The organism is Streptococcus sp. zg-86, assembly GCF_017639855.1.
Lineage (GTDB): Bacteria > Bacillota > Bacilli > Lactobacillales > Streptococcaceae > Streptococcus > Streptococcus zhangguiae.
Genome location: NZ_CP072115.1, coordinates 115,344 through 230,686, shown reverse-complemented (window position 1 = coordinate 230,686; position 115,343 = coordinate 115,344). Strand labels below are relative to the sequence as shown.

At 40.7% G+C, this 115,343-nt stretch carries 108 protein-coding genes and 1 riboswitch (1 of these 109 only partly in view); of the genes, 28 read left to right on the top strand and 80 right to left on the bottom strand.

The window, feature by feature from the left end:
• Window positions 1–27: 27 nt before the first annotated feature.
• From dnaJ to J5M87_RS01220, 14 genes are all read right to left on the bottom strand, one after another.
• Complete coding sequence (gene dnaJ / locus J5M87_RS01285) at window positions 28–1,158, bottom strand: molecular chaperone DnaJ (protein ID WP_154607751.1); 1,131 nt, start codon at window positions 1,156–1,158, stop codon at window positions 28–30.
• A 1,179-nt stretch (window positions 1,159–2,337) separates the two neighbouring features.
• Window positions 2,338–4,161, bottom strand: a complete 1,824-nt coding sequence (dnaK, locus tag J5M87_RS01280; protein WP_068989079.1) for a molecular chaperone DnaK — start codon at window positions 4,159–4,161, stop codon at window positions 2,338–2,340.
• Between the two features lie 491 nt (window positions 4,162–4,652).
• The gene (grpE, locus tag J5M87_RS01275) at window positions 4,653–5,165 is read right to left on the bottom strand and encodes a nucleotide exchange factor GrpE (RefSeq protein ID WP_154607879.1); all 513 of its coding nucleotides are present in this window, start codon (window positions 5,163–5,165) and stop codon (window positions 4,653–4,655) included.
• A gap of 318 nt (window positions 5,166–5,483) precedes the next feature.
• Complete coding sequence (hrcA, locus tag J5M87_RS01270; protein ID WP_154607752.1) at window positions 5,484–6,518, bottom strand: heat-inducible transcriptional repressor HrcA; 1,035 nt, start codon at window positions 6,516–6,518, stop codon at window positions 5,484–5,486.
• Window positions 6,519–6,703: 185 nt separating this feature from the next.
• Window positions 6,704–6,904 (bottom strand): hypothetical protein, encoded by a 201-nt coding sequence (locus tag J5M87_RS01265; protein ID WP_154607753.1) that lies wholly within the window; start codon window positions 6,902–6,904, stop codon window positions 6,704–6,706.
• Entirely contained in the window at window positions 6,901–7,434 is a 534-nt protein-coding gene (locus J5M87_RS01260; RefSeq protein WP_154607754.1) for a DUF2812 domain-containing protein, read from the bottom strand. The genes J5M87_RS01265 and J5M87_RS01260 overlap by 4 nt, the downstream gene beginning before the upstream one ends.
• A 1-nt stretch (window position 7,435) precedes the next feature.
• Window positions 7,436–7,879 carry a hypothetical protein gene (locus J5M87_RS01255; protein ID WP_154607755.1) on the bottom strand — a complete coding sequence of 148 codons (444 nt, stop codon included), beginning with the start codon at window positions 7,877–7,879 and terminating at the stop codon, window positions 7,436–7,438.
• Window positions 7,860–8,192, bottom strand: a complete 333-nt coding sequence (locus tag J5M87_RS01250; protein WP_154607756.1) for a PadR family transcriptional regulator — start codon at window positions 8,190–8,192, stop codon at window positions 7,860–7,862. The genes J5M87_RS01255 and J5M87_RS01250 overlap by 20 nt, the downstream gene beginning before the upstream one ends.
• Before the next feature lie 422 nt (window positions 8,193–8,614).
• Window positions 8,615–9,370, bottom strand: a complete 756-nt coding sequence (locus J5M87_RS01245; protein ID WP_160463126.1) for a M15 family metallopeptidase — start codon at window positions 9,368–9,370, stop codon at window positions 8,615–8,617.
• Window positions 9,360–10,058 carry a histidine phosphatase family protein gene (locus tag J5M87_RS01240; RefSeq protein WP_154607757.1) on the bottom strand — a complete coding sequence of 233 codons (699 nt, stop codon included), beginning with the start codon at window positions 10,056–10,058 and terminating at the stop codon, window positions 9,360–9,362. The genes J5M87_RS01245 and J5M87_RS01240 overlap by 11 nt, the downstream gene beginning before the upstream one ends.
• A 72-nt stretch (window positions 10,059–10,130) precedes the next feature.
• Window positions 10,131–11,468: a PFL family protein gene (locus J5M87_RS01235; protein ID WP_154607758.1), complete on the bottom strand. Its 1,338-nt coding sequence runs from the start codon at window positions 11,466–11,468 to the stop codon at window positions 10,131–10,133.
• A gap of 11 nt (window positions 11,469–11,479) precedes the next feature.
• On the bottom strand, window positions 11,480–11,746 hold the full coding sequence (locus tag J5M87_RS01230) for an ACT domain-containing protein (RefSeq protein WP_154607759.1): 267 nt from the start codon (window positions 11,744–11,746) through the stop codon (window positions 11,480–11,482).
• A gap of 23 nt (window positions 11,747–11,769) precedes the next feature.
• On the bottom strand, window positions 11,770–12,036 hold the full coding sequence (locus J5M87_RS01225) for a hypothetical protein (RefSeq protein ID WP_154607760.1): 267 nt from the start codon (window positions 12,034–12,036) through the stop codon (window positions 11,770–11,772).
• Between the two features lie 189 nt (window positions 12,037–12,225).
• Complete coding sequence (locus J5M87_RS01220; RefSeq protein ID WP_154607761.1) at window positions 12,226–13,260, bottom strand: NAD(P)H-dependent amine dehydrogenase family protein; 1,035 nt, start codon at window positions 13,258–13,260, stop codon at window positions 12,226–12,228.
• A gap of 90 nt (window positions 13,261–13,350) precedes the next feature.
• On the opposite strand from J5M87_RS01220, the gene J5M87_RS01215 reads away from it, so the two are divergent.
• A complete protein-coding gene (locus tag J5M87_RS01215) occupies window positions 13,351–14,214 on the top strand; it encodes a MerR family transcriptional regulator (RefSeq protein ID WP_154607762.1) in 864 nt (287 codons plus the stop codon).
• A gap of 450 nt (window positions 14,215–14,664) precedes the next feature.
• On the opposite strand, the gene J5M87_RS01210 is transcribed toward J5M87_RS01215, so the two are convergent.
• The 16 genes from J5M87_RS01210 to hisS all read right to left on the bottom strand — a co-directional run bounded on the left by J5M87_RS01210 (window position 14,665) and on the right by hisS (window position 33,267).
• Window positions 14,665–15,942 carry an MATE family efflux transporter gene (locus J5M87_RS01210; protein ID WP_154607763.1) on the bottom strand — a complete coding sequence of 426 codons (1,278 nt, stop codon included), beginning with the start codon at window positions 15,940–15,942 and terminating at the stop codon, window positions 14,665–14,667.
• A gap of 66 nt (window positions 15,943–16,008) precedes the next feature.
• The gene (gene thrC, locus J5M87_RS01205; protein ID WP_154607764.1) at window positions 16,009–17,493 is read right to left on the bottom strand and encodes a threonine synthase; all 1,485 of its coding nucleotides are present in this window, start codon (window positions 17,491–17,493) and stop codon (window positions 16,009–16,011) included.
• A gap of 111 nt (window positions 17,494–17,604) precedes the next feature.
• Complete coding sequence (locus J5M87_RS01200; RefSeq protein ID WP_154607765.1) at window positions 17,605–18,405, bottom strand: hypothetical protein; 801 nt, start codon at window positions 18,403–18,405, stop codon at window positions 17,605–17,607.
• A 96-nt stretch (window positions 18,406–18,501) separates the two neighbouring features.
• Window positions 18,502–19,164, bottom strand: coding sequence for an HAD family hydrolase (locus J5M87_RS01195; protein WP_154607766.1), 663 nt, complete (start codon window positions 19,162–19,164; stop codon window positions 18,502–18,504).
• A 65-nt stretch (window positions 19,165–19,229) separates the two neighbouring features.
• The gene (locus tag J5M87_RS01190; protein ID WP_154607767.1) at window positions 19,230–20,078 is read right to left on the bottom strand and encodes a MurR/RpiR family transcriptional regulator; all 849 of its coding nucleotides are present in this window, start codon (window positions 20,076–20,078) and stop codon (window positions 19,230–19,232) included.
• Window positions 20,079–20,102: 24 nt separating this feature from the next.
• The gene (locus J5M87_RS01185) at window positions 20,103–20,996 is read right to left on the bottom strand and encodes an ROK family protein (RefSeq protein ID WP_154607768.1); all 894 of its coding nucleotides are present in this window, start codon (window positions 20,994–20,996) and stop codon (window positions 20,103–20,105) included.
• A gap of 47 nt (window positions 20,997–21,043) precedes the next feature.
• Window positions 21,044–21,961 carry a dihydrodipicolinate synthase family protein gene (locus J5M87_RS01180; RefSeq protein WP_154607769.1) on the bottom strand — a complete coding sequence of 306 codons (918 nt, stop codon included), beginning with the start codon at window positions 21,959–21,961 and terminating at the stop codon, window positions 21,044–21,046.
• A 152-nt stretch (window positions 21,962–22,113) separates the two neighbouring features.
• A complete protein-coding gene (locus J5M87_RS01175; RefSeq protein WP_154607770.1) occupies window positions 22,114–22,770 on the bottom strand; it encodes a YesL family protein in 657 nt (218 codons plus the stop codon).
• A gap of 16 nt (window positions 22,771–22,786) precedes the next feature.
• Complete coding sequence (locus J5M87_RS01170) at window positions 22,787–23,239, bottom strand: YhcH/YjgK/YiaL family protein (RefSeq protein ID WP_154607771.1); 453 nt, start codon at window positions 23,237–23,239, stop codon at window positions 22,787–22,789.
• Window positions 23,240–23,615: 376 nt separating this feature from the next.
• Window positions 23,616–24,446 (bottom strand): carbohydrate ABC transporter permease, encoded by an 831-nt coding sequence (locus tag J5M87_RS01165; protein WP_119875943.1) that lies wholly within the window; start codon window positions 24,444–24,446, stop codon window positions 23,616–23,618.
• Between the two features lie 10 nt (window positions 24,447–24,456).
• Window positions 24,457–25,344 carry a carbohydrate ABC transporter permease gene (locus tag J5M87_RS01160; RefSeq protein WP_067088019.1) on the bottom strand — a complete coding sequence of 296 codons (888 nt, stop codon included), beginning with the start codon at window positions 25,342–25,344 and terminating at the stop codon, window positions 24,457–24,459.
• Between the two features lie 225 nt (window positions 25,345–25,569).
• Window positions 25,570–26,895: an ABC transporter substrate-binding protein gene (locus tag J5M87_RS01155; protein ID WP_154607772.1), complete on the bottom strand. Its 1,326-nt coding sequence runs from the start codon at window positions 26,893–26,895 to the stop codon at window positions 25,570–25,572.
• A gap of 156 nt (window positions 26,896–27,051) precedes the next feature.
• The gene (locus tag J5M87_RS01150) at window positions 27,052–27,759 is read right to left on the bottom strand and encodes an N-acetylmannosamine-6-phosphate 2-epimerase (protein WP_154607773.1); all 708 of its coding nucleotides are present in this window, start codon (window positions 27,757–27,759) and stop codon (window positions 27,052–27,054) included.
• A gap of 92 nt (window positions 27,760–27,851) precedes the next feature.
• A complete protein-coding gene (locus tag J5M87_RS01145) occupies window positions 27,852–28,844 on the bottom strand; it encodes an acetylxylan esterase (RefSeq protein ID WP_154607774.1) in 993 nt (330 codons plus the stop codon).
• 235 nt (window positions 28,845–29,079) lie between these two features.
• Window positions 29,080–31,728 carry a bifunctional acetaldehyde-CoA/alcohol dehydrogenase gene (gene adhE, locus J5M87_RS01140; protein WP_154607775.1) on the bottom strand — a complete coding sequence of 883 codons (2,649 nt, stop codon included), beginning with the start codon at window positions 31,726–31,728 and terminating at the stop codon, window positions 29,080–29,082.
• Between the two features lie 258 nt (window positions 31,729–31,986).
• On the bottom strand, window positions 31,987–33,267 hold the full coding sequence (gene hisS, locus J5M87_RS01135) for a histidine--tRNA ligase (protein ID WP_154607776.1): 1,281 nt from the start codon (window positions 33,265–33,267) through the stop codon (window positions 31,987–31,989).
• A 341-nt stretch (window positions 33,268–33,608) separates the two neighbouring features.
• Here hisS and rpmF point away from each other — a divergent pair, with 341 nt between their 5' ends.
• Window positions 33,609–33,791, top strand: a complete 183-nt coding sequence (gene rpmF, locus J5M87_RS01130; RefSeq protein WP_067088000.1) for a 50S ribosomal protein L32 — start codon at window positions 33,609–33,611, stop codon at window positions 33,789–33,791.
• Between the two features lie 15 nt (window positions 33,792–33,806).
• Window positions 33,807–33,956, top strand: a complete 150-nt coding sequence (gene rpmG / locus J5M87_RS01125) for a 50S ribosomal protein L33 (protein WP_002262412.1) — start codon at window positions 33,807–33,809, stop codon at window positions 33,954–33,956.
• A 332-nt stretch (window positions 33,957–34,288) separates the two neighbouring features.
• Here the strand turns inward: rpmG and J5M87_RS01120 are convergent, their stop codons facing one another.
• Window positions 34,289–34,396 carry a putative holin-like toxin gene (locus J5M87_RS01120; RefSeq protein WP_240622974.1) on the bottom strand — a complete coding sequence of 36 codons (108 nt, stop codon included), beginning with the start codon at window positions 34,394–34,396 and terminating at the stop codon, window positions 34,289–34,291.
• Window positions 34,397–35,455: 1,059 nt separating this feature from the next.
• Here J5M87_RS01120 and J5M87_RS01115 point away from each other — a divergent pair.
• Together J5M87_RS01115 and J5M87_RS01110 are read left to right on the top strand one after the other, a co-directional pair.
• A complete protein-coding gene (locus J5M87_RS01115) occupies window positions 35,456–35,776 on the top strand; it encodes a MazG nucleotide pyrophosphohydrolase domain-containing protein (protein WP_154607777.1) in 321 nt (106 codons plus the stop codon).
• The gene (locus J5M87_RS01110; RefSeq protein ID WP_154607778.1) at window positions 35,773–36,369 is read left to right on the top strand and encodes an LOG family protein; all 597 of its coding nucleotides are present in this window, start codon (window positions 35,773–35,775) and stop codon (window positions 36,367–36,369) included. Before J5M87_RS01115 ends, J5M87_RS01110 begins: the two co-directional genes overlap by 4 nt.
• Before the next feature lie 205 nt (window positions 36,370–36,574).
• Here J5M87_RS01110 and J5M87_RS01105 read toward each other — a convergent pair whose 3' ends face one another.
• On the bottom strand, window positions 36,575–37,120 hold the full coding sequence (locus tag J5M87_RS01105) for a TetR/AcrR family transcriptional regulator (RefSeq protein ID WP_154607779.1): 546 nt from the start codon (window positions 37,118–37,120) through the stop codon (window positions 36,575–36,577).
• A gap of 146 nt (window positions 37,121–37,266) precedes the next feature.
• Here J5M87_RS01105 and J5M87_RS01100 point away from each other — a divergent pair, with 146 nt between their 5' ends.
• Window positions 37,267–37,941 carry an HXXEE domain-containing protein gene (locus J5M87_RS01100; protein ID WP_208769376.1) on the top strand — a complete coding sequence of 225 codons (675 nt, stop codon included), beginning with the start codon at window positions 37,267–37,269 and terminating at the stop codon, window positions 37,939–37,941.
• A gap of 155 nt (window positions 37,942–38,096) precedes the next feature.
• On the opposite strand, the gene J5M87_RS01095 is transcribed toward J5M87_RS01100, so the two are convergent.
• Window positions 38,097–39,350, bottom strand: a complete 1,254-nt coding sequence (locus tag J5M87_RS01095) for a S41 family peptidase (protein ID WP_154607781.1) — start codon at window positions 39,348–39,350, stop codon at window positions 38,097–38,099.
• 181 nt (window positions 39,351–39,531) lie between these two features.
• Between J5M87_RS01095 and J5M87_RS01090 the strand changes: the two genes are divergently transcribed.
• Entirely contained in the window at window positions 39,532–40,314 is a 783-nt protein-coding gene (locus tag J5M87_RS01090; protein WP_154607882.1) for a formate/nitrite transporter family protein, read from the top strand.
• Between the two features lie 680 nt (window positions 40,315–40,994).
• Here the strand turns inward: J5M87_RS01090 and J5M87_RS01085 are convergent.
• From J5M87_RS01085 to J5M87_RS01060, 6 genes are all read right to left on the bottom strand, one after another.
• Window positions 40,995–41,381, bottom strand: a complete 387-nt coding sequence (locus tag J5M87_RS01085; protein WP_154607782.1) for a GFA family protein — start codon at window positions 41,379–41,381, stop codon at window positions 40,995–40,997.
• A 90-nt stretch (window positions 41,382–41,471) separates the two neighbouring features.
• Complete coding sequence (dltD, locus tag J5M87_RS01080) at window positions 41,472–42,746, bottom strand: D-alanyl-lipoteichoic acid biosynthesis protein DltD (RefSeq protein WP_154607783.1); 1,275 nt, start codon at window positions 42,744–42,746, stop codon at window positions 41,472–41,474.
• On the bottom strand, window positions 42,739–42,978 hold the full coding sequence (dltC, locus tag J5M87_RS01075) for a D-alanine--poly(phosphoribitol) ligase subunit DltC (RefSeq protein WP_154607784.1): 240 nt from the start codon (window positions 42,976–42,978) through the stop codon (window positions 42,739–42,741). The genes dltD and dltC overlap by 8 nt, the downstream gene beginning before the upstream one ends.
• Window positions 42,979–42,990: 12 nt before the next feature.
• Window positions 42,991–44,235, bottom strand: coding sequence for a D-alanyl-lipoteichoic acid biosynthesis protein DltB (gene dltB, locus J5M87_RS01070; protein WP_154607785.1), 1,245 nt, complete (start codon window positions 44,233–44,235; stop codon window positions 42,991–42,993).
• Window positions 44,232–45,767: a D-alanine--poly(phosphoribitol) ligase subunit DltA gene (gene dltA / locus J5M87_RS01065; protein WP_154607786.1), complete on the bottom strand. Its 1,536-nt coding sequence runs from the start codon at window positions 45,765–45,767 to the stop codon at window positions 44,232–44,234. Before dltA ends, dltB begins: the two co-directional genes overlap by 4 nt.
• Before the next feature lie 21 nt (window positions 45,768–45,788).
• On the bottom strand, window positions 45,789–45,920 hold the full coding sequence (locus J5M87_RS01060) for a teichoic acid D-Ala incorporation-associated protein DltX (RefSeq protein ID WP_154607787.1): 132 nt from the start codon (window positions 45,918–45,920) through the stop codon (window positions 45,789–45,791).
• A 168-nt stretch (window positions 45,921–46,088) separates the two neighbouring features.
• On the opposite strand from J5M87_RS01060, the gene J5M87_RS01055 reads away from it, so the two are divergent.
• Entirely contained in the window at window positions 46,089–47,054 is a 966-nt protein-coding gene (locus J5M87_RS01055; RefSeq protein WP_154607788.1) for a S66 family peptidase, read from the top strand.
• 228 nt (window positions 47,055–47,282) lie between these two features.
• On the opposite strand, the gene J5M87_RS01050 is transcribed toward J5M87_RS01055, so the two are convergent.
• Entirely contained in the window at window positions 47,283–49,751 is a 2,469-nt protein-coding gene (locus tag J5M87_RS01050) for a YhgE/Pip domain-containing protein (protein ID WP_154607789.1), read from the bottom strand.
• Window positions 49,752–49,879: 128 nt separating this feature from the next.
• On the opposite strand from J5M87_RS01050, the gene J5M87_RS01045 reads away from it, so the two are divergent.
• The 5 genes from J5M87_RS01045 (at window position 49,880) to J5M87_RS01025 (ending at window position 58,148) form a co-directional block, all read left to right on the top strand.
• Window positions 49,880–50,410 carry a TetR/AcrR family transcriptional regulator gene (locus tag J5M87_RS01045; protein ID WP_154607790.1) on the top strand — a complete coding sequence of 177 codons (531 nt, stop codon included), beginning with the start codon at window positions 49,880–49,882 and terminating at the stop codon, window positions 50,408–50,410.
• Between the two features lie 267 nt (window positions 50,411–50,677).
• Window positions 50,678–51,661, top strand: coding sequence for an ABC transporter ATP-binding protein (locus J5M87_RS01040; protein ID WP_154607791.1), 984 nt, complete (start codon window positions 50,678–50,680; stop codon window positions 51,659–51,661).
• On the top strand, window positions 51,654–52,433 hold the full coding sequence (locus J5M87_RS01035) for an ABC transporter permease (protein ID WP_154607792.1): 780 nt from the start codon (window positions 51,654–51,656) through the stop codon (window positions 52,431–52,433). Before J5M87_RS01040 ends, J5M87_RS01035 begins: the two co-directional genes overlap by 8 nt.
• Before the next feature lies 1 nt (window position 52,434).
• On the top strand, window positions 52,435–53,217 hold the full coding sequence (locus J5M87_RS01030) for an ABC transporter permease (protein ID WP_154607793.1): 783 nt from the start codon (window positions 52,435–52,437) through the stop codon (window positions 53,215–53,217).
• A gap of 1,565 nt (window positions 53,218–54,782) precedes the next feature.
• On the top strand, window positions 54,783–58,148 hold the full coding sequence (locus J5M87_RS01025; RefSeq protein WP_154607794.1) for a S8 family serine peptidase: 3,366 nt from the start codon (window positions 54,783–54,785) through the stop codon (window positions 58,146–58,148).
• 484 nt (window positions 58,149–58,632) lie between these two features.
• Here the strand turns inward: J5M87_RS01025 and J5M87_RS01020 are convergent, their stop codons facing one another.
• From J5M87_RS01020 to J5M87_RS01005, 4 genes are all read right to left on the bottom strand, one after another.
• A complete protein-coding gene (locus tag J5M87_RS01020) occupies window positions 58,633–59,454 on the bottom strand; it encodes an alpha/beta hydrolase (protein WP_230082348.1) in 822 nt (273 codons plus the stop codon).
• Window positions 59,455–59,561: 107 nt separating this feature from the next.
• Window positions 59,562–60,398 (bottom strand): Cof-type HAD-IIB family hydrolase, encoded by an 837-nt coding sequence (locus tag J5M87_RS01015; protein WP_154607795.1) that lies wholly within the window; start codon window positions 60,396–60,398, stop codon window positions 59,562–59,564.
• 69 nt (window positions 60,399–60,467) lie between these two features.
• Window positions 60,468–61,742 carry a CapA family protein gene (locus J5M87_RS01010; RefSeq protein WP_154607796.1) on the bottom strand — a complete coding sequence of 425 codons (1,275 nt, stop codon included), beginning with the start codon at window positions 61,740–61,742 and terminating at the stop codon, window positions 60,468–60,470.
• A gap of 102 nt (window positions 61,743–61,844) precedes the next feature.
• Entirely contained in the window at window positions 61,845–62,780 is a 936-nt protein-coding gene (locus J5M87_RS01005) for a dihydroorotate oxidase (protein ID WP_154607797.1), read from the bottom strand.
• Between the two features lie 176 nt (window positions 62,781–62,956).
• Here J5M87_RS01005 and J5M87_RS01000 point away from each other — a divergent pair, with 176 nt between their 5' ends.
• The 6 genes from J5M87_RS01000 (at window position 62,957) to J5M87_RS00975 (ending at window position 69,748) form a co-directional block, all read left to right on the top strand.
• Window positions 62,957–63,160: a hypothetical protein gene (locus J5M87_RS01000; RefSeq protein ID WP_154607798.1), complete on the top strand. Its 204-nt coding sequence runs from the start codon at window positions 62,957–62,959 to the stop codon at window positions 63,158–63,160.
• 87 nt (window positions 63,161–63,247) lie between these two features.
• Entirely contained in the window at window positions 63,248–64,120 is an 873-nt protein-coding gene (locus tag J5M87_RS00995; protein ID WP_154607799.1) for a DUF6895 family protein, read from the top strand.
• Window positions 64,099–64,680, top strand: coding sequence for a hypothetical protein (locus J5M87_RS00990; RefSeq protein WP_154607800.1), 582 nt, complete (start codon window positions 64,099–64,101; stop codon window positions 64,678–64,680). The genes J5M87_RS00995 and J5M87_RS00990 overlap by 22 nt, the downstream gene beginning before the upstream one ends.
• Before the next feature lie 684 nt (window positions 64,681–65,364).
• Window positions 65,365–67,062 (top strand): ABC transporter ATP-binding protein, encoded by a 1,698-nt coding sequence (locus J5M87_RS00985; protein ID WP_160463137.1) that lies wholly within the window; start codon window positions 65,365–65,367, stop codon window positions 67,060–67,062.
• A gap of 227 nt (window positions 67,063–67,289) precedes the next feature.
• Window positions 67,290–68,636 carry an NADP-specific glutamate dehydrogenase gene (gene gdhA, locus J5M87_RS00980; protein ID WP_154607802.1) on the top strand — a complete coding sequence of 449 codons (1,347 nt, stop codon included), beginning with the start codon at window positions 67,290–67,292 and terminating at the stop codon, window positions 68,634–68,636.
• Between the two features lie 212 nt (window positions 68,637–68,848).
• Window positions 68,849–69,748 (top strand): cation transporter, encoded by a 900-nt coding sequence (locus tag J5M87_RS00975; protein ID WP_154607803.1) that lies wholly within the window; start codon window positions 68,849–68,851, stop codon window positions 69,746–69,748.
• A 63-nt stretch (window positions 69,749–69,811) separates the two neighbouring features.
• Here the strand turns inward: J5M87_RS00975 and J5M87_RS00970 are convergent, their stop codons facing one another.
• The 3 genes from J5M87_RS00970 to J5M87_RS00960 form a co-directional block, all read right to left on the bottom strand.
• A complete protein-coding gene (locus tag J5M87_RS00970) occupies window positions 69,812–70,393 on the bottom strand; it encodes a hypothetical protein (protein ID WP_154607804.1) in 582 nt (193 codons plus the stop codon).
• A 13-nt stretch (window positions 70,394–70,406) separates the two neighbouring features.
• Window positions 70,407–71,231: a mechanosensitive ion channel family protein gene (locus J5M87_RS00965; RefSeq protein ID WP_154607805.1), complete on the bottom strand. Its 825-nt coding sequence runs from the start codon at window positions 71,229–71,231 to the stop codon at window positions 70,407–70,409.
• Between the two features lie 399 nt (window positions 71,232–71,630).
• Window positions 71,631–72,962 (bottom strand): alanine/glycine:cation symporter family protein, encoded by a 1,332-nt coding sequence (locus J5M87_RS00960; RefSeq protein ID WP_154607806.1) that lies wholly within the window; start codon window positions 72,960–72,962, stop codon window positions 71,631–71,633.
• A 152-nt stretch (window positions 72,963–73,114) separates the two neighbouring features.
• A riboswitch (glycine riboswitch) is annotated at window positions 73,115–73,211 on the bottom strand.
• 354 nt (window positions 73,212–73,565) lie between these two features.
• Between J5M87_RS00960 and J5M87_RS00955 the strand changes: the two genes are divergently transcribed.
• Window positions 73,566–74,351: an L-threonylcarbamoyladenylate synthase gene (locus J5M87_RS00955; protein ID WP_154607807.1), complete on the top strand. Its 786-nt coding sequence runs from the start codon at window positions 73,566–73,568 to the stop codon at window positions 74,349–74,351.
• Window positions 74,352–74,642: 291 nt separating this feature from the next.
• Here J5M87_RS00955 and J5M87_RS00950 read toward each other — a convergent pair whose 3' ends face one another.
• On the bottom strand, window positions 74,643–76,001 hold the full coding sequence (locus J5M87_RS00950; RefSeq protein WP_154607808.1) for a sensor histidine kinase: 1,359 nt from the start codon (window positions 75,999–76,001) through the stop codon (window positions 74,643–74,645).
• Window positions 75,976–76,677 carry a response regulator transcription factor gene (locus tag J5M87_RS00945; RefSeq protein WP_154607809.1) on the bottom strand — a complete coding sequence of 234 codons (702 nt, stop codon included), beginning with the start codon at window positions 76,675–76,677 and terminating at the stop codon, window positions 75,976–75,978. Before J5M87_RS00945 ends, J5M87_RS00950 begins: the two co-directional genes overlap by 26 nt.
• A gap of 129 nt (window positions 76,678–76,806) precedes the next feature.
• Between J5M87_RS00945 and J5M87_RS00940 the strand changes: the two genes are divergently transcribed.
• Entirely contained in the window at window positions 76,807–77,367 is a 561-nt protein-coding gene (locus J5M87_RS00940; protein ID WP_154607884.1) for a GNAT family N-acetyltransferase, read from the top strand.
• A 618-nt stretch (window positions 77,368–77,985) separates the two neighbouring features.
• On the opposite strand, the gene J5M87_RS00935 is transcribed toward J5M87_RS00940, so the two are convergent.
• From J5M87_RS00935 to J5M87_RS00910, 6 genes are all read right to left on the bottom strand, one after another.
• Complete coding sequence (locus J5M87_RS00935) at window positions 77,986–78,909, bottom strand: transketolase family protein (protein WP_154607810.1); 924 nt, start codon at window positions 78,907–78,909, stop codon at window positions 77,986–77,988.
• Complete coding sequence (locus J5M87_RS00930) at window positions 78,906–79,754, bottom strand: transketolase (RefSeq protein ID WP_154607811.1); 849 nt, start codon at window positions 79,752–79,754, stop codon at window positions 78,906–78,908. Before J5M87_RS00930 ends, J5M87_RS00935 begins: the two co-directional genes overlap by 4 nt.
• Window positions 79,755–79,757: 3 nt before the next feature.
• Window positions 79,758–81,104 (bottom strand): PTS ascorbate transporter subunit IIC, encoded by a 1,347-nt coding sequence (locus J5M87_RS00925; protein ID WP_119875910.1) that lies wholly within the window; start codon window positions 81,102–81,104, stop codon window positions 79,758–79,760.
• Window positions 81,105–81,152: 48 nt separating this feature from the next.
• Window positions 81,153–81,437, bottom strand: coding sequence for a PTS sugar transporter subunit IIB (locus J5M87_RS00920; RefSeq protein ID WP_067087875.1), 285 nt, complete (start codon window positions 81,435–81,437; stop codon window positions 81,153–81,155).
• Window position 81,438: 1 nt separating this feature from the next.
• The gene (locus J5M87_RS00915; protein WP_154607812.1) at window positions 81,439–83,481 is read right to left on the bottom strand and encodes a BglG family transcription antiterminator; all 2,043 of its coding nucleotides are present in this window, start codon (window positions 83,479–83,481) and stop codon (window positions 81,439–81,441) included.
• A 147-nt stretch (window positions 83,482–83,628) separates the two neighbouring features.
• Window positions 83,629–84,120, bottom strand: a complete 492-nt coding sequence (locus J5M87_RS00910; RefSeq protein ID WP_154607813.1) for a DUF536 domain-containing protein — start codon at window positions 84,118–84,120, stop codon at window positions 83,629–83,631.
• Window positions 84,121–84,283: 163 nt separating this feature from the next.
• On the opposite strand from J5M87_RS00910, the gene J5M87_RS00905 reads away from it, so the two are divergent.
• The 3 genes from J5M87_RS00905 to J5M87_RS00895 all read left to right on the top strand — a co-directional run bounded on the left by J5M87_RS00905 (window position 84,284) and on the right by J5M87_RS00895 (window position 87,879).
• Complete coding sequence (locus tag J5M87_RS00905) at window positions 84,284–85,465, top strand: BaiN/RdsA family NAD(P)/FAD-dependent oxidoreductase (protein WP_154607814.1); 1,182 nt, start codon at window positions 84,284–84,286, stop codon at window positions 85,463–85,465.
• Window positions 85,466–85,547: 82 nt separating this feature from the next.
• Window positions 85,548–86,246, top strand: a complete 699-nt coding sequence (locus tag J5M87_RS00900; protein ID WP_154607885.1) for an ABC transporter ATP-binding protein — start codon at window positions 85,548–85,550, stop codon at window positions 86,244–86,246.
• A 10-nt stretch (window positions 86,247–86,256) separates the two neighbouring features.
• Complete coding sequence (locus J5M87_RS00895; protein WP_154607815.1) at window positions 86,257–87,879, top strand: hypothetical protein; 1,623 nt, start codon at window positions 86,257–86,259, stop codon at window positions 87,877–87,879.
• Between the two features lie 45 nt (window positions 87,880–87,924).
• On the opposite strand, the gene J5M87_RS00890 is transcribed toward J5M87_RS00895, so the two are convergent.
• The 5 genes from J5M87_RS00890 to tsaB form a co-directional block, all read right to left on the bottom strand.
• Window positions 87,925–88,254 (bottom strand): AzlD domain-containing protein, encoded by a 330-nt coding sequence (locus J5M87_RS00890; RefSeq protein WP_154607816.1) that lies wholly within the window; start codon window positions 88,252–88,254, stop codon window positions 87,925–87,927.
• Window positions 88,244–88,942 carry an AzlC family ABC transporter permease gene (locus tag J5M87_RS00885; protein WP_154607817.1) on the bottom strand — a complete coding sequence of 233 codons (699 nt, stop codon included), beginning with the start codon at window positions 88,940–88,942 and terminating at the stop codon, window positions 88,244–88,246. Before J5M87_RS00885 ends, J5M87_RS00890 begins: the two co-directional genes overlap by 11 nt.
• Window positions 88,943–89,390: 448 nt before the next feature.
• On the bottom strand, window positions 89,391–90,398 hold the full coding sequence (tsaD, locus tag J5M87_RS00880; protein WP_154607818.1) for a tRNA (adenosine(37)-N6)-threonylcarbamoyltransferase complex transferase subunit TsaD: 1,008 nt from the start codon (window positions 90,396–90,398) through the stop codon (window positions 89,391–89,393).
• On the bottom strand, window positions 90,388–90,828 hold the full coding sequence (rimI, locus tag J5M87_RS00875; RefSeq protein ID WP_154607819.1) for a ribosomal protein S18-alanine N-acetyltransferase: 441 nt from the start codon (window positions 90,826–90,828) through the stop codon (window positions 90,388–90,390). Before rimI ends, tsaD begins: the two co-directional genes overlap by 11 nt.
• Window positions 90,825–91,511, bottom strand: a complete 687-nt coding sequence (gene tsaB / locus J5M87_RS00870; protein ID WP_154607820.1) for a tRNA (adenosine(37)-N6)-threonylcarbamoyltransferase complex dimerization subunit type 1 TsaB — start codon at window positions 91,509–91,511, stop codon at window positions 90,825–90,827. The genes rimI and tsaB overlap by 4 nt, the downstream gene beginning before the upstream one ends.
• A 510-nt stretch (window positions 91,512–92,021) precedes the next feature.
• On the opposite strand from tsaB, the gene J5M87_RS00865 reads away from it, so the two are divergent.
• Both J5M87_RS00865 and rnjA read left to right on the top strand, forming a co-directional pair.
• A complete protein-coding gene (locus J5M87_RS00865; protein ID WP_067087713.1) occupies window positions 92,022–92,252 on the top strand; it encodes a DNA-directed RNA polymerase subunit epsilon in 231 nt (76 codons plus the stop codon).
• 3 nt (window positions 92,253–92,255) lie between these two features.
• Window positions 92,256–93,932 (top strand): ribonuclease J1, encoded by a 1,677-nt coding sequence (gene rnjA / locus J5M87_RS00860; protein WP_154607821.1) that lies wholly within the window; start codon window positions 92,256–92,258, stop codon window positions 93,930–93,932.
• A 49-nt stretch (window positions 93,933–93,981) separates the two neighbouring features.
• Here the strand turns inward: rnjA and J5M87_RS00855 are convergent, their stop codons facing one another.
• From J5M87_RS00855 to J5M87_RS00825, 7 genes are all read right to left on the bottom strand, one after another.
• Window positions 93,982–94,713 (bottom strand): ABC transporter permease, encoded by a 732-nt coding sequence (locus J5M87_RS00855; RefSeq protein WP_181351448.1) that lies wholly within the window; start codon window positions 94,711–94,713, stop codon window positions 93,982–93,984.
• The gene (locus J5M87_RS00850; RefSeq protein WP_154607823.1) at window positions 94,713–95,459 is read right to left on the bottom strand and encodes an ABC transporter permease; all 747 of its coding nucleotides are present in this window, start codon (window positions 95,457–95,459) and stop codon (window positions 94,713–94,715) included. The genes J5M87_RS00855 and J5M87_RS00850 overlap by 1 nt, the downstream gene beginning before the upstream one ends.
• Window position 95,460: 1 nt before the next feature.
• Complete coding sequence (locus J5M87_RS00845; protein WP_067087704.1) at window positions 95,461–96,369, bottom strand: ABC transporter ATP-binding protein; 909 nt, start codon at window positions 96,367–96,369, stop codon at window positions 95,461–95,463.
• Window positions 96,370–96,760: 391 nt separating this feature from the next.
• Complete coding sequence (glnA, locus tag J5M87_RS00840) at window positions 96,761–98,107, bottom strand: type I glutamate--ammonia ligase (protein WP_154607824.1); 1,347 nt, start codon at window positions 98,105–98,107, stop codon at window positions 96,761–96,763.
• 55 nt (window positions 98,108–98,162) lie between these two features.
• Window positions 98,163–98,522: a MerR family transcriptional regulator gene (locus tag J5M87_RS00835; protein ID WP_154607825.1), complete on the bottom strand. Its 360-nt coding sequence runs from the start codon at window positions 98,520–98,522 to the stop codon at window positions 98,163–98,165.
• Window positions 98,523–98,582: 60 nt separating this feature from the next.
• Window positions 98,583–99,113: an FUSC family protein gene (locus tag J5M87_RS00830; RefSeq protein WP_154607826.1), complete on the bottom strand. Its 531-nt coding sequence runs from the start codon at window positions 99,111–99,113 to the stop codon at window positions 98,583–98,585.
• A gap of 588 nt (window positions 99,114–99,701) precedes the next feature.
• A complete protein-coding gene (locus tag J5M87_RS00825) occupies window positions 99,702–100,901 on the bottom strand; it encodes a phosphoglycerate kinase (RefSeq protein WP_154607827.1) in 1,200 nt (399 codons plus the stop codon).
• A 280-nt stretch (window positions 100,902–101,181) separates the two neighbouring features.
• Here J5M87_RS00825 and J5M87_RS09780 point away from each other — a divergent pair, with 280 nt between their 5' ends.
• Window positions 101,182–101,295: a putative holin-like toxin gene (locus J5M87_RS09780; protein ID WP_219916694.1), complete on the top strand. Its 114-nt coding sequence runs from the start codon at window positions 101,182–101,184 to the stop codon at window positions 101,293–101,295.
• Between the two features lie 271 nt (window positions 101,296–101,566).
• Here J5M87_RS09780 and J5M87_RS00820 read toward each other — a convergent pair whose 3' ends face one another.
• The 12 genes from J5M87_RS00820 to J5M87_RS00765 all read right to left on the bottom strand — a co-directional run bounded on the left by J5M87_RS00820 (window position 101,567) and on the right by J5M87_RS00765 (window position 112,930).
• Window positions 101,567–102,787: a hypothetical protein gene (locus J5M87_RS00820; protein ID WP_154607828.1), complete on the bottom strand. Its 1,221-nt coding sequence runs from the start codon at window positions 102,785–102,787 to the stop codon at window positions 101,567–101,569.
• Between the two features lie 258 nt (window positions 102,788–103,045).
• The gene (gene gap, locus J5M87_RS00815; RefSeq protein WP_154607829.1) at window positions 103,046–104,056 is read right to left on the bottom strand and encodes a type I glyceraldehyde-3-phosphate dehydrogenase; all 1,011 of its coding nucleotides are present in this window, start codon (window positions 104,054–104,056) and stop codon (window positions 103,046–103,048) included.
• 183 nt (window positions 104,057–104,239) lie between these two features.
• Entirely contained in the window at window positions 104,240–106,321 is a 2,082-nt protein-coding gene (gene fusA, locus J5M87_RS00810; protein WP_154607830.1) for an elongation factor G, read from the bottom strand.
• 250 nt (window positions 106,322–106,571) lie between these two features.
• Entirely contained in the window at window positions 106,572–107,042 is a 471-nt protein-coding gene (rpsG, locus tag J5M87_RS00805) for a 30S ribosomal protein S7 (protein ID WP_067087676.1), read from the bottom strand.
• A gap of 18 nt (window positions 107,043–107,060) precedes the next feature.
• Complete coding sequence (gene rpsL / locus J5M87_RS00800; RefSeq protein WP_018379166.1) at window positions 107,061–107,474, bottom strand: 30S ribosomal protein S12; 414 nt, start codon at window positions 107,472–107,474, stop codon at window positions 107,061–107,063.
• A gap of 200 nt (window positions 107,475–107,674) precedes the next feature.
• Window positions 107,675–108,724 (bottom strand): LLM class flavin-dependent oxidoreductase, encoded by a 1,050-nt coding sequence (locus J5M87_RS00795; protein WP_154607831.1) that lies wholly within the window; start codon window positions 108,722–108,724, stop codon window positions 107,675–107,677.
• Window positions 108,725–109,143: 419 nt separating this feature from the next.
• On the bottom strand, window positions 109,144–110,766 hold the full coding sequence (gene groL, locus J5M87_RS00790; protein WP_154607832.1) for a chaperonin GroEL: 1,623 nt from the start codon (window positions 110,764–110,766) through the stop codon (window positions 109,144–109,146).
• 16 nt (window positions 110,767–110,782) lie between these two features.
• Window positions 110,783–111,067: a co-chaperone GroES gene (groES, locus tag J5M87_RS00785; protein ID WP_154607833.1), complete on the bottom strand. Its 285-nt coding sequence runs from the start codon at window positions 111,065–111,067 to the stop codon at window positions 110,783–110,785.
• 165 nt (window positions 111,068–111,232) lie between these two features.
• On the bottom strand, window positions 111,233–111,628 hold the full coding sequence (locus J5M87_RS00780) for a single-stranded DNA-binding protein (RefSeq protein ID WP_154607834.1): 396 nt from the start codon (window positions 111,626–111,628) through the stop codon (window positions 111,233–111,235).
• Between the two features lie 64 nt (window positions 111,629–111,692).
• Entirely contained in the window at window positions 111,693–112,325 is a 633-nt protein-coding gene (gene ytpR / locus J5M87_RS00775; RefSeq protein ID WP_154607835.1) for a YtpR family tRNA-binding protein, read from the bottom strand.
• A 3-nt stretch (window positions 112,326–112,328) separates the two neighbouring features.
• The gene (locus J5M87_RS00770; RefSeq protein ID WP_154607836.1) at window positions 112,329–112,649 is read right to left on the bottom strand and encodes a thioredoxin family protein; all 321 of its coding nucleotides are present in this window, start codon (window positions 112,647–112,649) and stop codon (window positions 112,329–112,331) included.
• The gene (locus J5M87_RS00765) at window positions 112,646–112,930 is read right to left on the bottom strand and encodes a DUF4651 domain-containing protein (protein ID WP_154607837.1); all 285 of its coding nucleotides are present in this window, start codon (window positions 112,928–112,930) and stop codon (window positions 112,646–112,648) included. The genes J5M87_RS00770 and J5M87_RS00765 overlap by 4 nt, the downstream gene beginning before the upstream one ends.
• 51 nt (window positions 112,931–112,981) lie before the next feature.
• On the opposite strand from J5M87_RS00765, the gene pepA reads away from it, so the two are divergent.
• Window positions 112,982–114,055: a glutamyl aminopeptidase gene (gene pepA / locus J5M87_RS00760; RefSeq protein ID WP_154607838.1), complete on the top strand. Its 1,074-nt coding sequence runs from the start codon at window positions 112,982–112,984 to the stop codon at window positions 114,053–114,055.
• 534 nt (window positions 114,056–114,589) lie between these two features.
• Here the strand turns inward: pepA and J5M87_RS00755 are convergent.
• Window positions 114,590–115,343, bottom strand: the 3' portion of a protein-coding gene (locus J5M87_RS00755; RefSeq protein ID WP_154607839.1) for a bifunctional folylpolyglutamate synthase/dihydrofolate synthase. Its footprint extends 503 nt past the window's final position; 754 of the gene's 1,257 nt are visible here — the last part of the coding sequence; its start codon lies off the right edge, out of view — the gene reads right to left on this strand; its stop codon occupies window positions 114,590–114,592.

The window sequence follows — 115,343 nt, the reverse complement described above, 5'->3', positions numbered from 1 at the left end:
CCTTGCATCGTATCTCAAATTCGTTTTTTATAAATCATCAAAGGCGTCTTTGACCTTATCAAAAAATCCTTTTTTCTGTGGATGAACAGAGATATTTCCTGCTGCCGCAAACTCTTTCAAAGCTGCTTTTTGCTTTTCATTGAGATTAGTTGGCGTGACGATATTGACAGTCACGTATTGATCACCAACAACACCTCCACGCAGACTCGGTGCCCCTTTTCCTTTTAAGCGGAATTTCTTGCCCGTTTGCGTGCCCTCAGGAATCACCAAATCGACATCACCATGGACTGTCGGTACATGTACCGTATCCCCCAATGCAGCCTGAACAAAGTTTAAATTTAATTTATAGTGAATGGTCGTACCATCACGTTCAAACTTGTCTGAAGCCTGAACTTGAATGACAACAAAGAGATCGCCGTAAGGGCCACCATTAAAGCCTGCTTCTCCTTGACCTGCAAGACGAATTTTCTGTCCTGTTTCTACACCAGCCGGAACTTTTACAGTAACTGTATGAGCCTGCTTTTCATGACCAGTACCATGACAAGTATGACATGGATCTTTGATTTCTTTTCCACGACCATGACAGACATCACAGGTTACCTGGCGGCGCATCATACCAAGCGGTGTTTGGGTGTCCACATTAATGACTCCAGCACCATGACAGCGACCACAAGTGACCGGACTGGTGCCTGGTTTCGCACCAGAACCTGTACAAGTTCGACAGGTCGCCTCACGATTGTAGCTAACTTCTTTTTCTGCCCCAAAAATCGCCTCTTCAAATTTCAAGTTAATTCGGTATTGAAGATCATCTCCTTGACGCGGTGCATTTGGATTGCGACTTCCTCCACCACCTCCAAAGAAGCTAGAGAAAATATCTTCAAATCCTCCAAAACCTGAACCGTCAAAGCCACTAAAGCCTCCGCCACCGAAACCACCTTGGGCACCAGCAGCTCCAAATTGATCATAGCTAGCGCGTTTTTGGGCATCACTAAGCGTTTCATAAGCCTCTTGAATGTCCTTATATTTTTGCTCCGCACCAGCCTCCTTATTGATATCAGGGTGGTACTTCTTGGACATTTTCCGATAAGCCTTTTTGATTTCATCCTGAGACGCATCTTTTGACACCCCCAGACGATCGTAAAATTCTGTATTGTTCATTTAAGATACCAAGCCCGTAAACGGCAAAGTCAAAATAGCAAATGTGACGAAGACGCTTGCGTATAGGAAACATTTGTCTTTTTGACACAGACGTTAGGGCGGGTTCATTTCCTTTCTGTTAAGATACAAAGGGCGTTAAGCGGACAAAGCCAAAATAGAAGATCTAACAACGGACGTTTATGTCCTAGGAAAATCTATACCTAAAGGTAGCCATATCTGTAAGCCAGCTATGCTGGAACAGCTATGTCTCTTTTTGGCACAGTCCGTAGCCCGGGTTCAGTTAAGAACGTTTGTATTCCTTTCTATTAAAAATGTAGATTGAGCAAAGTCAAAATAGTAACTGTGACGAAGACGCTTGCGTCTAGGAAACGTTTGTCTTTTTGACATAGATGTTAGGCGGGTTCAATTACTGAAACCATCTATCCTTTCTTGTAAAATATTGGAACAGGAACAAGCTTTCCGCTCGCGTTCAATTTAGTTCCTTTCTGTTAAGATACAAAGGGCGTTAAACGGATAAAATCAAAATAGAAGATTTGACAACGGATGTTTACGTTCTAGAAAAATCTATACCTAAAGGTAGCCATATCTGTAAGCCAGCTATGCTGGAACAGCTATGTCTCTTTTTGGCACAGTCCGTAGCCCGGGTTCAATTCAGAACACTTTCCTTTCTATGTCATATTAAGTCGTTAAACAAATCGAAGAATAATAGAAAATCGTTCAGTACTTCCTCAAAAATCAATGACTCTTTCCATTTCTTACTAGCAAAGCAGGAGCCAAGAAATCCTCCCTAGCTCCTTGCTATGTGTATCCCGCGATACTTGTTTTCATTTGTTATACATAGACCTGCTCTTTTCAAATTACATTAGCAGAATTGAGTTCCGATTAGTTGAGCTCAGACAACCTATATAAGCTGAACTGAGTTCGAGCTAAGAACTTCGGAAAAAAGAGACAAAGATGTGTTGATTTCAATCAACTACAGATTCGGCTCCCTTTAGGGATAAGCCACCTTGTGTGCATCGCACACGGCGATGGCTTCCTATTTTTCTTTCGGTTTCTTAACGTCGTCACATCATAGTTAAACTCGGACTAAAAGCTCGGAAAAAAGATAGATACCCCTAGAAGCATTGCTCCTGCGTCATATCTCCTATTTTCCTGTTGCTTTTTACACGTCCTCGTATCCTACTTTTCCGTAAACTCTCCGTCTACTACGTCATCGCCTGCTTGACCTGGGTTAGCCGCACCTTCTGCGCCCCCTGCTGCTTGTTGGGCTGCTGCCGCTTGTTCGTACATCTTAACAGCTAGGCCTTGGGCTTTTTCGTTCAAGTTTTCCAATTTCGCCTTCATGTCGTCCAAGTTATTTGCTTCTTGAGCAGCTTTCAATTCGTCAAGAGCTGCTTGTGCCGCATCACGTTCTGCGTCAAAGCCTTTGCCTTCTGTTTCTTTGATTGTTTTTTCAGTCGCAAAGATTGCTTGGTCAACTTCATTACGAAGGTCAACTTCTTCTTTACGTTTTTTATCTGCTTCTGCGTTTGCTTCTGCATCTTTCATCATGCGGTCAATTTCTTCATCTGTCAAACCTGAATTTGATTGAATAACGATGGTTTGCTCTTTTTGCGTTCCAAGGTCTTTAGCCTTAACAGATACGATACCGTTTTTGTCAATATCAAAAGTTACTTCGATTTGAGGAATACCACGAGGTGCAGCTGGAATATCTGTCAATTGGAAACGACCAAGTGTCTTGTTGTCCGCTGCCATTGGACGCTCACCTTGAAGAACGTGAATATCTACCGCTGGTTGATTGTCTGCTGCCGTTGAGAAGACTTGTGATTTAGAAGTTGGAATGGTTGTGTTGCGGTCAATGAGTTTTGTAAAGACACCACCCATTGTTTCGATACCAAGTGACAATGGTGTTACGTCAAGAAGAACAACGTCTTTGACATCACCAGAGATAACCCCACCTTGGATTGCAGCACCCATAGCTACAACTTCGTCTGGGTTTACAGATTTGTTTGGTTCTTTACCAGTTTCAGCTTTCACCGCTTCAACAACCGCTGGAATACGTGTTGAACCACCTACAAGGATAACCTCATCAATTTCTGAGATAGAAAGTCCTGCGTCAGACAAAGCACGGCGAACTGGCTCTTTTGTGCGTTCTACAAGGTCACGTGTCAAATCATCGAATTTCGCACGAGTAAGGGTCATTTCCAAGTGTAGAGGTCCTGCTTCTCCTGCAGTGATAAATGGCAAGCTGATTTGAGTTGAAGTGACACCTGAAAGGTCTTTCTTAGCTTTTTCAGCCGCATCTTTCAAACGTTGCACAGCCATTTTATCTGCTGACAAGTCAATGCCGTTTTCTTTCTTGAACTCTGTAACCATGTGGTCGATGATTTTTTGGTCAAAGTCATCTCCACCAAGTTTGTTATCCCCAGCAGTCGCAAGAACATCAAAGACACCGTCACCTAACTCAAGGATTGAAACGTCAAATGTTCCTCCACCAAGGTCAAATACCAAGATTTTTTCTTCTTTGTCTGTCTTATCAAGACCGTAAGCAAGAGCTGCTGCTGTTGGCTCGTTGACGATACGCTCTACTTCAAGACCTGCAATTTTACCAGCGTCTTTTGTTGCTTGACGTTGTGCATCGTTGAAGTAAGCTGGGACTGTAATAACTGCTTTGGTTACTTTTTCACCAAGATATTCTTCTGCATAGCCTTTCAAGTATTGAAGAATCATCGCAGAGATTTCTTGTGGTGTGTATTCTTTCCCATTTGCAGCAACTTTTTCAGCAGTTCCCATTTTTGATTTGATGGAGATAATCGTATCTGGATTTGTTACAGCTTGGCGTTTTGCTGCATCACCAACGATGATTTCACCATTTTTGAATGATACAACAGATGGAGTTGTACGATTTCCTTCTGGGTTTGCAATGATTTTACTTTCTGTTCCTTCAAGAACAGCGACTGCAGAGTTTGTAGTTCCTAAGTCAATACCAATAATTTTAGACATATATTTTTCCTCTTTTTATAATTTTTTCTTTGTTTGATACTCTTCTTAGGCGGCACGGACGTTAGCAGCTTCCTTCGGAATCTCATAACTAAATTTTGAGCCCAAAGTCTCAAAATTTCCGAGTCACAAAACGCTAGCGTTTTGTGACTTTTGCCACGACAAAGAGTATCGGTAAGGCTCACTTCGTTCGCTTCATTGTTGACGCACCCGAAAAAGCAAGTTTATTTCTTATTTTCATAGTTTATCGTCATTTCGGACAAATAGTCATAATAAACAATTTCTTTTATTTATATTTGGATTTTTTAGCTATTAACAGTAGGACTGCTGTTGTAAATAAAGAGGGAAGTAAATAACTACTTTCGCTCATTACAACATTAAATCCGATGATAAATAATATTTTAAAGACCAAAATATTAACAATAAATAAGGCTAAGAATAGCAATAAAATTTTTAAAACTCTTTTATTCTTGTTGCTCATTTATTCCCCTATACTAGCTATACACCACCACCATAGCAGGGCGAAGTACCCTTTCATGCAGTTTATAGCCTTTTTGGAAGACTTGTGCAATCGTGTCAGCTGGATGTTCGTCATCTGCTGGCATGGTTTGGATAGCCATGTGGAAGTTAGGATCAAATGCCCCGTCTGCTGCTACTTCTTCAATCCCCTCGTCTTTCAGTGCTTGAACCAGACTTTCTTGAACCATTTCAAGGCCTTTTTTCACGTCATCTGTCAGACCTTCTACGGCTAGCGCACGCTCTAGGTTATCAAGCGACGGCAAGATTGCCTTAGCTAAATCCTGACTGCGATAGCGTTGCAAGGTTTGACGTTCTTCGCTGCTACGGCGTTGAATATTTTGCATTTCAGCTACGGCACGCAGATACTTGTTTTCAAAGTCCTCAGCACGTTCATTCGCAAGTTCTAATTCCGACTTTTCTTGAGTTGCTTCTTCTTGGACAACTTCTTCTGTCCCTTCCACTTCCTCAAGCTGTTCTTCTTTTTTCATTTCTTCGGTCACACGAAACCTCCTTTTTATTCATTTCAACTATTCTCTAAGATCTTTGTGCATTGTCCTTACTTTTTAACGCTCTCATGTTTTGGAGAACTGAGTTCGAGCTAAGCCCTTTGTGAAAAAGATAAATCTCTCTAGAGTCCAAAGACTCTGCGACAGATTTCCTATTTTCACTTTGGGCTTTTTACGCTCTCACATCTTAATAAACTGAACTCGGGCTAAAATCTCGGAAAAAAGACAAACACTCCTAGAAGCCTCAGCTTCTTCGTCGTATTTCCTATTTTTCATTCGATTTTTTCACGCCCTCGTATCTTAATGCACCTCGTAATGGTTGCTACTTAGATATCGATAGAAGTCGGTTAACTTCATCATGAGAACTCGGTTCACGAGATTGATAAGGCTCATCATGCGGTTGTAATCCACATTGATTGGTCCGATGACGGCTAAGATTCCGAATCCACGATAAGGGATGAGAAACTTGGTTGTCACTACGGTCAGATGAGCAAGCGATGGTTCTCGACTGTCTGCCACCTTGACACTCTGCATTTCAGCTTCAGCTAGATTGCTTCGCATTTCAAGAGCTACTTTTTGCGGAAATTCAAAAAACTGGTAAGCCCCAATATCCGCAAAATCAAGCAAGCGAATCTTTCCAGCCGTCACCACATTCTCGGTAAAAAGATCTGAGAAAATGTGTTCAAATAGATGCAAGACATTATCTGTCGTGACAAAATGCCGTTGGATAATCTGCGGAATTTCGGTCCTGAGTTTGTAATGAATATCTAGTACCGTTTTCCCCAGCAATCGTTCTAAGACCAGATTTCTGACTTCCCTTAAATCTTCACGGAGAAAATTCTTAGGAATGGCAAATTGTCTGGTCAGCGTTTTTGACTCATCTAAGGTCATCACAGCCAAAGCTGCATGCTGACTGAGAATGACGATGTCAAACGCTGTGAGTTTCTGCTGACTAGGTTCAACATCAAGCACCGCCACCGTACAGGACGTTAAATCCGACAAGATGGTCGCTGCTGTCTGCAAAATGTCATCCAGTCGGAAAAATTCCTGATCAAAACTCCTGACAACCTGATACATATCTTCTTCAGCTAAACTATCAAAGGTTAGGGAATGCTCCACAAAGTATTTGAAGCCTTCTACACTAGGCATTCGACCACTCGAGGTATGAGCTTTTTCAAGCAACCCTTTTTTCTCCAACGCCGCCATATCATTTCGAATGGTCGCACTACTTGAGGCAATGCTATCTTGAAGGGCCTTCGATCCGACTGGCTCGTGCGTTTTCGTAAAGATTTCAACGATCAAATTTAGAATTTCATGTTGGCGTTCTGTTACCAAAACCTCACCTCCATTCGGAATTCCAGCATTAGCACTCTTATCCTCTGAGTGCTAACTCATGATTCTATTATACACCGATTATTCTTAAAGTCAAGGTAGAAAAACAAAAAATTAGCACTCTTTTGATAAGAGTGCTAAAAATCAGTCTAAAGACCTAGACGCGCCATAGTTAACCAACTACCTGTCTAGTCCTGTTCTGTGTTCTTCCATTTCCAGAAGCGATACAGGATAATCCCTATCAAAACAGGGTGAATCAGGACAATCGTATCCGTCACGATTTTAGGAAACGTCACCTGCTCAAACTGTAAACGAGGCAGATTGAGAAAAAAATTAATACATAAAATAGGTATGGCTGCAATTGCCACTTTCGGACACTGTTTTTTCATTTTAATCCCCTTTCAGCGTAACGCTTTTGCAATTTGTAAAATCCAATCCCGCAATAGAAAAAGACAAAAAGGTAGGCAAGAGACAAAACTCTCCACATCCATAAGGACCAAGTATTCTCATCTCGAGGATAAAAAACCCGCCAAAAGACAGTTAGCCCGATTAGCACGACAGCCAAAAACCGCCACTTGAAGATTTGTCCAATCATGTCAAGTTTGCTCTGACGATCGCTATAAATAGTTGCTTCTTCAACTGCTGTCATAGGTTTGCGAAAATAGACAAAATTATTGCAAGTTCCGAGATTCTCCCAGCCATAGTCCTCATACATTTGGTAATAGGCATCCTGATCCTCTCCCAATCTCGGCTTGAAATCAAGGCAATAGGCCACTTCTTCCGGTTGGCATTTTTCAAAAATGAATAGACAGGGAAAGCGTACTTCTTTTAACTTCCAACCCTTACGGTGCATGTCGGTTAAGTACTCTTCTTCCTTTTCAAAATCTGTAATGAAGAACAACTTCCATTCTTTTTTCATCTTACAGCTCCTTTTTCAAGCGATACAATGTGCACAGTTGATAGGCTACAAAACTGAGCCAGATAAGCAACATCATGCCATTCCAGGCAAACTGCTGCCATTTCCACTCCGCAATGCGCCAAATCGAGCTATTAGCCAACGAAATCCAAGGCAAAATTGCAGTGGATAAAATCCGATTCGTCACAATTCTCTTTTGATAAGCATATATGCTACTACGATCATTGTAGAGGAGCGCTTCATCTGGAGTGCCTACCGCAGCTACAGGCTTGCGCCAGACAACATAGGGTGACACACCACAGACCATTTCTTCAGACTTACAAGGAAAGAATACCATTTTACCAGACCAGGGAAAAACCTCTTTTAAGGCTTGACCTGACTGGTGCATCTGTTTCAAATACTCTTCCATTTGATTCGGCTGAAAAGCCTTAAATCTCTGCTGTTTCATATCTCTCACCTCGACTATTTCGATAAAGACGTTCAATCCGATCCAGCTCAATAGCTAGAACCTCTCGTCCTAACTTCGTTATCAGATAAAGCTTACGCTTTTCCTCCTCGCGGACAAAGGCAATCAGGCCGTCCTTTTCCATCTTAGAAAGTGTGCCATACATAGTTCCTGGGCTAATCACAACTTGTCCACCCGTTAATTCCTTGGTCTTTTGGGTAATGTCATAACCATGCCGCTCTTCCTGTAAGGCAAATAAAATATAAAATGCAGTCTCTGTCATCGGAAGATAGACTCGCCTTAGTTTTTCTTCCATTTCGCTTCTCCTTGTAGCTCGATATATCGAATCTCGATACAATAAGTATATCGCACCTCGATGCAGTTGTCAAGAAAAAAATAAGGGAGTGAGACTCAATCGTGATTTCATAGAAATCGATTATCCTCACTCCTGTATTTTTAGGTTCGGGCTAAACGAATCCAATGGATTCGTTTACTCCCACCCCGCATGTTGACTAGCTTCCACAATTGAGAATTGTGGAAGACTGGAAATAGAACGAGCGTAGCTCGCTCCTTGCAATTGAGAATGGTGAAAGCTTGGAAATAGGGCTAGCGAAGAACTGTTCGCTAGCCTCTTTTAATAGAATGTTGATTGATTAACGTTTTACTAACCAGACAGCTACTGTGTTAAGCTGATCAAACTATAAAAATGAGCAGTTTTGATACTTTTTGCTCAACCTTTTACTGTTTCTTTTCTTTTAATAAAGCAATATATTCTTCTAATACAAGATGATGCTCTTCCATATACTTAGCACTGTCAATACCGACATAGCGGAAGTGCCAACTTTCAAATTTAATCCCTGTTATCTCGCTTTTTCCTTCAGGATAGCGCAGTACAAACCCATATTGCGGAGCCAAGGCCTTGATTTTTTCTGCTACTTCATCTAACTGACCTTCCGCTTCTCCCATATCGATAGCCAGTCCTGTTTGATGTTCACTGGCTCCAGGTCGCTGCACCTGATTTTTGACAAGATTTTCTGCTTCTTCTTGCGATAAGCCGCTTGCTTCAGCTTCTGCAATTCTGTCATTATACAATTGTTCTTGCTCTGTCTTGCTTCTATAGCCCGAAATAAGGATTTCTTCTGGAACAATCATTCGGGCAGCTACTAAAAACTGGTTTGTCGCTTCCGCAATTCGACTATCTACTTGAATATCCCCAATGCTCGTTAAAGAGGCTGGCTCTGTCTCTAACAAGTGGTCGCGATTAACCAAGACTAATTCCCAATCATCTGGAGAAACATTTGGTAAGGTATCTTCTTTTTGGGCTTGAGATGAGCTACTAGCAGCTGATATTGAAGTGGCTGATGAAGATCTGGTCGGTGTTGCGCCTTGAAAGAAGGCTGCTGTATCTATTTTCCAAACGAAAATAACACCAGCTAAAATGACAAGGAGGCATATCATGATTCCTGCTGTTTCGAAAAGATTTTTATTTTTCATACCCCTCCAATAGACGAGCGCCAGTCTGGCGATACGACATATCTCCTACTGCTTCTATGCTAAATTGTTCATTTTCGTATCTCAAAACAGTTATCGAACCATTATCTAGCGCTAGATTGGTTGGACGTTCTGGTTCTAATAGATTCACCAAGGTTGCAATCGTCATACCGTGGCTAACAACCAAGGCATTACCCCCACCTTGTTTTTCGAGGTCTTTAGCAATACGTTCAAAGCCATTAAAAATACGCTCTTTTAACACTTCCCAAGGTTCAGACCAATTGGCCGAGTCAGCTTCATGTACCCCATTGGCAATTTCTTCGAAAGTCATCGTATTGGCATCGACAACTCCGCTAATGCGCGGCAGCACACCACTAAACAATTCTGCATCATACATCCCTTCAAAGCTCCCAAAACACCATTCACGAATGCGTTTATCTTGATAGTAAGGAATCTTACCAAGAATGCCCAATTCTCTTTGAGCAATGGTAATCGTCTGAACTGTCCGACCTAAATCACTAGATACGGCAACCTTAAATTCTAAACCAGCTTCCTTCAAACCAAGACCTAATTCGCGAATACCCGTTTCGCCTATTGTCGTCAAGGGAGTATCACACCAGCCTTGCACCCGACCAATAGTATTAAACATGGTCTTACCATGGCGCGCAATATATAATCTAGTTTCTGCCATTGTTGTTCCTCCTTGTCTTCCTCATTCTATTATATCAAAAAACGACTGTCTAAGACAATCGTTTCCTATTCTCTAATTTTTAAAGCTATGGATTGGTGCTGGAATTTGTCCACCACGCGCAATAAAATCAGCAGATGAAGCTTGATTGACTTTCATAACGGGAGCCGTTCCTAATAGGCCACCAAATTCAATCAGGTCCCCTTCTTTGCCTTTTGGAATAATCCGTACAGCAGTTGTTTTCTGATTGATTACCCCAATTGCTGCTTCATCCGCAATCATGGCAGCAATGGTCTCTGCAGGTGTTTCTTCTGGAATGGCAATCATATCTAATCCAACTGAACAAATGGCTGTCATCGCTTCTAATTTTTCCAAATTCAGCGAACCAGATTGAACAGCTGCAATCATCCCCTCATCTTCAGAAACAGGAATAAAGGCACCAGACAGACCACCAACTTGATTACAGGCCATCACACCGCCCTTTTTCACTTGGTCATTGAGGAGAGCAAGCGCTGCTGTCGTCCCATGCGTTCCAACCGTTTCAAGACCCATTTCTTCTAAAACACGGGCTACAGAATCACCGACAGCAGGGGTTGGAGCAAGACTTAAATCCACAATCCCAAACTTCACACCCAGACGTTCACTCGCCATTTGACCGACCAATTGACCAATACGGGTAATCTTAAAGGCTGTCTTTTTAACTGTCTCAGCCACAACGTCAAAGCTCTCTCCACGAACTTTTTCTAAAGCACGCTTGACTACCCCAGGACCTGATACGCCAACATTGATGACCACATCCGCTTCACCAACTCCATGAAAGGCTCCAGCCATGAAGGGATTATCTTCTACTGCATTCGCAAAAACAACTAATTTTGCAGCTCCCATTTCAGACAGAGTCGCTGTTTCCTTGATAATCCGTCCCATATCACGGATAGCTGTCATATTGATTCCTGTCTTAGTTGAACCGATATTGACGGACGAGCAGACCTTATCTGTTTCAGCTAAAGCACGAGGAATTGAGTTGATTAAGATTTCATCCCCTTTTTGATAGCCTTTTTGCACCAAGGCAGAAAATCCACCAATAAAATCAACCCCGATTTCCTTGGCTGCTCGGTCTAGCGCTTTGGCTAGGGGAAGATAATCCGTCGCATCTGTCGCTGCTCCAACCAGAGCAATGGGTGTCACACTCACCCGTTTATTGACAATAGGAATCCCTAATTCCGCTGCAATCTCATCACCGACCGCGACCAAATCACGTGCCTTGGTCGTAATTTTTTCGTAAATCTTCTCTGCAGCTTGCTCAATATCTGTATCAATACAATCCAGAAGCGAAATTCCCATCGTGATGGTCCGAATATCGAAATTCTGCTCCTCAATCATAGCAATGGTTTCAGTTACTTGTCTAATATCCATTCCGCTACCTCTTAGATGTTATACATGGCTTCAAAAATTGCGGCGCTTTGAATGTTAATTTTAACATTCAAGCTCTCACCAAAGGTGTCAAATTCCTGACGTAAGACCGCAAAATCTTTTTTCTCATCGCTTGAAACAACTGCCATCATAGTGAAAAATTCATCTAAAACGGTTTGTGAAATATCATCAATATTCAATCCTAATTCCGCAATCTTAGCAGAAACTCCCGCTACAATACCTGTTCTATCTTTCCCAACAACTGTAATAATCGCTTTCATCTTAGCCCTCTTTCCTTTTTATCTCATGATGAATGACCCAAAAAGTCTTTGACCTCAGAAAGATCTAAAAAGACCTCTTCTCCAATTTGCAACGCTGGCATTCCCACATAACCATTTTCTTTTGCCTGTTGAAAAGCTGGATGCTGGTCTCGCAAACGGATAAAACGCTTAAAATTTGCCAAATTAGCCGTAATCTCAACAGCTTCATAGTCGAATGCCAATTCTTTTAAACCAGCCACAAACGGAGCTGTATCTGGACATTCTGTCACAAAAAATAGGGTTGCAGTCATCTTCTACCTCGCTTCTTCTACTTTCTGATTTCCATTGTACCACAAAAGTAAACCAAGCCCTAAGCGTCATCTATATTTTTTAAAAAATATTCGGAAAAAATGAAAGAAGACCTGCCTCCCGTATATACAGGAAACAAGCCCTCCACAATTCTCTTTTGCCACTAGATACGACAGATTCAGTTTACTACCTTATTTGCCTACATAGGTGTGCATTGGATACGTCAAATACTCTACATCACGTGCTTTTTCACATGTCACAAATCCAGCTGGTGCATCCATAACAGTTGGGATACGGTTTACGACAGTTGCACAAGTATGCGCTACTGTATCTGGTTTGTTAACAGAGAATATCAAATCAGGTTCACCAAAGATTTCCCAATCGCACATATCTCCGTCATCTTCACGGTAAACTTTTCCGATACATTCTACTTCTAATTCAATACCTTGGTTCGTATGAATAGTTGTAACAGCTGACATTCCTGTTACTTCTCCTGCTGGAATAGTCCGGCCAAGTGTTTCAGAATAAATGTCTTCATCAAGAATGTATGGTACACTCTTTTGGGAAATATCTTTGATGGTCAAGTTCATTTTCGCACAGATACCTTCTGCAGAATTCCACATGTAAGAAGGGAAACTTTCAGCAGAAGCAATTTCTTTTTCAAATCGTTCTACATCGTAGCCAGCACCATGTGCTTCAGCAAGTGCTAAACCGTAATCTTCTACGTTATAGCTGACAGCACCTTTAATCTTAGTGATTTTATTCATCCCTGCCATCATAAGACATGGCATATTAATCCAGTAAATATCCTGCATACCAGATCCCATAATAGTCACACCATGCTCTTTCGCCAATTTATCGAGACGATTTGTTTCTGATGGAGAAGTTGTCCAAGGATAAATTGCTTCCTCACAGGTTGAAATCACATTCACCCCATGTTTAATCGCTGTTTCATAAAAATTATACATTTCAGGCATGTATGAGAAGATAGTGACAATAGCAATATCTGCATCACAGCTTGAAAATACTGCTTCTGCATCATTTGAGATAATAACCCCTGTCTTATATCCTAGCTCTGCAAAATCACCCACATCTTGACCAACCACTGCTGGATTATTATCAATTGCTCCAACAATTTCTACTCCATGCTCTACCAAATAGCGGAACAAAACTTTGGACATTTTACCACATCCGTATTGGACTGCGCGTACTTTTGAAGTTCTCATTATGAACTCCTCCTTTTTATTGTTATTTTTTTCACAATTATAGTATAATGTCTCTAGTAACTAGAGAGTCAATAGAGAGTTTTAAAACATATGAAAAATATTTTACGAATCGGTGAATTTTCCAAAATAAACAGTATTTCTATCCGCACCCTGCGCTTTTATGACCAAATCGATTTGCTCCATCCCTATTATATTGATCCAGAAACCAATTACCGCTACTATCATATCAAGCAATCTTCCATTGTCGACTCGATTCAATACCTACGGCAGCTTGATTTTTCACTGGAAGACATCAAAGCAATTCTGTCAGACAAAAGCAATCCTCACCTTCACCAGCTAATCGAAGACCGCTATCAAGGCTTGATTCGAGAAAAGAAAGCCTTGGAACACCGGATTGCAGAGATTGATGCCTTTCGCTCAGGGGTACTACTCTATACCGAACGAAAAACCAGTAAAGAACTTGAGATAGAAATCTTGCCTAAACGAACGATTTGGACCTTCGAGCTTCCTAAAAATATCTATCAGATGAATCAAGAAGAATACGAACTATATCTCCGTTATTTAAAGCAGGAAATCTTCTTACAAAATCCTTTTTACGAACACTTTGGCAAGATCGGCTCACTCATGCAAGCGAAGGATTTTAAGAAACAGCAATGGATTTCTACACAATTTGCTCTCCTTCACAACCCCTATCTCCAATCTCCTCTGGTCAAGGAAGTGACACTAGCAGCTGGATCATATGCCGTTAGCTATTGTTCTTCCTTTGAGGAAGAAATTGACCGCTTGCCCTACTTTTTCAAAACACTAGTAGCAAAACAATTAACTCCAGTCGGCCCTTACATCTGTGAAGTCATTCATGAACAACCAAACTTGTTAGAACAAGAACGCGATATGTTCATCAAAATGCAGGTTGCAGTCAAAAAAATGGATGCAAGTCGTGATTTTCCTAAATAATATTTATAAAAATAAGATTAGATATTCTGATACACTCCCCGTATAGTAGACAGTGAAAAAACAAACATTCACTAGACACTATATGGGGAGTGTTCCTATATCCAAAAGAAGTCTCAAAATCAGTAGAAGAGAAATTAGAATTCATTCAAATTGTCCCTTACTCATGAATGCTTTATCAGCCAGTTAGTAAAGCTATCTCCAAATTTACAACACACAGCGCTATCGAGCAAAATGAAACAACCTGACTCCTTGGGAATTCAGGAATCAGGTTGTGTAATATCTTTTATGATTTGACTATCTACTTGACAGGGAACCGTTCATTCTTTTCTAATCTTACTCCTTATAGAACGTAAATCTTCCGAAAATATTGAGTTGAACAACCAAATAGCCCTGCCAATCAACCTTTGTATCAATCTATTTTTACAAAAACAAGAAAAACCGGACCGTTTGTCAGGCTTCTTTTTTCTTCTGTCGATGATACAGTATGCTCAAAAATAGCCAGCGAAAGGCATTATCTAAAAGCGTTCCAGCCCAGATACCTGGTAAGCCAAGACCCAAGGTCACACCAAGCAGGTAGCCTGTGCCAATTCGAATCCCCCACATACCAATCGTTGTCGCGTAAAAAGGAAGTTTGCCATTGCCTAAGCCCTGCCATACCGCCGTGTAGATGACAGTTCCTATTGTAAATGGTGTACCTAAAAGCGAGAAGAGGATAACCAAGAGACTGGCAGCGACTGCTTCCTTATCCTGTGTATACAACTGCGTTAAGGGAGTTCCAAAAGCGTAAATCAGAAACGCCAAGGGCAGCATGAAACCAAGGGTTAACCAATAGCTTTTCCTTGCTATCTGGCTAATTTCCTCTCTATTTCCCTGACCCAAGCTATGCGCTACCAAAAGGACGGTCGCTGTTGCAATCCCAAAGGCTGGCATATAATTGAACTGGGTGAGTACCTCGCCAATCGCATTCCCTGCGACAGCCTGCGTTCCAAAGCGTACAACAAGGGCGATAATGACAACATCGCCTGCCCGCATCATGAGACGCTCTCCTGCCGCTGGTAAGGATAAACGAAGCAACTCCCTATCTAAGCTCCAGCTAGGCTTAGCAAAGGAAATCGTGAGGGATTTCCACAAGACCACAACCCCCACTAGGCGAGCCAAAACAGTTCCTAGAGCAACACCTACAATCCCCCAGTCGAGTATGAAAATAAAAAAACTAGAGAAAAATGCATTTAAAACATTGGTTAGCAAGCTAACATACATGGGTAACCGAGGATTGCCAGCCGTGCGCACCAAGGCTCCAAGACTGGTCATTAAGCCTAAAAAGACAATCGTACCACCGACAATGGCTAGAAAGATACCTCCTGCTTCTGCCACAAGTTTTTCAGTTCCTAATAAACTGAGAATCTCTTGTCCAAAGAAAAGGGAAATCAAGCCCAAGATGAGACTCATCAATAAAGTCATTGTCAAGGCTCCCGTTGCATGATTAGCTTGTGATTCTTGGTCTCCTGAACCCATACTACGCGCTAACACACTTGAAATAGCTACTCCTAAGGCAATAAAAATGGCCTGATAAATCGCAATGATATTTCCTGCGACAGATACACCTGAGATAGCGACTAAGCCTAAACTAGCCACTAAGTAACTATCCACCAGCCCTATGAGCATCTGCAAGACATTTTCTGCCATGGCTGGCAAGGCTATCTGCATCATTTTTTTGTATTCTACCATATCGCAAAGAGGCAAAGAGCTTGCTCCTGCCTCCACTTTCTATTATTTTTAAAAAATGATTTCTGACTAAACTCCTAGATAGCGCTCAACTTCTCTTTGCATATCAGCTGCTGCGACAACTGTCTTATGGCGAACAGGGGCTGTTTCTAAACCGTCTACTGCTGGCGGAAGAGCCACTCCTGATAAACTCTGTAAGGTCGCAAGAGCCTCAAAATCACTCAATCCTGTTTCTCCTGTGATAGCTTCTACTGCAACAACGGGGAATTTATAAGGACTAGCCGTTGAAGCAATCACTGTTTTTCTGCTGTCTTGACTGGCTGCGGCATATTTTTGGTAGACGCTAGAAGCAACTGCTGTATGCGGATCTTCGATGTAGCGAGACATATCATACACACGCTTAATTTCTTGAGCAGTTTCTTCTTCCGTCGCCCATTCTGCTGCAAAGAGGTCCAATATCTCTGGATCTACTGGGTCTAATTGGTACTGACCCTCTCTTGATAAGGCTGTCATCAATTGAGCTGTTTTTGCCGCATCATTTCCTAACAGGTGAAAAATCAGGCGTTCCAAGTTTGATGAAACAAGGATGTCCATGGACGGACTAGTCGTTACCTTAAAGGCACGTTTCTTATCATAAACCTTGGTCTTAAAAAAGTCGGTCAAGACATTGTTTTCATTCGAAGCACAAATCAATTTTCCAACTGGTAAGCCAATTTGTTTGGCATAAAAAGCCGCAAGAATATTCCCAAAATTGCCTGTTGGAACTGTGAAATTGACCTCCTGTCCTGCTACAATTTCACCTGCCTTAACCAATTGCGCATAGGCATAGACATAGTAAACAATCTGTGGCACAAGGCGACCAATATTCATTGAATTAGCAGATGAAAATTGCATCTTCTGTTCTGCTAATTTAGCACGCAAGGTTTCATCGTTAAACATTTCCTTGACATTGGTCTGCGCATCGTCAAAGTTTCCGTCAATAGCAACCACATGGGTATTGTTGCCTGTTTGAGTGGTCATTTGCAATTCTTGAACTTTGCTGACACCATCTTTGGGATAAAAGACAATAATTTCAGTCCCTGGAACATCCGCAAAACCAGCCATCGCCGCCTTTCCAGTATCGCCAGAAGTTGCTGTTAAAATGACGATTTTATTTTCCAAGCCATGCTTTTTAGCTGCTGTTGTCATCAAGTAAGGCAAGATAGACAAGGCCATATCCTTAAAGGCAATCGTTGAGCCGTGGAATAACTCAAGATTGTATTGTCCATCTAGCTTCACCAATGGTGCAATACGCTGATCATCAAACTTGCTATCATAGGCACTGGCAATGCAATAATCTAATTCAGCTTCCGTAAAATCATCCAGGAATGCTCCTAAAATGATCTTTGCGATATCTTGATAAGATTGATTCTTTAGGCGGTCAAAATCCAAGCTGACCTGCGGATATGTTATAGGCGTAAAGAGTCCTCCATCTGTTGCCAAACCTTGCAAAATGGCCTGACTGGCGGTTACGGTATTGTTGCTATCTCGTGTTGATTGATATACTAGTGTCATGCTGCATCCTCAAAATCTTTTTTTCTATTTTATCACAATTTGTCAGAAAATTGAAAGAATCTAAGAAAAAACCAGATGAAAATCTGGTTTTCTTCTTAATCATATACTAATTCAACGAGAGGAACGACCTCGAACAATCTTTCCTATCACTCTTTTTTTAGGGATGGAAGGAGACCAAGTTAAGCCAAAAATCACATTACATAGCCAAATAAAGAAGGCAAATACAAGCAGAGGAATCACACAAGTGGTCACAACTAATACCGCTACAGCATCCACCATATTTCCAAAAGCAGTCTCAAACTTCTCGAGCAATCCTTTTGCTGCCCCTGTCACCTTTTCCCAAATAGAGTTCTCACTTTGTTCCTTAGTTGTTTCAGATACTTGCTGAGCGGCTTCAATGGTCTTTGCGATGGAACTATTATAGGTCGACTCAATCTTATTCGACACAAAGACACTCGTAGGAATAATAAATAGTATAACAGCTGAAAAAAGCGAGAGACGGATTGCTAACTGCTTGACCTTCTTGTTGTTTAAGTAGATATTCCCAGCAAAAAGGACAAGTGCCCCTGGGACAAGCCATTTAAAGACCACTAGACCTGTAATTGACAGAAGATATTTTTGCAACCAGATTCCAGCATACACCACTAGTAAATAATCTGCCAAATCAGCTATATTTTCCGCTAAGGGGCCACCAACATCTCCTGGAATTAAGGTGATAGCTGTAGACGTTGTTCCCGTCAAGGCTGTTAAGGTTAAAACCGTTTCTTTTTTCTCATCCAAAGCAAGAATCGATTGGGCATTCATGTTTAAAACCAGCTGAGAGTCTGATAAAACAAAAAAGGACACCACTGCGAGCAAAAGAAACAAACCAACCAGCACTTCTTTCTGGTATCTGTAAATCCAGTTTACCATACTATTTTCTCCATTTCATACATTCTCTATCAGAATTTGATGAATCAGCCCTAGTATATCATATCGGACTCTTTGCGTCTACTGAACAAAAAGTTGCTAAACGAGAGATTGAATCAACTCAAAAATAGCAGCCATGTCCTGACAAAGAAAATCTGCCTGCCTTTGATCAATCGGCATTCTTGTTTCTTGATAGGCAATCACCCGTACACCTGCCGCCTTAGCAGCTGCAATACCATACGCAGAATCTTCGATTGCGATGGCACATTGGGCATCTACCCCTAATTTTGTCAAGGTCGCCAAATAAATGGCTGGATTAGGCTTACTTTCTGTGAATGCTTCACCACTGACCACGGTATCAAAATAAGACAAGATACCACAACTCTCTAAAACTTCCTCGATGTGCTCCTTTCGTGAGGAGGAGGCAACGGCTAGTTTGAGACCTTTTTCTTTGGCATAATCCAAAATATCAATCATATCTGTCCGAAACAAGGATAGATAATCGATATCCTGATACCGCTCTTTCGCATATTCTTCTAGCTGTTCACTAATCTCAGCTAACGAAAGGCTGCTGCCAGATAGATCCTTAATCGCTTGCGCCAAATAAGCATAAGAACGACCAATTAACTTCGAAAATTTTTGCTCCTTTTCAACACTCATTTCCTTACTAATACTACGTACAAAATCCTTTTGAAGCTGAAAATCTAGATACTCTGTATCAACGATCACTCCGTCCATGTCAAATATAATTGCTTCTATCATGTCGCCCTCTTTTCTGTAACCGTTTTCTTTTTATTATAACATAAAAAAATGAGAGCAGAAACGCTCTACATCTCATTTTCGTCTACTTCTTCCTTCACTTGTAAGGCTGAAAGCGTATTAGTGAATAATTTATTCCGAGCATCTCGGTCTAAATCAGTATAGTAGGCATAAAAAATGTCAATCACGACTAGAACCGGGAACTGAGGTGAGATGATGTTCCCTTGAGCAAGATTTTTCTTAATGGCAACGAGTACCAATTCATCACAACTATCCCGCAATTCTTGACCATTCTTTGAGGTTAGCAGAACCGTACTCGCACCAACTTCCCGTGCATCTCGAACAGCACTAATAATGCTGGTTGACTCACCTGACACAGATATTCCAATAACTAAGCACTCATCATTTAAGGTGACACGGTTCATCCGAATCATATGGTCATCTGTAACTGCCTTACAGGCCATTCCTAACCGCATGAAACGAAATTCAATTTCCCGTGCGACTAGTCCCGAACTACCTTGTCCATAGATATAGACACGCTTAGCATTGTTTAGCAGGTGCCCTACTCGAACAAACTGCTCTTCATCAATAAGCGAGAAGGTCTTATTCAATAATTCGCCATAGTCAGACAAAACATGTCTAGTAAGATCGCGGTTCACATGGCTAGGTTCAGTTGTTAGATTGACTTCTTGAAAGGCATAGACAAATTGCCGATAACCTGAAAAGCCACATTTTTGAGCGAATCGCGTCAATGAGGGTAAGGAAACATATAACTTTTCAGAAACAACTTTTGCGGACAACTGATCATCTTCCGTAGCTTCTGAGAGAAAATAATCCGCAATTTTCCGTTCGATATGTGTGAAATCACTATAAACTGCTTCAATCATCGGAATCACATTTTTCTCTAATGATACCATGTCCCTTTCTCCTCATTCTATTTCTTATGAACGACTAGCTTGCTGTTGTTTAAAGTGATAATAGGCCCCAAACATACCCGCTGTATTTTGATGTTGGGCAAAGGCTAGCTTGGTTTTTTCTGCAATACTTGGAACAAGATGTGCCTTTAAAGCCGCTTCGATTTTTGGTTTCAAAATCGCTTCTTGACCCATGATACCACCACCTAAAATCACTACTTCTGGATTGGCTACATAGCAGATATTGGCAATCCCTTTTGCCAAATAGTGCACCATACGGTCCACTCCCTGCACGCAGAGCGGATTGCCTTTTTGAATTTCTTGGAAAATCCGCCGTCCATTCCAATCCTTGACATCGTCGCCATGGGCTTCTGCCACATAGCGAACTAAGGCAGTAGTTGACGCCAAATCTTGAAAAGCTCCATCCTGCAGGTGAAGATAACCTACTTCACAGGCCGCATTGCTAGAGCCATGGAAAACATGGGAGTCAATCAAGAGACAGCCCCCAATACCTGTACCGACTGTCAAACAAACCGCAACACTGGCACCTTGCCCACTTCCTGAAACAACCTCTGCAAGTCCTGCGCAATTAACATCATTTTCAATCTCACATGGAATACCAAACTGGGCTTCCAAATCATGTTTAAACTGTGTACCAGCATAGTTTGGAATTTGTGGTCCAGCATAGAAAATCTCTCCCTTATCCGGATCAACCATCCCAGCTGAGGAAATACAAATCCCTGACAGACTGACCGTTTTCAGATAGCCAGATACAATCCCCGCCACCTTTTCTAAAATCGCTGGTCCACCCTTATGAGCCTCTGTCGGCATTTCATGGCTTTCAACCAGCTGGTCGTTTTCATCAATCAAACCGTATTTGATACTGGTTCCACCAATATCAATGGCAACATATGTTTTCATGAGCCACCTCTTCTTCTCACGGGAAACCAATTCCCACAAGCTTTTTCTTATAAGAACCGTTCTTTGGTTTCACGAATTAGGCGAGCAGCCTCTTCAACAACCTCTTTATCATCTTCACATACTGGAGTAAGAGGCGAACGCACGCTACCTAGATTCAAGCCTTCATTGATTCGCAACACTTCTTTGATGACTGCATACATATTGCCACGCGCAACCACTAAGTGACCGATAATATTGTTAATGGCAAATTGCAATTCTTTAGCTGTTTCCAAATCCTTGTCTGCAATCAATTGGTTGAGTTTTAAGAAGAGTTCTGGCATAGCACCATAAGTTCCTCCAATACCGCCAGCAGCACCCATGAGACGACCACCTAGGAATTGTTCATCTGGCCCATTAAAGACGACATGGTCGTCCCCACCAAGACTAGCAAAGATTTGAATATCCTGAACTGGCATAGAAGAATTTTTCACCCCAATAACCCGTTCATTTTTAAGCATTTCTTTGTAGAGACTAGGAGTAAGGGCTACACCTGCCAACTGAGGAATATTGTAAATCACAAAATCCGTATTTGGAGCTGCTGCACTGATGTCATTCCAGTATTGGGCAACAGAGTATTCAGGCAAGCGGAAATAAATTGGTGGAATCGCCGCAATCGCATCTACCCCAAGACTTTCTGCATGGCGCGCCAATTCGATACTATCTTTTGTATTATTGCAAGCAACATGGGCAATAATGGTTAATTTCCCTTTTGCAACGGCCATTACTTCTTCTAGCACAATTTTACGATCTGCCACACTTTGGTAGATACATTCTCCAGAAGAGCCATTGACATATAAGCCTTGTACGCCTTTTGCGATAAAGTATTCTGCTAGGCTACGAACACCTTCTCGGCTAATGTCCCCATTTTCATCATAACAGGCATAAAATGCGGGAATAATTCCATGGTATTTTTCTAAGTTTTTCATTTATTTCTCCACTACAAAGAAAGTGTACATTCTTTCTTCGTCTTTCTATCTACATAAAACGCCAACTCCAGAAGGTCTTTTCTGGTTTCATCAAGCCAGTCTGACCTACCTTGTGAAGGAATTTTTTTATCTAATCGGTATTGGCAACCCTCTTATTGAGGTAAATGGTCATATTTTCTAAAAATCGGCTCAAGAATTCCAAGATGTAAATAGACTAAACTTGAAAATCCTGCCAACAAGAAGAACATACTTCCAAAGACAATGGTCCAGCTTGACCCTATGAGCAAAAAGGCAAACACGGCAACAAAGACCAACATCCCAAAAGTCCAAAGGAAATGCAGACCGGCTACCACAAAGGCTATTTGCAAGACTTCTTGCAGACTCTGTTCAAAACGAGCAGCCAAAGGATAGGCATAAAGCATGACCATACTCATTAGGAAGAAAAGCCCAAATGCCAGCATTTTCATTCCCTGAAATAGCATAGCTGTTTGCCCTCTGAAGAACAAGATATTGAAGAAACAAACGACGGTTACCATCAATTCTATACTTCCTAGAGCAAGGCCTTGTTTCCATTCCGAACGAAAGGTCCTAGCATAAAGCCGTAAAACGGGTACCCTGCGGCTATTTCTTACTTCTTGCACGGTCCGATAGAGGCTGATTTTTGCAATGCCAATCGTCACAATCGGTAAACAAGAAATCAGAAACAAGAGATTGAGTGTGACCAAATCCAAGATTTTTTCACAGACTATCATCAGTCGATTGTCCGTATTGAAAACAGATTCCAACAACTGGTTACTCCTATTTCTCATCTCTCATCTTCCTTTCTTAATCAATAAGCACTTTTACTACACATTTCTTGACTCTGTCACCTGCCTGATCATATAGATTGGGCTGATGAGGTTCATTTGGTAGGAAAATCGCTACATTTTCATTTGTCAGATGAAGCGGAGTCGCGAGGTTACAACGAACAAAGCCAATGTCGCTCTCTTTTTCATAATCCTTGGTAACTTCTTTCACCTGCTGGCCGTAATGCATCAATTCCTGTCCTTCTATTAAAAAGTGAATGTCCGCAAAACGTTCATGGTATTCAAACTGATCATCTGGTTCTTTATTGAGTTGATTATCCTGCACAAAGAAGAAGACCTTGTCTTCATTGATGGCGTATCGCCCTAAAGCAAACCTTGCCATATCATGTGTTAACAGATACTCAATCGCTTGATCCAGATGAGGATGTAGGCCACGGTAACGACCTATATCCTGTAATTGGTCAAAAATCATACGATTTCCTCATTTTCTACAATTCATTTTGAAATAAACTTGGGAGTGTCGGAAAAGTAGCTGTTCTCTCTTCTCGCTGATTAAGCAAGAATTTACCACTGCCCAACCAACCCTTTTAATCCCAATATCAAGATTAAAAGAGATAGAACACAAAGCTCTGCTTTACCACATTTCTCGATTGAAATAGTTCACTGGACTAAGCTGAACACAAAGCTTCGCTTTGCCTATTTCCAACTTGAAACAAGCTCCACAAACTGAGCAGAAGGCAAAACTGCGTTTTGCCGAATTTCCAACTTGAAGCAGGCTCCTGCACCGAAGGGGAAAGCAAAGCCTTGCTTTGCCACATTTCCCGATTGAAATAGTTCCCCGAACTATTTCAACCTTTAACAGCTCCCATGGTGATTCCTTGTGTGAATGATTTTTGGAATACAAGGAAGACGGCTACGATTGGAACGGCTGCCATGGCTGCTCCGGCCATGATGAGTCCGTAGTCAGTTGCCATTTCGGCCTGCATGGTTGCAACCCCTAGTGAAATAGTCAAGTTTTGACGTGATGTCAGCATAACCAACTGCATAAAGTAGTCATTCCAAGAATTGATAAAGGTGAAAATAGCAAGAGCTGCAAAACCTGGTTTGACAATTGGAAAGGCAACATTCCAGAAGGTCCGAACTTCGCCACAACCGTCAATCTTGGCAGATTCCAATAGCTCTGTTGGAATGTTTTCACTAAATTGTTTCATGAGGAACACCCCAAATGGCCAACCGATTAGCGGTAAAATAACCGCAGCAAGTGTGTCATGGATTCCTAAGAAATTGACAATTCGCACAAGTGGTACCAATACAACTTGTTTGGGAAGAGCCATAGCGGCAATGAAAATCGCAAAGAGAATCCGTTGACCATAGAACCGTTTCTTAGCAAGAACATAGCCTGCTAGAGAAGATGTCACACAGACCAAAAGCATGGTTGCTAACGAAATGAAGACACTATTCCACATCCATTGAAGGGCGGGATTTTGCACAACCAACCGCTCAAAGTTTTCCATGGTTGGCATTTTTGGCCACCACTGAGGTGGAATCACAATCGTATCTGGTTGAGATTTAAAGGCCCCTGTCAAAATCCAGTAAAATGGAAAGATGAAGAGTACCGTCAACAAAAGCAAAATGATTGTCGAAATCACTGTAAATGGAGTTAATTTTTTCTTTTTCATGCTTGTCCTCCTAGTATTCCACATCATTTCCAAGAATCTTGAATTGGGCAAAACTGATAAGGGCAATCATGACCGCAAGGAAGACACCCATGGTATTTGCATAGCCATATTCAGAGAGCTTGAAGGCTTTTTCATATAGGTAGTACATCAAGGTACTAGTAGAGTAGTTTGGTCCTCCAGATGTTAAGAGCTGAATAAGCGCGAAACATTGGAAAGAGTTAATCGTTGTAATAATCGCAATATAGAGTGTTGTCGGCAACAAACTTGGCCATTTAATTTTCCAAAATACTTGCAATTCTGTCGCACCGTCTACACGCGCCGCTTCGACAAGAGAATTGTCAATATTTCCCATTGCAGCAATATAAAGAATAATCGGTTGACCGACAGATGTTGTCAAGAGAATCACAATGATAGCGAGCAAGGCCCAATGTTTATCCCCTAACCAGCTAATATTTTGCTCAATAAAGTGACCAGATTTAAGGACAAAGTTCAAAATCCCTGATAGTGGATCGTAGATCCATTTCCAAACAACCGTTACGGCAACGCTCCCTGTAACAACAGGTAGGAAGAAGACAAAACGATAGAAGGAACGAGCAATCGCATTTTGACTGTAGGTCTGAGATGCCACAAACAAAGAGAAAAATACAACAACTGGTACAGAGCCGATTACGATAATCACCGTATTGATCAAGGATTTGATAAATACAGGATCTTGGAACATCCGTTTATAATTCTCTAAACCAACGAATTGAAAAGCCGTCATCGAATAATCAAAGAAACTAGTGATAAATCCCATGATCATCGGAGCTAATACAAATATGGCAAAGAAGACTAAAACCGGTGCTAGAAATGCATAGGAAACAATCGTTTCTCTCATTCTTATTTTATTAACTTTCACACTAAACACCTCTCCTTATGTAAGATATGAGAAGGCATAAAAACCGATATTCATGGTATTTCCGCCTCACTTTGATAAAAATAATCCCCCTTTTTCATTCAAGGAAAATGGACGAGAAAAGGGGGAAGATTATACATTGTCTAGAAGGAGCTAAATGCTATCTAATCACCGCAACTAGCCCATCCCTCAACATTATCTCGATAGGCGTATGCCTTATCTAATTGATTATTTCATTGCTTTTTGAATAGTTTCATTTGCTTTTTCAGTAAATGTCTTCAAAGCAGCATCAGCTTTCTCATCTCCATTTGATACAGCTTGCAACATTGGGAACCAAAGTGTTCTCATTTCAGCGAAGCCATCAATTGTGTTGTAGTATGGTGAGTAGTATTGAGTCCAAGAACTTAGAGTTTCCATGCGTTTGTCATCATACAATTTACCAAATGAAGTACGAACCGGGAATGCTCCTGTACGTTTCACGTCTTTTGGACCCCATTCTTTATCGTCTGCGATAAATTGGATGAATTTCTTAGATGCTTCAATTTTCTTGTCATCTTTGTTGTTGAAGACACAGAATCCGTTAATCAAGTATTCCAAATCAGGTTTACCTTCGTCAGATGGGAATGGTACTTCAACGACTTCTACTTTACTTGCTTCCAAGAGTTTTCCTTGAATACCATTTTGTGATGGTGCCCAAAGGATAGTGTAAGAAGTTTGACCGTTTGCAAAGTTTTGGATATCTGCTCCACCGTCAAATTGTGAACCGTTAGAAAGAAGACCGTCTTTAATCCAGCTAGAAGCCATTTCAAGACCTTTCACGAATTTTGCATCGTCTGTCGTATACTTGCTAACAGCATCATCTGTAACTGCACCACTGTACAAGTTTGCGATAAAGGCACGAGTTCCTTGGTCTCCCCCTTGACCACTAGCAAAGAGTGAACCAGGTGTATAGCCCTTATCTTTCAATGCTTTCAATACTTTTTCAAAGTCAGCAGTTGTCCAACCTTCTTTTACAAGGTCAGCCACACCAGCATCTTCAAGCATTTTCTTGTTCATAGCCATGTAGAATGGAGCAGAACTGATTGGATACATATAGGCTTTATCGCCTGCCTTGCTGGCATTGATGATATTATCATTGGCAACATCTTTCACATACTCATCTGTAAAGAGGTCATTCAATTCAGCCAATTTACCATTTTTACCATATTGGATAATCCGTCCTGGTGCATCAAAGAGTACATCTGGTGCTGTTCCTGCTTCAATAGCTGTTACAATCTTTTCTGGACCAGACTTGAAGTCAATTGTTTCCAATTTTACTTTCACATCTGGATTTGCTTTTTCAAATGCTTCAATGATTGATTTTTCGTATGTTCCAACAGCATCGCTTGCATTTTCTTGCGTAAATACTGGGAAAGCCCACCAAGTAATTTCTGTTTTATCTGAGCCTTCAGACATATCTTTCTTATCAGCACTTCCGCCAGAATTGCCACATGCTGCCAAAGATAGAATAGATGCGCCTGCTAACATCGAACAAACTAATTTATTGAATTTCATTCTTTTTCTCCTTTTTATTGGGTCCTATTAAGGACAAGTGATACGACGACTAAATCTATTATTTCTTTTCCTTATACCGTCAACTCCCCTTTTTCATTTTTTCATCGTAGTTACTGGATGTCTAAACATTGTTAGCTAATCCATAACTTTCCTAACTTATTTTGAGGAATCCACCGCAGCCACAAAGCGTTTGGTGATTTCCTTTGGACGCGTAATCGCTCCACCAACAACAATACCTCTTACCCCGAAGTCATGAATGATTTTTGCTTCTTCTGGGTAATAAATCTTACCTTCTGCAATGACGTCAACTCCTGCATCGCAGAGTTTCTGAATCAATTCAAGATCTGGCCCATCCTCTTGTCGACTATAAGCAGTATAACCTGACAAGGTTGTGCCAACGAAATCCACACCAGCCTCAACAGCAGCCAAACCCTCTTCATAGGTGCTAATATCTGCCATTAATAATTGATCTGGGTATTTTTCCTTGACCTGTCTAATGAATTCTGCCACAGTCAAACCATCGTAACGCTCCCGTTTCGTACAATCAAGTGCAATCACCGCAATTCCAAGAACTGCTAGCTCATCAACTTCTTTCATCGTAGCAGTGATGAATGGTTCTTGTGGCGGATAGTCTCTCTTGATAATACCGATAATCGGTAAATTGGTTACCTGCTGAATCTGCTCAATATCACGTACGCTATTGGCACGAATGCCAACCGCGCCTCCTTCTTCTGCTGCTTTCGCTAGCAGAGGCATGACTCCTCCCTCTTCTGTATAAAGAGGTTCATGCGGAAGAGCTTGGCAGGAAACAATAATCCCGTCTTTTATCTGGGCTATCAGTTCATCTTTTGATAGTGTCGCCATATCTTCCTCCTTTTCTTTTTGTTTTAAAGCGCTTTCTTTTTGTTGGTAAAAACAAGGCTAACCCCACCTCATTTGTCTCAACAGAAACACTCTTATTTAAATTCCGTCATTAATGATTTACTGTCAAAGTGTGTGCCACAAAGCCAGTTAAATACCTTATTATTCGTATAGACGAACATTCCTTCATGGGCATATTCTGGCATGAGGTGGTATTCTTTTTCACATTCTAAACGGTTATACATAGCAAATTGTGTGATAGGGTAGCAGACATCATCATCAAGGCCTGTAACCATCTTAACAGATCCTTTAATACGATGAGCTAGATTTTTCACATCAATATAACCTAGTGTCGCAAACACTTCTTCTTCTGTTTCATGGAATGGATCATGGAATTTGAAATAGCGGAACAACTCATCGTAAGCCTCGCTAGTATTACCAATCTCCAAAACCCGTCTGAAGTCACATAGGAAAGGATAAATCGCAACCGTGTTGGTAATCCGTGGATTAAGAGCTGCTGCAACAAGGGCTAAAGCTCCACCTTGGGAACCACCATAGCTAGATAGACGCGTTTCATCAACGAACTCGAAACCAGCCACCAACTCTACCAAACTATAAATATCCAAATACACATCTTTATAGAAGAGATGTTCTGGGCCATCCACTACACCACGGATAATCTGTCCCTTGACTGTATTTCCTCGAACATCTCGAGGGCCGTCAAGAGAATAGCCAGACTGACCACGTACATCCATTGAAACGATACCATAGCCTGCTGTCGTATAAGACAACATATCCGCCCAGTCAAATCCTCGTCCCATGTAGCCATGGAAATGGAAAATCACAGGAGATTTTTCAGCTCCCTTTGGCACAACCATACGGGCATAAATCTTACCACCATTGGTTCCGTCAAATTGAATTTCATAACACTCGACCGTCGGAAGACCGAATTCTTTTTCAATCAAGCGATAGTCTACAGGAAGTTTTAACTCTGCAATCGCACGATTCCAAAATTCATCAAAATCGGATGGTACTTCATCACGACCACGATAGGTTCGCATTTCTTCTATTATCAGGGGATCTCTCATCTTTTTAATCCCTTTCTATATTTTATGTAAGCCTTTACATTTAGTATACCACTTCTTTAAATATTTTCAACATTTTTATAACAAAAAGAAAGTAGTTCCGAAAATACTTTTAAAAAACCTATTTTTTATCAAACAGCTATTCATATTGAAACTACTTTCTTTTTGATAAAAAATAGAAGAGTGAAAAGAAACTTTTCACTCTTCTACTGTATTTTATTGGGGGAATCCTTGGTGATTATTTTAGACGACCTGGGCGTTCCTTGTAACCATAATAAGCATCTTCAATGATTTCTTGCATATGGTCAACCATTGGTAAACGTGGATTTGCAGGAGAACATTGATCCTCATAGGCAAGGAAGGCCAAATCACGTGCTGCTTCTTTCCATTCTTTTTCATCAATCCCTTGATCTTTGAAGTTCATCTTGATACCAATGCGTTCACCGAGTTCATAAACCGCTTTGGCATAAGAAGCTACCCCTTCTTCTGGTGTAGAAGCTGGAAGGCCAAGCATTTTTGCAATGTCTTGGTATTTCTCATCTGCACGGTAGTAATTGTACTTAGGCCATGTTGCAGTCTTAGCTGGACGAGTACCATTGTAACGAATGACATACGGTAAGAGAATGGCATTGGTGCGTCCATGGATAGTATGGAATTTACCACCAATCTTATGTGCCATTGAGTGAGAAATTCCTAGGAAGGCGTTAGCAAAAGCCATACCTGCAATAGTAGAAGCATTGTGCATCTTCTCACGAGATTCAAAATCAGCATTCTTAACAGAACTTTCAAGACTTTCAAAGACCAAGCGAATGGCTTGCAAGGCTAGACCATCTGTGTAATCGTTCGCCATTTGTGATACATAGGCTTCTGTCGCATGAGTTAAGACGTCCATACCTGTATCAGCTGCAATAAAGCCTGGAACAGTCATGACAAGCGCTGGATCCACAATCGCTACGGTCGGTGTCAATGAATAGTCTGCAATTGGGTACTTACGGTTATTTGCCTTATCAGAGATAACAGCAAATGGTGTTACTTCTGATCCTGTACCAGATGTTGTTGGAATAGCGACAAATTTCGTCTTCTTACCTAATTCTGGGAATTTGAAGGCACGTTTGCGAATATCCATGAATTTTTGAACTAAGTCATGGAAGTCAACTGTTGGTTGCTCATAGAAGAGCCACATAACCTTGGCAGCATCCATTGGAGAACCTCCCCCAAGGGCGATGATGGTATCCGGTTTGAAGCTACGCATCAACTCTGTACCCTTGTAGACAGTTGTAATATCTGGATCAGGTTCTACATCCGCAAAAATTTGGTATACCACCTTATTGCGACGAAGTTCTAGCTGTTCAAGAATTCGTTCTAAGAACCCAAGTTCAACCATGGCATGGTCTGTGACAATCATCACCCGTTCTACATCGCGACATTTTTGAAGATACTGAATCGAATCGCGCTCGAAGTATGTTTTTGAAGGAACTTTAAACCATTGCATATTATTTCTACGTCTTCCTACTTTTTTGATGTTCAAGAGATTAATAGCACTCACATTATCACCGACAGAGTTACGCCCATAAGAGCCACAGCCTAGTGTCAATGATGGTAAGAAGGCATTGTAAACATCTCCGATTCCACCAAAGGTAGATGGAGAATTGCAAATGACACGAATAGCACGTACGGCTTGCCCAAATTCTTTAGCCAATTCTTCGTCTGCTGTGTGAATCGCTGCAGAATGACCGAGTCCGTGGAATTCCACCATTTGGCGCGCTTTATTGATTCCGTCTTCGCGAGATTCCGATTTCAAAACAGCAATAACTGGAGATAATTTTTCACGAGTTAGCGGTTCTTTTTCGCCTACTTCTTTACATTCCGCTGCTAGGATATTCGTTCCTTCTGGTACCGTAAATCCTGCTTGCTCAGCAATCCAAACTGCTGATTTCCCAACAATATTTGGATTGAGTTTGGCTTCTGCACAGTTTTTACCATTGGCTTTTGCCCCAAAGCAGAACTCTTCTAACAAGGCTTTTTCTTTTTTATTCACAAAATAGGTATGATATGATTTGAATTCTGCGACAAATTCATCATAGATTTCTTTATCGATAATCACTGCTTGCTCAGAGGCACAGACCATTCCGTTATCAAATGATTTAGACATGACAATATCATGAGCTGCCTGACGAATATTAGCAGATTTTTCAACATAAGCAGGAACATTACCTGCACCCACACCAAGAGCTGGTTTTCCACATGAGTAGGCTGCACGCACCATGGCATTTCCACCTGTTGCAAGGATTGTCGCAATTCCGTCATGATTCATCAACTCAGATGTTGCTTCCATAGATGGTTTTGTAATCCACTGTATACAGTTTTCAGGAGCACCCGCTGCAATCGCAGCATCACGAACAATTTGAGCCGCATGTGCTGAAGATTCTTGTGCAGATGGGTGAAAAGCAAAGACGATTGGATTACGGGTTTTCAGAGCAATCAATGATTTGAAGATAGCTGTTGAAGTTGGATTCGTTGTTGGAGTAATACCACAAACCACACCAACTGGTTCTGCAATCAAGGTCAATCCATTGACATCATCTTCTTCAATGATACCAACTGTTTTTGTATGACGCATATTATTGACAACATGTTCGCAGGCAAACAGATTTTTTGTCGCCTTGTCTTCAAAAACGCCACGCCCAGTTTCCTCAAAAGCATGAAGAGCTAAGGCACCATGTTGATCAAGCGCTGCTACTGATGCTTTTGCAACAATATAGTCTACCTGCTCTTGATTCAACCGACGAAACTCCTCCAGGGCCACTAAACCTTTTTGCACAAGACTATCAACATGCGCACGAGCTTCTACTAATTTTTCCTCTGGTGATACTGTTTTCTCAGCCATCTATGATTCCTCCAAATTGTTTTCTGTCAACTTTCTTTTGTTAACTTTTTCACAAATATATTCTACACCTTTTCTTTTGTTTTGTAAATAGTTTGTTAAAAAATTCACAAAGAATTCCGGTAAGATTTGTGATTTTTTCACTAATATGCTTGTAAAACAAGGAATTTTCAATTGAATTTGTGAAAATTTTATAAAACTTTTTTTATTTCACAAATGAAAACCAGGAAAATTTTACGACATTTTCCTGGTTTTCATTGATTATTTGCCGATTTTTTCCATGATTTCCTTGAAATTTGTTTCTAATTCTTCCAAGTTCACAATGACTTCTTCTCGTGTTTGATTATTTTTAACGGTAACTTGACCTTGCTCCATCTCACTTTGACCAAGAGCAATAAGGGCTGTCGCCTTCAATTGATCAGCAGATTTAAATTGTGCCTTGAGTTTTCGACCCAAGTAATCACGTTCGACCTTAAATCCTTGATTACGAAGAGCTTGAGTAATTTCCAAAGCCTTACCATTTACTTCTTGTCCCAAGACAGCGATGTACACATCCAATTCCTCTGCCACAGGTAACTCAACTCCCTGCTTTTCAAGAACGAGAAGCAAACGCTCCATTCCCATTCCAAAACCAAAAGCTGGCGTTGCTGGTCCTTCAAAATACTCCACTAGCCCATCGTAGCGTCCACCCGCACAAATGGTTAATTCACTACCAGACACCTCTGTAACAAATTCAAAAATCGTGTGGTTATAATAATCCAAGCCACGAACCATGTTGGTATTGATAACATAGTCAATTCCAAGACTTTCAAGCATTTCCCGAACACTATCAAAATGCGCCTGACTTTCCTCGTCCAAGTAATCCAAAATAGACGGTGCATTCTCAACTGCTAGCTTATCTTCTTTTTCCTTACTATCTAGAACACGGAGAGGATTTTCCTCCAAACGGCGTTGGCTATCTTTCGATAAAGTTGCTTTCAGTGGCGTTAAATAATCAATCAAAGCCTGACGATAAGCGGTACGGCTTGCACTACTTCCCAAGGTATTCAAGTGCAGCGTAATATTTTGAATGCCAATTTCCTTGAAAAACTGGGCTGCCATGGCAATCGTTTCTACATCTGTTGCAGGATTACTTGAACCAAAGCATTCTACCCCAATCTGGTGAAATTCACGTAAACGCCCTGCCTGTGGCCGCTCATAACGAAACATCGAGCCCATATAATACAATTTCACAGGTTTTTGGACTTCTGGCGCAAAAAACTTATTTTCTACGTAAGAACGTACAACTGGCGCTGTTCCCTCAGGTCGAAGCGTGATGTGGCGATCTCCTTTATCATAGAAATCATACATCTCCTTACTCACGATATCTGTGGTATCCCCAACCGAGCGACTAATCACCTCATAATGTTCAAATATTGGCGTGCGAATTTCTTGGTAATTGTATTTGCCAAAAGTCTTTCGTGTAAATTCTTCTACATACTGCCACTTGGCAGATTCTTTTGGTAAGATATCTTGTGTCCCTTTCGGTTTCTGAAATTTCATCTTCTTCTATTCCTTTCTATCAATAATCGGTGCTGATATAGACAATACTTGGTTTTCTTCCTCTATTTTAGCACACTTTTGTGATTATTTCTGTCATTTAAAAATATTTTTCAAAAAATCTGTCAAGTAACTTTACTTTACAAAAAAAATATGATATTCTATTACAGTTGGCAAAAGCCAAATGAATAGGATAGCCTTTCTATTTTCATTTAGTACTAGGCAATGCATCGCAGGCATAACTGGAGTTAAGCAAGATGCATTAACAATGTAATAAGTGAAAATAGACGGACTATGAAACTAAAACGAGCCTCGCTCGTCCATTACAACGGAGGAAAAAAGAAATGGCAGTACCTGCACGTCGCACATCAAAAGCGAAGAAAAACAAACGTCGTACACACTACAAATTGACAGCTCCATCTGTAAAATTTGACGAAACTACTGGAGATTACTCACGTTCTCACCGTGTATCTTTGAAAGGATACTACAAAGGACGTAAGATTGCTAAAGCTGCTGCAGCTGAATAATAGAAGGGAGATACCATGCGCGTAAATATTACACTTGAACACAAAGAATCTGGTGAACGCTTGTACCTTACTTCTAAAAACAAACGTAACACTCCAGACCGTCTTCAATTGAAAAAATACTCACCAAAATTGCGTAAACACGTGATTTTCACTGAGGTAAAATAGGGATTCACTACACGTCAATAGACAGTAGAAACCTTGATTTAAAGCGATTCTTGAAATTCTGAATTTCACTATATTGCAATAAAAATCAATCGAATCTCTACATTTTTCTCTACATTTTTAGATAAAAATATTGAAACGGATAACGATTAAACCACTCATGCGAGTGGTTTTTATATACTATTCGTTCTTTACTTGCATTATTTTCTAAAAATGCTACAATGGTATTAGAAAAGGAGTTGGACGGCTATCCAACTCCAATGTAGAGCCGTTAAAAAGACGGCGGCTCATAGAATAGATTTAATCCGTCCTACTTGCTCAAAGTCATAGACGGATTATTTTTTTACATCATTTTTGAAGATTTTATAGCACAAACCAATCAGAGCAATGGTAAAACTACCAAAACCTAGAATCGTTTGTACAACTTCAAAAGCTGTCAAAATTCAGCTCCTCCTTTCATCAAGATACAAAGGTCGTTAAAAAATCCGCAAGAAAATAGGAAATCTCCTAGAAATGATAAACATTTCATAGGAGATTTCTCTTTTTCGCTAGGATTTTAGACCGTGTTCAATTCCGTTAGATTTCGATGATTTGCCCAGTAGAAATAGTCTCTCCCCAGACTATTTCTACACCTCCCTTCAGAAATAGGAGCCACCGTCTTCACTTTTCTACTAAATCAAGTATATCATTTTCTTTCTTAAAAGTCGCTGAAATAGCGGAGTCTTTCCAACGATTTTTAAGAAACCAAAAACCGAGATTTTCAAATTATCGGTTTCAGATTACTCTTAAGAATGTTTTTTATTTATGTAAAACGAAGTCTCTCTATTGGTTATTTCCTCATTAAATAGCCATTATTTGACTCCAAACGCTTTAAGGCTTTTCTATTCTCTTCACTTCTCATTGCCTTGGCTCTCTAAGTGGATTGTTTATTTCCTACTTGAAGCGATTATATGAAAATATTTATATGACTTTAGTAAATATAAGATGAATTGCTAATGCTATGCCGTTATATCACGCGACATAATAACAAGTATATGTTATAATAGAAGTGCGATAAAGTTGAGCAACCTAAAAGCATTATAAAAACCACTAGGGCTTCCAAAACTTCCTAGTGGTTTTTTTGTATCTATGCGATTGAGATACTCAGGCTATTTTCTATCAAGGTACTTACGGATTAGCCATTCCGCAATAAGCCCTGAAGCTACACTGACAAGCAGAAGTACCAAGACAAGGTTGAGCAACCATTCGAACATATGGTATGATATACATTGTTAGCTTGTTCAATATTATAAATCTTATCTGCAATTTGCTGTGGTGTTTGTTTTGTAAATTCTGATGGAAAATTCTCTAGCAGACAGACTTCAATGAGATTTCCCAAGAAGTGTTATCAGCTATCGCTGATAAAAGAAACAAAATTCCTCACAAGATAGATAATGACCTATAAATTGTCATCACCTTTCCAATCGTGCTATAATACTAAAAAGTACCATCAGGAGACAAACATGGACATTCGGAACTACCAAGATTGGGTCAGTCGTTTTTACAAAGAGCGTGGTTGGTATGCCTACAATCCTTTTATTCGGACTAATTTTCTCTGTGAAGAGGTAGGAGAGCTAGCACAGGCGATTCGGAAAATAGAGATTGGACGAGATCGCCCCGATGAACCCATTAGCAACCAGAAAGAAAATCTCCTCCACATTCGTGAGGAGCTAGGTGATGTATTAGATAATTTGTTTATTATCGCAGATATCTACCAGATTTCGCTTGAAGAAATCATGACGAGCCATAAGGAAAAGTTAGAAGAAAGGTTTAAAGGACAATGAATATAACTGTTTACTGCGGAGCAAGTTTAGGAGAAAATCCAAGCTATCAAGAAGGAACAATTGCCCTTGGCAAATGGATTGCAGAAAATGGCCATACATTGGTCTACGGCGGTGGCAATACTGGACTCATGGGTTTGATTGCAGATACGGTCCTCGCACATGGTGGGCAAGTCATTGGTATCATTCCAGAATTTCTTAAAGATCGTGAACTCGCCCATCCTCATCTCTCAGAACTACGTACAGTTGAAACCATGTCTGAACGTAAATTGGCCTTGATACAAGAGGCAGATGCTTTTATCGCACTGCCTGGTGGTCCTGGTACTTTAGAAGAAATCAGCGAAGTCATCTCATGGGCAAGAATCGGAAAAAACGACAAACCCTGCATCCTCTTTACTATTGCAGGCTACTATCAGGCCTTGGAACAATTCTTTGATACCATGGTTAGCACAGGATTTTTGACATTAGAAGATCGAGAAAAAACACTCTTCTCAGATGATTTAGAACAAATCGAACACTTTATTGCAAGCTATCAACCACCTGCAGCGCGTGAGTATCGGAGAAAGGTATCTAAAAAAGAAAGTATAGCAAAATAAGAAGGCCACTTTACTGTTGTAAAACGAAATTTCTCCCATTCCTCATGTCATCTTTCCACGTTCATACGCCAAATGAACACCGCCGTAAAAGCCACAGGCTCATGTGAATCTGTGGCTTTTATCATGTCGGACTGTAAACAAAAATACCTGTTTATTTTCAATTTATACTCTATTGATATAATCCATCGTCTAGACTGCTCATCCATTAATTTATTTTTTTAAAATTCTCCATCAACTGCACCATGCTCTTCTTGACCATTTCTAACTCCAGCACTTGATTATGGGTCAGGCTATAGAACAAGGTCGTAAAAACAATACTAGCAAACAGCTGTGCTTCTAAGTCTTCTTGATTAAAATTTTCTTGGTAGTGGCTTATCATCACATTTAGTAAATCTTCCCTCAGATGAACTTCCTCATGAGAAATAGTAAGCATGGCCAGAAAGAGCTCTTTTTGTTCAAAAAAAGACTGAAATTCTTGATTCATCTCTTGAATCGTCAGAGCAACCGACCCTGTTGGACGATACCGAATCTCTAATAGTCTCTTAATTTGTACGACCAATTCTTGGTTAATATGGTTTGCCAAATCAAATTTATCCGCATAGTGACGGTAGAAGGTGCTTCGATTGATGACTGCTGTGTCTAAAATATTCTGAATAGTAATGGCTGAAAATGTTTTTTCTTGTAGAAGAGCTATAAAACTGTCTTTGATATTCTTCTCTGTTTTCAGCACGCGTAAATCTTGTTGCTTCATACATTTTATTATCTCAAAAAGAGCACCGTTAATCAAATATGCAACAAAATTGGATTATTTATCGCTTAAGCAATGAAATGACGCTATTTGATGGTTGTTTCGCGAGCCAGTCTCGTTTATACTAACAAAGTCTTAAAAAGGAGGACATGATGATAAACTATTTTATTCGTAGATGGTACGATGTAGCCTTTATGGCTGGAATCGTGACTATTTTGTTTTTATTTTTCCGTTGGAATACTCTAGATATCATGGTGTGTATCCAATTGTTGAGTTTTATGGCCCTGTGTTTCCATCAATTTGAAGAATACCATTTCCCTGGAGGAGAACCAGCCATCATTAATCGAGTGTTTCAGCACCAAAATACCATAAAAGGTTTGGAAGACCGGTATCCTCTCAATCAATTTTCAGCTATGCTGGTAAATTCACTTTATACCTTCATTTTATACCTTTTACCAGCCTTTATGCCAAATCTTATCTGGTTTGGGATGATGCCCATCATGCTTGGGCTAGGACAATGCATTCTTCACGGAATTGTTGCTAATAAATTATTGAAAACACTCTACAATCCTGGTCTAGCTGCGTGTCTCTTGCTCCATTTGCCAATTGGAATCTACTATATTTACTACGTTACTTCCCATCAATTAGCATCTGGTTGGGATTGGCTATTCGGTCTCATTTATACGATTGGGGCATTTCTCATTCTCCTAAATTGGATGACTTACAAAGTACTTCCTAATAAAAACAGCAAGTACCCATTTGAACCAAAGGAAATGAAGCGTTTTGATATGGAGAATAGAGTTCAACAATTATTTGGAGAATAGATTTCCGATTTCAACCTAATCACCTCTTGATAACAATTTGACCTTGATAATCACAACTTATCGAACATCCGCAGCATATGACTATCTAACAAGACTTAGATAAAAGAGCAAGAATCATTAGTACCTTGAAGGTACCAAGACTCTTACTCTTTTTATTATTTTATACACAATTTCAAACATTCTTCCAAGTCCACATCACGCTCTAAGTGTTCCGGAGTCCAGGGAATGAACACATCTGGTTCTACCCCCTTATCTGTCATGCCTTTTCCTAAATCAAGATCAAGATTACGTGAGGTTGGAAACATGAATTGGTAGTCATCAAAATCTACGAAGCAGCAATTAGAGTAGTCCAAAATACCCATGGTCGGTCTGCCAAGTACCGTCACCTTAGGCAAGTCTTTCATTATCTGAACAAAATTATCTCCAGAGGAACCACACTCTACATCTGATAATACAAAAATTTTCTCTGGCTTAGCAGTACCTACAATCCCAGCAAAATACTCTCTATCGGAGTCGTCCTCCTTATGAACAACATAACCCTTGCCACGATTAGTCTGTAATTCGTCAATAAACTCCAGCAAGAACTGGCGACTTTCTTCCGATAAATGCTCATCTTTCAAATCTTCTTGAAATAGAGCTAAACGCAAATCAACATTTCTCTCTGTGTAGAGAACTTCCATACCTGATCCCGACAAATCCATTTCTGCAAGACTTGTCCCTTCTGGTAAAGCGTATTTGATTAAGGGGAAGTAGAGAGAATCTGAGCCTCCATGATTGACACGAACATCAATGATGAGGTAGGTAGCTTGTTCTAGTAAGGGAGCTGCTTCTTGGTAAAGGGCTCCTATTTTTTCCTCATTCCAAAAATTCTCCATTTTAAGGTAGACAAGATCAGGCTGTAACTGCTTCACTTCAAAACTGTCTTCCGTCGCCTGATCCACTTTTTGAAGTCGAATCTCCTCTTTCCGATTTGCCCTTATTACTGTGAGTCTGTCAGCCTTGTGGATAAAATATTTCCATTCTTGTGCTTGGCGTTCCTCAGTAGGACTCGTAAAATAGGATCGATGTTCTTGGTACAGGGTTGGAATATCGCAACCGTCAAGTGCAATAATCTTATCTCCTTTTTGAAGATTGGTCGCGGGATCTGCTTCCACTACATAGAGCATGTCTCCTTGGCGCTTAAGACGAACTGCGAGCGCTTTGCGATTCTTCTTGAAGAAGGACACATGAGAAAGAATGCCAAAACTAGCGAGGTAACAATGCATGTGATACAGAAACTCCTCTTCTGATATGTCGTCTGATATCTTCTGACGATATATGTCTGGATCCGCCCCAATGATATCCTTTTTAGTCGCTGAATCAGTCCGCATCATCTCGACCACTTGGTCAAAAATTTCTCTTTTTTTCATATCATCCCTCCTATTATTACTTGTTTTTTATTATACCTAAAATAGAGTGATTTGCAAGCTGTATTTTCTTTATAAAAGCCCTTACATTTTTCCCAATTTTTTGGTATAGTATAAATTGTGATAAATATATCAAATAAAAAAGAAGTAGGTATTTACTGTGGCAGGACAAGATCAAGCATTGATGTATACAATTGATAAAAGTATCAAGAAAAAAGCTGACTTGATTGAAAGCAACTATTGGGCATATGCCCTTCGCTCTATTTTTGCGAGTGTCTATCTGGCACTTGGGATTGCCATTGCGCTTTACACAGCTGACAAGCTAGAACATGTGGCAGCAGGCATCGGGAAATTTAGCTACGGTCTCATGTTTGGCTGGGGCCTCCTCATGATTCTTTATATGAATGCAGAGCTCGGCACATCGAATATGATGTATATGACAGTAGCTATTTATCGCAAGGTTATTCCAACCAAAACAGCCCTAAAGATTCTAGCAACCTGTATCTTCTTTAACTTTGTTGGTGCGGTCATCGTCTGCTTCTTACTAGCGCAGACTGCTCCATATTCCATTGGGCATGTGGCTATGGATAGCTATCTAGTGCAAGGTACCATTGCCAAGCTTGCCAAAACACCGCTCACTCAATTTGTCGAGGGAATTTTCGCCAATATGGTGGTCAATATCGCCGTCTTTGTCTTTCTAAAGATGAAGGATGATGCTGGAAAAGCGATTGCCGTCATTTTCATTATCTTTATCTTTGCCTTCCTCGGCTTTGAGCACGTTATCGCCAACTTCTCAACCTTCTCTCTCGCCTTCTTCTCAACAGGTGGAACGGTGGAAGGTATGAATCTTCTCTCTGTTCTTTCTAATTTTCTCTTCTCAGGTCTTGGAAACTATGTCGGTGGTGGACTAGTCATTGGACTGCTTTATAGCTGGCTTAACAACCAATCGACCGCTTATGTGGACTAAACTAATGAGGCTGGGACAAAAGTGTCCAGCTTTGCTTCTTTTATAGCTTTAACAATTTGACGCAGTAGTTGTCTGGTTTGTAAAACACTGATAAATCAACATTCTACAAACCTAGCCAACCTTGCGGGGGTGGGACGACAAAATCGATTTCTACGAAATCACGATTTTTGTCCCACTCCCATTTTTCATCATTTAGCCAAACATCTATTCGTCAACTAAGACTCTATAAAAATCAACATCTGACTAGCTTCCACAATTGAGAATTGTGGAAGGCTGGAAATAGAAAGAGTGCAGCTCGCCCCTTGCAACTGAGAATTGTGGAAGGTGATAGATAAAGCTAGCGTAGCTTGTGTCCTAAAAAACGCAGGGGGTAACGGAGGTTATGCTGAGAGACTGGGATAACGGATGAGCTCGGTCGTTCTCACCCACAAACGAATGTATTCTGGAAGATTACGTATAAAAAGTCCCTGACCTCATTATTTTTGTGTATGTAACAGTTTAGCGCATATCAATAGTCAGGGGAGTGACGATTGATACCTGAGCTTGGAAATATTGTCTGGTTTGTAAAGCGTTGCTAAATCAACATTCTAGTAGAAGAGGCTAGCGAACAATTCTTCGCTAGCCCTATTTCCAACCTTCAACAGTCCGCTGGACTGTTGAAGCAAGATGAGTTAACGACGTCAGATGTTGATTTTTGACGAGTATAACCAAGGAACCGTTTGTTCATCATGGATATGCTTGCGCTCCAACTTACCCAAATCTTGGTCACACCTATCAATTGTCCCCAACTTCAAGGTCAGCTGACCTGGCATATCTGCCTTTGTGTGATAGAGTTGGCTATGACACTGTTTGCAATAATGGCGAATCTTCCTTGGTGAGGATTCGTAGATTACCAATGCTTCTTGGCCAGATAGCAGTTGAAAACTAGCCAAATCTACCAAGGCATTTGCCGAAAAGGCTGTAGAAGAAGCCTTCCTGCAAAATGAACAATGGCAAAAGACAATGGGAGAGATCAATTCTGTCACCTCATAGGTCACTTTCCCACACAGACACGAGCCTTTAATCATCTGATTCCTCCAATTTCATCCTATCATCTTACCAAAAATCAAGGTCCTGCATTGCCTAACCTTGACTGATTTTTTTATTCTTGCGAATGATTATTTTGTCGAAAATTTCATTACATCTCCGTCATAATCTGCCCATTCTTTACTGAAGAAGGCTGAATTGAGCTGGTAGCTAGGGGTAGGTCCAGGATTTGTAACAAAGGGATATACTACCTTGTCAAACTCTAGCCAACCAAGCCAACCTATGTGAATGGTGTCTTCCATGAAATAGGGTTTGCCGCCATCTGTTGAAAAATCAGCAATATTCGTAAAGCCTTGACTCTCCAATTGGTACTTGATTTTTGCAACAGTCTGTTGGTACATCTCCTCACGCAGACCTGTGTAGGCCATCCACTTTTCATTGACCGGTGGAATAACAAAGAGAACCTTTATCTTTGCTTGAGCAAAGAGTTGCAAGACCAATTGCAAGTCATTGTATTCTGGAGATTGAATATAGGATAAATTCCTTTGCGATCCTTTTAATTTTTTGATTTTATTTCTTAATCGATGTTTATAAAAACGATCATCAATCCCTAAGTCATTAGACTTGGTGTGTTCTTTTGCTTCTTTAATGGCAACCTTTTCCAACTCTTCATAGGAAAATTGATCTGGTAGTTGGTTAAGCTCAGGTAGCACTCGTTGCTCAAAATTTCCACTATTTTCAGAAGTTAAACTACTAAAGAAATAATCTTGACGTTTATGAAAACGTGCCATCAAGCTAATAAACTGTTCTTCTGAAGACGATAATGTTTCTTTTTGTGCTACTTTTTTGACAATATCTGCCATCGTCACATTGGGATAGAGTTGCAAGATGCGTTCAGCTGCATGCTGGGCTGCCTCATCTCCTACTTGCTGACTCAAAAAACTCGTCAACTGGTCGCTATTAAAATATTGCTGAAAAGCACTGGGTTCATAACCGTTCTTGGTGAACCACTGAGGAGATATAACATAGACAACCGTCTTACCTTCCAATTCTGGCAACATTTGTTGCATCCCAAAGTATTGGTTCAAAGAGGCCGCGCCACGTTGTCCCAACAAATAAGGACGATAAGGACGGTCATATTTTTCAGCTAAAACAGACGGATGCATGCTATCAAAGCGCAACCATTCACTCGATCCAAAGAAGGGAACAAAGCGGTGGTCAGGATCCGTCAAGGCACGAACTTTCTGTGTCCGTCCCTTGAAACTACGAGAAGTTAGGGTGACCGCCGAGCGTTTTTCAACCTCAAAATTATGATCAAGATGAGTCGGATAAAAAATCAATAAAAGGACAACCAGCAAGGCTGCGCAAAAGACCGGACCTAAAATGAGCCATAAGCGTTTAAGCATTTCGTAACTCCGTAATGCCTTCGATAATTTTGTTTGCCGTATTCCAATCATCACGACCAAATTCAGATACTGGAACACGAATATCAAAGCGAGCTTCAATCTCGACAATCAATTCAACTGTTCCCATACTATCCAAGACACCTGCATCAAACAAGTCCTCATCCATCATATCTGATACATCTTCCATAAATAATTCATCGATAATTTCAATCACTTCTGCTTTAATATCCATTGTAAACTCCTTTTATTTCTTAAACCACAGGTCATTTAAAAATCCAGAAAAGATTAAAAATGACAACATGACAACGTGAAAGGTGACCACAATCCCTAACGCTTGAAGTAAGCGATTCTCTGGGAGAGGAGCAAGCCCTGCTTTTTTCCGTTCTTTATTAAGCGTTTTTTTCTTCCGAAGCCAAGCATCATTGACCACTAGACCAAGACCGTGAAAAAGACCATAAGCGATATAATACCAGGTCACTCCATGCCAGAAGCCCATGATCAACATATTGAGTAGGTAAGCGACACTTGAGGTGGTATTTCGATTTTTAAAAACCTTATTGCGCATGAGAACCATAACCAACCGCATAAAGACAAAATCACGGAACCAAAATGATAAGCTCATATGCCAGCGATTCCAAAATTCCTTGAGATCACGAGAGAGAAATGGCTTGTCAAAGTTTCTTGGACTTTTAATCCCCATGAGATGAGAAATCGCAATGGCAAACATGGAGTAACCTGCAAAGTCAAAGAATAAGTCAAGGCCAAAGGCATACATGACACCTAAGGTCGGTAGGTTAAACCAGCCACCTTGGGATAGGGCATACTGCTTGAGTGGCGGCAAAATCATGGAACCAAAAATATGAGCTAAAATGAATTTATATAGGAAGCCAAGCATGATAGAACGCACTGCAATTTCTAGCATGTCCAGTAGCTCATCTTTATCTGGAATCGTCGTATAATCTGCTTCAAAACGCTTGAAACGGTCAATCGGCCCACTTGAGAAGGTTGGCATAAAGAGCAAAAAGCGTAAGAATTGCCAAAGCGTAAATTCTGTCAATACCCCATCTCGCAATTCAATCATCATTCCAACTGATCGGAAGGTCAGATAGGAAATTCCCAAGAAACCAAAGAGCGATTGATGCCCTGAAATCGCTGGAGTTACCTTAACCATAAAAAGTGGAAAAACAGCGAGTGCTGTATGGAGATAAAAGACCCATTTGTTATCTTTTTTCGCTCGGTACCATTTGTAACTGAAAACCCAGCTAGTTTGCCACATGACATAAAAGAAGAGGGCAACAAGTTGAGTCTTGCTCGTTCCTGTCAACATCAAGACAATAAAGGCTAGACCGACCACCCCTTCATACCAAGCAAAACGCTTCTTAAAAAAGAGACCGATAAAAACAGGTAAGACCGCAGCAATCAGATAGACAAAATACTGCGGATCTCCGTAAGGTTCCAAATGCGGAAGTTGGTTGACAAAGTCCATCATCGGTTGTTTACCTCGCTGATTAAGCCCTTGATGTCAATCTTGCCATTTGGGGTCAAAGGCAAACTCTCGCGATAGAGGAATTTCGACGGCATCATATACGACATCATGATGTCTTCCAAGTCTTCCTTAATGGCCTTCGTGATGTCAATGTCCCGTTCAAATTGCTCACGGACACCCTCTTTCAAAATCACATAGGCCAAGAGATTCTGTACCTTGTGGTCCTTATTGTAGCGTGGCACTGCTACTGCTGACTTAATATACTTGGATTTGTTGAGATTTTGAGATACATCTTCTAATTCAATCCGGTAGCCATTAAACTTGATTTGGAAATCCATTCGACCACCGTAAAGCAGAAGACCTTCTGCTGTCATCGAACCGACGTCTCCTGTATGATAGGCTGGTAATCCTTCAAATTCAAAAAAGGCTTCTGCTGTTTTTTCAGGATTATTCATGTAGCCTTTTGAAACAGCAGGTCCTGACACGATAATCTCTCCCTGCTCACCAAATGGAAGTTTATTGCCTGCTTCATCAATGATAAAGGTTGGCGAATCCGCCTTGGTATAACCGATTGGCAAGCGTTTAAGGGTTTGTAACATCTCGTCTGTCACAGCAACCGCTGATAAGGCTACTGTTGCTTCGGTCGGACCATACGCATTAATAATCCGCGCACTTGGGAAACGATCACGCAGTTTCTGAGCTGTCTTCACCGTCAATTCCTCACCGTCAAAGTAGAAATGAGTAATGTGAGGCATTTTCTCTGCGTTGAAGTCCTCAGACAGCATCGCCAAATCAGCAAAAGAAGGTGTTGAGGTCCAAATCGCAATCGGCAACTCCAAAATCGTTGCAAATAATTTCTTGAAATCCTGTGCTAAGCTACTTGGCAATGCAAAAAGAGTGCCACCAAGAGCCAGAGTTGGTGCCCAGTACATGACCGACAAGTCAAAAGAATAAGGTGGCTGGGCTAGCATTTGCGGTCTTTCTGGTGTCGCAAACTCCTTATCGGTAATCATCCAGTTGGTAAAACTAAGTAGATTGTCATGGGAAATTTGCACCCCCTTTGGCTTACCAGTAGTGCCAGATGTGAAAATGATATAGTAGTTGTCCTCACCCTTTACCGAATGGGTCAGCTCATAAGGTCTTTTCTCTTCAAAAATCGCTGTGACTTCTGACAGGCTGAGCTGAGGAATCGCTACTTCTAATGGAAAATCTGCAATCCCAATAATCAAGCTAGGCTCTGCGACTTCCACAATCGCAGACACGCGCTCCAAGGCCGAATGACTATCAATCGGGATATAGGCATGACCCGACTTGGTCAAGGCGACAAAGGTCGCTAGCATCTCATACTCTTGTCCACCAAAGACCACGACAGGAGATTTTGCAGGCAAGCCAAGACTATCAATCTTTGCTGCAAGGCTATCTGAATCTTGCTTTAAATCACGATAGCTATGCACCTCACCCAAGATATTATAAACGGGAAAATCAGGCTGAGTTGCCGCATATTGTTCAATTGTTTCAATCATGTCTTTTATCATCAACTATGTCTCCATACACCACTAAAATTCATTGTAAATAAAGCCACCTTGACCTTGTCCAAGGTAGGAAAAAAAGTACAATAGGGCCAGAAAAATCACAAAATATAGTAAGGTCTGACCTACAAACTTACAAATGGTTTGATACTTATTCATCTCATCTCGCTCATTTATTCAGAAATAATTACTCTATTTTACCATGTTCTATAGGAAATATTCAATATAAAACTTTTTAAAATAGCTCTTCTACAGGTCAATCTTAAAATGGCTTGCATTTCCTTTTAAAAAGGAGTATACTAACCAGACATCAAAGGAGGCATGCTTATGAAAAAATTGCTAAAAAATGCCCATATTCGCGTTGTCAGTCCCTCTTCTTCCATCGAGCGAATCGGTGGATTTGAAGCCAATCGTGCAGCTAAAGAGCACTTAGAAGGGTTTGGATTTCAGGTATCCTTTTCAAGCCATTACGATGAGCATGATATGCTGGGCTCAGCAAGCATCGAAAGTCGAGTAGCAGACTTGCACGAAGCCTTTTTAGACGATAGCGTAGATATGATTTTAACCACAATTGGTGGCTTTAACTGCAATGAACTCCTACCTTATCTGGATTATGAGCTGATTAAGGCTCATCCTAAGCCTTTCTGCGGTTATTCTGATACAACTGCCCTACTCAATGCTATTTATGCAAAGACTGGGTTGAAAACTTATATGGGACCAGCCTATTCTAGCTTTAAGATGAAAGCTCTCCAAGACTACCAGACAGAAAGTTGGCTAAAAGCTCTAACCCAAACTTCCTATGACCTAACTCCCAGTAAAGAATGGGGTAGCAATGCTTGGTATCTGCCGGATGCGGAAATGACCTTTCATCAAACCGAGTGGAAAGTTTACAATCATGGACAGACTGAGGCTACTGCTATCGGTGGGAATTTGTCCACCTTCTCGCTCCTTCGTGGCACGCCCTATGCACCACAAGACAAGGACTATATCCTCCTCTTAGAAGAAGCTGAAGAAGATAATTATTTCAACTTTGACCGTGCTCTCGCGGCACTTCTCCAAACCTACCCAGAACCCAAAGCTGTTCTCATCGGGCGTTTCCCAAAAGAATGCGAAATGACCGAAGAACTTCTCCTTTACATCCTGGACAAATACCCTGTCTTACAGACTATACCGGTCATCTATGACATGGACTTTGCCCACACTCAACCCCTCTTTACGGTCACCATTGGAGCAACCGTCAGCATTGATACCAAGACCATGACTGTACATGTGGAGGAAACAAACAACGACTGATAACGACCTTCTCACAGAAATAGTTGAACCCATCGTATCAAGGAAGAAGAATGAGCGATTTTACGCCGACGAGTATGGCTCCATTTTGGCAGGATACTTGGAGGATAGTGAAAATACATAAAAACGCATAAAACTGGGATTATTGATCCTCTGATTTTATGCGTTTTTACTATTCGAATCGTTTTTGCCTAAACTCTATTTATACTCGTTTACTATCTGAATGCTTTCTTATCGGTGAGAAACCTCTTGATTTGGTCGGAAAATCAGAAAGCCAAGGGTCATACAGCCAATGAGAAATAGACTCAACATCATTACTTGCTGACCAATCTGATTTCCAATAGAAATAGTCTCACGTAGACCTGATACTGTATAGGTCATCGGCAAATAGGGTTGGATTCTTTGGAAAAAGCGTGGACTTAATTCAATCGGATAGGTTCCTGCACTTGAACCAAGCTGTAGGAGTAATAAGAGCAAGGAAGCAAAGGAACCCAAGTGATTGTTCCAGCCAATCAAGGCTGTCACTAAGGCCATAAAGGTCCATGCCGATAACAGTATCAAACCAAGGGTTGCAAGAGAATGACTCGGCTCAATACCGATAAAACGAAGCGTTGCATACAAGATAAGACTAGCTAAGGTGGCAATTGTTCCATTGATGACCAGTTTATTCAACGCCCATTCTGAGCGTGAAGTATAGGCTTTTCCGTCAATGCGTTTGGCAAAGATGACATTGGTTGAAAGAGCAGCAACCATTAAGGCAACGGATACCATGTAGGGAGCCATGCCCACTCCATTTGTTGGCACATGATCAGTATCTGTATGGGACAGAGAAACTGGTTTTGATACGGCATTTGCATTGACCTCCTCAACAGAAATAAGAGATAATTGCTGACTAGCCTTACCCAAAGACTCCGCTAAACTGTCCGTTCCTGTCTGAAGTTTTTCTGCACCCGCGACCAGTTCTTGACTGCCATTGTGCAACTGACTAGCTCCTGCCTGCAATTGGCCAGAACCGCTGGCTAGTCGATCTGCACCACCTAGAAGATTCCTAGTTTGGTTGTTCAATTTATCAAGACCTGATACCAATTGTTGACTTCCTGCCATAATCTTTGCATTCTTTTCAGCCAATTGATTAGCACCACTACTTAATTGCGCAACTGCGCCCGTGTAACGAGTCACGCCTTGGGATAATCGTTCCCCACCAATAGCCAATTCAGACTGTAATTGACCCACTCCAGCTGCTAAGATCTGACTTCCTGATGTTAATTGTGACAATGCAACATTTGCTTGACGAACACCTCCTGTCAAGTTTGTAATAGCCCCTGTCGCTCCTGGCAAAACTTGATTTGCCCCATCTGTTACTTGCTGAATGCCTGTTTTCAAACTAGCTACTTGATTTGTCATCTCACCAGCATTTCCGAGGGCTGAAAAGGTTTCCTGCATACTAGAAAGTTCTTGTAAAATCGCCTGCGCCTGTAAAACTGCTTCTGACGGACTAGCCTCCATAGTAGCTACTAACTCTGCTTGTTGACTTTCATTCATAGCTTGGTAGGCGGATGTCGCCTGAAGGGCTACTAGACGTGCTTTTTGATCTGCCTGATGAGCAGCAATGATACTCTGGGCTTGGGCTCCAATCTGTTGCAAACTTGCTGTAATAGTAGCTGTATCAAGACTTGGCACCGTTAAGCCAGATACCCGCGTGTTTAACTCATTCATACCTGTCTGCAAATGAGTCAGTCCTTGCAGTAGACTAGCCAATTGTTGATCCTGCTCTGTTGATGAGCTTGTCGCTGCGCTCACTTGGGCTAAACCATTATGAATCTGCTGGGCACCATTGACCAATTCTTGAACCTTATTCTGACCTGCTTGTAGTTGTGCAACACCTGTTTGTAATGCAGTCGACTGGCTATCAAGTTGCTGAGCACCTCTTGCTAGACTTTCTACACCATTCGTATACGGTACTAAACCCTCCGCAAGGCCTGTACTGCCTGTAGCTACCTGAGCTACTCCATCTGTATAGCGAACAAGACCTGACTCCAGTTGGCTCGCACCTTCTGAAAGCGATTGAGTTGATACCTCAAGAGTTCCCAGACCAGTTGCTAGAGTTTGCCCACCTCCTACTAATGCTTGGCTACCTTGATTGATTTGTTGCGCACCCGTGGCTGCTTGACCTAACCCGTCTTGTAATTCTGACAGACTAGAAAAGACAGCACCCGTATAGGTTTTGGTAATCTTTTCAGATACTGATTCTTGGAGTTTTGTCATAGCTGATTCACCCATTTTACTAGCGACAAAACTATGCCCTTTTGAGGTCTGATATCCTATTTTTAATGACTCAGGTTCTCTCGTTAGCAAGGTGGCTGCTTTTTGGGATAAATCAGCTGGTAAGGTCACAACCATGTAATACTCACCGTCTGCCAAACCTTTTTTAGCCTCATCACTCGATACAAAATGAAAATCAAGACTGTTCCCCTCCTTCATTGAATCCACCATTTCTTGGCCAATGTTCAGGGTTTTCCCTTGAAATTCAGAAGGGTGATCTTCATTGACTACTGCAACTGGTAACTCGCTGACCTTGCCATAGGGATCCCACATAGAGGTTAAAAAACTCAGATTATAAAGGGCAGGAATACAAGCGACTCCAATCATCACAATCCAAAGACGTGGTTTTTTTAAGACAGTTTTGATTTCTTCTAGCATAAAACTTCTCCTTTAGACACTGTGTCCAAAATATGATATAATATATTATACAAAGCTAAGATTCAAAATCAAGTTTCACAAACCATTTTTAGACACAATGTCTAAAAATGTACAAAAGGAGTGACGGAATGACGGATAGAAGACGTGAGGAAACCAAAAAATCAATTTTTCAAGCTATGATTCTTTGTTTACAGCACCAATCCTTTAACGATATTACAACGACACATTTAGCACAAACTGCTGGGATTAGCCGCTCTAGTTTTTATACCCATTACCGAGATAAATATCAAGTAATCGAAGACTATCAAGAAGCCCTGTTTGTCGAGATAGAAGAAATTATGACCCAGTATGATCGCGACCGCAAAGAAGTTTTCCTTGAAATCTTCGTCCTCCTCTCTCGTGAACAACTCCTATCTGCCCTCCTCACACACAATGGTAGCCAAGAAATCCAATCCTTTCTCATCAACAAGGTTCGCCTCTTCATCAACAATGACGTAGCAGATAACAATCGTCTCGAACTCCTGTCTGAAGTAGAAAAAGACTACCATAGTATCTATTTCGCCCATGCATTCTTTGGCATTGTTCAGGCCTGGATTAACAAGGGAAAACTAGAATCACCAACTGAAATGACTGCCCTCATCATGAAATTATTGCCCTAAATATTGACTGGCTGGTATATTGTAAGCTTTTTTATACCCGCCAAAAATCAGCTTCTTCCGTCGTTGGCTCATCTTGCTGAACAATTAGGAGTGGAACTCAATCGTGATATCGTAGAAGCAATGTCAATCCCTAATCGTAGCAATGACAAAAGCACATCATCCACCTTTATAACAAACCGATAATTCCTTGTCTACCTAAGCCGGATGTGGTATAATCGATTACGCAAACGTTTTCTCAGTTGATTTTATGCTAGTCAAGGAGTTATCATGATCGAAGCACATCATTTATCAAAAACTTACACGATTGTTGATAAGGAAGCGGGCCTACTAGGCTCAATAAAATCCTTCTTTCAGCCTAAAAAACGCTATATTCCAGCAGTTCAGGATATTTCCCTATCCGTTCAAAAAGGAGAAATCATTGGCTATATCGGCTCAAATGGGAGCGGAAAATCGACAACCATCAAAATGCTAACTGGAGTGCTGTATCCCGATCAAGGGCAGGTCTTGATTAACGGTCTGGAACCAGTCAAGGAACGAACGGCTGTCAATCGGCAAATCGGTGTCTTATTTGGCCAAAAATCCCACCTCAAATGGGATATTCCTGTCATCGAATCCTTCTTTCTTCATGCCAAGATTTACGATGTTCCAAACCAACTTTACCAAGAACGCCTCACACGTCTGACAAAACTTTTGGAATTAGAGAGTATTCTCCATCAGCCCATTCGCAATCTTTCACTCGGTCAGCGGGTCAAGTGTGAATTTGCGGCTATTTTCCTCCACCAACCTGCTGTCGTCTTTTTAGATGAGCCAACTATTGGACTGGATGCCAGTGTCAAGGAGTTGATTCGCAACTTCATCCGCACCATGAATGAGGAATACCAAACGACTTTTCTGATTACCTCTCATGATATGCAAGACATCGAAACCCTCTGCAAGCGCATTGTCATCATTGATAAGGGGCAGAAAGTCTATGACGGCAGCCTCATCCATTTAAAAGAGAATTTTTCCAAGGTCAAAACCATTGCCTTTACAAGCCATACAGCGATTGAAACACCGCTAGAAGCTCCTTATCTTGAATGGGAACAAGTGGATTCACATCATTTTGAGATTCATTACCAGACAGAACACCATAGCAATGCCCACATTATTCAGTTGGCTTTCACCCATTATCCTATTGATGATGTCACCATGAAGGAAGTCACGATTGAACAGATTGTCAAGCGCATTTACGAGGGGGGCTTACATGACTAAGTACCTTCATGTCACAAAACAGATGTTGTTGCTTCAATTGCAGTACAAGTCCTTTTTCCTAGCAACCCTGATTTCCATGTTGCTAAAAATACTGGTATCTCTATTTGTGTGGAAGACGATTTTCGCTAGTCAATCGGAGGTCAATGGTTACAGCCTTGCAACCTTTACGACCTATATTATCTTTGCCAATCTCTTGAACAATCTCAATAATTTTGGAATCGGACGCGATCTGGCTAGATCTATCGTCAGAGGGGATATTACAGGCGAACTGCTCTATCCCTACTCCCCCATTACCGCCCTTTTCTTTCAAGATTTCGGTCTGAAAATCATCGAAGCTGGAAAATTCATATTGGTGTTACTGGTCGTTCCGATGGTCAATCCTAACTTTTATTTGCCGGACATAAAAACCTTAGGTATCTTTGTTCTGACTAGCCTGATTGGAATGTTCATGGTGCAATTGATGGATTTGGGCTTTGGACTGCTCTCCTTTTACACCGTCAACACATGGGGACTCTTTATCTTGCGAGAAGGTATTTTCAACCTATCAGCAGGCGTGCTCTTACCCTTAAGTTTTTATCCAGCGCCAATTGCCAAACTACTCAGCTTTTTACCTTATAGTTTTGCAGTTAATTTTCCGATTACTGTCCTATTGGGAAAAGAAGTGCATCCTGGCCTTTTCTGGCTACAATTGATTTGGGCCCCTCTTCTAGCTGGACTGATGTATGTCCTTTGGCAAGGGGCTAAAAAACGCTTGGTCATTTTTGGAGGGTAGGATGAAACGATACGTAAAACTTTACTATTACAATGTCAAGGCCTTTTTGATTGCTGCCATGTCCTATCGTATGGACTTCTTCATCGGACTACTGTCATCTCTCGTCGAACAAATTGTCTATCTTATCTTCTTAAATGTCCTTTTTGGTAATATCAAGGAAATTGGAGGCTTTTCTTATGGCCAAATGCTCTTTATCTACGGCATTTCAACCATTGGACGGTCTGTTCATTTGATTTTCTTTGATAATTTATGGATGTTTGGCAGTCGCTATATTCGTGAAGGAGAATTTGAGCGATTGATGATTTTACCTGTCAACCCCCTCTTTCAACTGATTTCAGAACGAGTGCAATTGCAAGGAATCGGAACAACTCTGGTCGGGATCATTGCAACCAGCAAGGCCTATCACCTCTTACAACTCCATTGGGGAGTGACAGATTATCTCTTGTTTACCCTAAGTTGTATCTGTATCGGCCTGCTCTACGCAGCCATTCAGCTAGGACCAACTGCTCTTGCCTTCTGGACAGTCGAATCCTTCCCCATTACCATGGGAATTTTCTCACTCAATCAAATGGCGCAATATCCGATTCGCATTTACCCAACCGCCATCCAAATTCTCCTTACCCTCGTCTTCCCTTACGCCTTTACCTCCTACTTCCCTGCCCTTCATTTCCTAAACATCAGTTCCATCGGAATCCTCCTCCCCCTCGTCGTCCTCACCATCTTCAGCATAAACTACACCCTATTTCGATACGGCATGAAAAAATTCAGCAGTGTAGGGAATTAAAACAATCCAGTGGATTGTTTTAACCCAAGCCGAAAAATAAGAAAGCGAGGTTAATCCAGTGGATTGTTTTAACCCGAGCCGAAAAATAAGAAAGCGAGGTTAATCCAGTGGATTGTTTTAACCCAAGCCGAAAAATAAGAAAGCGAGGTTAATCCAGTGGATTGTTTTAACCCAAGCCGAAAAATGAAAAAGCGAGGTTAATCCAGTGGATTGTTTCAGAACGTAGACAAACCTCACAATTCAGAAAAAACATTACAATGATATTTCATTTTCTGTAGTTTTAAGGTTAGAAAATTTGCGAGCGTAGCGAGCACAATACCGCCACCTCCGCCGTGCTAAAAGTGGGAGTGAGACAAAAGTCGTGATTTCGTTGAAATCGATTATCCTCGCTCCTTTGTTTCTGGGCTCGACCTAAAATAATCCACTGGATTATTTTACTCCGAAGGAAGTCGCTGATGTCCGAAAGCACATGAGGATGGTGGCAATAAAAAGACTTTTTCTACCCGAACCAAAAACAAACAAGCAACGACGTAGGGAGGGGTTGCTTACACAAATCTAGAAACCACATAATAATACAATCAGACACAAGACCCTGACTAGGAGTAACTTCTTAGTCAGGGCTTTCTTTTGAAACGAGGACAAGCTGTTTTCGATACGAACAGCCTTACTTAATCGTTAGGAATAATTTTTTTCATCAGAAGAAACCAGACTTGAAAGTTAGACAAGCGATTTTCAACAAGAGAAAGCCTCCCTAAGCAGTAAGACCCGAACGTTTCATTAAAAAACGACCTTCCTAAAAGCAATTCCCGAACAATTTGTTGAAAGACGGATTCCCTACGAAATGAGGCTCAACTTTTTCACTAAAAAACGACGGACTTAGAAGTAAGTCAACATTTTTTCAGTGAAGAACAGGCTCACTTAGAAGCTAGATAAACTTTTCTTAGCAAAGAAAGACTGACTAGATAACTAGACTAAACAAAATCCTTGTTTTTACGAATCCGATTGAATCAACAGAGAGGAAAGACCCTTAGGTAATTGATAAGAGCCTCGAATTGCCAGTTTCTCATTAGCTGTTGTACTCCCAATCAAAAAATAAAAGAGAAAGAGAAAAAGGAATTAGGGTAACAAGTGACGCAAGTGAACTTCCTCAAAAATTGATTTTGTCAGCTTAGCAATTTCAAACTCATTTGGTCCATAACTCTCTTATTCTAAATTCAGTCGTTTTGGGATGCAGTCTGTACCAGTTCAAATTTAATAAATACATAACTATAAATACTGCCTAAAAAAATGAACAATGTTACGTAAAAAATATACATCTGTATCATTTGATAGAAATACAGAGAATCTCAAAGCAACGCTGCACACTTCTATGCACAATGTATATTTTTGCTACTTTATTCAGTAAGTATAGCATCAACTTCTGTACAAAAACATACCTATGACGATTCCACTTCCTTTGTAACATTGAACAATTTTATTTTTTATTATACAATGTCCCTCGGCATCTGCTGACTCATTTTTTATGGATAAAACAAATAGATATTAACGAAAATTTGGAGGATATTGTGAAAAAAGATAGTCGAAAAAAACAATTAGTTGCTATGGCACTATTAACGACCGGTATACTCATGATGTATACAAAACAAATAGAAGCCCAAGAAGAAGCTCCACTGAACACCTCAACAGAAATACCATTAAATACTGAAACAGAAAAAGACCACCCTCTATCACCTATCAACAAATCTGAAGCTCTGTCAGAAAGATATTCTTCAGAATCCAAAACACCTTCTCATCCCCCAAAAACTACTCTTGATCCCGAGCTAGACAGCACTAATATTACAAAAATTTGGGAAGAGAGCCAGCAAGGAGCTGGTACAATAACAGCAGTTCTTGACAGCGAATTAAATAGTCATCATGAGGTTTTTTCAAATACCACTCTTGAAAAACCTAAAGTAAAAACAGAAGATGACTTAAACAGATTGAAAAATGCCGCAAACATTGATTACGGTAAATGGATTTCATCTAAAATTATTTTTGCCCATAACTACCTTAAAAACAACGATGATATAGCAGGAACAGACACACATGGAAGCCATGTATCTGGTATTGCAGTTGGGGAAAGCAAACAACCTATGGAAAATGGGTTGAAAATGACAGGTGTTGCTCCTCAATCTCAACTGATTTTTATGAAAGTAATTGGAGGGGCTGATGAATTAAGAGCCAAAGCTATTATTGATGCCATCCATTTAGGAGCTGATAGTATCAATATGAGCTATGGAAAGGGAGGAGATTCTGAAAATAATCTACATTCCGAGATGGTAAAAGCCATTCAATTGGCAAAAGATAAAGGAGTTTTCTTAGTTGCTAGTGCAGGAAACGATCGGGCCTTTGGAGATGTTTTTAAAAAACCTTTAGCAGAAAATCCAGACTTTGGTGTTGTCGCTTCCCCAGGTTTATCAAAAGATGTCATCAGCGTAGCCGCCTATCAAAATCCTACTATCTATAGCGAATATTTGACAACATCCACACAGCAAAAAATAGCTCTTTCAACCAGCCAAGGTTTAATAAACGGATTTGATAAAACCAGACAATATCAGTTCGTTGATGCTAAATTCGGAAGAGAAGAAGACTTTAAAACGATTGAGCCCACAGATAAAATTGCTTTAATTCAACGTGGAGAAATTGGATTCGCTGATAAGATTAAGAACGCCATTGAAAATAAAGCTGCAGGAGTGCTCATCTATAATAATGTAATGGAAGAAAATATAACCTTACCTTTACCTGAAAAATTAGGCAAAATACCTTCCGGCTTTATTAGTCAAAAAGACGCTCAAGCCTTATTACAAAATAAGTCTCAAACATTATCATTTCATAAAAACTACCAAGTCTTTCAAAATCCTGGTGGAAACCAAATAGCTAACTTCTCCAGCTGGGGACTTACTGCTGATGGTCATTTAAAGCCCGACATTACTGCCCCAGGAGGCTTCACTTCCTCAGCTTCTTTCAAAGGTAACGACTATGAATTGATTAATGGTACGAGCGCTGCAGCCCCCCATGTTGCCGGTTTAGTAAATCTTTTGAAACCTATCTACCAAAAACGCTTTCCAGATAAAACACCTCAAGAACTAGCAACATTCATAAAGCAGATGATGATGAGTTCAGCGACTGCTATTTTTAATGAACAAGAAAAGGCCTATATCTCACCACGTCAACAAGGAGCCGGTTTAGTAGACGCTCGAAAGGCAGCTCTTGCCACAGCCTATGTAACGGACCAAAATAATAATAGCAAGATACATCTTGGCGACATACGAAGCACCTTTAATCTAGTAGCAAAAATTCATAATCTCAGTTTAGTTCCTACTAAGTTTTATTATACAGCGCACATAGCTACTGACAAGGTTGACGGCCAATACTTTGCACTTGCACCAAAGCATTTATTAACAACAGAAATGAAAGAAATCCTTGTTCCGGCTAATACGACTCTAGACATTAATATACCAATCGATGTCAAGCAGTTTCATTACGATCTCACAAAACTGATGCCTAACGGCTATTTTTTGGAAGGCTTTATTCGTTTTATGACATCCCCAAATGGTTCTGAAGTAATGAGCATTCCTTTCATTGGTTTTCGTGGCACTAGTAAGTTTGCTGATTTAAGAGCAATGGAACAATCTATCTATGACAAACCAAATAAAACATTTTATTACGAACGTCCTAAATATTTACAAGATGGAGAATTTGAAGTAGATGAATTCAAAGAATTTAAGGCACAAAATTTTACAGCTCTCCTTAGCCAATATGGATCCTGGAGATATGTCCAAGAATCTCAGCGCCCAGACTTTATTGAAGAAGAATCTTTAGAATTTCGTTCTACAACTGTTTTAGGAACTTATGATAAACTTGGTACCCAAAACATCAAAAAACTACTTATAAAAGACGGCAAACCCTATTTAGCACTTTCACCAAATGGAGATGGTGTCATGGATACTGTTGAATTTAGAGGAACACTCTTACGAAATGTAAAGGACTTAAAGGCCAAGGTCTATCGTCAATCTGATCTCACAACCGCTATTTGGGAAAGTCCAGAAGCCTCAAAAGCTGATAAACATTACAGCGAGTTAATCGATAAAACAGGAACTGCGACTACTTTTGAGAAGACTAGATGGGATGGAAAAGATCGGAACGGTAAATATGTTGGCGATGGAAACTATGTTTATCGTGTTGTATTTACCCCAGTTTCTGAGGGAGCAAAAGAACAGCACATGGATTTCGACTTGGTACTCAACACTATCCCACCCGTATTGCCCACTTCAGCAAGCTATGATGCTATTTCTCGAACAGTCCGAATAAGACCCATTCAGCAATCGAACAATCACTCTCCTATTTTTCGTGCACGCTTATCCTATACTGATATAGAAGATGGTATCCCAGTTATTCGCTACATAGAACCTAAACAAGACGGCACTTTTACCATTCCCAACACATTCACCAATGAAGCAGAAGAAATGGTTGAATTGACACTTGAACATCTAACCTATGTTGTTGAAGATTTTGCAGGTAATTATTCACATATTAAACTAACAGATATTCTCAATAAAGAAAATAATCTACCTAGCACCTCCAAAAAAGATACTTCTAAAAAGGATAAGCTCGAAAATGATGTTTCTAAAAAAGAAAAAGTCTCATGTACCTTAGCACCAACCATAACAAAAAATTCAACGGAGAATGCTATAACTTCTAAAACAAGTTTAGTCATATCTAGCTTTAACAAAAATCAAGAAACGAAGTATTCAGAAAAAGTCGTGTACGATGCACATCTTCAACTTCCTAAAACAGGCGATTCAGCCAAACATCTAACACTATTGAAGATAATCGGTTTAGCCTTCTGCTTTATTTTACATTTAGTGTTTTATCGTAAAAAAGAGAAATAGTCTTGCTCCCAAAAAGTTAGACAAGAAACAATTGAAAGGATTTAGTTCTATATTGTGCAGGGCTAGATTCTTTTTCTATTTACAAAAATTAGTCTACAGTATCAAAAACGCCCTCTCTAAAAGCAATTCCCGAATAATTTGTTGAAAGACGGATTCCCTACGAGATGAGACTCAACTTTTTCACTAAAAAACGACGGACTTAGAAGTATGTCAACATTTTTTCAGTGAAGAACAGGCTCACTTAGAAGCTAGATAAACTTTTCTTAGCAAAGAAAGACTGACTAGATAACTAGACTAAACAAAATCCTTGTTTTTGCGAATCCGATTGAATCATCAGAGAGGGATGCGGTAGGGAATTGATAGGATAATCAATTTGTTGGTATCTCATCAGCTGTTGATAGCTAAACCTAATAATAAAAAGCGAGGATGATTTCGTATTCCTCGCTTCTATATTTCTCAGCTCAAACTATACCAATCCAATAGATTAATTTACTCCCCACAAAAAATCAAGCAATAGTCTGTCTACTTCTGGATTCTCATGTAATTGGCTATGTTGGGCACCTTTACCAGTTATCCTCTCTTCCGTATAGGATGTTGCTCTTTCAGAAACCAAGTATTTCAAACTCTTTGACGAGACATTCAAAACAGAACCATCAGATTGGTCTGTCAAATCACCATAGACATTCAATACATCTATTTGTTGCTTTGGATATCGGTCACGTAGCGCAAGCAACTCTTGATAACTAGTACTCATCTCCTTAGGCTGGCCCGTCTGTTCATCTAAACTAGGATCTGCCGGCAAATCCCGTCCTTCTAATCCATTGACATGGTTGGCAATATGGACCACCTTCTGCAACTGAGGCAGATTTTGGTCATGGGCATTATCCAAGAGATAAAAGAGAATAGACATATTTCCCATCGAATGACCAACCATGTTCATTTTTGTAAATCCATACGTTTCTTGTAATTTCATCACAACGGCCTTGGCATAACGAGCATCTTGATGATAGTCCGCATTCCGATTATCTTGATAATTCACTTCGACAATCGGATTGATTGCGCCTGTCGGAATCTCTCCTAGCAAGGTAACCTGCCCTTCTGTATCCACATCTGCTCGAATAATAGTCTGCGTCACTCCAGCTTTCCTCGCTGCTTGAGTCATATGCTTCTCCGCATTCGCACTACTACCATAACCATGAAAAAAGAGGGTAGGAATAGTCGATTGTACATAGCTCGTTTGATTCAGTTTAGGACGTAGGAAGACAGCACTCAAAAAAACAAGGAAAAGGAGGACAATAGCAAGCATCTTATCTAACTGTTTTATTCTCATCATAATAGACCAGTATAACATACCCGATTTTTCCTGACAACAAATGAAAAGGCCATTCTCAAATAAGAATAGCTTCAATAGAACTAGTTAGCACCTAAGACAAGATCCTCTATCACCTGTAAGACACCTTGTTCTGTATGCGACGGTGCACAGAATTTAGCAGTAGTCTGAACACGCTCAGATGCATTTTCCATGGCATAAGAATAGCCGGCATAGGCCAACAGTTCCAAGTCATTGTCACTATCGCCAAAAGCCAGAACTTCACTAGCATCAATACCAAGCGGTTGCAAGATTTGTTCCAAGCCCCAAGCCTTATGGACACCCTTTGGTAAAATACTCACCGAACCATAACCACTTGTAACAGCAAGCAAGTGCTCTCCAAAAACTTCATTACAATCCGTCACCAAATCTGCAACCAACTCTTCTGGCACCCAAAAACCTGCATGGGTAATCGTAGCATCAGCTGGCAGTTCAAGTAAGTTTGGTAAACGAACAATCTTATCCCAAAAAGCCTGAAGTTGTTCTGCTGTAATCGCTAAGTCTGTCTCCTCAAAAGGCTGGGGAGCCTGCTCATCAATATACATCGTCGTATCACTTGAAACCATTAAACAATAGTCTGCTACCCTTGGTTGATAATGGCGAATCAATTCTTCTATTAGATGACGGTCCAAGATCTTACGAAAAATCGTTTGCCCCTTGTGGTAAAAGAGGCCACCGTTTTCCGCCAGAAAGAAAATCCGGTCTTCAAAGCCCACAAAAAGATCGAGCAAGCGTTCCAGACCATTGCCACTTGCGACAATAAAGGGAATCTCTCGCTTTTCCAATTGCTCCAAAACCCGCTCAAAGCGAGTACGATCAAATCCTCCACGATCATCTAAAAAGGTCCCATCCATATCCGTTACAACTGCTTTTATCTTCATTCCTCTATACATCCTTTGTTCTTGGTAAAATATCCTATCATCTCATCAAACAAGCTAACGTGTTTAATATTACCAGTTTAATCCCATAAAGTCGTTCATCTCTTGATAGGCGACATCAATTCGCGCCTTGGTTTCTTCATCTAATTGATGACGATGTGGACCGCCTTCTATAAAGTCCTCTAGCACAAAGGTTTGATAGGTAAACAAGTCCGTTCCTTCTTTTGGTACACGACTGACCCAGGTCGGATGAGCTTTTGCCGTCTGAATTCGTGTCTTTCCTTCTTTCTTTTCAAGGGTAACATCCATTAAAACGCCACGTTCTGTCCATTGGAAGTTGTTGACCCCTTCCATAGTTTCCATGCGCTGATTAGACAAAAAATTCCCCATAGAATAAACAATCAGTTTTCGCTCGCCATCTTTTTCAATGATTTCCGTTGGTTCTGCTACATGTGGATGGCCTCCGAAAATGATGTCTGCTCCCCATTCTACCATTTGACGATAGAGAGTAACTTGCTCTTCTGTTGGTTCTAACTGGTATTCAATCCCCATCTGTGGCATGACAATCGTTATATCAGCTTCTGCTTCCGCTCGTTCTAGTTCAGACTTAATCTTGTCTACATTAAGGTCAGATAAATAGTTTTCATATTCTTCTTGCGTGAGGTTTGCCTCCATGCCATTAAAACCGTAAGCATAGGCAAGGACAGCAATTTTAATCCCATTCACTTCCTTGATATAAAGAGGTGCTGTTGAGCGATTGCCATCACGATACACCCCTACGGTATCCACACCAAGCTGCCTAAAAGTATCGACGGTTGATAGCAAACCAGATAACTGAGAATCAAGGATGTGATTGTGGGCCAAATCAACCAAATCATATCCTGTCTGCTGAATAGCCGTTGCAACTGAGACTGGGGCATTAAACAAGGGATAGCCTCCCAAGGGATATTCTTGCGAAATGGTTCCCTCAAAATCTGCTATGGCAAAATCAGCCTGCTCAATCCAAGGTTTGACATAGGTAAAGTTCTCTGTAAAATCATACTGACCATCAGCTTGTAACGCACTCCAGTAGATAAGATCATGATAGAGCAAATCCCCATGCGCCATAATCCTTGCCGTCTGAACCGGTTGTTCAGACAATACAGGCTGTTCTGTCACTTCCGATTCTAAATGAGACGAGTCCTTACTTGAGGAAGAAATAGGAACAAATCGTGACCAGAGAATGCTACCACCATAGCTAATTCCAGCAAGGAAACCGAGAACGATTGGTAGCCATAAAAGGCGTCCTAGCCATTTTTTCCGTTGCTGTCGCCTCCGTTTTCCAATCCGATCTCGTCTTCTCTTCATGATACAACCCTCCTTCCTTTAGTATACGCTATTCTTACTGAAAAAGCTAGGTAACCCCTATGAAAAAACAGGTGAAAATCGACTGATTTTCACCTATTTGATTTACTCTATATACTGCAATTTCCCACGGAAATCATCTAGACTTTCGTAGCCTTTTTCTGCCATAATGCTACGTAATTCTGCCGTAATCCGCTCAAAGGCTGCGACCCCTTCCTTATGAAGGGTTGTCCCAACTTGCACCATACTAGCTCCACAAAGGATATGCTCAAAAGCATCACGACCTGTCAGCACTCCTCCTGTTCCAATGATTTGGATTTCTGGTTTTAACCGCTGGTAGAAAGCGTGGACATTGGCCAGAGCAGTCGGCTTGATATATTCTCCACCGATTCCTCCAAATCCATTTTTAGGACGAATAACAACTGACTCATCTTCAATGTAGAGACCATTTCCAATTGAGTTAACACAGTTGACAAAAGCGAGCGGAAATTGGTTAAAAATCGCTGCCGCCTGATCAAAATGCACCATATCAAAGTAAGGAGGTAGCTTAATCCCAAGAGGTTTGGTAAAGTAGCTAAATACCTCTCTTAAAATAGCCTCTGTCGTTTCAAAATCATAGGCAATTTGTGGTTTGCCCGGCACATTCGGACAGGATAAATTCAACTCGGTTAAGCCTTTAAACTCACTTTCTTCCACTTGTTTTAACAGCCTATGAGTTTCTTCCTGAGACAGTCCGACTAAGGAAAGGAAGAAGGTTTGATTCGGTTCTTTTTCCTGCAATTCCAAAAGGTAATCCAAATAGTAATCCAAACCTTGATTTGGTAATCCCATCGAGTTAATCGATCCAAGCGGAACATCCTGATAACGTGGTTCAGGATTTCCAACACGTGCTTCTAAGGTAGCAGTCTTGGTCACAAAGGTTCCTGCTTGAGACAATCTTACTTCTTCTAACTCCTCAATCGTCATGCAGGCAACCCCCGCCGCATTCATCAGACAGTTTTCAAACGGAAAACCAGCAATCTGTGTCTTAGTTGATGACATATTGTCCTCCAAAATTTTCTTTTTTTCATTTTATCACAAAAAAGTAGAAAATACCTACCATTTCTCACAGTAATTGTCAGAATATTCCGTGTTTTTCCATTGACAAATAGCATATCAATATATATAATAATTTCCAACATAATCTTGGGAAAAATACCGAAAAAGGAATAAAATCTGTGTTAAAAAACATCATTGATAAAGAAACGAATAATGTCTTTATTCCATTTAAATCTCAAAACGATTCCATTCAAGTTCAAGCTGGTGGGGTTGTTGCTTGGAGTGGTTATGCTTTTATTTATAAAACATTTAAAACAACTGCTTTTAAAGAAAAATTAGAAGAAATTTCTTCAGAACTAGTCCCTTTATCTAGTCAACCATAGACAACATCACCTTCTCAAGATTATGTTATCATATGTCAAGTTAAAGCCTATCCTTATGTGCCTTTTAACTCTATTGAGGGATGTTGCATGAAAAAAGCAGTATTAAGATCTATCGAATACATTAAAAAGAATATTAATCATTTCTTTGTAGAGGAACTACTACAAGATGATTCTGATACTCAATTTAAGTCTTTTGTTGAGTTAGCTTTTCTATACAATTTACTATCACAACGACAAATTGACCTGCACCACTTAGAGTTTATTGAGCGTTTTTTAAAAAGTAAACTAAGTGACACTAATCAACAGGGGCTACTGATTAAGTTAGTCGAAAACAATACTCACAATCTTCCTGGACTACTCATTTTAGAAGAATTTGCTCAGCGAAAATCTCTCAACATTTTCAAGAACTATTTAACCAGATTAATTGAAATCGAAAAAATTGATTCGCAAATAGAAAAGGTGCCCTTCAGAATGATGGATTTAAAATATTCTATCTCAAAAATAGGATTAAATGATAATCTAGATAGTTACAACAACCTTTTTCATCAAACTGTCCTAGGAAAAAAATTACCACGGTTTTACTATACTCCTAATGCAATGTATAGTTTGACTCATACCATTTTCTATATCAGTGATCTCGGTAGTAGCTATTATTTAGATAATTCCCCTATGGACTATGTTGACTTGCTAACCTCACTTATCGGAGATAGGATAATCGAAAAAGACTTAGATATACTAGCAGAGTTACTACTGTCTGTACTATTCTTAAAAATTGATACAGACATCTCTGAAATCATTGACTACTCTATACAATTTATTATCCAGAATCAAAATAAAAACGGTTCTTTCCCTGCTCCTATAGAATATCAATACAACACCGATTATGAAGAATTTCGGAACAACTACCACACTACACTTGTTTGTTTAGGAGTCTTACTATGTTATCAAGACAAAATTTAATAACACTTTTCAAGAGAACAGAATTCGATTTAGATACCTATATTGATTTTTGTAAACTCTTAGAAATCTATAATGATTTAGTATTCTCTTTCAATCAAACAGTTCTATATAATTCCTCTAATAATTTAATTAAAGAGTTACTTTGCTACTTTTTTAAGAACACAGATATTGAGGCTCTATTGAATATTTATCCCGTCTACATCAAGGAGCATACCCACCTATTCCTAGCAGCAAAAACAGTTGGCATACCTATTGATGTGTCAAAACTAATAGCTTTGTATAATCAAGATATTATACAAAAAAATGAATTTGAACTGAATTGGTTCACAACTTTACACTGTCAACTAAACTTTTTAACAAATGAAATTAACTCTTATCGTATAGATGTGACTAAGGTAAGAACTCGCAGATTTTCTTATGATTGCCTACGATTTCTCAACAATAATTTTTTAACACTAGAACAATATAGAGAAATTATTGTAAAAACAGAGCTAGCTAATAATACTATTTTTTCCCCAATTCTACTAGATTTACTGGAGGAACTCTCCTATGATACCTAATCAACATAAGCTGGTCAGTTGGTTGAAAGAAAACGATGATATCAACTCTAAGTTATTATTAGCCTTTTTGCAAGAAGAAACAGACTTCTCAACTATTTCACGCGAAGAAATTGATGATATTTTTCCTGAACTTCTCATAGAATTAACAACCAACGATACTTTCATCGTACACCTCAAACAGATATTGGCCGAAGAATGCCAGTCCACCTCACCATCAGAATTTGGCTTTAGAATCATATATATCAAAGATAGGCTCCAGTTACTGCACCGTTCAGAGAAAGAGTCTTTTCTACACTCCATCAAAAGTAATATCCACTACTCCTTACTTTCCCAAAAAATGGATATTGACACACTGTATAGTCTTTATTTTTGGAGTCACTATACTACTGAACAAAGTGTGTGTCAACATATACTCTATGAAATTATCACTTCATTTTTAATGTATTTTGCTAGAAATTATCAACTATGCGAATTTGTCCTATGTGTCCTAATACTGTTAAATGTTAACAAATCCCTACCATCACTGACTAAAAGAGAAATTTACTCGTTCATAACTACCTTACAGAACGACAAAGGATATTTTGGCTACAATCATCCTTTCTTAGGAAAAATTCCCAACTCTCAACTACTAAAAAATACATTTTATTGTGTATGGTGCCTATCATTACTTCAGGAGGAAATACTATGAAACGTCTAATTTTCCCAACAAATCACACTGGTCGAGTATTATTCTTTTTCGGAATACTTACTGCCCTAGCATCAACTATTTCTTATGTCTTTATCCCCGAATCTATTCGAACCATAGTTGATAATCACCAATTCGATTTGCATAAAATTAGCTTTATTGGAATCTTACTGGTATTGAACTTAACGCTTTCTTTTTTGTCCTCTTTATTTACTGTACATTATGCCGAAGCTCAAATTACAGCTCTAAGACAAAAGGCTCTTGAAGCAATCTTGTCAAATAAATTGACTTTTTTCAAAGAACATCTAAGTGGTGAATTAAGCGGTCAGATGATTTCTAATACGGAAAATATTCGTGTTTTTCTGAGCCAAACATTAACCGAAGCACTTTCTTCTCTCCTACTAATCTGCTTATCATTTATTATGCTATTTCGCCTAGATGTGCAACTAACACTTGTTATGTTTGCCGGCCTCATTATTTTAATCGCTCTCCTAGCACCTATTGCTCTCATTGGTGGAAAATATACAAAACAAAAGCAAGAAAGTTTGGCAACTCTCTCTGGTTTTCTCATTGAAATCTTCCAAAATATCAAGCTCATTAAACTGAATCAAATCCAAGAAGCAATTAGTCAACGCTACCAAGAAAAAAATAACCATATCTATCGCCACTCAATTAAATTAGGACTTGTAGAAGCCTTCATAAAACCTCTCATGACCTTACTGGTTATCTGCATCATTGGACTTTTATTTGCATATGGTGGTTATCGAGTGGCTACTTCAACTCTGACAACTGGAACCTTAATTTCATTCCTAGTTTATCTGTTTCAGCTTCTCTCTCCCTTCAGTGCTATCGGACAGTTTGGAGCTCAGCTACAAAAAACAAAGGAAAACTTAGAACTTATTGAGCAATATATACAGGCTCCTAAAGAAGAAAATGGGTCTATCATCTGCACTCCTGATTCCCTCTATCATCTCAGCACCTCTAACCTATCTTTCTCTTATGGAGAAGAAAATATCCTTTCTGATATTACCTTTGAAATACATAAAGGTGAAAAAGTCGCTCTTGTAGGCCCCTCTGGTGCCGGAAAATCGACTATTATTGATATTATTACTAAATTATATACTGATTACAGCGGAGATATTACCCTCAATCATGTTTCTCTCCGAGAAATAGATACCCGTTTCTTACGACAACATCTCTCATTAGTTACTCAAGAAAATCAACTCTTCTCAGGCACTATTTTAGAAAATCTCACTCTCGGATTGACAGAAGAAATAAGTGAACAAGAACTGAAGAAAGCCCTAGATTGTGTCAATCTGACTTCAGAAATCGAAGAGTTCAAGGACGGGTTAAACACCATTTTAGGAGAAAATGGGGCTGGCTTATCTGGGGGACAAAAACAACGGCTACAGATTGCTCGAGCTATGCTACGTAAGGCAGACTTCTATATTTTTGATGAAGCCATTGCAAATCTAGACATTGAATCTGAAGAAAAGGTCCTACATTATATTAAACATTCGTTGCAAGATAAATTACTCATCTTTATTACACATAAATTATCAACTATTACATCTGTTGATAAAATTATTTTCTTAGATCAAGGAAGTGTAACAGGAATCGGAACACACGACGAACTGATGAACTCCCATAAAAAATACCGTGAATACATTGAAAAACAGGAAAAGAACAGCCTTTAAGAAATATTCCTCCCAATTATTGTCAGAATATTTCATTTTTCACTTTACAATTAGAAAACTTGGTGCTATAATAGCAACCGTAAATATTAAATTGTCTGAAAATTTAATATTCAGACCTATCCTTGCTAGAAACAAGGCTCGAATCAGTTCTCACATTGTAAAAGGAGTGACAAGAAAAGAGCAGCTGTTTCCAAGCATGATTCTATTAGAAAAGGTGACGAAATCCTATGACAACTGCAAAAGACTATATCCAGCAATCCTTTGAAGCTGTGAAAGCACGCAATCCGCATGAGACAGAATTTTTACAAGCCGTTGAAGAGTTATTCAACACGCTTGAGCCTGTCTTTGAAGCACACCCAGAATATATTACTGAAAATATCTTGGCTCGCATCGTTGAGCCTGAGCGCATTATCAGCTTCCGTGTACCATGGACAGATAAAGACGGAAATGTCCAGGTCAACCGTGGCTACCGCGTACAATTTAACTCAGCAGTTGGACCTTACAAAGGTGGTCTTCGCTTCCACCCAACTGTTAACCAGTCTATCTTGAAATTCCTTGGTTTTGAGCAAATCTTTAAAAATGTCTTGACAGGTCTGCCAATCGGCGGTGGTAAAGGTGGATCAGACTTTGATCCTAAAGGTAAGACTGATGCTGAAATCATGCGTTTCTGCCAAAGTTTCATGACAGAATTGCAAAAACATATCGGTCCTTCTCTTGATGTACCAGCTGGTGACATCGGTGTCGGTGGTCGTGAAATTGGTTACATGTACGGTCAATACAAACGTCTTCGCCAATTTGATGCAGGTGTCTTGACAGGTAAACCACTCGGTTTTGGTGGTAGCTTGATTCGTCCAGAAGCAACTGGTTACGGCCTTGTCTACTTCACTGACAATATGCTACAAGCAAATGGTAAATCCTTCAATGGTCAAACTGTCCTTGTTTCTGGTTCTGGAAACGTGGCACAATTTGCTGTTCAAAAAGCAACTGAACTCGGTGCAACTGTCATTTCTGTCTCTGATTCAAATGGTTATATCATCGATGAAACTGGAATCGACTTTGACCTTCTTTGCGAAATCAAAAATAACCGCCGCGCTCGTTTGACCGAATACGCTGCTGAAAAGTCAACTGCAACGTATCACGAAGGTTCTGTCTGGACCTACGAAGGAAAAGCAGATATTGCCCTTCCATGTGCCACTCAAAATGAGATTGACGGTGCAGCAGCTGCACGCCTTGTGAAAAATGGCGTCTACTGTGTAGCTGAAGGGGCGAATATGCCTTCGAACTTAGAAGCCATCCACACTTACCAAGAAAATGGTGTCCTTTATGGACTCGCAAAAGCTGCCAACGCTGGTGGGGTTGCCGTATCAGCGCTTGAAATGAGCCAAAACAGCCTCCGCCTTTCATGGACTGCCGAAGAAGTGGACAACCGCTTGAAAGACATCATGGCCAACATCTTCAACACTGCAAAAGAAACTGCTGAAAAATACAACCTCGGCCAAGACTACCTTGCTGGTGCCAACATCGCTGCCTTTGAACAAATCGCAGATGCTATGATTGCACAAGGTCTAGTATAAGACTTTTTCAGATAATAACTCCTAGCCCAATTCCTATACCAAATAGGGATTGGGATTTTTTACTTCAAGACTCACAAAAAATAACATCGTTTTTTAGTTACTTTTACTAAATAAGAAGTGATAAACCAAATACGGATAAGAGAGCAGTTTGTGAAAAATGCACATTTTTGGTATAATAGAGTAGCAAACTAGTATAAAAGGAGGATTATTCAGTGCAAAAAAGCATCGAACAACGATCATTAACAGTCAATTTTATCATCACCTTTATTGTATCGGTTGCTGGAATTATCGTCTACTTTGTGACCGATATACAAGCCCTTCTACTGGACGGTTTTTTCTCATTTATTAGCTTTTTGTCTGCAATGGTTGGGATTTATATTTCGCGAATTAGCCACAAAAAGACCACGCGCTATCCACATGGTCTTCATTTCTTAGAGCCACTCTATGCCATTTTCAAATCTATCCTGATTTTGCTATTGTTGCTATTGGCTTTTATCAATGCTTCTGAGACTGCTCTGCATTATTTCCTTGCTGGTGAAGGGGAGCCACTTCTTGTCGGACCAATCTTACCCTATACCCTCTTTGTTGTGACGCTCTGCTTTGCACTTAGCTTTTATAATCACTATCAAAATCGAAAAATCAATTTCCTAAGTACCATTTTAAAGGCTGAAACCAAGGGGAGTATGATTGACGGATTGCAGTCATTAGGAGCAGGTCTCGCCTTTTGCCTTCTCTACTTTATTGATCTCAATGGCACATTCGGCTTTTTACACTACACAGCTGACTTCTTTATCACCAGCATTTCCGTTATCTGCCTCCTGCCAGAGCCTGTTAAAATGCTCCACGTTGCTTTTATCGAACTGTCACACGGCCTTACGACTGACCAAGAAATTACTGAGCCGATTGATGATTTGATTCTACAACATTTCAAACATGTCCTGCCCCATATCAATTACCAGATTGTCAAAATTGGGATGGCACTATCAGTCAAAATCTATGTTGAAAACCATGATGCGGAGCTACTCTTGCGCATTCTTTCTATTCGACCTCATTTTTTAGAAGAATTACAAGCCCTCTATCCCAATGCTCGAGCCTCGATTATCTATATCTAGTCAAAAGAGTGACGTAGAACAATCCACTGGATTCCTCTGCGCCACTCTTTTCATCATGATTTCTCACAGGCTTTCACCCTGTAAGGTCATCCAAACATCTTCATCATATCGCAAGCGGTATTGTGTATGAGGAGCGACGCCATAGATCAAAGTAAAGATTTCCTTTTCTCCAGGAGCTATTTTCTTTTTCAATGGGGTATCATAGGTTCTATTATCGAGTAGGTAGACACCTATCCAACTATCCTGATCATCAGAACCTACCCCTTCTACTAGTGCTAATTTCTCTTCAAAATACTCTGGATTCTTAGTCGGATTTTCAACCGTTACCTTTACCACTACTGTCTGTGGGTAACTATCATCTACTAGTGCGACTTCTGAATCAAGGTCTAGCGAATCAACAGTCATCACCAAACCATTGTTCAATTCTACTGGTTGACCTAGCGCATGCTCTGTAACTGCTTGATCGTCAAGGTAACTCTCCTCATCTAAATCTGTCCAACCAGCCAGAGAAAGGGTAAAGAGAACGCTCATCAAGACCGTCATGATTGCGCCAGCAATGGTTGTCCAAAATAAGAGCTGCTTGTACAGCGGTTTTTTCCGATAATAGACATAGCCATTTTCAATAATAAATTCTTTTGGAAACACATTTTTCCTTTCTTTATGCATGAAGATCAATACCTTCAGTAAGTAGAGCTTGGTGATACACCATATAAAAGTGCTGGTAAATCGGACTTTGCTGTCCACTGGTCACAAAAAATTGGACACGAAAAACAAAAGAGCCATTTTCAAGTGTCTGAGGACCAACCATTTTCGCTCCTTTAATTGCAGTTTGGGAAGCTAATTCCTTTTGATTGACACGTTCGATAACCTGCCAAACCTTATCCAAATCAGCCGTCAGACTCAGCGGGATATCTACCTGAACACGCATATCACCTCGCGATTGATTGCTCACCACTAGAATATTGCGATTTGGAATGAAATGAAGTGTGCCATCTCCATCTCGAACCTGAGTTGTTCTGATGCCTACGCTGACAACAGTCCCTTTTATCTTAATGGAGCCATTGGTCAAGCCAACCACATCTCCTACATCAAATTGGCGTTCAAGCAGAATGAAGAAACCATTGACCAAGTCTGATAAAAAGCCCTGAGCCCCCATTCCAATAGCAACCCCCGCAATTCCTGCACCTGCGAGCAGACTAGAAACTGGCAGTCCTAGAATCGTCAAGACAGAATACAGTAAGAGAAAGTACAACAGATAGTTCAAACCACTTTCCAAGAGACGAGCAATGGTTTTTTGTCGTCCCACCTCTTGTGTTGATACGCGAATAGAGGATAAAAAGAGCTTTCTGACAGAAATGGTAACTATTTTCTTAATGATATAAAAAACAAGAACGAGAAGAATGAGCGACAGGAGCTTACTAACCAGCTCCATGACAAGAGTGTCTAAATCAAATTGGGCTAGATATTTTGCAAAAAATGACATCACGCCCTCCTTTCTATCTGTTATTATACCATAGACAAGTCAGCCATTTCTTAATAAAACAAAGGACTTTTCTGAGCTATTATTGCTTATACTCAATGAAAAGCAAAGTTAGCATTTGGGAATGCTTTCTTAAATAGCACGGTCGCAAGCAATCTTGTATTGCCGACCCCAAACAGTCTACTGGACTGTTGGAGCAATCTTGATCCTAAGATCTCAAAAATTCCGTGACTAGCAACTACCTTGCTGTTGCTAGTCATTCCACTATTTCGAATGCATCATCTTTGGCTCACTTCGTTCGTACCGTTTTCTTAAAGAGTAGATAGTTTAAGATGAAATAGCTATTTTTGAAGTTAGTAAGTATTACGCCTTGAATGTTTTCAAATTTGCTATTTTTGATTTCTATAGAGTATTAAAATATTTCCTTGTTTCACGAATAATGATTGGCGATAAGGCTAGTAGCGCAATCAAATTCGGCAGAGCCATTAATCCATTGACAATATCAGCGATGATCCAAATCACTTCCAACTGGAGAAATCCGCCCAAGGCCACCATGGCAATAAAGATGATACGATAGAGCAAGATAAACCGTGTCCCAAAGAGAAATTCAAAACAGCGTTCTCCATAATAACTCCACCCTAAAATGGTTGTAAAGGCAAAGAGAACCAAGCTAAAAGTTAGAGCAAGGGATCCTGGAGTACCAAAAAAGGTTGCAAAAGCTGCCTGTGTCAACGGCGCACCTTCTAATCCTGCTACTGTCCATTGACCTGTTACCAAAATAGACAAGCCAGTCAAGCTACAGATAATAATAGTATCAATAAAGGTTCCAATCATGGAAATCAAGCCCTGTTCGACTGGCTGATTGGACTTGGCTGCCGCTGCTGCAATTGGAGCTGAACCAAGCCCTGATTCATTTGAAAAAACGCCTCGGGCAATCCCATTTTGGATTGCTGCACGCACGCTAGCTCCTGCAAAACCACCTAGAGCCGCACTTGGTGTAAAGGCACTTTTCACGACTAAGCCAAGGGTAGGTAATAATTGATTGGCATTCACAGCTAACAAAGCCACTGTTGCTACAATATATAAGAGGGCCATAAAAGGAACTACCTTAGTTGAGACACTAGAGATAGACTCAATTCCACCAAAAATAATGACTGCTACAATGACTGCCAGAATGATACTCACAATCTGAGGAGAAAAGGCAAAGCTATTTTCCAAGGAAGAAGTAATCGAATTGACCTGTGCAAAGGTTCCAATCCCAAGAAAAGCCACTAGAACGCCTGAAATCGCAAAGAAGCCAGCCAAAGGCTTCCATTTTTTACCCATACCAAGTGTGATGTAGTGCATGGGACCTCCAGCTACCTGACCGTTAGCATCTTTTGTCCGATATTTAATTGCCAAAAAGCCTTCTGCATACTTGGTTGCCATTCCAAAAAAGGCTGCAACCCACATCCAAAAGAGGGCTCCTGGACCACCCGTTTTAATGGCAGTCGCTACTCCGACAATGTTTCCTGTTCCAACCGTTGCTGCCAGAGCCGTACAAAGTGCTGCAAAACTAGACACATCTCCCTGACCACTCCGATCATCTGCTACGACAAGCCCAAAGGCTCGTGGCAGTTTTCTGACCTGAAAAAGCCCTAACCGAAAGGTAAAATAAACCCCTGTTCCCACCAACAACATCAGTAAAGGAGCTCCCCAGACCAAACTATTGACACGCTGTAAGATTTCTAACATCCTATCTCCTCCATATTCTAATCTATGACAAACAAAAGAGCCTGACCATAACTGTCAAACTCTGTTTCAACCATAATGAGAATGATGCTGCGATTTTTTGTATCATCAGCAGTCATTTTACCAACTAGCCTAGGGGAAAGTTCTCTTCCACGTTCCTATGCTCTGTCCTTTTGCCTGAGAGTTTGAGTGACGTACTAACACATCACCTTGCCCCTTCGGCGCCATTACGGTCTCTCCAGAGTTCCGTCTTTCTCACAGTTGGAGTCAAATCCTCCTATGAGACGTCAACCGGTATTTGTTTATATCATCTATCTAATCCACCATACGACCTCGTTACTTCCTACGAAAGTGAACCAAACAGACAATTGCGTTACTTACTAGTATAACGAAAAAATGAAAAAAGGCAAGAATATTTTTTGAAATTTTCATGAATTGAATTTTTAGATGACCGTCCTCATTATTTTACTACTCGTATACCAAAGTCTATCATTTTATTCAAGCAATACTGATTTCTCATTTTTTGATTTTGCAAACAGGCTTGATTTTCACAAAAATTCTGATATAATTGAATTATCTGAAAATTTAGACAAGGAGATTGACCGTATGACGAAACAAATCCACTGGGACGGACAACTGTCACAAGAAGGACTTGACATTATCAAAGGAGAAGGGGGCGTGATTGTCTGCCCTACCAAGGTTGGCTATATTATCATGACCGCTGATAAGGCTGGTTTGGAACGAAAATTTGATGCCAAGGAACGCAAACGCAATAAGCCTGGAGTCGTCTTATGTGGCAGCATGGAAGAACTCCGTGAATTAGCGCAAATGACTCCTGAAATTGATGCCTTCTACCAAAAGCATTGGGACGAAGATATTTTGCTTGGTTGTATCCTTCCTTGGCGTGAAGAGGCCTATGCAAAACTCAAAGCCTACGGCGATGGTCGCGAGGAATTGATGACAGATAGTCGTGGAACTTCCTGCTTTGTCATCAAATTTGGTGTTGCCGGCGAGCAAATTGCCAAAGCAATGTGGGAAAAAGAAGGTCGTATGGTCTACGCTTCTTCTGCGAATCCGTCTGGTAAAGGAAACCGTGGGAAGGTCGAAGGAATCGGTGAGCGTATCGAAGCAAAAGTTGATCTTGTTATCGAAGCAGACGATTATGTAGCTTCTATCCAGCCTGACAAGACCATTGAAACCCGTTATGAACAAGGGGTCATGGTTTCTATGGTAGACGCCGATGGCAAGCTCATCCCAGAGCAAGGAAAGGACAGCCGTTCGATTTCTCCATGCCCTGTCGTCATTCGTAAAGGTCTTGATATTCATAAAATCATGATGCACCTGTCTGACCACTTCAACTCATGGGACTACCGCCAAGGTGAATATTACTAAGTTTTTTCATAAAAACAAGTCAACCCAGCTCTGGAAATGAGCTGGGTTTTATACTTTTATTGCGAACAAAACAGCAGTTCTCTTTTCTGCCCATAGGGGTAATTAATACTCTATAAAAATCAAAATCTGACTAGCTTCCACAATTGAGAATTGTGGAAGGTAAGAAATAGAGCGGGCATAGCTCGTCTCAGAATGTAGACAAACCTCACAATTCAGAAAAACATTACAACAATATTTAAATTTCTGTAGTTTTAAGGTTAGAAAATAAAACCCCTAGGAGTATGACGATTCCTAGGGGTTCACTTCTCTCTTCTCAATAGCCACTATCACTTCTGCACCTCCAGTTGAGGGATTATGCAATTGCACATAACCCTGATGACGCTTGGCCACTCCTTGGGCAAAAGCTAGTCCAATACCATAATGTCTGCCGCTTCGTCCACCGTCTTCGGTAAAAAATAAATTGGTTCCCTGTTTCAGAGCGGCTGCTGAAAAAGGGGCGCCATTATTCCAAATTTTAAACAAAAGATACGTAGCTTGACGACAAATGGTCAAGCTAATCCGTCCACTATCTGCCCCATATTGGACAGCATTGACTAGAATATTCATCAAAGCACGGTGTACTAAAAAGGCATTTCCCAAAAAGACAATTGACTCCACTTCATTGATGATTTGAAAATCAATCTTCTTTTGCTCCAGCATATCCCTTAGCTCAATCTGTATATCGTCCAACAACTCTGCTAGAACGATGTGTTCTCGATTATCTCTGTCTTCATACAAGAGGCGCGTGTAAGACAGCATGGACTGAAAATACCGTTCAAAGATTGCAAGACTATACCCCATTGATTCAACAAACCGAGCCTGTTGATCTGTCAAGGCAGTCATCTCTAGCAATTCCAAATTCCCTTTTAAGACGGTTAAAGGAGTTTTAACATCATGAGATAGGGCAGCCACTTGAAAGGACAAATCTCTTTTTTCCTGTCGTTCCGCCTCCAGTAATTGCGCTAATTCATGACTTTTTTCCTCCAACGTTCGTAAAATTTCGTCAAACTCTAGTAATCTTGCTTGGAAGGCTTGATCTGATATCTGCGGTTTGCCCATACTCAAGGAAATGCTTCGTACCGCTTGAAAATGGTGTACAAACTCCTGTATCAAGCGTAGAATAGACCAAGTGACGATTAGGCATTCGCCAATGAAAAAAAGAACATAACTAAAGACATTCCACGAAATAAAACGAAGACTAGGATTGGTAAATTCAGGTAGCAGAGGTTCACGAAGCACAAGAGTGAGTTGCCGGTTGGAATAAGGAACATAGGCTGCAGACCGATGTATAGCATCCTTTTGATTCTTAAAAACAGCTTGATACTGTTTCAATTCTCCCTCTTGATAACGTCCTGCAAGAAGCTCACCAGTTGCTTGATCAAACACAGCATAATCATAAAAAAATGGATCGATCTGGTCACGAATGCCCTGAACAGTAGCGTGTTCATCAATCGAAACAGCCAACTGACCATCGGTAACGATTACTTGCTGCGTCATAATGAGCAAATAAGACAAGCCAATTAGACCGATAAGCTGCATAATTGTCCCAATGGCGATTTCTCCTACACTTCGTAGAACTCGGTGTTTAATGGAGTAGTGTGTCATCTGCATATTGATACCCTATCCCTCTGATCGTTTTAATTGGATTGACACCGTGTGGCGCAAATTTTGTCCGAATCTGATAGATATATTCTGAAATAGAATGAAACAGAGCATCCGCCTCTTCATCATAGACCTGTTCATAGATTTCTTCTCGTGTAAAGACTTTTTGTGGATAACGAGAAAGCAACTCTAAAATAGCATACTCTCGTTGCGTTAGAGGCAAGACCTGTCCCCTAATACTAACTTGTTTCTCTTCCAAGAAAAAGCTGACAGCACCCAGTTCACGAACGACCTGCTCATATCTATCTTGAGCCTGTCGAGTTCGCACCTCTCTTCTCAGATGAGCCTCCACTTTTGCGCTCAGTTGTTTGACCCCAAAAGGTTTCGTAATATAGTCATCCCCACCTAACTGCAGTCCTTTGACAATATCTTCTTCCGTATCCCTAGCACTGACAAAGACAATCGGTGTATCCACTTCTTGCCGAATCGCTCTACAAATCGCAAGACCATCCGTTTGTTGCAACATCACATCCAACAAAATCAAATCAAACCCCTTAAAGGCTTTTGGATCAATGGGCAATGACACTTCCTGACGAGTAGTAACAGAAAAGTTCTTCATCTCTAAAATCGTTCGAATCAATTTCAAAATTTCCAGATCATCATCTATTACCAAAATCTTATACATGGGATTTCCTCACGGTATTCTCTATTTATTTTAGTATAGCATACTTTTTTCAGAATTTGTTCATACCAAAGGCAAAGCTTCCCATCATATGCTATACTACTAGTAGTAACAGCAAGGAGAAACACAATGATGAACAAACTCCACTTAAAATCCTTTACAGAGGGCGATCTCAAGCAAATTTGGGAAATCGGCTTTCGAGCAGCTGACCCTGAATGGAAAAAATGGGACGCTCCTTATTTTGATGATTACCAAGCTTATGACAAATTTGAAGTCTTTAAAGAAGGGAACGAATATCCTTTCCTACGATTACCAAGAGTCCAGGGAATTTTTATAGGTGAAAAGCCAATTGGCATGCTCTCCTACTATTGGGAAAACGAGGAAACTCGGTGGCTCGAAATAGGAATCATCATCTATGATCCCGCCTACTGGAACGATGGCTATGGCACTCAGGCCTTAACACTTTGGATAGAGCATATCTTTGCTACCATGCCAGAGCTAGAACATATCGGTCTGACAACTTGGAGCGGCAACAAACGCATGATGAGAGTAGCTGAAAAATTGGGTATGATCAAAGAAGCCCAAATCCGCAAAGTCCGCTACTGGCAAGGTGTCTATTACGACTCCGTCAAATACGGCATTCTTAGAGAAGAATGGGAAATGCAAAGAAGTGCTAAAGCAACATTACTATAGCACAAAAAATCTGAACCAAAAGTCCCTGATTTCATTATTTTTGTAGATTTAACCATTTAGCGCATATCAATAGTCAGGGGGGTGACGATTGAGACCTGAGCTTGGAAATCAAAAGCGAGGATTATCTGGTTTGTCATACTCTATAAAAATCAAAATCTGACTAGCTTCCACAATTGAGAATTGTGGAAGGCTGGAAATAGAACGAGCACAGCTCGCCCCTTGCAATTGAGAATTGTGGAAGGTGATAGATAAAACGAGCGTAGCTTGTGTCCTAAAAACCGCAGGGGTAACGTAAGTCCGCTGGACTAGTGTTAGCCGAGGATTATTTCATAATCCTTATTTCCAACCTTCAACAGTCCGCTGGACTGTTGAAGCAAGGTGAGTTAACGACGTCAAATTTTGATTTTCGACGAGTATAAAACGTTGATAAATCAGCGTTCTAGTAGAAGATACTATATGAAATTATAGAATTTCTAACGTAAAAATCTTTTTGTCCCAAGCTCAGCCCGAACCTAGAAAGGAGTGAGGATAATCGATTTCTTCGAAACCACGATTGAGTCCCACACCCTACTATAGCACAAAATCAACCCCGTGTATGGGGTTGATTTCTTGTTTTTTCTAAGCTAATACTGCCTTGACCTGAGCTACGATGTGTTTTGCGGTCAGACCATAGACATCCATGAGGTAGGCTTGTTGACCCACTTGACCAAAGGATTCATCGACACCGACACGGTAAACTGGAGTATTTGGACTGGTACTTGCTAATTCACAAACAGCACTACCAAGACCACCCACACGATTGTGGTTTTCTGCAGTAATCACTGGCTTGCCTGCAAGCAACCCCAGAACCTCTTCATGGATTGGCTTCATTCGAAAGAGGTCAATGACTTGCACCGCAATGCCTTCTTCTGCCAAGCAATCTGCTGCTTTCAAAGCCTGCTCCACCATGATTCCACTTGCGACAATTGTCGCAGCTGCTCCTTCGCGCAAGACACAATAGCCCTTGCTAAAGTCTTCGCCACCTTGATAAATAGCTGTTGGAGCTTTACGAATGGTTCGAATATACTTCATACCATCTGTTTCCAAGGTCTCATCCAAGACTGCTCGGAATTGGATATCATCACTAACTTCATAAATCCGTGCTTTTGGAATCAAGCGCATCAAGCCAAGATCTTCAAATGGCATGTGTGTGCCACCATTCATTTCAGCTGATACACCCGCATCTGAACCAATCACTGTCGCATTTAATTGAGCATAGCCTAGTGATAAGAATACTTGGTCAAAGACACGGCGACTGGCAAATGGACCAAATGTATGCAAATAAGGTTTGTAGCCTAAAATAGACATCCCTGCTGCTACCCCTACCATTTCTTGCTCCATAATTCCAACGTTGACATAACGTCCACCAAGGATAGACGGCAATTTACTTGTCGACATTGAGCTTGATAAATCCGCTTCTAAGGCTGCAATTTCTTGATTAACCTTACCGACTTCAGCAAGGAAGTCGCTATATACCAAACGCATTTCTGTTGTTTGTCTCATTCTGTGACCTCCAATTCACTTGCTAACGCCTGTGCAGCAGCTTCTAAATCATCCACCAATTGACCAGATAGTCGTAAATGGTGGTTACTTGCCATCGTTTCAAGGAAATCAATTCCTTGTCCCTTGACAGTATCAAGTACAATACATTTTGGACGAGAAGAACGACTGTCTTTCATCGCTTGAATCGCCTCAAGAATTGCTTCGATACTAGAACCATCTACCCGAACGGATTCCCAACCAAAGGAGGCAAATTTTTCTACAAAATCAAAGGTTTGGCAAATTTCTGCAGTAGGACCATCTAATTGTTTCTTATTATCATCTACAAAAAGAATCAAGTGAGATAACTCTTGGTGTGCTGCGAACTGAGCCGCTTCCCAACACTGACCTTCATTCAATTCTCCATCTCCTACTAAGGCATAGGTATAGTGAGGCGAATTCGTAATTTGTTTACCGTAGGCAATTCCTGTCGCAACACTCATTCCTTGACCAAGCGAACCAGTTGTCATATCTACCCCCGGTGTCAAGTTCCGGTCAGGATGAGACGGTAAACGTGTTCCGTTGCGGTTCAACGACCAGAGAAAATCATGGTCAAAGAAACCTTTCAAGTACAAGGTACTATACAAGGCTGGCCCTGCATGCCCTTTTGACAGGACAAAGTGATCACGCTCCTTAGAAGCGAAATTCTGGATAGTTACATCCAGAACCTCACCATATAGAGCGGCTAAAACTTCAACAATTGACAAACTTCCACCATAGTGACCAAATCCAAGTTGATTCAAGGTTGTCAGAGTATGGTATCTAATTTCTTTTGCAAAGTGTGTCAATTCTTCTAGCCTATTTGTCATATTTTATCCTTCTTTCTGATCTTTCTTGACAACTGATAAACCAACCATCAATGCCAAGATTGCAAAGATACCGATTGAAACAGTCATGACACCACCATGATCTGCTAGAAGACCAAGGAAGATTCCTGATAGACCAAAGTCTGCATCAGAGAATGTTGAACCAGCAAATCCAAGATTTCCTAGAACTGGAAGCAAGAAGACTGGAAGGAAGCTAATGAGCATACCATGAACAAATGAACCGATAACAGCACCACGAACACCACCTGAGGCATTTCCCATAACCCCTGCAGTCGCACCACAGAAGAAGTGAGGTACAACACCTGGCAAGATAACCACGCCACCTGTTGCAATCAAGATGAACATGCTCACGATACCACCAACAAAGCTAGAGATAAAACCAATCAATACAGCATTTGGAGCATATGGATACACGATTGGGCAGTCCAAGGCTGGTTTTGAATTTGGTACCAATTTTTCTGAAATTCCTTTGAAGGCTGGAACGATTTCTGCCAAGATTAAGCGGACACCTGCCAAGATAACAAAGACACCTGCTGCAAATGTACCACCAAGGGTAAGAGCATACACCATGCTATTTGTTCCATTGCTAAGATTTTCTTTAATGTAGTCGCCACCTGCAAAGAAGGCTACAATCATATAAATAACAGACATTGAAATAGCGATACTTACGGTACTATCACGCAAGAATGCCAAACCTTTAGGGAATTTAATATCTTCTGTTGAAGTTGATTTGTCCCCTACAAGACCACCGATAAATCCGCTGAGCCAGTAACCAAGTGAACCAAAGTGACCAAGCGCCACCTTATCATTACCAGTCAATTGAACCATGTATTTTTGTACAAAGGCTGGAGACAAGGTCATGATTAAGGCAAGAGCCAATCCACCCATGACAATCAAACCAGCAGAGGTAAATCCTGCCACAGAGAGAATAACCGCAATCATACACGCCATATAAAGCGTATGGTGACCTGTCAAGAAGATGTATTTAAAGCGAGTAAAGCGAGCAATTGCGATATTGAAAATCATACCGAGTAACATGATTAGCGAAGTCGCTGTACCATATTCTGTCAAGGCAACCGCTACGACTGCTTCGTTATTTGGAACAACCCCTGTCAAATGAAAGGCTTGTTCAAACATTTTACTGAATGGCTCAAGTGAGCTAATAATAATATTGGCACCACCACCAACAACAATGAACCCAACAAAGGTTTTCAAGCCACCTTTAATCAAATCAGCTGCTGGCTTCTTTTGAAGAGCCAATCCTAAAATTGCAATCAACGCAACCAAAATTGAAGGCGTCTTTGCAATATCAATTAAAAAATTTAAAAACATAATCATATCCTCCCTTAGAAGCGGTAACTAAGCCGCTTCACTTTTTCATTAAATTAAGCCTTTTTCCTGACAAATTGCTGTAACGAGTTCTTTGAGTTCATCCATGTCAATAATACTATTTAAGACACGAACATCGCCCAAGTGTGTTGCAGAATCTGCCAAGTCACGAGCTACAATCCATACATCAGCTTCACTTGGATTTGCACCACCCAAGTCATAATGCTCAACGTTTACATCTGAAACGCCTAAATCTCTCAAGATTGACTCAATGTTCATTTGCACCATGAAACTTGACCCCAATCCTGAACCACATGCAGTACCGATTCGTAACATATTAGTTAACCTCCTTTATTAAGTCTGCGATATCATCAAAGCTCTTGGCATTGATGAGTTGTTGAATATTTTCTTCCTTTCGTAAAATGGCTGTTAAACCTGAAAGTGCCTTTAAGTGTGTCTGGTTATCAATTGCTGCAATGCAGATAAACAGACGAATTTCATGCGCTGGATCATCAAGGAGATAGACTGGATTTTCCAAAGCTAACATGGACATCCCAATTTGATTAACCCCGTCTTCTGGACGCGCATGGGGAATGGCCACGCCTTTTCCTAAATCAATAAAGGGACCAAACTCTGTCACCTTGCCAATCATGGCATCAATATATCGTTCTTCCACCGAACCATTTGCTACTAAAGGCTGAGCGGCTAAAGCAATCGCTTCTTTCCAATTCAGACTCTCGCTAGAGCGTTGGAAGGTCTCTTTCGTAATAAGTTCGCCTAACATAGGACTTCGTCTCCTTCGTTCATAAGATTGCTGATTCATAAACTGAACCAACTCGTATTTCAAGGACTGTTCACGATGAATCGTCGCGTACTTGCCAATCACTGCTAGTAATTGTTCAATTTCAATCGGGAAATAACCGGCATTTGGAAATTGTTCACTCACCAACTGGAATAAATCTTTCTTTTGGCTATTTGTCATCAACTGAGGAACCAAAAAGAAAGGTAACTGGGTCTCCAGCTTAATCGTCGCAAAAATCATATCGTACTCTTCGCTATGGCTTTCTTCAAATTCCTTGAGCGAATGCGTATCCGCAAAGGAAATATTTGGAAACAGCTGGCGGAGATTTTCTTTGACAATCAAGGATGAGCTGACCCCATTAGGGCAGACCACCAAGGCACGGTAGCGAAACGAACGCTCTTTTTTTGCCTCAATGTAGCCACCAAAATGAATGACAAAGTAGGATACTTCACTGTCTGGAATGGCAAAGCCGAGATGAGCTTCTAAAGGTGCTAAGGCTTTTTGCACCAATTGGAATAAGTCCTTATGCTCTTCCTTAATCACATCCGTATAGGAGTTGACATTGACCAACTGTGAAGTCAAACGATAGTAAGCAGGAATTAAGTGGCGCTGTAGGCCCTCAATCATCTCCAAACGATTATCAAATTCAATCAGAGACAGTCGTTCCATTTCCTCCACAATCGCAACGGTCAATTGATGAAACAAACTTTCTTTTTGCTCTACATCTCCCTCAAGGCACCCCTGTAACAAATGAGCTAAATAGGCTAACCACTTCTCTGATAAGGTATGATTCGCCTTCTTTTTGGTTTGAAGGATTCCCCAGAGTTGCTCTACAAATTCTTGAATAAATCCGAGAGTTGTTGTCGTCGGCCAATCAATTTCCAACTGAACCCTAGCCTGGCGAATAGCAAGGAACTGTAAAAAGTACAAGTATTCATCCAAACGATCTTCTAAAGCCGATACCTGATAAAATTGACAGGCCTGCTGACTGGTCTTTTTCAGTATATCAATCGCATTATCTTCCTGCCAAGCTCTTAGAATATAATCCAAGGCCCACAAGCCAATGGAGGTCTGCAAGCAATCACTAATGGCATACAAGGCTAGACGATGTTTGTCTTCCTCCCGACCATTTAAGTGATAGCCACGCGCTCTGGTATAGTCAAATGAAACACCAAATCGCAAGCACATTTCCTTTACATTTTTAATATCCGAAAGCGTAGTATTCCTACTGACACTCAAGAGTTCTTGATAATGCACATTGGAAATAAAATCCTTCCGAATAAAGGTGTAAAGATAGATGAGGACAATCCGCTCCTCCTGCGACAAATAAATTTGTCGATTGCGAAACATTTCAAAAATGTGATAACTTTCCTCTAGCAAGGAATCAGGTACGTGATAAACTCCGTCTTGCTCCTGAATCTCCTCAAAAGCATGAGCCTCCAATACGTGATTGACCTGCTCAAGGCTTGCCAATAACTGTTCCTTTTCAATTCCTGTCTGAATACTCAATTCATATAGGCTCATCTCTTGATTGGCAAACAATTCCATTAAGATAGCAATGGTACGGTTATCAATCATGTCGTCCTCCTTGTTTTTATTGTAACCCTTTTCATTTTAAAATTCTAGCTTCTTTGAGCCCAATTTATCTCCCCTGCATAAGAAGAGCGATTGGGCTGTTCGCGACAAAAAAGAAAAAGTCTGAGACAATTTCCCGTCCCAAACTTCTTATCGTCCAAGTAATCGTGCAAAGAAGCCCTTTGTTTTTTCTTGCGCATGTGCCTTTGCTTCTTCCAATTCCAACTTCAAGACATCCTTGTCAGCCATCGCTTTTAAGGTCAATTGTTGCTGCTGATCCAATTGCTTGTCTTTTTCAGAAATCTGAACATCTTTCACCCGCAACTGCTCATCTTTTTCCGCAATCTGTTTGTCTTTCACTTCTAACTGCTTATACAAGCGATTGATTTCGTCATTTTTCTCATCGACTAAGATTTCCATCAACTCGCGTTGCTTGACTTCTTCGCTAATCGGCTCATCTTCAAAAATGGTAGTCTTGTAAATCTCTTCTAACTTGACAAGGCCTGCACGATTAACAACCGTTACACCCTTCTCATTTTTTTCAACGAATTCTTCTGGAAGAGACTTCACCCGGTTATTCATCGCCTGCCGGCTGACACCCAAGATTTCCGCCAATTCGCTGACTGTTTTTTCAATTCCCATAATATCCTCAATTGCTTGATTTTTCTTGTTTGTATCATTAAAATCTTACCACAACCACCTGGTCCTGTCAAATTTTCCTACTATTCTAATACCCGCCAATCTGCTTTTATGATACAATAAAAAGACAGACTAGACCATGATCAACAAGAAAAAAGGACTGAATATGACACACTTTGATACGCTTATTATTGGCGCAGGACCTGCTGGCATGATGGCCGCAATTGCTGCTAGCTTCTATGGACAAAAAACGCTACTCCTTGAAAAGAATCGCAGGCTCGGAAAAAAGCTAGCGGGAACAGGTGGTGGTCGTTGCAATGTAACCAACAATGGCACGCTTGAAGACTTACTAGAAGGCATCCCAGGTAATGGTCGTTTCCTCTACAGCGTCTTTTCCCAATTTGATAATCATGACATCATTCGTTTTTTTGAGGACAACGGTGTCAAGCTAAAGGTCGAAGATCACGGACGCGTCTTTCCAACGACCGATCGCTCTCAAACGATTATTAAGGCTCTTGAGATGAAAATGTTGGATTTGGGTGTTGACATTCGAACAGGGACAGAAGTTCTCTCCGTTAAAAAAATCGATGACACGTTTCAGATTAAGACCGCAGATAATCTTTTCACCGCTTGCAAGGTCATTGTTACAACAGGAGGCAAAGCCTATCCCTCAACAGGCTCTACTGGATTTGGTCATGACATTGCCCGCCATTTCAAGCTCGCCGTAACAGAGATTGAAGCTGCGGAAAGTCCGCTTCTGACTGATTTTCCCCACAAGGCGCTGCAAGGTATTTCGCTAGACGATGTCACTCTCCGCTACGATAAACACGTTATCACCCACGATCTCTTGTTCACGCATTTTGGGCTTTCTGGCCCTGCCGCCCTACGACTATCTAGCTTTGTCAAGGGAGGCGAAACCGCCTATTTAGATGTTCTGCCCCAAATTTCCCAAGAGGATTTGCTAAACTTACTCGAGGAAGAAAGAGAAAAAGCCCTCAAAAACGTCTTGAAAACCCTCATGCCTGAACGATTGGCAGAATTCTTTGCGAAGTCTTGTCCCCTCAAAGTCAAACAACTGTCTAAAAAAGAAAGGGACCAACTGATAGCTACAATCAAGGCGCTACCGATTCCGATTACAGGCAAGATGTCCCTAGCCAAGTCCTTTGTGACCAAGGGTGGAGTAGACCTCAAGGAAATCAATCCCAAAACCCTTGAAAGTAAAAAAGTAGCAGGACTACATTTTGCGGGAGAAGTACTTGACATCAATGCCCATACAGGAGGCTTTAATATCACCTACTGTCTCTGCACTGGCTGGGTGGCAGGTATACATCCGATACCGTTTTCATAAAATTCAAGGAAGCCCTTGAATTTTTTTGTATTTTAATGTATGATAAACATAGAACAAAGATACAAAAAGGAGACCGATTATGATGAAACTAGCCCTTAACACCATTTCAAAACAATTTGACCAGAAAATCATCTTCCAAGAAACGTCCTTTACGTTTGAACAAGGAAAAATCTACGGACTCCTCGGCAGAAACGGTGCTGGGAAAACAACCCTCTTTAACTGTATCGCCCGTAACCTCGTTCTCGAACATGGGACAATTCAGTTTGAAGAAGAGGAGCAACTGCGCGACTATGATTCAACTGAAATCGGCTTTACTCAGACCTACCCGCAACTCCCTGCTTTTATGACCGCCTTTGAATTTATCCGTTTTTACATGGACATTCACAAAGATAAACTGCGTAGTTCACGGAGTCCCGAAGAATGGCTAACACTAGTCGGTATTGACCATGTAGACCAACACCGCTTGCTGAAAGACTTCTCTCATGGAATGCAAAATAAGGTTCAGCTTCTCCTATCTCTCATCGTACAACCAGCTGTTCTCTTACTTGACGAGCCTCTCACCTCATTTGACCCAGTCGCAGCTCATGAATTTAAACAGTTAATTCGAGAGGCAAAGAAAGAATCTATTATCATCTTTTCAACCCATATTCTCCAATTGGCTCAAGATCTGTGCGATGAAATTGTCCTCTTGCATCACAAGAAGTTACAAGCCGTACCAACCGAACGTTTGCACGACACCGATTTTGAACAAGAAATCGTCAATCTATTAGCAGATAAATAGGAGGACCCAGATGAAAGATATGTTACGGTATAGCTGGTATCAAGAAAAGTTCAGCCTTAGCAAACAGGTCAATGGCTTTCTCTACTACCTACGAAAAATTCCCTTCATTGGAAAATCCATTCCTGAAACAGTTTACCATTCTTACAAGGTAAAAAGCAGTTTATTTTATCTCTTTACTATTCTCTCCATCCCTTTTCGCTTCTTGGCAAAATTCTTCTGGCTAACGCTCTATGTGGGCACAGCCCATATCACTATCAATCTTGCAACAGGTGCGGAGCCTCTATCCCTACCTCTACAACCTCAGAGCTTCCTACTTGGTTTTGCCATATGGATTAGTCTAACAGGCGTTCTTTTTCGCTTCTCAAAAGGTTTTGAATCCGTCATCTCACAATCAAATCGAGAGTTTCTGGTCAATTTCAAACTCTCTCAAAGACTCTTTTTACACAGTCAATTATTGGTCGAGCCCATTATTCATAGCCTAGCCTATCTTCCTGCCTTGATGATCTTGAGCGGTCTAGCTCACCAATGGCTGATACTGCCTGTCGGACTCTTAGCACTCCCGACCGCCCAATTAGCCGGTTATGCTTGTAATTTCTGGTTCTTTAAACGCCGTACCTTCATCACAAATTGGTCCTGGCAGAATTGGGCTCTCCTTCTACCTGGTATGACCTTTGCAATCCTAGCTTTTTTCAAACGAGATGCACTCAACACCGCATTTTTACTCGTACTGCTGATTATCCAAATCCCCATTTTCCTCATGAGCCTCCGTTCAGTTCTTGCCTTTCATCAGATAACGGAATATTTCAACTTCCGCATGGAAGAATCGCTCGCCTTAGATAAGAAAATCTTCCAGATGAAACAAGGCAATGAATACACCCGTCAAGGCTTGAAAATGCAGGAAAAATTGAGTTTAGACAAACAGGAAGACCTCACGCACCTGACCGGTATGAACTACCTCAATGCCCTGCTTTTCCAACGCTATCACACCATACTTGCAAAAGGATTGAAAAAACGCTTGCTCTTTTTGCTACTCGTTCCCACCTTATTTGCGACGATTGCATTCTTTGCACACGAACCGTTGAAACTACCAGAAGAAGGATTGATTGCCCTCCTCCCCTTTACCCTCATGATTATGTATGCAGGCTCGCTCGGCAAGCAAATCACCCAAATGGTCTTTGTCAATTGTGACATCGCTATGCTCCATTATCCATTTTATCGAGAGCCTAAGACGATTTTAGCTGGCTTTAATTATCGTTTCTTGCAAATCCTAAAATTTAATAGTGTTTTTGCTTCCGCTCTCTTTCTCATCATCATGCTGATAGGGCATTTTCACTATTCTTGGCATATCATTCTCTTGACAGCCTATCTCATACTTAGCATGACCTTCCTCTTTTCCTTCCATGATCTCTTTATCTACTATATTCTCCAACCCTTTACCAAAGACATGGAAATTGTCAATCCTCTCTACCGCATTCTCAGCGGAGCCTTGTATTGGCTGGCCTATCTCAATACCCAACTAAAAATCGCAAGTCTACTGTATATCCTAGGTCTTTCCATCGGAATTAGCCTTTATGTCGGAATCGGCTATCTGATTCTCCTCAAAAAAGCTCCTAAGACCTTTCGGTTGAAATAATACAAAAAGTTCGAGACAAACATCTCGAACTTTTTAGTATCTGATTTAAATTCCTGAAAGAAACCGCAAGCTAGCTGTTACGACAACCCCTACTATAACTGCGAGCAGAATATTCTTTGTTTTCAAAACGACAAAGAAAGTCGGTAACAAGGCTATTGTTTCAATTGGTAGAAAACGCGGAAAATGCCCCACCCTTTCATCCACCACACTTGATAAGGTCAAGGCAAAGATAATGGAAAGAGGTAGAAAGCGTAAAAAATGCAAGGTAAGAGGGGGCAGAGATTTTCCTTTTGTTAAGACAAAGGGCAGAATTCTCGGCACCCAGGTTACAACCATTGCAGCTAGAATCATCCATACCATTTCCCTATTTATCATCCAGCATCACCCCCACAAAACAGCCAATCAAGGTCGCTACAAGAACCGCAATATAAGAAGAGGTCACCAGAACCAATCCCATATAGGCCAAAAATACACTCAACAGAATCCAGCCAATCTTCCGTAATGGAATCTGTCTTGCCATCGCTTCTAGCTGACCTGCAAAAATTCCTACAAACATTGCTACCAATGCAAAATCAAGTCCTAACCCTTCCGGATTTGGAATGAAGCTACCGATGAGATTGCCTAACACGGTAAACAACACCCATGCAGTATAGCTAGCCAGATTATTCCCATACATCCAATAGGGAGATACCGTTGGATTTTCCAACTGTTTCCGCAACAAGACACCATAGGACTCATCCGTCAAAAATGAACCGATAAAAATATTAGAACCCAAAGAATTTTTTTGAAACATGGACGCTGTATGCAGACTGAGGAGAAAATGACGTAGATTGACAAAAAATACCGTCACTGCAATCGACATCAAAGGCGCACCCGCTAAAATCATGGCACACATCACAAATTGCGCACTTCCTGCATATACGAATACGCTCATCAAAGCCATTTCTAGCGCTGAAATACCTGAATTAACCGAAACAATTCCACAAGCTAGTCCAATACTCGCATAGCCTAAAATGGTAGGAATCGCATCAATTGCCCCTTCTTTCACAAATGAACCTTGCATACCAAACTCCTTTCCAAGTCCTATCATTGTCTTACTAGTATAAGCTAGAAAGCAACTACCGTCAACCTTTTCACTAGTTTTTAGAAAAACCATCTCTGCCAGTTGAAACTTCCTGAAAAAAGAGCCTCTCGGCTCCCAGATTTAATTTGAGATACTTTTCTTAGGTGGTGCGGACGGTAGCGACTTCCTGCGGGCTAAAATAAGCCAGTGGATTATTTTAGCCCGAGCCCAGAAACAAAGGAGCGAGGATAATCGATTTAAACAAAATCACAATTGAGTCCCACTCCCTACTTTTACCACAGCGAAAAGTATCTAATGAGGCTCGCTCCGCTCGCGAAAATCGGAAAATCAAATGTTCAGTTAGCAGAGCTTTTGAATTTGTTTACATAAATCTCGGGCTTGTCTACATTCTGAGAGCCTCTCGGCTCTCCAGTTACTATAAGCAATCCTACAAGGAATCAAAAGCTAGACTCGGCTTGGCATTCAAATCCAGAGACGCTAGGTTGTTCTTGTTCCATTCGCTGACCGCAGCTAAGGCAATCATGCCTGCATTATCACCGCAGAGGCGCAAGGGTGGGATAATGACCTCAACATCAGTTATTTCCTGATTTAAACGCTCGCGCAAGCCCTGATTAGCAGCTACTCCCCCTGCAACCACCAAGGTCTTGACAGGATATTTTTCGAGAGCTTTTTTCGTCTTTGCCAGCAAAATATCTAAGACACAAGCCTGAAAAGAAGCTGCTAAATCTTCGTTGACAAGTGTTTCTCCTTTTTGTTCGGCATTATGACAAAGGTTGATAAAAGCTGACTTAAGGCCTGAAAATGAGAACTCTAGATTATCTTCTTTGACCATTGCACGTGGAAAGTTATAAATATCCTGTCCCTGATGTGCCAATTCATCAATAACACGACCAGCTGGATAGGGAAGCCCCATGACACGTCCAACCTTATCATAAGCCTCTCCTACCGCATCATCTCGCGTTTCTCCGACAATGCTATACTCACCTTCTCCTGATACATAGACCAGCTCCGTGTGCCCACCAGAGACCAATAATGCAAGCAAGGGATACTCCAACTCCTTCACGCTACGTGCTGCCATCAGGTGTCCTGCCATGTGATTGACTGGAATCAAGGGCAAACCATTTGCCCAAGCAAAGGCTTTCGCTGCGGATAAGCCTACCAAAAGGGCTCCAACTAAACCAGGACCATAGGTCACCGCAACTGCTGTTAGGTCCGAAGCTCCTATCCCAGCCTCCAACAAGGCTTCTTCAATACAGACTGTTATTACTTCTACATGATGACGGCTGGCTACTTCAGGAACAACGCCGCCAAACCGTTTATGGCTTTCAATTTGACTCGCAATCACATTGGACAACAAGTCCGCATCATTTTTCAATACTGCAACCGAGGTTTCATCACATGATGTCTCAATGGCAAGAATATATCTATCTTTCATCTGTCTCTCTTTTCATCACAATAGCATCTTCCCTTGGATGATGATAATAATCCTTTCGCTTCCCAATCTCCAAAAAGCCATGCCGTTCATACAAATGCCTAGCACGATGATTGGAAGCCCTCACTTCCAGAAATACCGAACCTGCAAAATCTTGAATACAATGGAGTAGCTTTCCTGCTATCCCCTGACCTTGAACATCTTTACGTACTGCAAGCTGCAAAATTTCCAATTCATCTACAATCTCTTGGACAGCTAGAAAGCCAAGAAGTTCCCGCCCCTCTTCTGCCAGATAGTAAACCGTTTCTGGTTGGCGTAAATCTGATTCGATCTGCTCTACCGTCCATGGTGCCTGATCATACACATCGCACAAAATGGTAAAGAAATCTCGTGCAAGTTCTTCTTGTCCCTTGTATTCTTCAATTTCTATCATACTCGCTGAATGTAACTTTCTCTATCTCTTTCCTCATGATTCTTGAGCCAATTTTCTTCTGCTTCAACCCGCTTGAGATAACGAGGTTCAAAGGACATTACCTCACTCACAGGCGCATGCTCTCCATTCAAGGCAAACTGATAAGCAGACGGTAAGGTCGCCTGATACTGAACTTTGGGTAAAGCCGCCTCAATCTGCTCCGTAAAAGCTGCAACTTCCCCCACAAAGGTGACCTGCTCATAGTTTTTCACTTCTTCTAATAAGGCTTCGAAAGAAAGGTAGGTATCTGCCTTGACTGCTTGCCCTTGTTCGTAGAATCCGGCATAGACATGATTTCGTCTCGCATCAATCAGTGGCACTACTAAGCCCTTACTGTCTGCTGGTAGTAGAGCTTGTAAACTCGAAATCCCTACCAAATCAATCCCCAGAGTATAGGCCAATGTCTTTGCAGTTGCAACTCCAATCCGCAAACCTGTATAAGATCCAGGACCCTGTGCTACCACAATTCTCTCCAAATCAGCCGGTTTCCAGCCAACAGACTGCATTAAGAAATCAATCGTTGGCATGAGACTAATACTATGATTTTTCTTAATCGCAAGTGTCATCTCTGTCTGTAAACGTCCATTTTCCACTAAGGCTACGGCCAACGTTTGGTTAGACGTATCAAGTGCCAATATTTTCATCTTTTTACTCTCTTTTCACGATTCTATCCTTCTCTATTGTAAGCTATCTCGCCCTTTTTTTCAATCCTTGAGAATGGTGGCCTGTGAAAACCACTTGAAAGACAAGCGATTTTTTCATTTTCCTGCCAATTCCTTTTACCAAAGCCCTCTTTTGTGGTATAATAGTAGAAAAATCACAACTAAAAATGACAACTCTAGAAAATTATAGTGGATTGAGAAAGGAATAGGACAAGGCAAGGAATTGCAGATAGAACTGGAGTTCATCAAAGCAACTGAACGATGTCCTAACCTTTATTCAATTCACTATACATAAATCTCACTAGACTATTTTTGTAATAGCCTAACCTGTTTGGACGGTGCAATGCATCCAAACCCAACAAGAAATGTAGAGCCTAAGCTATCCGCTTATACTCTTGCTTTTTTGTAGTCTGAACAGATAAAAGAAGTGAAATAGGGCGCAGTCTACTCTCTCATTTTTCAGAAAGAATTGTCATCAATGAAAGGAAACACATGATTTATAAAGTATTTTACCAAGAAGCAAAAGATGCTACTCCACGCCGCGAACAAACTCGTACTCTTTATCTCGATATTGATGCGAAAACCGAATTAGAAGGCCGTATTATCGCTCGCCAACTAGTGGAAGAACATACAGCTTACAACATCGAATTTATTGAATTATTGTCTGAAAACCACCTTGAGTACGAAAAAACTCATGCCGATTTTAGTATTACGGAGTTTTAATCCATGTCAGTAAATTTAAAACCTCAAGAAGTCGGCGTCTTTGCCATCGGTGGTTTGGGAGAAATCGGGAAAAATACCTACGGCATTGAATACCAAGATGAAATTCTCATTGTCGATGCAGGTATTAAATTCCCAGAAGATGACCTACTCGGTATTGACTACGTTATTCCAGATTACTCTTATATCGTTGATAATATTGACCGTGTAAAGGGGCTTGTCATCACCCATGGTCACGAAGACCATATCGGAGGGATTCCTTTCCTTCTCAAACAAGCTAATATCCCTATCTATGCTGGACCATTAGCTCTTGCCCTTATTCGCGGAAAATTAGAAGAACACGGTCTCTTGCGTGATGCAACACTCCATGAAATCAATCACAATACCGAACTAACCTTCAAACAATTAAAGGTCAGCTTCTTCCGTACCACTCACTCCATTCCAGAACCACTTGGTATCGTCATTGATACTCCTCAAGGAAAAATTGTCTGTACAGGAGACTTCAAATTTGACTTTACACCTGTAGGAGAACCTGCTGACCTACATCGCATGGCTGCTCTTGGAGAAGAAGGTGTCCTTTGTTTGCTTTCTGACTCAACAAATGCGGAAGTACCAACCTTTACCAACTCAGAAAAAGTCGTTGGCCAATCCATCATGAAATTGATTGAAGGCATTCACGGTCGCATTATCTTTGCCTCCTTTGCTTCAAATATCTTCCGTCTACAACAAGCTGCCGATGCCGCGGTAAAAACTGGACGTAAGATTGCCGTATTTGGCCGTTCTATGGAAAAAGCCATTGTAAACGGTATTGAGCTAGGTTACATCAAAGTCCCTAAAAATACCTTTATCGAGCCAAATGAAATCAAAGAATACCCTGCCAGCGAAATCATGATTCTCTGTACAGGAAGTCAAGGTGAGCCGATGGCTGCCCTTTCTCGTATCGCACACGGTACCCACCGTCAAGTTCAATTGCAACCAGGCGATACCGTTATCTTCTCATCTAGCCCCATCCCAGGAAACACAACTGGCGTTAATAAGCTGATTAACATCTTGATTGAAGCAGGTGTAGAAGTCATTCACGGCAAGATTAACAACATCCATACTTCTGGACACGGTGGACAACAAGAACAAAAACTCATGCTCCGCCTCATCAAACCAAAATTCTTCATGCCTGTCCACGGCGAATATCGCATGCAAAAAATCCATGCCCAACTCGCTATGGATACCGGTATTCCTAAAGATAACATTTTCATCATGGAAAATGGAGATGTCCTTGCCCTGACAAATGACAGTGCTCGTCTAGCAGGACAGTTCAATGCTCAGGATATCTATGTAGATGGAAACCGCATTGGAGAAATTGGCGCAGCTGTCCTCAAAGACCGCAGAGACTTATCTGAAGACGGTGTTGTGCTTGCTGTCGCAACTGTTGATTTCCAATCACAAATGATTCTAGCAGGTCCAGATATCCTCAGCCGAGGCTTTATCTATATGCGGGAATCAGGCGACCTCATTCGCGAAAGCCAACGCATTTTATTCAATGCCATTCGTATCGCTCTAAAAAATAAGGATGCCAATATCCAATCTGTCAACGGAGCTATTGTCAATGCTCTTAGACCCTTCTTATATGAAAAGACCGAACGCGAACCAATCATCATCCCGATGATTCTAACACCTGATAAATAACAGATAAAACCGCCACCTCAAAAGAGATGACGGTTTTTTAGTTTGTCAACTACGGCCGTTTTTGAAGCTCTCTGACTGTCAAGCCATAAAATACAGCACAATATAGAAGATTTATCCCGACAAATAATACCAATTCTGAACGAGGAAAATCCACCAAAGCTCGACTACGAAGCGCAATCATCGGTTGTGAATAGGGATAAAATAACGGCAACCTATCCCCTATAAAAAGCAAAACAAATCCGCCAACAGCTCCCATAGCCGCATAAGCAACTGATTTAGCAATATTTCGTGTCTTGACAAATAAATACGCCTGTAAACTCAAAATACCGAGAGAACCTATAAGTGACAGAAAAATCCACTTTAAATGAAGTACAAGTTCAGAAAAGACGGTTATCTGATCAAGCCATAGAGCAAACAACCAAAACACAACCAACAATAGTTGAATAGGGAGTAACAGAAGGAGCAAGTTAAGCAATTTGCTCACTACAAGTTTTTTAATTGATACATGATTCGCCTGTAACATTTCTAACGTCGTTCTTTCAAATTCTGGCATAAAACAGAGGCCGACGAAGATGGCCAACAGGGCTGGATAGAAAATCTGACTATAGTAGAAAGTCAGCTGCCCCCACATCACGATAGACTGTGTATCTTCAATAAAAACAGCGCGATTCATATAATAAATCCCAAATCCTATAACACTGGAAATACCTAGCATGAGTAACCCAATCAGTCCAAGCTGCACTTTATGTAATTTTCGCCACTCAGCAACGATATACTGTATCATAGCAATTCTCCTTTCTTTTTCAACATCATCTTCCGTGCAAGCAAATAGCAAGCAAGTGCATAGAGAGTATAGATCGTTATTTTCAAGGCTAACTGGCTATCTACTGTGTAAAATCCTTTATCAGTCTTTGGGTCAAAACCAAATTTATAAACGGATAAGAAGCTTGCCCCATCCCAAGGAATTAGAAAAGACCATAACTTGTTGGTCTGTGATTGAAAAATCAGCCCCAAAAACGAACCGATAAATCCTAAAGCAAGTACACCTCCCGGTTTTTCCATAGACAGGGCTAAGGTCAGGTACAAACAAACCTGCACAAAACTTGCTAGTGAAAGTGTTGCAATTTGAATCCACACTAGCTGAATAGCGACCGAAGCTCCTCGAACAGCTACAATATACAAGAAAATAATCATCGAATAAAGAATGGCCATTAAGACAAAAAATAAACTTGCAAACCATAACTTATCATGAAATACAGTCTGTAAACCATTCCCATTACTGGCTTGTAACTTAAAGGTTCGACCTTCTTTTTCGTTAAAAACAATGCGGGAAACAAAAATACTAATTGCCAAAGGAAGGATCAAAGCATGAGTATCTTGATTGTCAAAAAACGATTCCACTCCCTGGCCATCTACTCTTGATACCGCAACCGTCCACACTATTCCACTCAAGATAATCGCCATTGAAGTCATCAATGATTTCGTTCGCTTGCTCTTTAACCATTCAATTTGAATTGCTTTTAACATATTACCCCTCCTTCGTCAACGTCAGAAAGATATCTTCCAAGTTTTCTCTTTCACGAGAAACATGGAAAATCCGAACATGATGACCCACCAAGCAGTTGACCAAATCAGCTACATCTTCGTCCTCCAAATCAGCCAGCTTCACACGATCAGGACTGTATTCTAAAATAGTCAAATGGCCAAACTCTTTCAGATACTCCAGCACAGACCCATTTGAAAAATCACCACCGATCTCAATCCATGTCTTGGCTTTAATTGCGTTAATTTCTCCTTCGTAAACCAAGCGCCCATGATTGATAATGCCTACTCGATCAGCGATGTGCTCAATTTCAGAGAGAATATGGCTCGAAATAAAGACGGTTAAACCTTCCTCTTTAGCCAGTTTAACGATTAACTCTCGAATTTCATGAATCCCGGCAGGATCCAAGCCATTGGTCGGCTCATCTAAGAGTAAAATTTTTGGTTTCTTAACTAATGCAAAGGCTAAAGCCAGGCGTTGTTTCATTCCTAAAGAATAGGCTTTTACTAATTTCTTGCGATTTTTTTCATCTGCCAACCCGACTAATTTCAATGTCGGCCAAATCTGTTTCTTGTCAAAGCCAAGCATTTTCTGAAAAACTAACAGATTTTCATAGGCTGTCAAATTCGGATAATACGAAGGCTCCTCAATCATTGATCCTATTTGACCTAAATACTGTCCCTTTTGATCAATCGGCTGACCATTAACAAAAATCTGACCAGAAGTCGGTGAAACCAACGACAAAATCATTTTCATGGTCGTTGTTTTACCAGCACCATTTGGGCCAAGAAAGCCATAAATTTCCCCTTCATGTACCGTAATCTGCTCCAAATCAACAGTTGGAACATCCTTATAAACCTTTACTAACTGCTGTAACGTGATCACATCTTTCATTATCTAACTCCTATCAATCTTTTACTCAAGAAAGTTATTTTAATCACTCTCCCTATCTTTATTATAAAACTTGAAATACTCTATAACCTTACGATTCTGTATTGAAACCTTACAAAGTTGTAAGACTCAATGAAAATCAAAGTTAATGTTTTGTGACTTCCTTAGATGGTTCGGATATGAACTCCCTTTCCTACCACCATTCATTTCATTTACTGAGAAAGTAGCCTATTGGATTCATATTTTTATAAAAAAAAAATAAATAGTAATAGATAAAATAGCTATTTTTGAAATTAAATGAGTATAAGTAGCAACGACTCAGCCAAAACTCCAGCCTTTTATGATAGCTAACAGCCATAATAAAAAGGACACCTTCGGTATCCTTCCCTTATGATTAGTATAAATCCAAATAATGGTCAATTTCCCATTGCGATACGTAAGTCGCATAGCTAGCCCATTCAATCTTCTTAGCTTCTACAAAGTTTGTAAAAATGTGGTTTCCAAGAGCAGCTTTTACGATGTCATCCTTTTGCAAGGCCTTAATGGCATTATGCAATGTAGACGGTAAATCGACAATTCCTGCACGTTGACGCTCTGATTCAGTCATTGCATAGATATTCGATTCTACTGGCGCTGGCGCTTCAATCTTATTTTCGACACCATCCAAACCAGACTCCAACAAGACCGCCATTGCTAAATACGGGTTAGCAGTTGGATCAACCGAACGCAACTCCAAACGCGTTCCCATACCACGAGAGGCCGGTACACGAATCAATGGCGAGCGGTTACGACCAGCCCAAGCGATATAAACAGGCGCTTCAAATCCTGGTACCAAGCGCTTATAAGAGTTAACTGTCGGATTCATAATCGCTGTATAACTGTAGGCATGCTTCATCAAGCCTCCCAAGAAATGATAGGCTGTTTCTGACAACTGCATACCATACGGATCTGCTGGATCATAAAAGGCGTTATTTCCTTCACAATCAAACAAGGACATATTGCAATGCATTCCAGAACCCGCAATACCAAACTTCGGCTTGGCCATAAAGGTTGCATATAGACCGTGCTTACGAGCAATCGTTTTGACAACCAATTTGAAAATCTGAATATTGTCACATGCCTTCAAAACATCCGCATACTTAAAGTCAATTTCGTGCTGGCCTACTGCTACCTCATGATGACTAGCCTCTACTTCAAAGCCCATTTGTGTCAAGACATTGACAATCTCACGGCGTGTATTATCCGCAAGGTCTGTCGGCGCAAGGTCAAAATACCCACCCTTATCATTTACTTCAAGCGTTGGATTGCCATTTTCGTCCATTTTAAAGAGGAAAAATTCTGGTTCTGGTCCAAGGTTAAACGATGTGAAACCTAGCTGTTCCATATGGCGCAAGGCCTTTTTCAGATTTCCACGAGGATCCCCTAAAAATGGTTCACCCTCTGTCGTATAAATATCACAGATTAGACCTGCAACACGACCATTTTCATCACCCCAAGGGAAAATCGTCCAGGTATTCAAATCCGGATACAGATACATATCTGACTCATTGATTCGGACAAATCCTTCAATAGAAGAGCCGTCAAACATCGCCTTATTTGACAACACCTTATCTACTTGCTCATCAGTGGCTGGAATTTCAACATTTTTCATAATTCCTAAGATATCTGTAAACATCAAGCGAATGAAAGTCACATTCTTTTCTTGAATATCCCGTTTGATATCCGCTACTGTAATTGACATAAATGGTCTCCTTTAATGATTCAACTATAACACTCCTGTCCAAAAACAGGGAAGACTAACGAAAGATACTAGTAGGGTTAGAAAAGCGCCCTTGGTTGCGGAGTTCATCACGGAGAATACGGCGTACATCTTCATCCGTCAGCGCTTCAGATTCCTTCTGAGGCTTGGCTTGGCGGTTCGCATACTCTTTCTTGATTGCTGCGATATTAAGACCCTCATTAAGGAAATCCTTGATCTCCAGCAACTGGTCCATATCATTCAATGAATAGAGTCTGCGGTTGCCCTCATTTCGATCCGGGTGAATCAAACCCTGTTCTTCATAATAGCGGATTTGACGCGCAGTTAAGTCTGTCAATTTCATCACACTACCAATTGGAAAGACCGCTAAAGATCTACGAAATTCTTTTTCTCTCATGATAAGCTCCTTTCTGCCTACCATTATAGGAAAATTTCAAGCATCCGTCAATGTTATATGTTATATTTTCTTACATCGTTCGTCTTGTAAACGCTTTTTAATTTTATCAATATCCGAATTTACCAAAATCGCAATAAACACCCCAACAAAGGTCTCAAAGACACGAATAAAGACATACTGAATCGCATTCCCAGACGGAATCGACAAAGTGATAATCAACAAGGCAGCCACTCCTCCGATAATACCAGGCTTGTTATTCATGGCCACATTTGTCATAATCGTTAACATGACACAGACCGGCACCACAAAAATCGTCACCAATACATGCTCATGAAAAATTTGGTTTAAGATAAAAAAGATCAGCGCATAGATGCCACCAATTGAATTCCCCAAAATCCTAGAAGCCCCAAAATGCACACTTTTATCAAAATCCTCACGCAGACTAAAAACGGCTGTCAAGGCCGCTATTTGAGCTCCTTGTCGGCTAGAAAATGCAAAAAGCAGGATAACTAAAAAGACCGCTATTCCTGATTTCAAGGTCCGCATTCCCAACTTAAATTCCTTGGGATTAAATTTGTATTTTTTAAACATAGCCCACATCACCCCATCTTACAAGTCATATCACCTATTATTATACCACTAATTGCACAACTTGCCTGACTCATAGACGATTTCTCACTAAATCGATCAGCCTGATAGTCTGTTAGCTTCTAACCGCTCTCTTGAAACGCTACCAGCTAGCATTATTTTTTCCCATGTAAAAGGGTAGATTACAAATCCACCCTTTTACTATTATTTCGCTTTCTCTTTCTACAAAATAACGATTTTGCAGAAAGTATTATTTTTCAGTAAGAGCTGAAAGTCCTGGCAATACTTTATATTTTCTAGTTCGCTAAACCTCACAGAAACTCTACGCGATGCACAGAAAAGGGAGTGGGACAAAAATCGTGATTTCGTAGAAATCGATTAACCTCACTCCGTTCTTTCTAGGTTCGGGCTAAGTGAATCCACTGGATTCGCTTACTCCCACCCCCGCAAGGTTGACTAGGTTTGTAAAATGTTGATTTATCAACATTTTACAAACCAGACAACTACTGCGTCAAACTGCTCAAACTATAAAAATAAGGAGGCTAGGAACTTTTGTCCCAGCCTCTTTTCTAGCCTTCCATCATGAGAAGATTATTTTTCTGTCAATGCAGACAAGCCTGGCAACACTTTACCTTCTAGCAATTCCATTGAAGCTCCACCACCTGTAGAAATCCATGAGAATTTATCTGCACGACCAAGGTTAATGGCAGCTGCAGCTGAGTCCCCACCACCGATGATTGATTTCACTTCTGGCTGTTTGACAATCGCATCCATCACACCGATTGTTCCAGCTTGGAAGTCAGGATTTTCAAAGACACCCATAGGACCGTTCCAAACAACTGTTTTCGCACCTGTAAGAGCTTCGTCAAATTTAGCAATTGATTTTGGACCGATGTCAAGACCAAGGAAGCCTTCAGAAACTGCTTCAGCATCTGTATCACGGACTTCTGTGTAGTCAGCAAAAGCATTTGCTTCTTTTGAGTCAACTGGCAAGATCAATTTACCATTTGCTTTTTCAAGAAGAGCTTTTGCTACATCTAATTTATCTTCTTCTACAAGTGAATTTCCGATTTCAATACCTTGTGCTTTGTAGAATGTGTAAGTCATACCTCCACCGATAAGGACTTTATCAGCTTTTTCAAGAAGGTTTTCAATGACACCAATCTTATCAGAAACTTTTGAACCACCAAGGATTGCCACGAATGGACGAACTGGATTTTCAACCGCTTCTTGGATATAGGCAATTTCATTTTCAAGAAGGAAACCCGCAACTGCTTTTTCAACGTTTGCTGAGATACCTACGTTTGAAGCGTGTGCGCGGTGGGCTGTACCAAAGGCATCATTAACAAAAATTCCATCTCCAAGAGAAGCCCAGTATTGACCAAGTTCTGCATCATTTTTTGATTCTTTCTTGCCGTCAACATCTTCAAAACGAGTGTTTTCAACCAAAAGAACTTGTCCATCTTCCAAGGCATTGATTGCTGCTTCAAGTTCTGCTCCACGAGTTGCCCCTGGGATGAAGACAACATCTTGCCCTAATTTTTCTGCCAAGTTCGCAGCAACTGGTGCAAGCGATTTTCCTTCTTTATCCGCTTCTTCTTTCACACGACCAAGGTGAGAGAAAAGAACTGCACGTCCACCTTGCTCAAGGATATACTTGATAGTAGGAATGGCTGCTGAAATACGGTTGTCATTTGTAATCACGCCATCTTTCAACGGAACGTTAAAGTCAACACGGACAAGGACTTTCTTGCCTTTCAAGTCAACATCTTTTACAGTAAGTTTTGCCATTTTACAAAAACTCCTATTCTTTATTTTATACTCCCTCATTATACCATATTTTGGAAATTTAGGGAAAGATTTCACAAAAAAACTCGCTTGATCATTCGCCTTCTACCTACTGGAAAAGCTTCACCTCGGATAAGCTACCATACATTTCTATTGTAGAACTCTATATTTTATAGCATAATAAAACAGTAGAAAAGTGCAGACGGTGGCTACTTATTTTAAAAAGAGAGTAGTACTTATAGATATAAGTACAAAAATCCACTTAGAAAGGAGTAGCTGATTTTTGACGGCATTTGAAGTTGTACAAATCCTGTTCATGTTTGGTAGTTTTACTATCAGCCTGATTAACTTGTCTATAACATTTTCAAAAATGATGACAAAAACAATTCTTCTTTAGCTTTTATATTATAGTTCGGGTTTTTCTTGTATATAGGTCACTATCTTTAGCTGTTCTATATTTTGGCAGGAGATTACAAGCACCTTTTAGGAACTGTTTTTCTTACGACCTTGTATCTTGATGAATTGAACACGGTCTAAAATTCTAGCGAAAAAGATACCTCTCCTGAACATGCTGGTCATTTCCAGGGGAGGTCCTATTTTTTTACGACCTTTGTATCTTGATGACAAGAAAAAAGGGAAGTGAACTTCCCTTTTTTTGATTGGTAAGATTAGTTAGCTGAGTTGAATGCTACACCTTCTTGTGTCCAACCACGTTGTCCAAGTACTGCGTACTCATTTGCGTCAGTTGTGTACAAGTGTTTCTTCAATCCTTTGTTGTATAGACGGTATACTGGTTTACCTTCTTTAACTGAACGGAATGCTACACCTTCTTGTGTCCAACCACGTTGTCCAAGTACTGCGTACTCGTTTGCGTCAGTTGTGTACAAGTGTACTTTAAGTGCAGAGTTGTATAGACGGTATACTGGTGTACCTTCGCTAGCTGAGTTGAATGCTACACCTTCTTGGTTCCAACCACGTGCTCCAAGTACTGCGTACTCGTTTGCATCAGTTGTGTACAAGTGTACTTTAAGACCAGCGTTGTAGAGACGGTATACTGGAGTTGCAGCCATAGCTTGATCTTTTGCTACTTGTTCTTGTGCTTCTTTTACAAGAGCTTGCAATTGAGCATCTGTCAAACCATCTTTGATAAGTGCCAATTTAGCAGCTTCAACTTTATCTTTAAGTTGTTTGTTTGCTTCTTTCCATTCTGCAATATCGTTTTTAGCTTCGTCAACTAATTTTTGTTTTTCTGCTACTTTTTTAGCTTCTGCTTTTTTAACTGCTTCAACTGTTTTAGCTTGATCTGCCTTAGCTTCTTCAAGTTTTTCTTTAGCGTCTGTTACTTTGTTATTTAACCCTTCCAATAAACTTTCTGAAGTTTCAATTGCTGTTTTAGCAGTAGAGATAATACGTTCTTGTGCTTCAACTTGGGTTTTTTGCTCAGCTGCTGTCAAACCAGAAACAAGGCTCAACTCTTTAATTTTAGCTTCTGCATCTGCAATGTTCTTGTTTTCTGTAGCAATCTTATCATTTTCTGCTTTAACAGCATCTTCAGCTGTTTTCACTGCAGTTTCGAATGGTTTAAGATTATTTTTAGCAGTATCTTCTGCATTTTTTACAGCTGTCTCAGCACCTTCTTTAGCTGTTTTCAAGGCTGTTTCAAGATTTGGAAGATTTTTTTCTAATTTAGATTGTGCTTCTGTACCATTACCAAGGTATTTAACAGCATTTACTAAATCTTGTTGCAATTGAACTGGCTTAGTTAAAGCTGGCTTAACCTCTTGAGCAATATCCAGTTTTTTCTCAACAGTAGCATGCGCAACTGGTGCTGTAGCAACTACAGCAGACAAAGCAGCTACTGTTGCCAATGTGATATATGTTTTTTTCATGATAAAAAACTCCTGTGAAAATATATTTTCCCCCTTAGAGGTAAGTTAATGATAACACACTTGCAAATATATGTCAACATTTTTAGCGGATTTTTTTGCTTTTTCCGCTATTCTTCAAGTATTTTCAGGCCTATCGTTCCTAATTTGCTTTTCCTGATGACAAACGATTTTTTCCTACTAGGGAGATGGGCATTCTTTTTTAAAACGGTTTCTTTCACCTCAAAAAGGAGAAATCACGCGACTTCTCCTTCTATAGCATTATTTTGCGATTTTTGCAAAGTACTCAAGTGTACGAACCAATTGAGCAGTGTATGACATTTCGTTATCATACCAAGATACAACTTTCACCAATTGTTTGCCGTCAACATCAAGAACTTTCGTTTGAGTTGCATCGAACAATGAACCGTAAGCCATACCTACGATATCTGAAGAAACGATTGGATCTTCAGTGTAACCGTATGAATCGTTTGCAGCAGCTTTCATTGCAGCATTTACTTCATCAACTGTTACATTTTTCTCAAGAACAGTTACCAATTCAGTTACTGATCCAGTTGGTGTAGGAACGCGTTGAGCAGCTCCGTCCAATTTACCGTTCAATTCTGGAATTACAAGACCGATTGCTTTTGCAGCACCAGTTGAGTTAGGAACGATGTTTGCAGCACCTGCACGAGCACGACGAAGGTCACCACCACGGTGTGGTCCGTCAAGGATCATTTGGTCACCAGTGTAAGCGTGGATAGTTGTCATCAAACCTTGAACAACACCAAAGTTGTCTTGAAGTGCTTTCGCCATTGGAGCCAAGCAGTTTGTCGTACATGAAGCACCAGAGATAACTGTTTCAGTACCATCAAGAATATCGTGGTTTGTGTTGAATACAACTGTCTTCACATCGTTTCCACCAGGTGCAGTAATTACAACTTTTTTCGCACCGTTAGCGTGGATGTGTTGCTCAGCTTTTTCTTTAGAAGCAAAGAATCCTGTAGCTTCAAGAACGATTTCTACACCATCAGTAGCCCAGTCAATGTTTCCTGGTTCACGTTCTGCAGAAACTTTCACGAATTTACCGTTTACTTCAAATCCACCGTCTTTTACTTCAACAGTACCGTCGAAACGACCTTGAGTTGTGTCATATTTCAACAAGTGTGCAAGCATAACTGGATCTGTAAGGTCGTTGATGCGAGTAACTTCAACACCTTCTACATTTTGGATACGACGGAATGCAAGACGTCCGATACGACCGAAACCGTTAATACCAACTTTAACTACCATGAATGATTTCCTCCTTATGAAAATCGAGTTCTTTTATTTTAAAAGGCGAGCCTTTTAATCCTTTTGTGAAAATCTTAACTTGCAAACATACAAGTCATCTTTCAACATTTTCATTATATACTTATTTGACAAAAAATGCAAGTTTTAGACGATAAAAAAGAGAGGAATATCCTCTCTTAGTGATTAAGCGTTACCGCCATTTTTCTTGATGATTTCATCTTGTACTGACTTAGGTACATCTTCGTAGTGGTCAAATACCATCATGAAGGTACCGCGACCTTGTGTCGCTGAACGAAGAACAGTTGCGTAACCGAACATTTCAGCAAGTGGTACATAGGCACGAACGATTTGTGTGTTACCACGAGCTTCCATACCGTCTACACGTCCACGACGAGCTGTAACGTGTCCCATAACATCACCAAGATTATCTTCTGGTGCTGTAACGGTTACAAGCATCATTGGCTCAAGGATAACTGGTTGTGCAGATTTCGCTGCTTCTTTAAGGGCAAGTGATGCCGCAACTTTAAAGGCAGTTTCAGATGAGTCGACATCGTGGTATGAACCATCGTACAATTTCGCTTTCACGTCAACGATTGGATAGCCAGCAAGAACACCGTTTGCCATTGACTCGATCAAACCTTTTTCAACCGCTGGGATGAATTCACGTGGAACCACACCACCGACGATTGCGTTTTCAAATTCGAATCCTTTTCCTTCTTCGTTTGGAGTAAATTCAATCCATACATCACCGAATTGACCTTTACCACCTGATTGGCGTTTGAAGAATCCACGAGCTTGAGTTGAAGCACGGAATGTTTCACGGTAAGATACTTGAGGCGCACCTACGTTTGCTTCAACCTTGAATTCACGACGCATACGGTCAACAAGGACATCCAAGTGAAGTTCACCCATACCTGAGATAACTGTTTCACCAGTTTCAACGTTTGTTTCAACGCGGAATGTTGGATCTTCTTCAGCCAATTTAGAAAGGGCAACACCCATCTTGTCTTGGTCTGCTTTTGATTTTGGCTCAACCATCAATTGGATAACTGGTTCTGGAACGTTGATTGACTCAAGGATAACTTTTGCTTTTTCATCGGTCAATGAGTCACCAGTTGTTGTATCTTTCAAACCAACGGCAGCAGCAATATCTCCAGAGTAAACTGTTTCGATTTCTTGACGGCTGTTAGCGTGCATTTGAAGGATACGTCCGATACGCTCACGTTTTCCTTTAGAAGTATTCATTACGTATGAACCTGAGTTAAGGACACCTGAGTAAACACGGAAGAATGTCAATCGACCTACGAATGGGTCAGTCATAATCTTGAAGGCAAGGGCTGCAAATGGCTCTTCATCTGAAGCTGGACGCTCTTCTTCAGCATCTGTATCTGGGTTAATACCTTTGATTGCTGGAATATCAACTGGACTTGGAAGGTAGTCAATGACCGCATCAAGCATCAATTGAACACCTTTATTCTTGAAGGCAGATCCACACAATACTGGGAAGAATTCAACGTTAATAGTTGCTTTACGGATACCCGCTTTCAATTCTTCATTTGTGATTTCTTCACCTTCAAGGTATTTCATCATCAATTCTTCATCAGTTTCAGCAACTGCTTCAACCAATTTTTCACGGTATTCTTGTGCTTGCTCAAGGTATTCAGCTGGAATATCTTCTTCAAGAATATCTGTACCAAGGTCATTTGTATAGATTTCAGCTTTCATCTTGATTAAGTCAATGATTCCACGGAAATCATCTTCTGCACCGATTGGCAATTGGATTGGGTGAGCATTTGCTTGCAAGCGCTCATGAAGTGTGCTTACTGAGTAAAGGAAGTCTGCACCGATTTTATCCATTTTGTTAGCAAATACGATACGAGGAACTCCGTACTCAGTTGCTTGGCGCCAAACTGTTTCAGTTTGTGGCTCAACACCTGATTGTGAGTCAAGAACGGTTACCGCACCGTCCAATACACGAAGAGAACGTTGTACTTCGATGGTGAAGTCCACGTGTCCTGGTGTGTCGATGATGTTTACACGGTGGTTGTTCCATTGTGCAGTTGTCGCAGCAGATGTGATAGTGATACCACGTTCTTGCTCTTGCTCCATCCAGTCCATTTGTGAAGCACCTTCGTGTGTTTCACCGATTTTGTGGATTTTACCAGTATAGTAAAGAATACGCTCTGTTGTTGTTGTTTTACCGGCATCGACGTGGGCCATGATACCAATATTACGAGTTTTTTCTAGTGAAAATTCGCGTGCCATTATGTTCTCCTATTTTAGTTAAATTTAGTTACATCTTATTATAGCATATTTTAGAAAAGAACGGATAGGCAGGACCTACCCGTTCTCAAATGCTTTTTTGTAAAGTGGTAAAAAGATACTGCTGAGCAATTTTGCTAGTTGAGTTCGGACTAAAAATTTTGGAAAAAAGACAAATCTTCTTGAACGCTCAAGCGTTCTGCAAAGATTTTCTATTTTTCCTTGAACTTTCTTAACGTCCTCACATCTTAGATTACCAACGGAAGTGTGCAAATGCGCGGTTCGCTTCTGCCATACGGTGTGTATCTTCACGTTTCTTAACGGCTGCACCTGTGTTGTTTGCTGCATCCATGATTTCTTTTGCAAGGCGGTCAACCATTGTGTGTTCACCACGGTTACGTGCAATAGTTACCAACCAACGAAGTCCAAGAGTTGTACGACGTTCTGGACGAACTTCAACTGGGACTTGGTAGTTAGATCCACCGACACGGCGTGCACGTACTTCAAGTACAGGCATGATGTTTTCCATCGCTGTTTCAAATACTTCAAGTGCATCATTTCCAGTAGCTTCTTTGATTTGATCAAAGGCACCGTATACGATAGAAGCCGCTGTACCACGTTTTCCGTCAAGCATAACGCGGTTGATCAAACGTGTTACTAATTTTGAATTGTAAAGCGGATCTGGCAATACTTCGCGCTTAGGCGCTTGGTTTTTACGACTCATTTATCTATATCCCCTTTCTTACCCTTTTGGACGTTTTGTACCGTATTTAGAACGGCCTTGTTTACGATCTGTTACACCTGCAGTATCAAGTGCACCACGAACGATATGGTAACGTACCCCTGGAAGGTCTTTTACACGTCCACCACGAAGAAGCACCACGCTGTGCTCTTGCAAGTTGTGTCCGATACCTGGGATATAAGCAGTTACTTCAATCAAGTTGCTCAAACGTACACGAGCGAATTTACGAAGGGCTGAGTTAGGTTTTTTAGGTGTCATTGTTCCGACACGAGTCGCAACACCACGTTTTTGTGGTGAAGAAACGTTTGTTTGAACTTTTTTACGGCTGTTGTAACCAACGTTCAAAGCTGGTGATTTAGATTTTTCTACTTTAGACTTACGTGGTTTACGTACCAACTGGTTAATTGTAGGCATCTACATTCTCCTGTATAATTTTTTATTTTTGGTTGATAGAGCACTTGGTGACAGCCCCTATCTGTGTGTACTTTGCAACTATTTGTCAGCACGTCTCTGTACACTTTTGAGAGACCAAAAGTAAAAAGTACCGTCTATCATCATAACACAAACGATGCCCTGTGTCAACTATCTTTGCTGAAACATTTCTTGTTTAACAGCTATTTTCCTTTAGTGGCAAAATAGGCTCGAACCCTTGGTGCAACTTGTTCACCATAAAGCCGAATAGCTTTTAACGTATCCTCATGTGGCATAGACCCTACTGGAAGATGTAACATGAAACTATCCAGTCCTAATTCCTCTACCACTCGAATGATCTTATTTGCTACCGTATCAGGATCACCAACAAACAGCGCACCATCTTCACCGATACTCTTCAAGTAAGCATCATAGGTCAATTCTTTCCAGAACGGTCTGTCCTTACTAATCGCATCTACTAACTGCTTGGTCGGATAGAAATAGTCTTTCTCCGCCTGTTCCTTGTCCTCAGCAATCCAGCCCCAAGAATGCGCACCAACGGTCATCTTGGCTTCGTCATGCCCTTTCAAACGGCCTATTTTCCGATACATATCAACTAAGGATTTAAAATAACGAGGGTTGCCACCAATGATGGCGTAGACAATCGGCAATCCTAAAGTTGCAATTTTCTGCGTGGATTCAGGACTGCCTCCTGTTGCAATTTTGATGGGAAAATCTTCTTGCACCGCTCTTGGATAAACAGGTCTACTCTCCACACTTTGGGTATGTTGTCCCTGCCACTTCAGATGAATGTCATTTTTGATGGCCAGAAGCATTTCTAACTTTTCGTCAAATAAATCTTCGTAGTCCTTCAAATCATAGCCAAATAAAGGAAAGGATTCGATAAAGGAACCACGTCCTACCATGATTTCTGCTCGGCCATTTGATAAGGCATCAAGCGTCGCATACTGTTGATAGACCCGAACAGGGTCGTTTGAGGACAAAACCGTCACAGCACTAGACAAACGAATATGCTTGGTGTTAACCGCACCCGCAGCCAGCACAATCTCCGGTGCCGAGACCGCAAAATCCTCCCTGTGGTGCTCACCAATGGCATACACATCCAGTCCAACCTGGTCTGCTAGCTCAATCTCCTCCACCAAGTTCCGAATCCGTTCAGCGTGACTGACTGCTCGCCCTGTCTTTTCAAGCGGAGTTGTCTCTCCAAATGTAGAAATACCTAATTCAACCATCCTGTGTCTCCTTTTCTGTTGTTAAGAACATTTTATCACTAGTTAGTGAATGTTAAAAATAATTTGTTTCTGGTCATCTTTTCGAAATATAGTGGACTAAGAAAGGAATCGGACATGGTAAGGAGCCACAGATAGAACTGGCGTTAATTGAGGATTACTCCATAATCCCTATTTCCAACCTTCAACAGTCCACTGGACTATTGAAGCAAAGCGACTGAACGATGTCCCAACCTTTATTCAGTTCACTATACAAAGAAACACATCAACATATGTAAGATGAGCTAGGTAACGTGCGATTTTAGCAGGCCAAACATTGAAAATGATATTCAAAAAGACTTAAAATCATCCTCCGTTAAGAGAATGATTTTAAGTCTTTTGCTCGTTCAGAGATTTTTTGCCTAGTCTCTTTTTTAGCTTTACTACATCATACCGCCCATCATACTTGGATCCATTGCTGGAGCTGGAGCAGCCGGTTCTGGTTTGTTTGCAACAACTGCTTCTGTTGTCAAAATGAGACTTGCAACACTTGAAGCGTTTTGTAAAGCCGAACGCGTTACTTTGACTGGGTCAATAATTCCCGCTTCAATCATGTTGACCCACTCACCTGTCGCGGCATTAAAACCTGTCCCTGCTTCTGCATGTTTCAAGCGGTCAATTACAATTGATCCTTCAAAGCCTGCATTGAGCGCAATTTGACGAACTGGCTCTTCCAAAGCACGAAGAACAATGTTACGACCTGTTGCTTCATCGCCTTCAACCTCAAGGCCTGCAACTGCATCCATCACATTGACAAAGGCTGTTCCACCGCCGGCAACGATTCCTTCTTCAACAGCTGCACGAGTTGCATTAAGAGCATCTTCGATACGAAGTTTCATTTCTTTCAACTCCGTCTCTGTTGCAGCACCCACTTTAATAACTGCCACACCACCTGATAATTTCGCCAAGCGCTCTTGTAATTTTTCACGATCAAATTCAGATGTGGTTGTTTCAATCTGCGCTTTAATCACACCGATACGATTGGCAATCGCCGCTGCATCGCCTGCACCCTCTACAATGACTGTTGTATCTTTATCAACTGTTACTTTAGAAGCCTGACCAAGCGCTTCAATGGTTGCATCTTTTAATTCAAGTCCCAAATCATCTGTGATAACTGTGCCACCTGTCAAGATTGCAATATCTTCCAACATAGCCTTACGACGGTCTCCGAACCCTGGTGCTTTTACTGCAACAACATTAAAAGTTCCGCGAATCTTATTCAAAACAAGTGTTGGAAGAGCTTCTCCGTCTACATCATCTGCAATAATCAAAAGTGGGCGGCTCGTTTGGAGAATACTCTCTAATAGTGGCAAGATTTCTTGAATGTTTGAAATCTTTTTATCTGTGATTAAGATATAAGGATTATCAAGGTCTGCCACCATTTTTTCATTATCTGTCACCATATATTGAGACAAATAACCACGGTCAAATTGCATACCTTCTACAACATCTAGTTCCGTTTCCATCCCTTTGGACTCTTCAATTGTAATGACACCATCTTTGCCAACTTTTTCCATCGCTTCGCTGATATATTCACCAACTTTTGTACTACGAGAAGATACAGCTGCAACTTGAGCAATTGCTTCTTTATTTGCAACTGGGACAGAGTTCGCTTTAAGAGCTTCTACGGCTGCCCGTACTGCTGCTTCAATTCCACGACGAATACCGATCGGGTTAGCTCCCGCAGTGACATTTTTAATTCCTTCGCGGACAATTGCCTGAGTCAATACAGTTGCTGTCGTTGTTCCATCACCTGCAATATCATTGGTTTTAGAAGCAACTTCTGAAACGAGTTTTGCCCCCATATTTTCAAAGTGGTCTTCCAATTCGATTTCCTTCGCAATAGTGACCCCATCATTCGTGATAAGAGGTGAGCCAAACGCTTTTTCAAGTACCACATTACGACCTTTTGGACCTAAGGTCACCTTTACGGTATCTGCTAAAATATCAACCCCGCGTACCATACTACTACGTGCATCTGATGAAAATTTAATTTCCTTTGCCATTTCTTTTCCTCCGTCCTTATTCTACTACTGCAAGAATGTCTGCTTCTCGAACGAGCAATACCTTCTCATCACCATGTTTTACTTCAATACCTGCATGGTTTTCAAGTAAAACGGTATCGCCAGATTTTACACTCGGTGATACCAATTCCCCAGTCAAGGTACGGATTCCCTCACCAACAGCGAGTACCTTTGCTGTTTTTGTCGTTTCGTGTGCATGTCCAGCAAGAACAAAACCACCTACTGTTTGCTCTTCTTGCTCTTCTAGTTTTACGACCACTCGGTCATTTAATGGCTTAAGCATAGCATACCTCCAAGAATGTCATTCTATTTTTAGCACTCCTTATACCCGAGTGCTAATCTCTGTTCTTATTATATCATTTGGTCAAAAATAGTCAAGAGAATTTCCTTGCCCTATCAGAAATCAGACCATAGACCGACTTTCTAATCATTCACAGATACGGTTGAATTAGAAAGGCAATTCCTCTTCTTCCAAGACTAAATCCGCCAAATCTTCTCCAGTAGCATTCTCACGCATGGCACGCTGAGCACGACTTTCTAGTAATTGAAAGGATTGTCCAAGAACTTCTGTCGCATATTGAGTTTGACCATTTTTCTCGTATGTACGAGTGCGGAGTTCGCCATCTATTGACATCAAGCTACCTTTTCCCGCATAAGAAACAAGGGTTTCAGCCAATTTTCCCCAAAAAATAACTGTTATAAAATCTGCAGGGCGCTCTCCATCTTCTGTCTTAAATCTTCGATTGACTGCCACTGTTATTCGCGTAACATGTTTTCCATTTGCAGTTTGTTGTAGCTCTGGCTGTGCCGTTAAACGGCCAATAATAATCACTTTATTATACATCTTTTATCCTCCTACTTATCTATTCGAAAAAAGATGCAAAAAAAGTTAGCTCAAGCCAACTTTTTTAATTATTATCCTTCCAATGTCTTGCAGGGTCAAATGGCGTTCCTGCTACTTCACTTGAATCTAGCTCAATTACACCACGTTTCTGTGGGGCATTTGGAAGTTGCAATTCACGTGGGCTACACATCATCCCAAAGCTTTTTGCACCACGTAATTCTCCTGGGAAAATTAGACTGCCATTTGGCATCATCGCACCAGGCAAGGCAACAATCGTTTTCAAACCAAGGGCAGCATTCGGCGCTCCTGCGACAATTTGAACTGTTTTTTCTTCCCCTATTTTAACTTGACAGATATTCAAGTGGTCACTATCTGGATGAGCAACCAATTCCACAATTTCACCAACGACAAATTTGGACTCCTTATCATTGACCAACGATTCTGCGAAGCCTTCTTTTTGTAATTCTTGATTGAGAACAGCTACATCTTCATCCGTTAAAAAAACTTGACCACGGCCTGAAATTGTCAACAAGCTAGAGACTTGAAAAATATTCCACGCTACAGTTTCTTGAGTGTCTATCAGAAAGACACGCGCAACATTTCCTTTACGTTCAACAGCCACTTGGTCATTCTTACTATCTGCCACAATAACCATTAAGACATCACCAACATGTTCTTTATTATAGGTAAAAATCATTTCTTATCCTCTCACATTCGCTAAAAAATCATTGATTTCCTGCTTGGTTTTCCGGTCTCGATTGACAAAGCGGGCTATTTCCTTGCCATTTTCCAAAACAACTAAACTGGGAATCCCAAAAACATTCCACTGCTGGGCTACTTCTATATACTCATCTCTGTCCACCAAGACAAATTGAAAGTCTGGATTTTCAGCCTCAATCTCTGGTAAAAACGGCTTAATAAAGCGACAATCACCACACCAATCGGCAGAAAAGAACAAGACTTGTTTTCCTTCTTGCTCGACAAGACCAGCCAATTCCTCAAGACTCTTTGGAACAATCATATCAATTCCTCCTCATACCAAATCACACCTGCTTCATTTTCAAACAGATAGACTGTTTCATCTTCCATGACAACACCACCCACTAAACGGCGCTTATTTGATTCTACCTCGTTGATAAATACAGTTGCAATTTCTCCATATTCTGCAAAAAATGTACGCACTTGCTGGAGAGCTTTCGCTTTTTTTCGTTCTTCATACATGGTCATCGAAAATCGCGTGCTAGCTGCGAGAATACCCGCTCCAACTACACCTGCTAGCAAGGCTGCTTTTTTCTTGTTCATATCCAACATTTTACCACAATTCGTGATAAAATAATAGACAGGAGGATCATTATGTCACATTCTATTTTATTTGAAAAAATCAAAGAAGTTACCGAATTACAAGGTATTGCTGGATTCGAACACGAAGTTCGCAATCACATGCGCCAGAAAATCACCCCACACGTTGATCGTATTGAAACAGATGGATTGGGAGGGATTTTCGGAATCAAGGAGACAACCGAAGAAAACGCTCCCCGTATTCTTGTAGCTGCCCACATGGATGAAGTTGGTTTTATGATTAGTCATATCCAGGCAGACGGAACATTCCGAGCAGTAGAAATTGGCGGTTGGAATCCACTTGTCGTCTCTAGCCAGGCCTTTACACTACACCTGCAAGACGGTCGAAAAATTCCTGTTATTTCTGGATCTATGCCTCCCCACCTTTCCCGTGGTACGAATGGTAGCGCTGGACTTCCTGCTATAAAAGATATCATCTTCGATGCAGGATTTAGTTCAAAAGAAGAAGCAGAAACATTTGGCGTACGTCCTGGTGACATTCTCGTTCCGAAAAATGAGACCATTTTAACTGCAAATGGCCAAAACATCATTTCCAAGTCTTGGGATAATCGTTTTGGGGTGCTAATGGTAACAGAATTGCTCGAAAGCCTATCAGGTGTCACTCTCCCAAATCACTTGATTGCTGGCGCCAATGTCCAAGAAGAAGTTGGCTTACGTGGTGCATACGGATCTACAAACAAATTTAACCCTGACATCTTCCTCGCTGTGGATTGTTCCCCTGCAGGTGATATTTTTGGAGAACAGGGCAAAATTGGTGACGGTACCCTCTTGCGATTCTATGATCCAGGTCACATCATGCTCAAAAATATGAAGGACTTCCTTCTCACAACCGCAGAAGAAGCCGGTATTAAATTCCAATATTATTGCGCAAAAGGGGGTACGGATGCAGGAGCTGCCCATAAGCAACTACACGGTATTCCGTCTACTACAATTGGTGTTTGCGCTCGGTATATCCATTCACATCAAACTCTTTATAATATGGATGATTTCATACAGGCTCAAGCCTTTCTACAAACTATCGTGAAAAAGCTAGACCGTTCAACAGTTGATTTAATCAAACAATACTAAAATGAACAAGGTAGGATTTGAATCCTACCTCTATTATTATAATTAACAAAATAGAGCGACAAAGTAGTTATACTCAATTAAAATCAAAGTTAGCATTTGGGGATGCTTTCTTAAATAGTGCGGGCGCAAGCAACCTCCCTTGGAGTTTCAATTGCTTATTTTTGAGCCTAAAGTCTCAAAAATGCCGTGACTAGCAACTACTTTACTGTTGCTAGTCATCCCACTATTTCGAATGCATCGTCTTTGGCTCACTTCGTTCGCCCCATTTTCTTAATGAGTAGATAGTTATAAGACGAGATAGCTATTCTTGAAGTTTAGTGAGTATTATTGACCATGATATTCGTTTTTTAGCCCCCCAAAAAAATCATCTAATCAACGCCACACGAAAGATGAGCTATGGTGGATTGAGAAAGAAATAGGACAAGGCAAGGAGCTACAGATAAAACTAGCGTTCATCAAAGCGACTTAACGATGTCCTAACCTTTATTCAATTCACTATACAAGGCTACTGAGACACTTATTGAATAACCAGTCCTATTCCCATTCCTCCAAGATGTACTTTCTCACACCACTGATAAAGTAAAGAGACCCTGTTATCACGTATAGACTATTTGAAGCAGAACGATCAACTGTCTCTAACCACTCTGTAAAAGAAGGCACCCTAGGATAATCCTTGGGATACGCTTCAAAAGGCACTGCCCTGTCATCAGAAAAACTTGTTACGGTCACATCTCCCATATTCTCTAATTGTTTCAACATGGTATCAACTGGTTTCGTATTGATTGCCGCAAATAAAAAATGAATCACATGAGTTGGATACTGCTCTTGTAGAAACTGACACAAAGCAGCTACACCTTCATTGTTATGCGCTCCATCTATCACAAGATTGTCGCGCAAAAATTCAATCCGTCCTGGCCATCTCGCTTCTGAAAGTCCTCGGCGAATAGCTGTTTCATCTATTTTCGGAAAGTTTGCTTGTAACAATTCTGCTGTCTGAATTGCCAAAGCTGCATTAGCATATTGATGCTGACCATGCATACAGATGTGTAAACTCTCCAACTGCGAATTGTCTGAAAGATAGTCAAAGCCCGTTGCAGACGACTTCACTTGAAACTCTCTTCCTAAGGCATAGGTTACACCTTGTAATTGTCTCGCTCTTTCCTCAAAAACCGTGCAAACATCTGAACGGTCACTAGCATAGATTAACGGAACTCGCTCTTTCAGAACTCCTACTTTTTGCTCTGCAATTTCTTGATGCGTTTCGCCTAGAAAGCTCTGATGATCCAAG

Coding starts and splice junctions, on each gene's coding strand:
- J5M87_RS00820 (WP_154607828.1), bottom strand. CDS start 102,787: ATGAAAAAAACATATATCACATTGGCAACAGTAGCTGCTTTGTCTGCT.
- rnjA (WP_154607821.1), top strand. CDS start 92,256: ATGTCAGTAAATTTAAAACCTCAAGAAGTCGGCGTCTTTGCCATCGGT.
- J5M87_RS01225 (WP_154607760.1), bottom strand. CDS start 12,036: ATGACTGCAACCCTATTTTTTGTGACAGAATGTCCAGATACAGCTCCG.
- J5M87_RS00955 (WP_154607807.1), top strand. CDS start 73,566: ATGACGAAACAAATCCACTGGGACGGACAACTGTCACAAGAAGGACTT.
- J5M87_RS01115 (WP_154607777.1), top strand. CDS start 35,456: ATGGACATTCGGAACTACCAAGATTGGGTCAGTCGTTTTTACAAAGAG.
- J5M87_RS00985 (WP_160463137.1), top strand. CDS start 65,365: ATGAAACGTCTAATTTTCCCAACAAATCACACTGGTCGAGTATTATTC.
- J5M87_RS01100 (WP_208769376.1), top strand. CDS start 37,267: ATGATGATAAACTATTTTATTCGTAGATGGTACGATGTAGCCTTTATG.
- J5M87_RS01045 (WP_154607790.1), top strand. CDS start 49,880: ATGACGGATAGAAGACGTGAGGAAACCAAAAAATCAATTTTTCAAGCT.
- J5M87_RS00890 (WP_154607816.1), bottom strand. CDS start 88,254: ATGATAAATAGGGAAATGGTATGGATGATTCTAGCTGCAATGGTTGTA.
- J5M87_RS01175 (WP_154607770.1), bottom strand. CDS start 22,770: ATGAGAAATAGGAGTAACCAGTTGTTGGAATCTGTTTTCAATACGGAC.
- J5M87_RS00865 (WP_067087713.1), top strand. CDS start 92,022: ATGATTTATAAAGTATTTTACCAAGAAGCAAAAGATGCTACTCCACGC.
- J5M87_RS01265 (WP_154607753.1), bottom strand. CDS start 6,904: ATGAAAAAACAGTGTCCGAAAGTGGCAATTGCAGCCATACCTATTTTA.
- J5M87_RS00960 (WP_154607806.1), bottom strand. CDS start 72,962: ATGTTAGAAATCTTACAGCGTGTCAATAGTTTGGTCTGGGGAGCTCCT.
- J5M87_RS01180 (WP_154607769.1), bottom strand. CDS start 21,961: ATGAAAAACTTAGAAAAATACCATGGAATTATTCCCGCATTTTATGCC.
- J5M87_RS00995 (WP_154607799.1), top strand. CDS start 63,248: ATGAAAAAAGCAGTATTAAGATCTATCGAATACATTAAAAAGAATATT.
- J5M87_RS01165 (WP_119875943.1), bottom strand. CDS start 24,446: ATGAAAAAGAAAAAATTAACTCCATTTACAGTGATTTCGACAATCATT.
- J5M87_RS01185 (WP_154607768.1), bottom strand. CDS start 20,996: ATGAAAACATATGTTGCCATTGATATTGGTGGAACCAGTATCAAATAC.
- rpmG (WP_002262412.1), top strand. CDS start 33,807: ATGCGCGTAAATATTACACTTGAACACAAAGAATCTGGTGAACGCTTG.
- J5M87_RS01040 (WP_154607791.1), top strand. CDS start 50,678: ATGATCGAAGCACATCATTTATCAAAAACTTACACGATTGTTGATAAG.
- J5M87_RS01105 (WP_154607779.1), bottom strand. CDS start 37,120: ATGAAGCAACAAGATTTACGCGTGCTGAAAACAGAGAAGAATATCAAA.
- J5M87_RS00765 (WP_154607837.1), bottom strand. CDS start 112,930: ATGAACAAGAAAAAAGCAGCCTTGCTAGCAGGTGTAGTTGGAGCGGGT.
- J5M87_RS01060 (WP_154607787.1), bottom strand. CDS start 45,920: ATGAATAAGTATCAAACCATTTGTAAGTTTGTAGGTCAGACCTTACTA.
- J5M87_RS00990 (WP_154607800.1), top strand. CDS start 64,099: ATGTTATCAAGACAAAATTTAATAACACTTTTCAAGAGAACAGAATTC.
- rimI (WP_154607819.1), bottom strand. CDS start 90,828: ATGATAGAAATTGAAGAATACAAGGGACAAGAAGAACTTGCACGAGAT.
- J5M87_RS00885 (WP_154607817.1), bottom strand. CDS start 88,942: ATGCAAGGTTCATTTGTGAAAGAAGGGGCAATTGATGCGATTCCTACC.
- J5M87_RS01245 (WP_160463126.1), bottom strand. CDS start 9,370: ATGAAAAATAAAAATCTTTTCGAAACAGCAGGAATCATGATATGCCTC.
- rpsG (WP_067087676.1), bottom strand. CDS start 107,042: ATGAGTCGTAAAAACCAAGCGCCTAAGCGCGAAGTATTGCCAGATCCG.
- J5M87_RS00780 (WP_154607834.1), bottom strand. CDS start 111,628: ATGTATAATAAAGTGATTATTATTGGCCGTTTAACGGCACAGCCAGAG.
- J5M87_RS00915 (WP_154607812.1), bottom strand. CDS start 83,481: ATGATTGATAACCGTACCATTGCTATCTTAATGGAATTGTTTGCCAAT.
- J5M87_RS01250 (WP_154607756.1), bottom strand. CDS start 8,192: ATGGAAGAAAAACTAAGGCGAGTCTATCTTCCGATGACAGAGACTGCA.
- dltC (WP_154607784.1), bottom strand. CDS start 42,978: ATGGATATTAAAGCAGAAGTGATTGAAATTATCGATGAATTATTTATG.
- J5M87_RS00965 (WP_154607805.1), bottom strand. CDS start 71,231: ATGTCATTTTTTGCAAAATATCTAGCCCAATTTGATTTAGACACTCTT.
- J5M87_RS01215 (WP_154607762.1), top strand. CDS start 13,351: ATGAAAAATATTTTACGAATCGGTGAATTTTCCAAAATAAACAGTATT.
- gdhA (WP_154607802.1), top strand. CDS start 67,290: ATGACAACTGCAAAAGACTATATCCAGCAATCCTTTGAAGCTGTGAAA.
- tsaD (WP_154607818.1), bottom strand. CDS start 90,398: ATGAAAGATAGATATATTCTTGCCATTGAGACATCATGTGATGAAACC.
- J5M87_RS01035 (WP_154607792.1), top strand. CDS start 51,654: ATGACTAAGTACCTTCATGTCACAAAACAGATGTTGTTGCTTCAATTG.
- J5M87_RS01150 (WP_154607773.1), bottom strand. CDS start 27,759: ATGGCGACACTATCAAAAGATGAACTGATAGCCCAGATAAAAGACGGG.
- J5M87_RS00920 (WP_067087875.1), bottom strand. CDS start 81,437: ATGTTACGAATCGGTACTGCATGTGGTTCAGGATTGGGGTCAAGTTTC.
- glnA (WP_154607824.1), bottom strand. CDS start 98,107: ATGTCAATTACAGTAGCGGATATCAAACGGGATATTCAAGAAAAGAAT.
- J5M87_RS00935 (WP_154607810.1), bottom strand. CDS start 78,909: ATGAGACAAACAACAGAAATGCGTTTGGTATATAGCGACTTCCTTGCT.
- J5M87_RS00795 (WP_154607831.1), bottom strand. CDS start 108,724: ATGGTTGAATTAGGTATTTCTACATTTGGAGAGACAACTCCGCTTGAA.
- J5M87_RS01240 (WP_154607757.1), bottom strand. CDS start 10,058: ATGGCAGAAACTAGATTATATATTGCGCGCCATGGTAAGACCATGTTT.
- dnaJ (WP_154607751.1), bottom strand. CDS start 1,158: ATGAACAATACAGAATTTTACGATCGTCTGGGGGTGTCAAAAGATGCG.
- J5M87_RS00900 (WP_154607885.1), top strand. CDS start 85,548: ATGAAACTAGCCCTTAACACCATTTCAAAACAATTTGACCAGAAAATC.
- J5M87_RS01055 (WP_154607788.1), top strand. CDS start 46,089: ATGAAAAAATTGCTAAAAAATGCCCATATTCGCGTTGTCAGTCCCTCT.
- J5M87_RS01095 (WP_154607781.1), bottom strand. CDS start 39,350: ATGAAAAAAAGAGAAATTTTTGACCAAGTGGTCGAGATGATGCGGACT.
- J5M87_RS01085 (WP_154607782.1), bottom strand. CDS start 41,381: ATGATTAAAGGCTCGTGTCTGTGTGGGAAAGTGACCTATGAGGTGACA.
- rpsL (WP_018379166.1), bottom strand. CDS start 107,474: ATGCCTACAATTAACCAGTTGGTACGTAAACCACGTAAGTCTAAAGTA.
- dltB (WP_154607785.1), bottom strand. CDS start 44,235: ATGATGGACTTTGTCAACCAACTTCCGCATTTGGAACCTTACGGAGAT.
- groL (WP_154607832.1), bottom strand. CDS start 110,766: ATGGCAAAGGAAATTAAATTTTCATCAGATGCACGTAGTAGTATGGTA.
- ytpR (WP_154607835.1), bottom strand. CDS start 112,325: ATGATTTTTACCTATAATAAAGAACATGTTGGTGATGTCTTAATGGTT.
- thrC (WP_154607764.1), bottom strand. CDS start 17,493: ATGACACTAGTATATCAATCAACACGAGATAGCAACAATACCGTAACC.
- J5M87_RS01200 (WP_154607765.1), bottom strand. CDS start 18,405: ATGGTAAACTGGATTTACAGATACCAGAAAGAAGTGCTGGTTGGTTTG.
- J5M87_RS00930 (WP_154607811.1), bottom strand. CDS start 79,754: ATGACAAATAGGCTAGAAGAATTGACACACTTTGCAAAAGAAATTAGA.
- J5M87_RS01145 (WP_154607774.1), bottom strand. CDS start 28,844: ATGAGAGATCCCCTGATAATAGAAGAAATGCGAACCTATCGTGGTCGT.
- J5M87_RS01005 (WP_154607797.1), bottom strand. CDS start 62,780: ATGTCATCAACTAAGACACAGATTGCTGGTTTTCCGTTTGAAAACTGT.
- J5M87_RS01195 (WP_154607766.1), bottom strand. CDS start 19,164: ATGATAGAAGCAATTATATTTGACATGGACGGAGTGATCGTTGATACA.
- J5M87_RS00850 (WP_154607823.1), bottom strand. CDS start 95,459: ATGTTAAAAGCAATTCAAATTGAATGGTTAAAGAGCAAGCGAACGAAA.
- J5M87_RS01155 (WP_154607772.1), bottom strand. CDS start 26,895: ATGAAATTCAATAAATTAGTTTGTTCGATGTTAGCAGGCGCATCTATT.
- J5M87_RS01050 (WP_154607789.1), bottom strand. CDS start 49,751: ATGCTAGAAGAAATCAAAACTGTCTTAAAAAAACCACGTCTTTGGATT.
- J5M87_RS01020 (WP_230082348.1), bottom strand. CDS start 59,454: ATGCTTGCTATTGTCCTCCTTTTCCTTGTTTTTTTGAGTGCTGTCTTC.
- J5M87_RS00905 (WP_154607814.1), top strand. CDS start 84,284: ATGACACACTTTGATACGCTTATTATTGGCGCAGGACCTGCTGGCATG.
- grpE (WP_154607879.1), bottom strand. CDS start 5,165: ATGAAAAAAGAAGAACAGCTTGAGGAAGTGGAAGGGACAGAAGAAGTT.
- J5M87_RS00910 (WP_154607813.1), bottom strand. CDS start 84,120: ATGGGAATTGAAAAAACAGTCAGCGAATTGGCGGAAATCTTGGGTGTC.
- dnaK (WP_068989079.1), bottom strand. CDS start 4,161: ATGTCTAAAATTATTGGTATTGACTTAGGAACTACAAACTCTGCAGTC.
- J5M87_RS01220 (WP_154607761.1), bottom strand. CDS start 13,260: ATGAGAACTTCAAAAGTACGCGCAGTCCAATACGGATGTGGTAAAATG.
- J5M87_RS00825 (WP_154607827.1), bottom strand. CDS start 100,901: ATGGCAAAACTTACTGTAAAAGATGTTGACTTGAAAGGCAAGAAAGTC.
- J5M87_RS01230 (WP_154607759.1), bottom strand. CDS start 11,746: ATGAAAGCGATTATTACAGTTGTTGGGAAAGATAGAACAGGTATTGTA.
- dltD (WP_154607783.1), bottom strand. CDS start 42,746: ATGCTTAAACGCTTATGGCTCATTTTAGGTCCGGTCTTTTGCGCAGCC.
- J5M87_RS00945 (WP_154607809.1), bottom strand. CDS start 76,677: ATGTATAAGATTTTGGTAATAGATGATGATCTGGAAATTTTGAAATTG.
- fusA (WP_154607830.1), bottom strand. CDS start 106,321: ATGGCACGCGAATTTTCACTAGAAAAAACTCGTAATATTGGTATCATG.
- groES (WP_154607833.1), bottom strand. CDS start 111,067: ATGCTTAAGCCATTAAATGACCGAGTGGTCGTAAAACTAGAAGAGCAA.
- gap (WP_154607829.1), bottom strand. CDS start 104,056: ATGGTAGTTAAAGTTGGTATTAACGGTTTCGGTCGTATCGGACGTCTT.
- J5M87_RS01015 (WP_154607795.1), bottom strand. CDS start 60,398: ATGAAGATAAAAGCAGTTGTAACGGATATGGATGGGACCTTTTTAGAT.
- J5M87_RS00770 (WP_154607836.1), bottom strand. CDS start 112,649: ATGATTGTTCCAAAGAGTCTTGAGGAATTGGCTGGTCTTGTCGAGCAA.
- J5M87_RS01030 (WP_154607793.1), top strand. CDS start 52,435: ATGAAACGATACGTAAAACTTTACTATTACAATGTCAAGGCCTTTTTG.
- J5M87_RS01255 (WP_154607755.1), bottom strand. CDS start 7,879: ATGAAACAGCAGAGATTTAAGGCTTTTCAGCCGAATCAAATGGAAGAG.
- J5M87_RS00895 (WP_154607815.1), top strand. CDS start 86,257: ATGAAAGATATGTTACGGTATAGCTGGTATCAAGAAAAGTTCAGCCTT.
- J5M87_RS01235 (WP_154607758.1), bottom strand. CDS start 11,468: ATGGATATTAGACAAGTAACTGAAACCATTGCTATGATTGAGGAGCAG.
- pepA (WP_154607838.1), top strand. CDS start 112,982: ATGTCACATTCTATTTTATTTGAAAAAATCAAAGAAGTTACCGAATTA.
- J5M87_RS00845 (WP_067087704.1), bottom strand. CDS start 96,369: ATGAAAGATGTGATCACGTTACAGCAGTTAGTAAAGGTTTATAAGGAT.
- J5M87_RS00940 (WP_154607884.1), top strand. CDS start 76,807: ATGAACAAACTCCACTTAAAATCCTTTACAGAGGGCGATCTCAAGCAA.
- hisS (WP_154607776.1), bottom strand. CDS start 33,267: ATGAAATTTCAGAAACCGAAAGGGACACAAGATATCTTACCAAAAGAA.
- J5M87_RS00830 (WP_154607826.1), bottom strand. CDS start 99,113: ATGTTTAAAAAATACAAATTTAATCCCAAGGAATTTAAGTTGGGAATG.
- rpmF (WP_067088000.1), top strand. CDS start 33,609: ATGGCAGTACCTGCACGTCGCACATCAAAAGCGAAGAAAAACAAACGT.
- J5M87_RS00835 (WP_154607825.1), bottom strand. CDS start 98,522: ATGAGAGAAAAAGAATTTCGTAGATCTTTAGCGGTCTTTCCAATTGGT.
- adhE (WP_154607775.1), bottom strand. CDS start 31,728: ATGGCTGAGAAAACAGTATCACCAGAGGAAAAATTAGTAGAAGCTCGT.
- J5M87_RS01260 (WP_154607754.1), bottom strand. CDS start 7,434: ATGAAAAAAGAATGGAAGTTGTTCTTCATTACAGATTTTGAAAAGGAA.
- J5M87_RS01110 (WP_154607778.1), top strand. CDS start 35,773: ATGAATATAACTGTTTACTGCGGAGCAAGTTTAGGAGAAAATCCAAGC.
- J5M87_RS01190 (WP_154607767.1), bottom strand. CDS start 20,078: ATGGTATCATTAGAGAAAAATGTGATTCCGATGATTGAAGCAGTTTAT.
- J5M87_RS01010 (WP_154607796.1), bottom strand. CDS start 61,742: ATGAAGAGAAGACGAGATCGGATTGGAAAACGGAGGCGACAGCAACGG.
- J5M87_RS01090 (WP_154607882.1), top strand. CDS start 39,532: ATGTATACAATTGATAAAAGTATCAAGAAAAAAGCTGACTTGATTGAA.
- J5M87_RS00950 (WP_154607808.1), bottom strand. CDS start 76,001: ATGCAGATGACACACTACTCCATTAAACACCGAGTTCTACGAAGTGTA.
- J5M87_RS01210 (WP_154607763.1), bottom strand. CDS start 15,942: ATGGTAGAATACAAAAAAATGATGCAGATAGCCTTGCCAGCCATGGCA.
- J5M87_RS00925 (WP_119875910.1), bottom strand. CDS start 81,104: ATGTTTTTAAATTTTTTAATTGATATTGCAAAGACGCCTTCAATTTTG.
- tsaB (WP_154607820.1), bottom strand. CDS start 91,511: ATGAAAATATTGGCACTTGATACGTCTAACCAAACGTTGGCCGTAGCC.
- dltA (WP_154607786.1), bottom strand. CDS start 45,767: ATGATAAAAGACATGATTGAAACAATTGAACAATATGCGGCAACTCAG.
- J5M87_RS01170 (WP_154607771.1), bottom strand. CDS start 23,239: ATGATTTTTGACCAATTACAGGATATAGGTCGTTACCGTGGCCTACAT.